Genomic DNA, 93244 nt, shown 5'->3' with positions numbered 1-93244 from the left:
CTGCGCCAACACACCCGTCGACGACCACCGGTACGACGACGGCAGACTGCACGTCCCACCCGGCGGCGGCGTCGTCGGCGCCGGGGTCGTCGGGCTGGGTGAGTTCGTCGGGCTGGGCGAGTTGGTCGGGCCGCTGGTCGGCGTGCTGGTGCCGCCGGTGCAGGTCACACCGTTGAGGGCGAAGCTGGTCGGCGGCGGGTTGCTTGTCGTCCAGGCGCCGTTGAAGCCGAACTGCACGGTCCCGTTGGTCGGGACCGCTGCGTTGTAGCCGACGTTGCGCGCGGTCACCGCCGCGCCGCTCTGGGTCAGGTCGGTGTTCCACGACTGCGTCACGGTCTGCCCGGCCCCGAAGGACCAGGCGAGCGTCCAACTGGTCAGCGGGTCGCCGAGGTTGGTGACGTTGACGTTGGCGCCGAAGCCGCCCTGCCACTGTGACGACACCGAGTAGGTCACCGCGCAGCCGGCGGCCGCGGCGCCGGCCGGCAGCGCCGCGGCCACCGATGCCGACGCCAGCAGGGCGACACCGGCCGATGCCAGCACGGCATTGGCTGATCTGGATCTGGGCATGATGCAACCTCCTGCGGGTGGGCGGCCGGGCATTGGTGGTGGTGATTTGTTTTGTGAGCGTTAACAGCCGCTTCAGGGATGTTACGGGAGCGCTCCCACAGAACTCAATGGTCACCAAACCGTGATGACATCGATCTATCTCCGCTATGCGGCCCGGCCGTGCGGTTCGATCAGGAGGTGGTGCAGGGGACGCTGTTCACCGCGCACGCCTGCGGGGCGTCGTGCCGGGGATCCCGCACGTCGAAGCGGATGGTGGCGGCGCCGCCGGGTGGCAGCGCGGTGCCGGTGAACGTCACCACCATCCCGACCTGAGTCGCCTCGGCGCCCTCGACCGAGCCGACGGTGGCGCCTTGGGCCAGCGTCACGACCACCGCCCAGCCCGGACGGGGGGTCGGGTTCGGGTTGCGCAGCACGACCTCCCCCCGGTAGCCGAAGAGCCGGTCGGTGACGGTGGCGTACGTCGCGCTCAGCGGCACGGCGGCCGCCGGCGCCGAGGGCGTCGCGCTCGGTGTCCGGCGCAGGGAGCGGGACGGCGACGGCGAGGCGCTGCGGCTGGTGGCACCTGCTGTGGGCCGCGCGGTCGTCGGTCGGGCGGCGGGGGTGCCGGGGGAGGGCAGGACCAACGACGACGACGGCACCGGCGCGCCCGGGGTGTCCCGGGGGCCGCCACCTGTCGCCCACGCCGCCGCCCCGGTGGCCGCGGCGAGCAGCGTCACCGCGCCCGCCAGCACCGCCCGGCGCCGGCCGGGTCGGGCGGGCCGGGCGTCGAGCAGCCGGACCACGGGCAGCTCGGCGGTCAGCCCACCCTCGGCCCGACGCAGGTCCACGTGCTGGAAGGCCAACCAGTCCAGGATCGCCGGCAGCCGGCCGGTGACCGCCTGCTCGTGCTGCGCGGCGCGGGCTTCGGCGTCCCAGTCGCCCTCTTCGAGCACCTCCCGTACGGAGAGCCGCGTGCCGTGCCCGGTGGGGGTCAGGTCGCAGGCCAGCCGGGTGGCCCGGCCGGTCTCGCGACAACGTACGACCAGGCGGTGCGGCGCGCGCAGCTCGACGGTCTCCACCTCGGTGTCGGAGCCGTAGCCGGGCAGCTCCGCGGTGGACAGCACCCACCGGTCGGCGTGCCGCGTGCGATCGACGAACCACTTGACCAGCAGCGCCCGTTCGGTCAGTGCCCGCCACGTCCGGGCGGGCGGGTGGAACAGGTCGACCTCGGTGACGATCTCGATCACGCGGAGACTCTAGGGCCTGTGTCAAGGTCGATGCCGGTCACCGCGGGTCCTCGCGCCAACGGGCCCGCCAGGCGGCATCGCTCTCCTCCGCGCTGACCTTCTCCTGATGGATCAGCCTCCGCAACGCGACCCGGGAGTCGGCGAACACCACCAGCTCGACGCAGACCAGTGCCACGCAGATTGCGGTTAGCAGGGCCAGCGCGCCGAGCGCGGGCAGGCGCTCGGCGACCGGCAGCACCACGGCCAGCAGGACGAGCGTGCCGACCCTGGTCCACGACAGGGTGCGCAGCGCGCGCCACTGGAACGCCATGTTGGCGGCGAAGTAGAGCATCACCCCGCCGAAGAGCATCGGCACCGCCGGGCCGTGCCCCCGCTCCACCGCCCCACCGGCCGGGTCGGTGACGGTCCGCACCAACTCCTCGGCGCCTATCGCGAACAGGATCACCCCGGCGATCAGGGGCAGGTAGAGGTAGGCGTACGCGTCGCGGGCCAGCGCCACCCGGGCTCGCCCCTGCGCGGCGTGCAGCGTGATCCGCGCGGCCGGGCCGATCATGTCGAAGTGCGCCCACCACAGCGCCGCGGTGAACACGATGCCGAGGATCGCCGCCGGGATCGCCGGCCAGGTCACCGCCTGGCCGAGCAGGTTGCCGCCGACGCCCACCGAGATGACGGACTCGCCGAGCGCGATGATGAGGATCAGGTCGTACCGTTCGGTCCAGTGCTCGGCGGAGGTGATCTTCCAGCCGTCGGCGCCGGCCAGCAGGCCGCTGCTGTACTGGGTGACCACCACGGCGATCCACAGGCCGTCGCGCAGCCAGGGGCCGACCTCCGGCGGCACCCGCGTCGGCAGCAGCGCCGCCATCAGCAGCAGGCCGGAGGAGATCACCGCCTCCGGCAGGAACAGCCACAGCTTGCGCCGGGCCGGCCGGTCGTCGGCGGTGGCGTACCAGTAGAGCCCGGTGTGCACCAGCCGGATCACCACGTAGCTGACCGTGACCAGGATCGGCCCGGCGCTGCCCTGGCCAAGGTCACCGAAGGTCTGCGGCAGGGCGAGCGCGAAGGTGAACAGCGCGGCCATGCCGAGCACCATGAGAATCGGCACGAAACCCTCGCCCAGCCGCAGCCGGGCGGCCACCGCGCTGTGCACCACCCAGCACCACCAGAGCACGGCCAGCACCAGCAGCGCGTGCAGCAGCTCGCGCGGGGTCACGTCGGCGGCGGTGGCGCGCGTGATGACGAAGAACGACACCACGAAGACCAGGTCGAAGAAGATCTCGAACTTGTCGACCCGGGTGGCCGGGGCGACGCCGGCCGCCGCCCCGAGCCCTTTGCGCCATCTGTCACCACCCACCGGGCGAGTGTGTCAGCCCAGGTCAGAGCGTGTGTCCGGTTCGACCGCCGGGTGACCTGCCGACCGGTGAGGCGGCGATCAGCCGGCTGTCGGGGCGGCGTGGGCGAGCACGTCGCGCAGCACCTCGCGCAGCGGCCGGTCCGGGTGGCCGAGCCATTCCTGCGCGGCGACGCGCAGCGAGGCCAGGAATGTCGCGGCGACGATCCGCGACCGCAGCGGCGCGTCCGGCCCGCTGAGCCGGCCGGCCAGCTCGGTGGCCAGCTCCCGCTCGATCGCCGCGTACGCGGCGACCTGGTGGGCGACCAGGGTGGGATGCCCGTGCAGCCGCCGGCGTCGACTCAGCCAGGGTTCGGCCGGGTCGTCGTAGCCCTCCTCGGCCTGGGCCAGCACGGCCCGGGTCAGCGCGGCCCAGGGCGGCAGCTCCGCCGGTTCGTCGGCGACCTGGGCGAGGAGCTGGCGCAGCCGCAGCGTGTCGCCGTGGAAGAGCGCCTCCTCCTTGCCGCAGAAGTAGTTGGAGAACGTCCGTCGGGACACGTTCGCCGCGTCGGCGATGGCCTCGACGGTGACCCGGTCGGGGCCGTGCTCGACGGCCAGGCGCAGCGCCGCCTCGTGCAACGCCTGGCGGGTGGCCGCCTTCTTCCGTTCCCGTAGCCCGACGCACTCCTCCATGCGGCCCAGGTTACGTGACTGATTTCTCACTGGGCAAACTTGCCCAACGGGAAGGGTTTAGTGTTGATTGCTTGAGGCAACCAAGCGAGTGACTCCCCATCGAAGCACACTGGAGGACGCGCGTATGAGCGCACCCACCGCGACGGCCGAGGCCGCGCCCATGAGCCGCCGGCAGACGCTGGAGGCACTCAGCGGCCTGCTGCTGGTGCTCTTCGTGGCCATGCTGAGCGGCACCGTCGTCTCGACGGCCCTGCCGAAGATCATCGGATCGCTCAACGGCTCGCAGACCCAGTACACCTGGGTGGTCACCGCCACCCTGCTCACCGCCACGGCGACCACCCCGATCTGGGGCAAGCTCGCCGACCTGTTCAGCAAGAAGCTGCTGATCCAGGTCGCCATCGTGGTGTTCCTCGTCGGCTCGATGGCGGCCGGCTTCGCGCAGAGCGCCGGTCAGCTCATCGGCGCCCGAGCCTTCCAGGGCATCGGTGTCGGCGGTCTGCAGGCGTTGGTCCAGGTCGCCATCGCCGCCATGATCCCGCCGCGCGAGCGGGGCCGCTACAACGGCTACCTCGGCGGCGTCATGGCGGTGGCCACCGTCGGCGGCCCGCTGCTGGGCGGCCTCATCGTCGACACCTCCTGGCTCGGCTGGCGCTGGTGCTTCTTCGTCGGCGTACCGGTCGCCGCCGTCGCGCTGTTCCTGCTCCAGGTCACCCTGAACCTGCCCACCGCGCGCCGGGAGAACGTCAAGATCGACTACCTGGGCGCCGGCCTGATCGCCGCCGGGGTCAGCGTGCTGCTGATCTGGATCTCCTTCGTCGACGACTCGTTCGCCTGGATCTCCTGGCCCAGCGCCGCCATGCTCGGCGCATCGGTGCTGCTGCTCGCGCTCGCCGTCTGGGTGGAGTCGCGCGCCGCCGAGCCGGTGGTGCCGCTGCACATCGTCCGTGAGCGCACCACCGCCCTGGCCATCCTGGGCAGCCTCGCGGTCGGCATGGCGATGTTCGGCGGCGCGGTCTTCCTCGGCCAGTACTTCCAGATCGGCCGTGGCTACAGCCCGACCGAGGCCGGCCTGCTCACCATCCCGATGATGGCCGGCGTGCTGGTCTCCTCGATCGTCGCCGGTCGCATGATCACCGCCAGCGGGAAGGTCAAGCCGTACATCGTGTTCGGGGCGGTCGTGCTGGTCGCCGGGTTCGCCCTGCTCGGCACCATCGACCACGAGACCTCGCTCGTCATCGTCGGTATCGCCATGTTCCTCGTCGGCATCGGCGTCGGCATGACCATGCAGAACCTGGTGCTCGCGGTGCAGAACACCGTCGCGCTCAAGGACATCGGCGCGGCGAGCGCCACCGTGGCGTTCTTCCGCTCACTCGGCGGCACCATCGGCGTGTCCGTGCTCGGCGCGGTGCTGGCCCGGCGGGTCAGCGACCGGATCACCCAGGACCTGGCCGCGGCCGGCATCCCCACCTCCGGCGCCGGCGGCAGCAGCACGCTCAACCTGGACGCACTGCCCGACCCGGTCAAGCAGATCGTGCGGGCCGCGTACGGGGACGCGACCGGGCACATCTTCCTCATCTCGGCCGCCATTGCGGTGGTGGGTATCGTGGCAGCACTGCTGCTGCGTCCGGTCACCCTGCGGTCCAGCCTCGACCTGCCGGACCCCGGCCGGTCGGTGGCGGTGGGTGCCGACGCCGTCGACGGGGCGCCCGCCTTCGACGATGTGGACGCCGACCCGGCCCACCGGGAGGAACGCGCCCGCCGCTGAGATCGAACCACCAGGGCCGTCGCCGATCGGCGACGGCCCTGGTCCGTGCCGGGAGGCACCGAAGGAGGAGCCGTGGAGATCACGCAGCCCGCATCCGCGCGGGCCGGCGCGTGGCGACGGGCCGGCCGCGAGCTGACCCTGGTCGCCGTGCTCTTCCTCGCCTACAAGGGCGCCCGGCAGCTGGTGGCCGGGCACGCCGCCGCCGCGCTGGCCAACGGCGAGCGGACCTGGCAGCTGGAACGGATGCTGCGGCTGCCCGACGAGGCGCTCGTGCAGGCACCGCTGCTGTCCGAGCTGCCCGCCCAACTGGCCAACAGCTACTACGCATACGTGCACTTCCCGGCCACCGTGCTCTGCCTGGTCTGGCTCTACCTGCGCCGACCCGCCCACTACCTGCGTCTGCGGCGGGCGCTCGCAGCGCTCACCGCCGCCGCGCTGGTGCTGCACGTGTGGATCCCGCTGGCGCCGCCGCGGCTGACCGCGCTCACCGGCCTGGTCGACACCGGCCGCGTGTACGGGCCGAGCGTCTACGGCCCACCCGAGTCCGACCAACTCAGCAACCAGTACGCGGCCATGCCGTCGCTGCACGTGGGCTGGGCGTTCGCGGTCGCGCTGGCGCTGGCGGCGGTCACCGCCGGCCGGTGGCGCTGGTTGTGGCTGGCCCATCCGCTGGTCACCATGCTGGTGGTGGTGGGCACCGGCAATCACTACTGGGTCGACGGGGCGGTCGCGGTGGCGCTGCTCGGGCTGATCCTGGCGGTGCTGCCCAAGCCCGCAGCGCTGCCGCCGGTCGCACCGGCCACGCCACCGCGCCCGCACGTGGTGCCGTCCCCGCGCCGCGCCGGCCACCGCCGGACAGCGAAGGTCCAGGCGGCGGCCGACGTCCGGCTCCGGCCACCCGGGCGGGGTTGACCGCACGGGGTCGACCGGGCGCTCAGCGGACGGTGCAGACCGTCCCGTTGAGGCGGAACACGCCCGGCGGTACGTTCGGCCCGCCGTACGCGCCGACGAAACCGACGCTCGTGCTGCCGCCGTCGGGGGCGAGCCGGCGGTTGTCCGCGGTCGGGGTGACCCGGACGGTGCGGCCCTCCTGGGTGAAGGTGCCGTTCCAGCCGCTGTCCACCCGCTGCCAGGTCGTGGGCCAGGCCCAGGTGAGCGTCCAGCCGTCCACCGTCTCCGGGCCGGTGTTGATGACGTCGACACCGCCCACGTACCCGTTGCCCCAGTCGTTGTCGTTGTGGAACCGGACCGCGCAGGTGCTCTCGGCCGGGCTGCCGGTGACGAAGGTGAGCGGCGGGGAGGACCAGGACACCCGGCCGGCGGTGTCCCGGGCCAGCACGTTCACCGTGTAGCGGGTGCCCGGCTCCAGGTTGCGCACGGTCAGCGAGGTGCCGGCGGTCTCGCCGAGCTGCTCGCTGACCGCCCCGTACTGCCGGTGCACCTCGTACTTGGCGATCGGCGCGGCGCCCGGCGTGGCCGCCGGCCAGGAGATGGTCGCGGACCTGTCGGTCACCGCGCCGACGGTCGGCACCCCCGGTGCGCCGGGCCGCCCGGCCGAGCTGCCGGCCGGTCGCAGCACAAGCGTGGTCAGGGAGTACGGCGGCAGCGTGCGGGTGTCCGCGCTGCCGGTGCGGCCGGTGCTGATGCCGGTGGCGCCGTTGGTCAGCGTGTGCACGGTGGGGGCCTCGTCGGCCGGGGTGAAACCGGCGTAGTCCACGGTCACCGGGTGGGCGGTGTCCGGGTCCTTGTTGAGCAGCAGCACCGCCAGGCTGCCGTCCGGCCGGCGGACCGCGTGCGCGGCGACCGTCGCCGCGTCGGTGCCGGCGCGCACGAACTGGTCGCCCGGCCGGGCGAAGAGGTTCATCATGGACAGCGCGTGGTACGGCGCGAACGGCGTGTTGAACGGCGGCTGGCACACCTCGCCGTCGCTGGCGCAGTTGCCGCTGGACAGCATCCCGAAGTCGCCGTAGTCGGTCTGCCCGGCCACCTCGGAGACCGTGCCGATGCCGTTGTGCACGTTCCACCACTGCACGGTGAACACGCCCTGCTCCAGCAGGCCGCTGTAGGCGTCGGCCAGGAACAGCGCGCCGGGTGCGGTGGTGCGGCCGGCGTCCACGTTCAGTTCGGTGAGGCTGATCCCGATCCGGTCGGCGTTCGGGCCCGCGTACCGGGCGATCTGCTGGCGCAGCAGCCAGGCGGCGTCGGGCAGGTGCGCGGTGCGGGCCAGCGACTCGGCGGGGGTGCCGCCGGGATACCAGTGCACGTCCACGAAGTCGATCTTCGGGCCGGCGAGGGAGAGCACCGTCTGGTTCCACGGCCCCGGGTCCGCGCCGGCGGTGAGGCCGTCGGGCCAGTTGCCGGGCATGGTGAGCACCGCGCCCACCTTGATGCTCGGGTCGACCGCCTTCATGGCGTCGGCGTACTCGACGACCAGGCGGGCGTACTGGGTGGCGCTCTTGTCCGGGTGGTCGTCGGCCTCCCAGGCCGAGCCGTAGTGGCCGTTGCCGTAGTTCTCGTTGCCGACCGTCCACCACTTCGCGCCGTAGCCCTTGGTGACGTTGGCGTACCGGACCCAGGCGGCCGCCTCGGCGGGCGTGCCGGTGCCGTAGTTCGCGATGATCATCGGTTGGGCGCCGACCCGGCGGGCCCCGGCCATGAACGTGTCGAAGTCGGTGTTCGGCGCGACGTAGCCGCCGGGGGCGGTGTGCGTCTGCCAGTGGTAGATGTCGGCGTACGACCCGCCGGGATAGCGCAGCATCTTCACGCCGGCCGCCTTGAGCAGGTCGGACGTCTCGGGGCTGCCCAGTTGCGCGTCCCAGATGGCGTGGTTGACCCCGAGCGCGGTGTCCGGCACGGTGGCCAGCCCGGCGCGGGCGTTCACGGTCACCGCGACCGGGTCGGCGGCGGCTCCGGCCCGGGGCGGGTCGGCGACGGTGAGGGCGGTGGTGAGCAGCAGCAGGCTCGCCGCGTACGCGATGGTGCGGCGTACGCGTGGCAGGGATCTCCTCATGCGGGGTGTCCTTCGACAGGGTGGGGCGACGACGGGCGGAGGCCCGGACCTGCGGCGTCGTCCTCCCGGGTGCCGTCGCCGGCGCCGGGATGCCCAGTGGAACGACGGTCGGCTCTCCCGCGGTGAGCCATCGACGTCTCAGGATCACACGCGGCGGGCCGACCGCTCAAGGCTCAGTCTATAGACAACAACCTTTACTGTTAACAATGTTTAATTTATTGTCATGGCACCCGTTCCCCTCACTCGACGGAGGTGCCACATGCGACGACGGGTCATCCTCTCCCTGCTCACCACCGGTGCGGTCACCGCGACCCTGGCGCTCGCCGCCCCCGCCCAGGCCCACGGATACGTCTCCACACCACCCAGCCGGCAGGCGCTCTGCGCGCAGAACCGGGTGCCCGACTGCGGACAGATCAGGTACGAGCCGCAGAGCGTCGAGGGCCCCCGGGGCCTGCGGACCTGCCACGCCGGCATCGCGCAGTTCGCCGTGCTCAACGACGACAGCCGCGCCTGGCCGGCCACCACCGTGGGCAGCACGGCCACCGTCACCTGGACCAACACCGCCCGGCACGCCACCGCAAACTGGGAGTACTGGATCGGCGGCACCCGGGTCGCGGTGGTCGACGGCGGCGGCCGCCAACCCGACGCCACCGTGTCGCACACGGTGAACCTCGGCGGCTTCTCCGGCCGGCAGAAACTGCTCGCCGTGTGGAACATCGCGGACACCGCCAACGCGTTCTACTCCTGCGTCGACCTGCAGATCGGCGGCGGCACCCCGACCCCGTCGCCCACCCCGACCCCGTCGCCTACCCCGACGCCGTCACCCACCCCGACCGCCGGGCCCACGCCGACGCCCACCCGGACCAGCACGCCGCCGCCCGCCGGCGCCTGGAGCGCCGGGCGGACGTACCAGGTCGGCGACACGGTCACCTACGGCGGTCGCAGCTACCGCTGCCGCCAGGCGCACACCGCGCTCACCGGATGGGAACCGCCGAACGTGCCGGCGCTGTGGCAGCAGCTCTGACCGGGCGGGAGTTGCCCACGGCGGCGCAGCCGCTCAGTTGCACCGCGGCGCAGCCCGGCAGTTGCACCGCGGCGCAGCCCGGCGGTTGCACCGCGGCGCAGCCCGGCGGTTGCACCGCGGCGCAGCCGGGCGGTCCCAGCCGGCTACGCCGCACCGCGCCGCGTCCCGCCGGCCGAAAATCCCCGCGCCACGTCGGCGGTGATCGTTAGACTCTCGCCGGACGTCGCCCCGCCACGTTCCGCCCGCGTCCCGACGACGCGCGGCACCGCCACCGCCTGCTCGTACCCGGACCAGGAGATTGTCTGTGACCCAGCAACCCGTCGCGACGTCGACGAAACTCGACGCCGCGGTGCTCAAGGTGGCGGGCGTGGTCGTGCTCGGCGCGATCATGTCGATCCTCGACGTGACCGTGGTCAGCGTGGCGCTGCCGACATTCCAGAGCGAGTTCGACGCCACGTACGCCAGGGTGGCCTGGACCATGACCGGCTACACCCTGGCGCTGGCCACGGTGATCCCGCTCAGCGGCTGGGCTGCGGACCGGTTCGGCACGAAACGCCTCTACATGGTGGCGCTGGCGCTGTTCACCATCGGCTCCGGCCTCTGCGCCACCGCGGACTCGATCGGTGAGCTGATCGCCTGGCGCGTGGTCCAGGGCCTCGGCGGCGGCATGCTGATGCCGCTCGGCATGACGATCATGACCCGGGCCGCCGGTCCGCACCGGATCGGCCGGCTGATGGCCGTGCTCGGCATCCCGATGCTGCTCGGCCCGATCACCGGTCCGATCCTCGGTGGCTGGCTGATCGACGTGGCGAGCTGGCACTGGATCTTCCTGATCAACCTGCCGATCGGCGTGGTCGCGCTGATCTACGCCCAGGTGGCGCTGCCCGCGGACAGCCCCGAACCGTCCGAGTCGTTCGACTTCCTCGGCATGCTGATGCTCTCCCCGGGTCTGGCCCTGTTCCTCTACGGCATCTCCACGCTGCCCGAGGCCGGCACGGTCACCGACACCGAGGTCTGGTTGCCGATGCTGGCCGGCGCAGTGCTCGTGGTCGCCTTCGTGCTCTACTCGTTCCGCCCCCGGCACCCGCTGCTCGACCTGCGGCTGTTCCGCAACCGCAACCTGACCGTCGCCGCGGTGACCATGTTCGTCTTCATCGTCGCGTTCATGGGCGCCGGCCTGCTGTTCCCCAGCTACTTCCTGCAGGTGCGCGGCGAGACGACGCTGACCGCCGGTCTGCTCATCGCACCGCAGGGCATCGGCGCGATGCTGACCATGCCGATCGCCGGGATGCTGGCCGACCGGGTGCCGGTCGGCCGGACCGTGCCGTTCGCGCTGGTGCTCATCGGGGCCGGGTTCTTCACCTTCACCCAGGTCGACACCGACACGTCCTACTGGCTGCTCTGCGGCTCGCTGTTCGTGATGGGTCTCGGCATGGGCGGCACGATGATGCCGATCATGACCTCGGCGCTGAAGACGCTGAGCGCCGCCGAGGTGGCCCGCGGCTCCACGCTGGTCAACATCCTCCAGCAAATCGGCGGATCGGTCGGCGCCGCGATCATGTCGGTCATCCTCACCAACGAGCTGAACGGCTCCCGGGTGATCCCCGGCGCGACCGACCCGGGCACCGGCGCGCCGCTGACCGAGGCGCAGCTCGCCATCGCCGCGCAGCAGCGACCCGAGCTGACCGAGCAGTTCCCGGTGCCACCGACGCTCATCGAGCGCGGCCTCGACTTCGCCGCCAACTCCTTCGCGACCACCTTCTGGGTGGCCTTCGCGCTGGTGCTGCTCACCTTCGTCCCGGCCGCTCTGCTGCCCCGTCGACGGGAACCGTCGCACCTGCTCGACGGCGCGCAGGGGACGAACCAGCGTCCGACGGTGCCGATCCACTGACCACCCCCGCCGGTCACCCGGTGCCCGGGGGCCGCACGGCGATCCGTGCGGCCCCCGGGACGTGGCGCAATCGGCCCCCGCCGGGGCGCTCCCCGCCTACGATCGAGCCGGGGAGCCGGTGAGAGGCGGACGCGGGTGGACGCAGAGGGCGCCGACCGGTCGGCGCGACGACGCAACCGCCTGCTGCTGGCCGGCCTGCTGGCCGTGGCCGGGCTGATCCTGCTGCTGCTCGGCCTCACCGTCGCCAGCGGCACCGTCGCCGGTGTCGAGGTGGTGCTGGCGCTGCTGCTGCTGGTGGCCAGCTACGCGATCCAACGGGTGGCCCGCCGGGAGACCGTCTACCGCAACGAGCGGCGGTGACCGGCCCGACGGTCCGGCACGGCTAGGCTGGCAGCGTGGATCAAGAAGACCGGATTGCGCTGTTCCTCGACTACGAGAACCTGGCGCTGGGTGTACGGGACCATCACGGCGGACGGCCGTTCGACTTCCGGCCGATCGCCGACGCGCTCGCCGAACGCGGCCGGGTGGTGGTGCGCCGGGCGTACGCGGACTGGTCGTACTTCGACGAGGACCGGCGGATGCTCACCCGCTCGCACGTCGAGCTGATCGAGATCCCCCAGCGGATGGGCGCCTCGCGCAAGAACGCGGCCGACATCAAGATGGCCGTGGACGCGGTCGAGCTGGCCTTCGAGCGGGGCTACATCTCCACGTTCGTGATCTGCACCGGCGACAGCGACTTCACCCCGCTCGTGCACAAGCTGCGCGAACTCAACAAGCGGGTGATCGGCGTCGGGGTGGAGAAGTCCACGTCGGCGCTGCTGCCGCCGGCCTGCGACGAGTTCCTCTACTATGACCGCCTGGAAGGCGTCGACGTGTCGCCGCCCCCCGCCCGCCGGACCCGCCCGGCCCGGTCGACCGGACCGGCGGCACCCGAGCCGGCACCCGAGCCGCCGGTGGAGACCGCGCCGACCGCCGAGGAGTCACCGCGCGACGTCGACACGCTCGCCGTGCAGCTCGTGCAGACCGTCGCGGGCATGCAGGGCAGCTCCAGCGGCGAGGTCACCGCCTCCGGCCTGAAGCGGGCACTGCTGCGCAAGGACCCCACGTTCAGCGAGTCCGACTACGGCTTCCGCACCTTCGGGGAACTGCTGCGCCACCTGGCCCAGCACAACGTGGTGGAACTGGCCGCCGGGCCGGCCAAGGGCGACCCGGAGGTCTCCCTGCCCGAGCGCGGTGGCCGCGAGGTCGCGTTCGACCTGCTCCGCTCGGTCGTGGCGGACCTCACCGCCGAGGGCGGCACGGTGGCGCTGTCCGGGCTCAAGGACCAGCTCCGGCGGGCCCGCCCCGACTTCAGCGAGAAGAAGCTCGGCTACCGCAGCTTCCTGCAGTTCTGCAAGGACGCCGCGACGGGCGGGGTGGTGGAGTTGCGGTGGAGCCCGGACGACGGGGACTACCTGCTCACCCCCCAACCCGCCTGACCCGGCCCGCCCGGCCCGCGCCGTGGGCCGCCCGGGGGGAGCCTCAGGCGGCGCGGCGGTCGCGGGCCTGCGCCGGGTACGGGCCGGGCGGCACCAGCCGCAGCGGCGGCGGCGTCGGTTCCTCGGCACGCAACGCCCAGCGCGAGCCGCCCGACCGGCCCCGCCCGGGTGGGGTGTCGCCGGGGCGCCAACCGGGCCGGGACAGCACCAGCATCACCGCCCAGCCGGCCAGCAGGAACCCGTGGCTGACCAGCCGGGTCACCGCCACCTGCCCGGTGATCAGGTCGTTGACCGACAGCAGGACCAGCGTGGCCACGAACGCGCTGAGCATCGGCAGCAGGCCGGACGGGGTGGAGCGGCGCGCCGCGACGTAGAGGAACCCGGCGCCGACGGCCACGTTCCACGCCGCCGACTCGTGCCACAGGTGCTGGCCGGAGGCGTGCGCGTGCGCCACCACGGCCTCCCGGCCGATCTGCGCCAGCCCGAGGACGAGCTGCACCGCGCCGAGCAGGCCGAGCACGCCACGCAGCCCGAGCGCGACCCGCCGCCGGGTCGGCCGGGGCGCCGGCGCGGCGGCCAGCACCGCGTCGACCAGGTCGGGCACTGGCGGGGCGAGGCGGGTGCGGGCCCGCCGGGTGACCGCCGTCGCCGCGTCGAACCAGGCCCGGCAGCCGGCGCAACCGCTCAGGTGCTCCTCGGCCGGCTCGGTCTCGGACCGGGACGCCTCACCGTCCAGCCCGGCCGACAGGATCTCCCGCCACTGCTCACACGCCATGCAGGGATAGTCGTCCGGGCGGTGGGGCTGGTTCCCGGCGGGGTGTCGGTCACACCTCGGTCAACCGGTTCTTCTGCACCTTGCCCATGGCATTGCGGGGCAGCGCGTCGACCAGCCGCACCTGCCGGGGCCGTTTGTGCGCCGACAGGTGCCGGGCCACGAAATCGATCAGCTCGGCCTCGGCCACCCCGTCGCCGACCACGTACGCGGTGACCTGCTGCCCCAGATCGGGGTGCGGCGTGCCGACCACGGCCGCCTCCCGCACGCCCGGATGGGCCAGCAGCGTGTCCTCCACCTCGCCCGCGCCGATCCGGTACCCGCCGCTCTTGATCAGGTCGGTGGCCGCCCGGCCGACGATGCGGTGCGCGCCGTCCGGGTCGACCGTGGCGATGTCGCCGGTGCGGAACCAGCCGTCGTCCGTCCGGGCCGCCGTGTCGGCGTCCGGGCGGTTGAGGTAGCCGTCGAAGAGCGTGTCGCCGCGCACGTGCAGCTCGCCCATGGCCGTGCCGTCGGCCGGCAGCGGCGTACCCCGCTCGTCCACCACCCGGGTGGACACGCCCGGCAACGGCACGCCCACCGTGCCCCGCCGCCGGGGGCCGTCCGCCCGTGCGCTGACCGTGATCAGCGTCTCGGTCATCCCGTACCGCTCCACCGGCCGGTGACCGGTCAGCCCGGTGAGCGCGGTGAACACCGGCTCGGGCAGCGCGGCGCTGCCGGACACCAGCAGCCGGGCGCCGCGCAGCGCCCGCGCCGCCGCCGGTTGCGCCGCGACCCGCGACCAGACCGTGGGTACGCCGAAGTAGAGGGAGCCGCCCGCCGCCGCGTACCGCTCGGGGTGGGGGCGCCCGACGTGCCGCAACCGGCTGCCGACGCGCAGCGGGCCGAGCACACCGAGCACGAGGCCGTGCACGTGGAACAGCGGCAGGCCGTGCGCCAGCAGGTCGTCAGGTGTCCACGCCCACGCGTCGGCGAGCCCGTCCAGGCAGGCGGCGACCGCGCGGCGGGACAGCACCGCGCCCTTGGGCGCGCCGGTCGTGCCGCTGGTGTAGAGGATCAGCGCGGTGCCCGCCGGGTCCGGCTCGGGGTGGCGCCGGTCCGAGCGTCGGACCAGGTCCACCGGCACCACCGGCGGTGACGGGCCCTCGACGGCCGGCGCGTCCGGCGGCGCCAGCAGCACGTCGGCGTCGCAGTCGCGCAGGATGTGGTCGCGTTCCCGGGGCCCGGCGTCCGGCGGCACCGGCACCACGGCCGCGCCGGCGAGCAGCCCGCCGACCACACCGACCACGGTCTGCAGGCTCGCCGTGGCCGGCACCGCCACCCGGGACGCCCCGCGCACGTCGTCGGCCACGGCGGCGGCCGCCCGGCGCAACTCCACCCAGGACAGGCCGTGCTCGCCCACCCGGACCGCGTCCGGACGCTCGTCGGTGCACTTGGCAAGCCAGTTCAGCAGCGGCACGGGCCGTCCCCCTCGCGGTCGCCGACGGTCCGGCGCCGGCGTCCTTCGTGACCGTAGCCGGGTCGCACCGGGCCGGCCACCCCTCGGGGCGTGCGGTCGACTGTTGTGTCATCGTGGTGGCCGGTGGCGGAGGGGGCGGCATGGCGGGACCGTTGCAGGGGATACTCGTCGCCGACTTCTCCCGGGTCCTCGCCGGGCCGTACGCGACGATGCTCCTGGCCGACCTCGGCGCGGACGTGGTGAAGGTGGAGTCGCCAGGCGGCGACGACACCCGGGGGTGGCGCCCGCCGGTGCGCGACGACGTCTCCACCTACTACCTGTCGGTCAACCGCAACAAGCGGTCCCTGGTCCTCGACCTGGCCGACGCCGACGACCTGCGGCTCGCCCACCGGCTGGCCGACCGCGCCGACGTGCTGATCCAGAACTTCCGGCCGGGCGCGCTGCGCCGCTTCGGCCTCGACCACGACACGGCCACCGCCCGCAACGCCCGCCTGGTCTACGCCTCGATCAGCGGCTTCGGCGCCGCCGGGGGCGCCGACCTGCCCGGGTACGACCTGATGGTGCAGGCCGCCGCCGGGCTGATGAGTCTCACCGGGGACGCCGACGGGCAGCCCTTCAAGGCGGGTGTCGCCGTGTTCGACGTGATCGCCGGGCTGCACGCCACGGTCGGGATCCTCGCCGCGCTGCGCCACCGCGAGTCGACCGGGCGTGGCCAGCACGTCACCGTGGACCTGCTCTCCTCCGCCCTGTCCGGGCTGGTCAACCACGCGAGCGCGCACGTCGCCGGGGACGTCGTGCCGCACCGGATGGGCAACGCCCACCCGAGCATCATGCCGTACGAGCCGCTGCCCACCGCCGACGGCGAACTGGTGGTGATCGCCGGCAACGATCGCCAGTTCCGTACCCTCTGCCGGGTGCTCGGGGTGCCGGGGCTGGCCGACGACGAGCGGTTCGGCCGCAACGCCGACCGGGTCGCGCACCGCGACGAGCTACGCCCGCTGCTGGTGGCGGCGCTGGCCCGGCGCGGCAGCGCGCAGTGGTTCGCCGAGCTGCGCGCGGCGGGCGTGCCGTGCAGCCCGATCAACTCGGTCGCGGACGGGGTCGCCCTGGCCGACCGGCTCGGGCTGGAGCCGGTGGTGACCGTCGACGGGGTGCCGGGGATCCGGCATCCGATCGGGCTGTCGGCCCGCCCGCCCCGCTACGAGCTGCCACCGCCGGGCCTGGACGAGCACGGCGCGCGCCTGCGTGCCTGGCTCGCCGCGGGTTGACCCCGGCCCGGCCGAGGCCCGCTCACGCCGGTCGACGTCTCTCGACGAGGCGGAAGCGTTGCAGCACGACCAGGGTGTCGTCGTCCACGGTGAACCCGGGATCGCCGAGCCAGCCGCGGTAGTCCGCGCCGTGCCAGAACTCCTCGTGGCCGGCGCGCCACGCGGCGACCGACCGGTGGCCCTCGCCCTCGGCCCGCGCGTGGTCGAGGTCCACCTCGCCGAGGCGGGCGACGCGGACCTCGACCAGCTCGATCACCGCCACCGGCCGCTCGGCGGAGTCGATCACGACCGAGCGGGTGCCCACGGCCGGCAGCGGCTCACCGTCGATCTCGTAGTCCTTGCGCAGCGCGGTGGTGGTGGTCTTGCTGCCGTCGAGCACCGCGGCGACCAGCTGGTCGCGCAGCGGACCGGGGAAGGCGAACTCGAAGACGGGCAGCGGGCTGTCCACACCGGGCCGGTGGGTCGGCTCGGCCGGCCGGCGGAACAGCCGGTCCAGCCAGCCGAGCAGGGCCTGCTCGTACTGCGGGCTGACGCTGTCCGGGTCTTCGGTCTGCCCGAGCGTGGGGGCGTGGTCGCAACCGGTCAGCCGGGCCACCGTCAGGTCGGCGTCCCGGGCCACCCGGCGCCACACCGCCAGGCTGTCCTCGATCGGGATCCAGGCGTCCGTCTCGCCGTAGCAGAGCAGCACCGGGCAGTTCAGCCGCGCCAGCACCGGCGCCGGGTCGTAGTCCATGTCGGCCCAGGTGCCAGGTGTCTCCGGCAGTTCCTCGGGCAGGAACGCCAGCGGGAACCAGGGTCGCTGTGCGGCCGCGTCCACGGCCGCCTGTGCCGTCGGCCGGGACACCTCGCCGCGCTGGAAACCCTCGGCCATCCGGCGCAACCGGGCCAGCTCCGCCAGGTCGGCTGCCCCGTAACCGTGCCGGCGCAGTTGCTCGGCGGTGCCGTAGCGCATCTGCGCGGCCGGGCTCACCCCGCTGCACCCGACGAGGATCAGGAACTCGACCGGGCACCGGGTGGCGGTGAGCGTCGCCGCCCACGCCCCCTGGCTGAAAGCCCAGAGCCCGACGGGGGCCGCCCCGACATGCCGGCGCAGCTCGGTGAGCGCGGCGCAGGCGTCCTCGGCCTGCTCGGCCAGCGGCACGTCGTGCCCGTCGACCCGGGGGCGGCGGCGGTCGTAGCGCAGCACCGCGACCCCGGCCGGGGGCAACAGCCGGGCCAGGTGCGCGTAGAGGAAGTGGGAGCGCCCGCCCGCGTGCGAGCCGTGCAGCACCACCAGGCCGCCGCGTACCGGCCCGGCCGGCAGGTCCAGCACCGCGGGCAGGCGCGCGGCGCCGATGGTCGTCTCCATGCCGGGCAGTGAAGCACGCATCGCCGGCACCGGTTGTCCCGGCCGCCGGCCGGAACGCCTGCCTGCGTACGCTGAGGCGGTACGCCGCCGCGACCGTGGAGAAACGCCATGACCAGCCCCGCCTCCCGTACCGTCCGGGTCGCCCGGCCCGGCGACGTGGCCGTCCTCGTCGACCTGATCGAGTCGGCGTACCGGGGCGACCGCAGCCGGCAGGGGTGGACCCACGAGGCGGACCTGCTGGCCGGGCAGCGCACCGACGCGGAGATGGTGACCGCGGCGGTCACCGGTGCGGACGGCGTGGTGCTGGTCGCCGAGCAGGGCGGTGAGCCGGTGGCCTGCTGCCAGCTCAAGCGCCGCGACGACCACGTCTACTTCGGCATGTTCGCGGTCGCCCCCGGCCGGCAGGGCGGCGGCCTGGGCCGGGACCTGCTGGCCGAGGCCGAGCGGTACGCGGCCGAGCGGTGGCACGCCGGTGAGATGCGGATGACCGTGATCGTCCAGCGCGACGACCTGATCGCCTGGTACGAGCGGCGCGGCTACGTGCGCACCGGCGAGCTGATCCCGTTCCCGTACGGCGACGAGCGCTTCGGGGTGCCGCTGCGGTCCGATCTGGCGTTCGAGACGCTGCGCAAGAAGCTCGGCTGACCGGCGAGGGCTCACCCGGGCCGGTCGACCCGCGCGACCAGCTTCTTCGGGGCCAGCATGCAGTAGCTCTCGGTGAGCAGTTCGGCGACCTCGGTCCAGTCCGTCGTCGCGTCCAGGGCCAGGCCGACCACGTCGGTGCCCCACCCCGGCGGGAAGAACGGCGGGCCGGCGGCGAGCAGCCCGGCGATCTCGTCACCGGGGGAGCGGAACGTCAGCACGCAGACCGGTTCGCCGGTCGCCGTGGCCCGCGCGCCCGCGGCCGGGTGCCCGGGGCCGACGGTGTAGACGTGGGCGAACGTGCGCCCGCGGACCCGCCAGCGGATGCCCACCCAGGCCGGCTCCTCGTGGGTCTCCGGCAGGGCGCGGCAGAGCGGGCGCAGGCGGTCGAGGTAGGCGGGTGGAACGTCCGCGGGGCCGGTCATGGGCGGAGGCTAACCGTGACCTCCGACACTCCGGCCGCGCCGGCGGTGCCGCCGGATGTCGTACCTGTGGAGTAGACAGCGATGAGTTTCGCCGCGACGCACGGTCAGACCCGGGGAGAAGACTCGCAACGGAGGATCACATGAGCGGTGTACGGGTACTTGTCGGCACACGTAAGGGCGCGTTCATCCTGACGTCGGACGGCCGGCGCGACGACTGGACGGTCGACGGCCCCCACTTCGGTGGCTGGGAGATCTACCACCTGACCGGTTCCCCCGTGGACACGGACCGGCTGTACGCCTCCCAGTCCGGCGGCTGGTTCGGGCAGTTGATCCAGCGCTCCGACGACGGCGGCCGCACCTGGGCGACGGTGGGCAACGACTTCGCCTACACCGGCGAGGTGGGGCAGCACCTCTGGTACGACGGCACGCCCCGGCCGTGGGAGTTCAAGCGGATCTGGCACCTGGAGCCGTCCCGCCACGACCCGGACACCGTGTACGCGGGCGGTGAGGACGCGGCGCTCTACGTCACCACCGACGGCGGCGGGAAGTGGTCGGAGCTGACCGCGCTGCGCCAGCACCCCACCGGTCCGGAATGGCAGCCCGGCGCGGGCGGCATGTGCCTGCACACGATCCTGCTCGACCCGGCCGACCGCAACCGCATCTACGTGGCCATCTCGGCGGCCGGTGCGTTCCGCAGCGACGACGGCGGCACGAGTTGGCTGCCGATCAACAAGGGGCTGCGTTCGGGGGAGATCCCCGACGAGGACTCGGAGGTCGGGCACTGCGTGCACCGCCTCGCCCAGCACCCGTCCGCGCCGGACACGCTGTTCATGCAGAAGCACTGGGACGTCATGCGTACCGACGACGCCGGCGGGAACTGGCGGGAGGTCAGCGGCGACCTGCCGTCGGACTTCGGCTTCCCGATCGCGGTGCACGCGCACGAGCCGGAGACGGTCTACGTGGTGCCGATCACCAGCGACTCGCTGCACTACCCGCCGGAGGGCAAGCTGCGTGTCTACCGCAGCCGCACCGGCGGTGAGCACTGGGAGCCGTTGACCGAAGGGCTGCCGCAGTCGCACTGCTACGTCAACGTGCTGCGCGACGCGATGGCCGTCGACACGCTCGACCCGTGCGGCATCTACTTCGGCACCACGGGCGGCCAGGTCTACCACTCGGCCGACGGCGGTGACACCTGGGCGTCGATCGTGCGGGACCTGCCGGCGGTGCTCTCCGTCGAGGTCCAGGTGCTGCCGTGATCCGGGTGGTGCTGCCGGCACACCTGAAGAATCTGGCGCACGTCACCGGCGAGGTACGCGTCGAGGTGGCCGGCCCGCCGACCCAGCGGGAGGTGCTCGACGCGCTGGAGGCCGCGTACCCGATGCTGCTCGGCACGATCCGTGACCGGCACAGCGGCAAGCGCCGGCCGTTCGTCCGCTTCTACGCCTGCGAGAGCGACCTGTCGAACGAGTCGCCGGACGACCCGTTGCCGGAGGAGGTGGTCGCCGGCAAGGAGCCGTTCATCGTGCTCGGCGCGATGGCCGGCGGTTGAACTCACACGGCCTGGGAACCGCGCGCGCCACCGCCACGTCTGACGGTTCATGACCTGTCGCAGATCCCGGACGATCGGATGGACGTTGGCCGCCGCGCTGGCCCTCACCGGCTGCACCGCGTCACCGCCGGCCGGCCGGAGCGTACCGGCCGGTGGGCTGCGGCTGGTCGCGTTCGACTCCTGCGATGAGGCGCTGACGCAGCTCCGCGCGGCCGCCAGGGCGGCGGTGGGCCCGTGGGGCTTCGGCCCGGGCGGCGGCGAGATGCGGCAGTTCGTCGAGGAACGGTCGGCGGTGGGCGGCGCGCCGAAGGCCGCCGGGTCGGCGCCCTCGGCGAGCTTCTCCGGCACCAATGTGCACGAGGCGGGCGTGGACGAACCAGACCTGGTCAAGACCGACGGCCGGCGGATCGTCACGGTCAGCCGTGGCGTGCTGTCCGTGGTCGACCCGGTGACCCGCCGGGTGACCGGCCGGGTGGCGGTCGACCCCACCACCGAGCGGTACTCCCGCGGCGAGGCCGACCTGCTGCTGCACGGCGACCGGGCGCTCGTGCTGCTGCGCGACGGATGGGTCACCAAGGGCACCGTGCCGGGCGGGCGTGACGCCCCGGGCGCGCTCGCGCAGGCCCGGCTGGTCCTGGTCGACCTCGCGGGAGCGCCGCGGATCGCCGGCGAGTACCGGATGGACGGCCGGCTGGTCGACGCCCGGCTGGTCGGCGCCACCGCCCGGGTCGTGATCAGTTCCGGACCCCGGCTCGCCTTCCGGAAAAGTGTGCGGAAGGGCTCCGACGCGAACCGGATCGCCGCGAACCGCGCCGTGATCGACAAGGCCACGCTCGACGACTGGCTGCCCCGGTACGAGATCCGCGACGGGGTCCGGACGGTCGGCGCCGGGCGGGTCGGCTGTGACCGGGTCACCCGGCCGGCCAGCTTCTCCGGCGCCGCCATGGTCACCGTGCTCACCTTCGACCTGGGCGCGCAGGCGCTCGGCGCCGGTGACCCGGTCACCGTGCTCGCCGACGGCGACACCGTGTACGGCACCGGCCCACGCCTCTACGTCGCCAACGACCAGCGCTGGCGGACGTGGCGTGGTGGGCCGTCCGGGGCGCGCGACATCAGCACCGAGATCTACCAGTTCGACACGTCGGCGGGCACGCCGCGCTACGTCGCCGCCGGGTCCGTGCCGGGCTGGCTGATCAACCAGTACGCGCTGTCCGAGTGGGACGGCCACCTGCGGGCTGCCACCACGACCGGCGAGCCGCGGGGCGGGGGGACCCGCACGCAGTCCGGCGTCCACGTGCTGCGCGCCGAGGGCGCTGCGCTGAAACGGGTGGGCGCGCTCACCGGGCTGGGCAAGGGCGAGCAGATCTACGCGGTGCGGTTCCTCGGCGGCACCGGCTACGTGGTGACGTTCCGTCAGACGGATCCGCTGTACAGCGTGGACCTGCGTGACCCGGCCGCGCCGCGGGTCACCGGCGAGTTGAAGATCAACGGCTATTCGGCGTACCTGCATCCGGCCGGCGACGGCCGCCTGATCGGGGTCGGACAGGACGCGACCGACAGGGGACGGGTGACCGGCACCCAGGTGTCCCTGTTCGACGTGGCCGACCCGGCCCGGCCGGCCCGGCTCGCCCAACACCACGTCACGGGCGGCTGGTCCGAGGCGGAACACGACCCGCACGCGTTCCTGTACTGGGCGCCGGAGCACCTGGTGGTGCTCCCGGTGCAGCAGCAGGGCGTGGTCACCGACCGGGCCGACGGCACGAGGCGCCCGCCGACCGGCGGTGTGCTGGCGCTGCGGGTCGGCGACAAGGGCTTCACCGTGGCCGGCGCGGTCGACCACCCGGGCGTCCCAGCCGACGGCGGCGAGTGGGCGCCGATCCGCCGTTCGCTGATGGTCGACGGTGTGCTCTGGACGGTCTCCGACGCCGGTCTCAAGGCGACCGCCGTGTCCGGCATGACCACCCTCGCGTGGGTGCCGCTGACCTGACGACGACGGAAACCCGTTGCGGCGACGGGCGCCGTTGCGGACGATCGGGCCGTGCGTATCCGACTGCGGCGACTGTGGATCGACGGGCGCGCCTTCACCTGGCGGGCGGAGATCCGTGAGGTGCGTGGCGACGCGGACTGCCACCGCTGCGTCCGGCTGCGGGTCTGGGGCGGCGGGAAGACGGGCCAGGCGCTGCAGGCGGATCTGCTGTCGGCGACCTGGGGGACGGGATGGTCGCCCTGCGCCGTCGACGACGCCTACCCGACCTCGGCCGACGTACGCGCCGTCATCGAGTACGCCCTGCGGCACGGATGGCGGCCTGAGCGGCGCGGCGGCGCGTACCCGCTCGCCGAACGGGAGCACGGGGCCCGGTTCCGGTTGCCCGGATTCCTGCTCACCGACCGGCTGCGCGGACCGGAGGGCGGCGACCCGACCCGGCGCGTCGCGGCGGCGTGGTCGGCCGCGAACAACGGCTGACCGGGCCCCGCCGCCCGCGACGAGGTCCGGTCCCCTCACTGTTCCAGCGCCGCCTCGGCCGCCGCGACCTGCGGCCCCACCCGCAGCGCGTATGCGACGACGCCGCCGAGGAGGAACGTCGTGGCGGTGACGGCGGCGATCCGGTTACCCGGTTCCTGCGCCATCCACAGCGCCACCTGCCGCCATGCCGGTCCGCCCGGCGCGGCCAGGAAAGCACCCAGCGCGGCCCAGGCGGTCGGCACCTGCCAGGCGGCGCGGGCGCCGGCGAGCGCGGCCCCGAGCCCGACCAGCCCGACCAGCCCGGCCGTGTTGTGGGCCAGCACCGGCAGCGGCCCGAAGTCGGCGCCGAGCACGCCGGCGGCGGCCAGCAGCCCCACCACCACCGCGCCGTACCCGAGCAGGTGCCCGGCCCGGCGCGGCGGCCACTGCCACGCGGCGGTCTTCTCCAGCGCCGGGTCGGTGCCGGCGAGCGTCGGCCCGAGCGGCGCCACCGCCATGGCGATGGTGAGCACGGCGAGGCCGGTGGGCACCTCGGGGCGGTCGGTGAAGGCGGACCAGGCGAGAGTCATCACGGCGATGCAGCCGACCGACCCGGCCAGAGCGGCGGGGATCCGGCGGGACCGCACGTAGAGCGGCAGCCAGCGGGTCACGGTGCGGCCCGGCCGGTGAGCGCCGGCATCAGGTCCGGCTCGCACCGCGCGGCCGCGTCCCGCAGCGCGGTCACCCGGCGCACCTGCTCCGGTTCGGGCAGCGCGCGCAGGTGCCGCACCCCGGCCCGGATCTGCGGCTGCTGTTCGTCGGCGTACCGGTATCCGGTCCACGAGTCCCACAGCCGCACCGTGTCGGTGTCCAGCAGCCAGGCCGCGACGATCGCCGGGGCGGCGTCGTCGCCGCTGCGCCCGCAGCCGGACCACCTGGTGCCGCCGCCCATGGCGATGCGTTCGGCCACGTCCGCGGCCCGGCCGGTGTCCGGGTCGACCTCGAGGTGGAACTGGACCGTGCCCGGTGCGGGTCGGGGCCGGTGCCACTGTTCGCTGTCGTTGCTGCCGATGGTGTCCAGCCGCAGCTCCACCGCGCGGGTCGGCGCGCCGGGCAGCTTCGCCAGCGCTCGCAGCCCTCGGCGGGCCTCGGGGGTGATCTCGGGCAGCAGGTGCGCGTGGACGGCGGTGACGCAGACCTGCGGCGTGCCGTCGGCGCAGACGTAGCGGCGCGCTCCCGCGTCGAGTTGCCAGATCCCGGCGGGGCCTGGGACGCCGATCAGCACGAGGCCCGCCACGCCACCGGCGAGGCCCGCCAGCGCGCCCGCCCGGGTCAGCCACGACCCGCCGGCCGCCAGCAGCAGGCCGGCGAGCACCAGCCCGGCTCCCAGCGCCAGGCGGCTGAGCAGCAGCCGGTCGGACAGCGTCTCCCACGGCGTGTCCGGCGGCCAGCTGATCATGAGGGACGCGTTGGTCAGCCGGCTGCCCGAACCGCCGAGCAGGGCGATGCCCTCCTGCGCCACCAGGCCGGCGGCGGCCAGCAGCGGCGGCAGAAGCGGTGAGGACCACAGCCGGCCGACGGCAACGCCCACCCAGGCCGCGCCCACGAGTACCAGCACGTCGACCAGGGGACCGGCGAGTCCGCGTACGCCGAGGTGGGCCCCACCGGTGGCGACGACCGCCGCGCCGGCGGCGAGCACGAGCAGGTGCGCGGCCGCGACCGCGACGCCGAGCGCGGTCATCGGGGGCAGTACACGCTGCCAGCGGGGCCGGCCGGTGCTGTTCGTCAGCTCGTCGGCGCGGGTACGCCGGTCCCGGCGGCCGAGCACCGTGCCGCCGGCGAGCGCGAGCGGCACCAGGAAGAACATGTCGGAGGCGTGCACGTAGCCCAGCCGCAGCCACTGCCCCTGCCCCTGCCCCTGCCAGAAGCTGTACATGCTCGCCGTGCCGAGCGCGCCGACGGCCAGCAGCAGCACCGCCACGGCCGGCGCGTTGGAGCGGCGCAGTTCGACGCGTACCTGTCGCATCATCACGCGCCCCGGTGCTGCTTGAGCAGGTGCGAGTAGCCGCGCTCGGCGGCGCTGTCGCCGACGCCGCCGTTCTCGCCGTGGCGAACCAGGTCGGCGGGCAGACCCTGGAACACGCGTGCGCCGTGGTCCATCAGGATGACGTCGGAGCAGGCCGCCACCACGTCCTCCACCAGGTGGGTGGAGACCAGCACACAGGCGTCCGCGCCGAGTTCGCGGATCAGCTCGCGGAACTCGACCCGCTGCTCCGGGTCCAGGCCCACGGTCGGCTCGTCGAGCAGCAGCAGCTCCGGTTCGTTCACGATCGCCTGGGCGATGCCGGCCCGGCGCAGCATGCCGCCGGACAGCGTCTTGAGCTTCGCGTCGGCCCGGTCGGTGAGGCGTACCCGGTCGATGGCCCGCTGGGTCGCGCCCGGCACCGCCGACGGGGGCATCTCCCGCAGCCAGGCCACGTACTCGACGTACTCCCGGACGGTGAACCGGGGGTAGTAGCCGAACTGCTGCGGCAGGTAGCCGAGGCGACGGCGCACCGGCCGCAGTTCACGCGTCGTGGTGGCGTCCGCGCCGAGCAGCCGCAGCACACCGGCGTGCGGTTTGACCACCGTGGCGAGCGCGCGCATCAGGGTGCTCTTGCCGGCGCCGTTGGGGCCGAGCAGCCCGTGCACGCCGGTGCCGAGCGTCAGGCCGAGGTCGTCGACGGCCAGGTGCCGCCCGGCCTTCACCGACAGTCCCACCGCCTCGATCCGCCAGGCGTGCCGGGTCGGCGCCACCTCCTCGGCGCTCACTGCGCGTACCAATGTCATCTCCTTCTCGGGCAGGGTCGGTCCCGGCACCGGCGGGCGCCGTGTGGTCGTTCGCGGGTTTCGGGGTCAGCGCCAGCCGGCGGGCCGCCGCAGGTGTTCGGCACGCAGCGCGGTCAGCAGGGTGAGCACGGCCGCCGCCGCCGCCCAGACGGGCATGGTCGCGGGCCGGATCAGGGCCTCGGTCGCGGCGGCGACGCGGGCCGCGTCGGCGCCACCGGTGAACGACAGCGCGGTGACCGCCGTCAACCAGCCGCCGCCCAGGACGGCGGCCGCCGGCGGCACGCCGACGCGGCTGCCGAGAAGCAGCGTGGCCGCGGTGAACGTCAGGCAGGGCAGCAGCCACAGCGCCGGGTTGCGGCCGACCGCCAGCCCGGCCACCGCGAGCACGGGCGCGACCAGGAGCAGAACCGCGAGGGTGCGGCGAAGCAGCAGTTCCGGCCCGGCGCGGGCGGTGCCGGCGACCACCTCCCAGTTCGGGTTGGCGCGGCGGGACCAGGCGACCGCGAGCCCGGCCAGCGGCGCCACCGGCGCCAGCAGCAGCACCACCGAGGGCCGGTCCGGGTAGTTGCGGTCCAGCAGCACCGCGGCCAGGATCGCCGTGCATGTCATCGCCGCCCAGGCCAGCAGCGACCAGTCGGTCCAGCGCAGCCACCACCGCCGCAGCGGGCGCCGGGGCACCGGTCGCGGCCCGGTGCGGGCCTGTTCGAGGATGACCTCCCGGGCGTCGCCGAGCAGGGCCCGCAGTGGCGGGGCGGCCAGCTCACCGAGCCGGTGGCGGCACTGCGCACAGCCCTCCAGGTGCACCTCGACGGTCCAGGTGGCGGCGTCGTCGGGGCTGCCCGCGGCGTACGCGGCCAGGGCCGGGAGGGGAACGTGAGCGGTCATGCCAGCGCCTCCCGTAGCGCGTTGCGGGCACGCCGGGCCCGGCTCTTCACGGTGCCCTCCGGCACCCCCAGCAGGACCGAGGTCTCCCGGACGGTCAGCCCGTCCAGGACCATGGCGGCCAGCACCGCCCGCAGCTCCGGTGCCAGCGAGTCGAGCGCGGCGCCCACCTCCAGGCCGAGCGACCCGGCGAGCGCCTCGTCCTCGGCGGCCGGCGCGCTGCGCACCGGCAGCGCGTCGGTCGGCACCTCCGGCACCCGGGCGCGCCGGCGCAGCGCGTCGACCAGGCGTCGGGCGGCGATGGTCCAGATCCAGCCGGCGGCCGAGCCGCCCGGCGCGTCCGCCCCACCGGAGGGCCGGAGCCCGCTGAACGAGCCGGCGGCCCGCCACACCGTCAGGTACGTGTCCTGGAGGACCTCGGCGACGATGCCGTCGTCGGCGCACCGCCGCCGCAGCCGGATCGCGAGCCACGGCGACGTCCGCCGGTACAGCTCGTCGAACGCGTCCAGGTCGGCGCGCGCGATCCGCCGCAGCAGTCGCTCCTCGTCCGGTTGGCTTCCTCCCACGCCTTGTCTGTCGTTCACGGCGTCTCCGACGGATCACGGCACGACGTGACCTGGGTCACACCGTGCCGTGAGGAGGTGCCGGTCACGCCCGCGCGGCGAACGGTCCCTCCGGCCCGAACGCCAGCGCCGCGAACCGCTCGCCGATGCGCCGGTCGGTGGCCGGGTCGGGGTGCAGCTCGTCGGGCAGCGGCAGTTCGGCGTAGTCGTGCTCGCCGTACAACTCCAGCCCGTCGAGGTAGTGCAGGTTCGGGTCCGCGGCGGCCCGGGACGCCACGATCCGGGCCAGCTCAGCCCGGATGACGCGCAGCGTGAGCCGGCCGGTGGCCCGCTCGGCCGGGTCGCCGGTGGCCCGGAACCGCATCCTCCCGTCGACGAACTCGACCGCGCCCGGGCCGGGCGTGTCCTCCTGGATCGGGCACAGGATCGACGACACGACAAGCAGCGGGGTCTGCGGATGGCCGTCCCGGATGGTGTCCAGGAAGCCGTGCACGGCCGGGCCGAACGCCCGCAGCCGCATCAGGTCGCTGTTCACCAGGTTGATGCCGATCTTGACGCTGATCAGGTCGGCCGGGGTGTCGCGCATCGCCCGGGCGGTGAACGGGTCGAGCAGCGCGCTGCCGCTGAACCCCAGGTTGACCAGCTCCACGCCGGCGAGCGTGGCGGCCACCGCCGGCCAGGTGCCGGTGGGGCTCTCCGCGTCCGAGCCGTGGCTGATCGAGCTGCCGTGGTGCAGCCACACCCGGCGGCCCCCGTCACCGGCCGGCTCGACCGGCGCGTCGGTGCGCAGCGCCACCAGCTCGGTGATCTCCCGGTGCGGCAGCCAGATCACCACCTCCTTGTCGGTGGCGGGCAGGTCCGTGAAGCGCACCGTGCCGACCGGACCCGGCTCGACGCCTGACGTGCCGGTGGCCAGGTCGATGGTGAGGACCTTGCCGCCACCGGCGGTGGCCTGACCGGCGAGCCGCCCGTCGACGACCAGGTCGTAGCGCCCGTCGGGGCGCGGCCCGGTGCCCCGGTAGACCATCTTCGTGGGCAGCACGTCCAGCTCGATCGTGGTGGCGCGGGTGCGGAGCGCCAGCCGTACGCCCGACGGCATCGCCTCCGCCGTCGCCAGCTGGGGGTCGGTGTTCTGTGCCCGGGCCCACGCGGGCAGCCGGTGCGGCAGCACCCCGTCCGCGGTCCGTTCCAGGTCGAGCGCGCCGCGCAGCAGGTCGTTGGTGATGCCTGTGGTGATGTGCGGAGAAGCCATGGTCCCGATCCTGCCGGCGGCCACCCGGTCCGCGTCGATCGGGGCCCTCAGCCGGGCAGCACGAGGTCGACGTAGCGCGCCGTCATGGTGGCCAGGACCCGGTCCGGGTCGGTGGCCCACACCTCGGCGTTGAAGATCTCCACCTCGACGTCGCCGGTGTACCCGGCGGCCTCCACCGCGCGGCGCAGCGGCGGGAAGTCGATGTGCCCGTCGCCCATCATGCCCCGGCCGAGCAGCACGTCGGCCGGCAGCGGGGTGAGGAAGTCGCACACCTGGAAGCTCGCGATGCGCGCCCCGGCGCGGGCGATCTGCCGCCGCACGTCCGGATCCCACCAGACGTGGAACGTGTCCACCACGACACCCACCTGCTCGACCGGGAACGCCTCGGCCACGTCGAGTGCCTGCCCGAGTGTGGACAGCACCGCCCGGTCGGCGCAGTACATCGGGTGCAGCGGCTCCAGCGCGAGGCGTACCCCGCGTTCACCGGCGTACGGCGCCAGCTCGGCCAGCCGGTCGGCCACCCGCTGGCGGGCGCCGGGCAGGTCGCGGGAGCCGGGCGGCAGGCCGCCGACGACAAGCACCAGGCAGGCGGCGCCCAGGGCGGCGGCCTCATCGATCGCGCGCCGGTTGTCCGCGAGCGCCGCGATCCGTCCGGTGTGGTCGTCGGCGGTGAGGAAACCGCCCCGGCACAGCGACGACACCCGCAGCCCGGCGTCGGTGACGAGCCGCGCCGCGGCCGGTACGCCGATCTCGGCGACCGGCTCGCGCCACAGCCCGATCGCCGGAATGCCGGCGCGCACACAGCCGTCGACCGCCTCGGCCACCGACCAGCGTCGCGTGGTGCGCTGGTTGAGCGACAGCCGTGCCAGCCGGGCGTCGGCGGTCATCCGGCGACGCCCGCGACGTCCAGGTAGGCGCGCATCCGCCGCGCCGCCAGGTCCGGGTCGCGCAGCAGCCCGGCGGCGTCGGCCAGCCGGAACGCCTCGACCAGGTGTCCGACGCCGCGCCCGCCGTGCAGGCCGCCGACCATGGTGAAGCCGGGCTGCCCCCCGTTGAGCCAGCACAGGAACGCGATGCCGGTCTTGTAGTACGGCGTGGGCGGGGCGAACAGGTGCCGGGACAGCGGCACGGTCGCGTCGAGGATCGTCCGGAACCCGGCCGGATCGTTGGCGTCGAGCCGCAGCAGCGCGGCCGACGCGGCGGGGGCGATCGCCGCGAACGCGCCGAGCAGCGCGTGGCTGTGCCGCTTCCCGTCGCCCTCGATCAACTCGGGGTAGTGGTAGTCGTCGCCGGTGTAGACCTTCACGGTGGGCGGCAGCAGTTCCCGCAGCCGCACCTCCCGGGCGGCGTCCAGCAGCGACACCTTCACCCCGTCGACCGCGTCGGCGTGCGCGTGCGTCAGCGCGACGAACGTGTCGGTGGCCGCGTCCAGGTCGGTCGAGCCCCAGTAGCCGGCCAACGCCGGGTCGAACATGTCGCCGAGCCAGTGCAGCACCACAGGCGCGCCGGCCTCCCGCAGCACCCGTTCGTAGACGCGCAGGTAGTCCTCGGCGCCGGTGGCCAGCGCGGCGAGGTGCCGGCTGGCCATCACCACCGCCGTCGCGCCGCACCGCTGCACGAACGCCACCTGCTCGGCGTACGCGGCGACGACCTCGTCGAGCGTGTCGGGCACGCGGGTGAGCTGGTCGGTGGCCGCCCCGGCGACGATGCGCCCACCGCACGCGGCGGCCTCGGCGGCGCTGCGCCGGACCAGCTCCCGGGTGGCCGCCCAGTCCAGCCCCATCCCACGCTGCGCGGTGTCCATCGCCTCGGCCACGCCCAGGCCCCAGGACCAGAGGTCGTGTCGCACCGCGAGCGTCGCGTCCCAGTCCAGCCGGGCCGGGGCGCCGGGGGAGTTGTCGGCGTACGGGTCGGCGACCACGTGCGCGGCGGCGTACGTGATCCGGCTGGCCGGCGGCCCGGACGGGCGGTGCCAGGCGGTCGGTTCCCGCAGGGTCAGCGGCGCGACGCCGCCGCCCGGGGTGGGCAGGGTGATCCGCGCGGTCACCGGGGGAGCTCCTCGATCTCGACCCGCCGGCCCTCCCGGGCCGACCGCAGGGCGGCCTCGGCGAGTTGGACGCCCCGGACGCCGGCGAAGAAGTCCCAGGGGAACGGCTCGTCGTCGACGACGTGCCGCAGGAACGCCTCCCACTGTGTCTTGAAGCCGTTGTCGTACTCGGTGTTGTCCGGCACGGTCTGCCACTGCGCGCGGAACGGCTCGGTGACCGGCAGGTCGGGGTTCCACACCGGCATCGGAGTGGCGCCGCGGTGCTGGATGCGGCAGTCGCGCAGCCCGGCGACAGCGCTGCCGTGCGTGCCGTCGACCTGGAACTCGACCAGCTCGTCGCGGTGCACACGGACCGCCCAGGAGGAGTTGATCTGCGCGATGATGCCGCCGGCCAGTTCGAGGATGCCGTACGCGGCGTCGTCGGCGGTGGCGCGGTAGGTGACGCCGTTCTCGTCGACCCGCTCGGGGATGTGCGTGGCGGTGACCGCGGTGACGGCGGTGACCGGGGCGATGATCTGCTCCAGCACGTAGTGCCAGTGCGGGAACATGTCCAGCGTGATGCCGCCGCCGTCCTCGGCGCGGTAGTTCCAGCTCGGCCGTTGCGCTGCCTGCCAGTCGCCCTCGAACACCCAGTAGCCGAACTCGCCGCGCACGGACAGGATCCGCCCGAAGAAGCCGCCGTCGACGAGCCGCTTGAGCTTGCGCAGGCCGGGCAGGAACAGTTTGTCCTGCACCACGCCGTGGCGGATGCCCCGGGCGGCGGCCAGGCGGGCCAGTTCCCACGAACCGGCCAGCCCTTCGGCGAGCGGCTTCTCGGTGTAGACGTGCTTCCCGGCCTCGATGGCCGCGCGGATCGCCTTCTCCCGCTGCGCGGTCACCTGCGCGTCGAAGTAGACGTGGTGCCGGTCGTCGGCGAGCGCCGCGGCCAGGTCGGTGGTGTGGGAGGTCAGCCCGTGCCGGGCGGCGATCTCGGCGAGCCGGCCCTCGTCGCGGCCCACCAGGGTCAGCTCCGGCCAGATCCGCCGGCCGTCCCGGCCGGGCACGCCGCCCTGTTCGCGGATGGCCAGCAGGGACCGGACGAGGTGCTGTCGGTAGCCCATCCGCCCGGTCACGCCGTTGAGGATGATCCCGATGGACGTGCGTTCCACGTGTGCCTCCCGGGCGTTCTGAATGCGCTTTCAGTAAGCGCTTTCAGAATGGTACGGTAACCACGCCGGAACACCGGGTCAAGACGTTCCGCAGGGAGACGCATCGATGCCACGCACACACGTGACGCTTGCGGACGTGGCCCGCGCCGCCGACGTCTCCCTGGCCACCGCGTCCCGTGCCCTCAACGGCATGCGGGTCACCCCGCTCCTGCGCGACCGGGTCCTCGCCGCCGCCGCCCGGCTCGCGTACACCCCGAACGCCCACGCCCGCGCGTTGGCCGGCGCGTCCCACCGCGGCGTCGGAGTCATCTGCCACGACCTCACCGACCCCTACTTCGCCGCCGTCGCCGACGGCGTCATGCGCGTCGCCGCCGCCAACGGCCTGCTCGTCCTGCTGGCCAGCACGTTCCGCGACCCGGAACGGGAGATCGCGTACGTGTCGATGCTGCGCGCCGAACGCGCCCCGGCGATCCTGCTCATCGGCTCCGGTTTCGCCGACGCCCGCTGGGACCGGGCCCTGGCCGCCGAGCTGACCCCCTACCTCGACGGCGGCGGGCGGGTCGCCGTGGTCAGCCGGCACCGCCACCTCAAGGTCGACAGTGTCCTGCCGGAGAACCGGGCCGGCGCCGCCGCCCTGGCCCGCGCCCTGCTCGACCTCGGCCACCGCCGCTTCGCGGTGCTCTCCGGCCCACCGGAACTGACCACCGTGGCCGACCGGCTCGGCGGGTTCCGCGACGAGCTGACCGCCGCCGGGGTGCCGCTGGACGCGGCCCACGTCGTCGAGGCGCCGTTCACCCGCGACGGCGGCTACCAGGCGATGACCACACTGCTCGCCCGCGGCCTCGACGCCACCTGCGTCTTCGCGCTGACCGACGTGATGGCGATCGGCGCGTACGCGGCGCTGCGCGACCACGGGCTCTCCGTGCCCGGCGACGTCTCCGTGGCCGGCTTCGACGACATCCCGATCGTGCGCGACCTCACCCCGCCGCTGACCACCGTGGCGCTGCCCTTGCAGCAGCTCGGCGAGAAGGCGATGGAGTTGGCGCTGACCGAGAACGCCGGCCGTCGCCGGCGGGTCGTACGCCTCGCCGGTGAGGTCGTGGTGCGGGCCAGCACCGCCAAGGTCGGTGCCTGAACCCGCCTCCGTGTGCCATGCTCGCCCGATGGCCAGCTACGACGTCGCCCTCGTCCTGCTCGTCGACCCGACCGGCGCGGTCCTCATGCAACACCGCGACGGCAACACGTCCGTCTCGCCCTACCAGTGGAGCCTGCCCGGCGGCAGCATCGAGCCCGGCGAGACACCGGAGCAAGCCGCCCGCCGTGAGCTGCGGGAGGAGACCGGCCTGACCGCCGGCGAGCTGCACCTGCTGTGGAGCGGCCCGCGCCCGCACGAGGAGGGTTTCCCGCACACGGTCACCGTGTACGTCTTCCGGGGCGCCACCGACGCCCGGCAGGAGGACGTGGTGCTCGGCGAGGGACAGGCCATGGTGTTCGTGCCCCGCGACGAGGTACTCGACCGCGAACTGGCGGTCAGCGCCGCCCTGGTGCTGCCCCTGCACCTCGCGGACGCCTAACGTCCGGGCCGGCGTGTCGACGAACTGCGGGCCCGCCACCGGCTCGACCGGCGTCGTGGCCGCCTCGGCGACGCCGAGCCCGAACGGCGGCACGGTCGTACCATGCCCCGATGGTCGAAGTCCGGTTCGCGCGCGGCCCGCACGGGCGGCCCACCATGACCGGCGGCCACCCCCGGTTCCGTGCGCTGGCCGCCCAGCTGAGCAGCGACATCCAGGCGTACGCGCCGGACTGCCTGGAGCTGCTCCAGTGCATCGACGACGTGAGGTCCGGACCGTCGCAGTGTGCGGAGTACGAGGGCAACTCGGCGATCCTGCGCTGCACCCCCGACACGGTCACCGTGCACAGCCGAGGACCGGTGCCGTCGTCCACGGCGTACACGGTCGAGGAGGCCGAGGCGGTGATCGTCGCCTACTTCACCTGCCTCGCGCCGACCGCCGAGGAGCGTCGGCGGCACCTGCGCACGTGGGAGCGGGAACACGGCCGGCCCGGTCCGGACCGGCACCGGCCCGGCCTGGTCGACTGAACCGCCGGTCAGCGCAACACCAGCAGGTCCAGCGTGTCGACCACCGGCCAGGTGCCGACCCGCGCGGCGGCGCGCAGCCGCGCCAGCCCGGCGGCGTACTCCGCATCGGTGATCAACTGAAGCGGGGTGTGCGCCTCCCGCCGCAGCGTGTCGGCCGCCTCCCGCAGCGTCCGCGCGGTGACCTGCGGGACCTGCTCGACCGCCGCGGTGGCGAAGCCGGCGACCGCGAACGCGGACTCCACCTCGGCGATGCCCGGATACGTGTCCAGCACGCGCACGGCCGCCGGGAAGAAGCGGAACAGCGTGATCGCCTCGTGCCGACCGGCGAACGCGGACCGGATGAGCACCGCACCGCCCGGCCGCACGACCCGGCGCAACTCCCGCGCCGCGGCGACCAGGTCGGGCACGTGGTGCACGACAGTGGACAGCCATGCCCCGTCGACGCTGCCGTCGGCCAACGGGATGTGCGCCGCGTCCCCGCCGACGAGCGGCGCGAACGGGCACCGGGCGCGCATCGCCGCCGACGGCTCGACGGCGACGACCCCGACGCCGGGAAACCAGGTGGTGAAGGCGCGTGCCCAGCTGCCCGTGCCGGCGCCCAGGTCCAGCAGCCGCATACCCGCACGCGGGGTCAGGTGCCGGGCGACGGCCGCCCGGCCCTCCTCGGTGAGGTGCCGAGTCGACGCGAACGCCTCGGCGTCCCGTCGTGGTAGGCGATACGAGCCACCCGTCGAGCCAACTATGTGCCACCCTGGCCACACAAGAACTGTGACGGACCCGACTGGCTACCGAGCTTCGGGAGGTGGCGGATGCGCTACCAGATCCGCTTCGAGCGTGAGCTGCCGGCCGACGCCCTCCGCCGGTTCTTCCAGCGCGAATACTCCATCGCGCCGGACACCGTGCACGTCGGACGCGCCGCGGACCGGACCGTGGACGATGCCCGACCGGTGGCGATGCTCACCCCACCCGACACCGACGAGGGATTCGGCTGGATTCTGACCGGCGACACCGACCTGGCCGACGCCACCGGGCAGGCCGAGCGGGACCTCGCCGTCGCCATCGCTCGCGCCTTCGGCGTGCGGGCACTCGTCGACGACGGCGGCATCCACCCCGACCGGTGGCTGCTGGTCAGCGCCGACGGCAGCAGCGGCCGGGTGCTCACCGACGCGGATGCCGCCGCCGACGGGGACCTGCGGATCGTGCACGCCCTCGAACCGATCGACGGGGAACCACAGCTCGCCGTCGTACCGCCGCCGGAGTGGGCCCGAGACTGGTGACCTGGCCGGCCGCCGCGCCCGCGAGCAGGGGATGGGGCGGGTGCGGGAGATCGTCCTGCAGAAGGACCGGGAGAGCTGGCTCAGGATCCACGCGCCCGTCATGGACACCTACTTTTGGATGTTCATCGGGCGTCCGTTGACCCCGGGCGTTCGCGAGGTGCGGGTCCGATGGCAGTTCGGGGCGGGGCACCGGTTCGAGGAATTCGACCTGACGATCGTCAGCGTACGCGACCCTGCGTACCTGGCCGAGAAGCTGACTCTGGCGGTTCACCAGGCCGGGTTGAAGGGCTGGCGGGACGAGGACGCGCAGCCGGTCTACCAGTGGCTGGTCGAGGGCGTCGGCATGACCCCCCTCGACAACGCCGTACGGGGCACCAAGCGGTCGGGGTTCGTCCTGATGACGTTCAGCCGTTTCCCTGACACCGGCGGCAACGTGATCGTGCGACTGACCGCGGTCGAGACCGATCGCGCGCAGGACGGCTCACCGCTGGACGCCGACGGGGTGTCCATGCCCGAACGGTAGGCGATCGATCGCGAACGGGTGGCGTCCCCGCAGAGGTGAGCCCAGACCCTCGGGTCCTCAGGAGCGGCACGGTCACGACGCGCTCCCGGTGGGGATGCGCGCCCGGACGACGAAGCCGTCGCGTGCCCGGAGCCGCCTGCCGGGCCTGCTCCACCAGGCGTGGAACGCTGTGGATTCGCCGGCCGCGAATCGTCACCGTGCGGTGGGCAGTTACGGGTAGCTCGCACGGGGACAAGCGCGGCAGTCGGGGTCGTGCCCTGAGCAGAATGGCTGGCCTCGGGACGCCTGCGGCGGGCAGGCTTCCGGCATGGCGACGGGATTCGGCGGCGAGGTGGCCACCTACTACGCACGGCATCGGCGCGGCTATCCGCCCGAGGTGCTCGACGCGCTGACAGCAGCCTTCCAGCTTGACGCCGACGACACGGTGATCGACCTCGGCTGCGGCACCGGTCAGTTGAGCCTCCCGCTCGCAGACCGGGTGGGCGCGGTCGTCGGCATGGATCCGGAGCCGGACATGCTGGCGATCGCCCGGCGTAGCGCCCTGGACGAGGGAACGACCAACGCCACGTGGGTGCTCGGCGGGGACAGTGATGTGCCCGCGTTGTCCCGGCTGCTCGGCCGGGGGACGGTCGGTGCGCTGACCGTCGCCGTCGCCATTCACTTCGTGGACCGCGACGCCCTGTTCGAGGCGGCCCGGCCGTTGTTGCGCCCCGGGGGTGGCATCGCCGTCATCACGAACGGCGAACCCCTGTGGATGCAGGACACCGAATGGTCGGCCGCACTGCGCGGATGCCTGGAGCGGATGCTCGGCCACCCCGTCACGGCGAGATGCCAGACCGACGAGGACGGGCGTCGGCGCAACCGGGAGGCGCTCGTCCGCGCCGGCTATCGGTACGAGGAGACGTCGGTGCGGTACGACGCCCCGCTCACCGTCGACGACATGGTGGGCGGTGTCTTCTCCGCCATGTCAGCCGAACAGTTGCCGTCCGAGCAGCAGCGCGCGGCGTTCGCCGCCGACGTGCGTGACGCCCTCGGCGGTTTGGATGTGGTGACCGAGCGGGTCGCCGTCCGGCTGCAGTACGGGATCGCTGGCGCATAGCCGACTGCCGGGACGGGATTCAGCTATGTCACCAGGCGGTAGTTGGGGATGCCGCTGGTGCGTTCCTCGACCGGCGCGGCGGTGGACAGGGCCCTCACCCCGGCGGGAACCGGAGCGCGGGAGACGTGAATGCCTTCCAGGCAGGTGTCACACCAGAATGAGACGTAGCCGTACCCGGCTCCGGGCGGCCCGGTGAACACCATGCGCAGGGTCCGGTGCCCGCAGTTCGGGCACTGGTGGTCGGACTCGGTCGGCAGGGCGCGGTAGACGACTTCGTACGCGTCCAGCCAGTCGTCGAATGAAGCCACCAGCTACTCCTCCGGTCTGACGGGGTGGTTTCCCCACCACCGGTCCTCGTGAGCATAGGCACGGTCCTCGAACGCGATCGCCTCGTCGCGGTCTCGGGGATACGGGCGCCCTGCGCGGAGTTCCTCTACGTGGAAACGTTCATGTGCGAGCGTACGGGCGAGGTCCTCCTCGCTGTGGAACGCGTTCCGGCAGAGCATGACCGATTGGTCAGCCCTGGTCACCCCGTGGATTCCCGATCTGCCTTTGTTGATCACGAGCCGGACGTCGGCGATGTCGATGCCGTACTTCGCGGCGATCTGCTGCACCGACTCCGTTGTCATCGGCATGCGAGGTCCCCGCCCTCTGCCACGTACCCTGTTCAGGTTTCCCGGCTCAGGCCCAACCTCTCGCAAGCGGCTCAGCGCCTCCCTGAGCTTGCCGATCAGCTCACCGAGCCGCCGAACCTCCGGCATCAGCCGCCGCAGGCTCGCCAGCAACCCCCGCAGCAGCCGCCCGATCCGCGCCGCCCACGACGCCACAGTCGTGGTCACCTGCTCCACCACCAGCGGCGTCGCCAGCCCGGCGCTGGCGACCAGTTCGGCCGCGTACACGATCAGGCGGGACACGCAGGCGGCGATGGCGTCGCGGACCAGCAGCCGCACGGCCGCGACCAGGCCGGCGGCGCCCTCGGTGATCGCGGCCATCGCGTCGGCGCCCCGAGCCAGTCCGGTGATGGCCTGCTGCTGCTCGTCGGCCCAGTGCCGGTAGCCGGTGGCGGCGGCGCCGGTCCAGCCGGTGACCTCGGTGCGGACGGCGCGGGCCAGCTCGGCGGCGTCGTCGCGCAGCGAGGCGGCGACGTTGCGCCAGGTCTGCGCGTGCGCGGTGATCTCGGCGGGGTCGCCGGCCAGCCAGTCCAGCGCCTCGCTGAGCGGCTTGACGTGTTCGATGAGCCAGGCGATGCCGTACTGGAGGAGGACCCCGGCCGGGTCGGACACCAGGGCGAGCGCGTCCAGGCCGGCACTGACCACGCCGAGGCTGCCGTCGATCCAGCTGCCGGTGCGCACGCCGTGGGCGATGAGTTCGATGTCCTCGCAGATCCACACCCCGGCCCACGGGCTGGGCCCCGCCTCGGAGGCGGCGGCGACCAGCGGGTTGGCGGTCACCTCCGGTTTCCCGCCTGGTCGAGCAGGTGGGCGGCGCGGGCGTCGGCGGCGCGGTAGCGCTCGGCGCTGAGGCGTACCGTGCCGGCGGTGTCCCGGACGGCGGTGGCGGCGGCGCCGACGCCGTCGACCAGGATCTGTTGCAGGCCGTCGAGCAGGACCGGCATGACCGCGCAGAGTTGCCCGTACGCGTCGGCGCTCAACCGGACGTGCTGGCCGGCCTGCCGGGCGGTGTCGATGCTGTCGGCGCAGCGGTCGAGGTGCGCGGCGTGCGCGGTCAGGTCGTCCGGGTCGACCCGAAGGCCGTCACCGGGCGGCATCCGGCCGGTCCTGGTCGGGGGCGAGCCGGCGCCGGTGGCTCTCCAGGATCGCCTGTCCGGCCGGGTCGTCGGCGCCGAGGGTTTCGGTGGTCACCGCGGTGAGCTGCCGCAGCAGGTCGGCGTGCGCGGCCCGGGTGGTCGCCAGGACCTGCCGGGCGGTGTGCGTGGCGGAGTGCTGCCGGGTGCGGTCGTCCAGCCGCAGGTCGACAAGCAGGCCGGACCCGTCGACGGTGACCGTCACCAGCCCGTCGTCGCTGCGGGCGACACCGGTGAGCGCCTGGCTGCGGGCGGACAGGTCCCGGGCGCGCGTCGCCCGGTCGGCCAGCGACGACTCCCACTCGTCGAGCCGGCGTGCCGCCGCGTCCAGCGCGGCCTCGTCCGCCCACATGGCCACCCTCCCCAAGGGACCCTGATGGCCGGCACGTTACCAACCCGTCGCGCTGCGTACTGTCCCGTGCGTCGGCGGTGTGCGGTTCGGCGTCAGAGCGCGGTCGACAGCGCGAGCAGGCCCCGGGGGAGGCAGGTCGAACGAGAAGGGAAGCACCGCGGGGAGCCGCCCACCGCGTACCGGATCATACGGACCGGCGGCGACCGTCTCAGCCCTCTTTTCCGTCGGCCGCGCCCCTCAGCCGGCGAGCCGGCGGATCACCGCCACCGACCGGTCCACATCGGCTTCCGTGGTGGTCGCGTTCGACACCGAGATCCGCATCAGCCGCCGTCCCCGCCACGTCGTCCCGCCTACCCAGCACGTGCCGTCGGCCTGCGCCGCGCCCACCACCCGGTCGGTGCGCGCGTCGTCGCCGAAGCCGACAAGCACCTGGTTGAGCACCACGTCGTTGACCACCTCGAACCCGGCGGCGGCCAGGCCGTCGGCGAACCGGCGGGCCAGCGCGCAACACCGCTCGACGAGCGCGGCGACGCCGTCGCGGCCCAGCTCCCGCAGGCCGGCCCAGGCCGCGAAGCCACGGGCCCGGCGGGAGGACTCCGCGGTCAGGTCCGCCGCCGCCGGCACACCGCCGGACCCCACCAGGTACGCGGCCGTGTACGACATGGCCGCCGCGTGCGCGTCGGGCCGGGCGCAGAACGCGAACGCGGTGTCGTACGGCAGGTTGAGCCACTTGTGTCCGTCGCAGGCCCACGAGTCGGCCAGTTCCAGCCCGTCCACCAGGTGCCGGGTGCCCGGGGCAGCAGCGGCCCACAGCCCGAACGCGCCGTCCACGTGCGCCCAGCCGCCGTGCCGGTGGACCAGCTCGCACGCCCGGCGCAGATCGTCGACCGCGCCGGTGTTCACGTTCCCCGCCTGCAGGCAGACGACGGTCGGGCCGGGGCCGACGTCGCGCAGCGCCACGGCCAACGCGTCCGGGGCGATGGCGCCCTGCCCGTCGGTGGGCACCGCGTGTAGCGCGTCGGTGCCGAGGCCGAGCAGGCGCAGTGACCTGTCGACGGTGGCGTGCCGTTCGGCGCCGGCGAGCACCCGGACCGGGGGCGCGCCGTGCAGGCCGTACCGTTCCACGTCCCAGCCGGCGTCGGCGAGCACCTGGTGGCGGGCGGCGGCGAGCCCGGCGGTGTTGGCCGCCTGCCCGCCGGTGACGAAGCCGACCGACGTCGACGCGGGCAGGCCCAGCAGGTCCTTGAGCCAGGTGCCGGCGGCCGCCTCGGCGGCCACCGCGGCGGGGGAGGTGACCGCGTTGAACGCGTTCTGGTCCCATCCGGCGGCGAGCATGTCCGCGGCGGTGGCGGCAGGTGACGCGCCACCGATCACGAAGCCGAAGTAGCGTGGCCCGGCGGTGGCGACCAGTCCCGGCCCGGCGGCGGCCACCAGTTCGGCGAGGACCTGTTCGGGCGGGGTGGGTGCGTCCGCCAGCGGGACGGCGAACGCCCGGGTCAGCGCGGCCTGGTCGACCGGCACGCCGACCGGCCGGTCCGGCAGCGACCGCCGGTAGTCGGCCGCGTGGCCGGCGGCGCGCCGGAACAGGTCGGTGATCTCGTCCATGCCGCACCCTAGCTCCGCCTGGGCTGTGAGGAGAGGTCGGCGGGGGGTCGGCCGTCGGCTCGGAGTGAACGCTGAGTGACGGCGGTGATCCCTGGCTCATCGATCCTCTTTTGGTGGATCGTGTGGGCTGCGATATCGATGGCTTTCCCACCAGTGCTCGGTAGTGCCGGGAGGATTGATGCGTCTGTGGAGATTGCTGGAGACGAGACCCGCCCGCCTCGCCGGCCAGGGGTCCGACCTGCTACAGCTCGCCGTCCTGCTCGGCACGGCACTGGGGGCGCTGTACGGTCTCGGGATCGCCTGGGCGACTGCCCTGCACATCCCGCCGATGCTCCTCTGCGTCCTGACGGTGGGGCTGCTGGTGGGATCGGCGACCGCCTACTACGTCCGATGCGCCTACCGGCCGCCCGACTTCTCCATCGAGGAATTGGACGGCTCACTCGTCGTCACCCGCGTCGTCGGTGAGGACGGCGACGGTCACCACCGCTACGCGTACATCCGCCAGCAGCGCATCCGGGCGAATCGACAGTTGCGGCTGGTGGGCATACGTTCGCACTGGAGCGGACAGAATCGGGTACTCGAGGAGGCCACGTCGCTCTTCCCCGAGCACCGGTTGCTGGACGGCGCGCTGCCCGAGGAGGACGGCCGGGTCTACCGGTGGCTGTACCTCCTCGGTCCCCTTGCCCGTGGCCGGCGGGTGAACGTCGGGATCAGACAGGTCTTCGAGGACGTGTACGCGCCGATGAAGCCCTACTACCGGGAGAGCTGCGAGGAACGACAGGTCGGAAGGCTGTCGGTGCGGGTGCAGTTCGAGGATGTGGATGCGCCGGCCGAGGCGTGGCAGGTCGTGTGGCGCAGGACGCGCTCAGGCTCCAGCCGCCAGGAGGTCGCTCGTACCCGTTGCCGACCGAGCCACCAGCCGCCCAACGGCACGGTCGTCTACGAGTGGCGACTGCGCCGGCCGCATCCCGATTGCGCCTACGGCATCTGCTGGCGTTGGCCCGCTGACCCGCCGCACGGGCCTGCGGCACCGGGGTCCGCCGCGAGCACCACGCAGGTGGACGGGAAGGACGACGTCATCCTGACCGTTCAACCAGGGCAGCCGTAAGCCGGTCCAGGTGCGCCGAGACCGGCCCGACGGTGAGCAGGCCGCTGCCCGCCCCGGCCACCTCGTGCGCCGCCGGGGCCAGCGCGGCCCGGGCCCGGCGCATCACGTCCCGGTCGTCGAGCGCCACCGCGGCCCGACCGGTGAGGCACCACAACGCCTCCAGCAGCAGGTCGTGCGGCGGTGCCGGGGTGCGGCGCAGCGCCGCGCCGGCCTCCCGCCGCCGGTCGGCGGCGAGCAGCACAAGCGGGCGGGCCCACGGCGCGTACGGGCCCCAGTCGGTGTCGTCGGGGAAGGCGGCCGGCCGGTCGTGCCACACCCGCAGGCACAGCAGCGCCAGCGGCAGCAGGCCACGTTCCACGCCGGGCATCCCGCAGCCGGCCAGGCGGACCGCCCAGGACCGGTACGCGGCTTCCGCGTCCGGGTACGCCGCGCCGGTCGCGGCGACCCGCATGGCCCGGTAGCCGCCGGTGAACAGGGCGACCAGCGGGCTCTCGTGCCGGGCGGCGAGCCGGTCCGCCGCCTCGGCGTGCGCGTCGGCGGCGGCGAGGTCGGCCAGCGCGCCGCGCGCCTGCACCCGGATCAGGTGCCCGAGGATCTCCACCGTGGCCAGGCCGTGCCGGGCGGCGAGCGCGACCAGTTCCGCGCCGACCGCGTCCCGCTGCGCGGCCAGTCCGGCCCGCCCGAACGTCTGCATGAACACGCCGTTGAGCGCCTGCGCCAGCAGCGCCGGGTCGGCGAGCCGACGGGCGATGGCTGCCGCCTCCCGGGCCGCCGCACCGGCGCGCGCCGAGCCGGTGCCGCGGGACTCGATCGCGACGGTGGCCAGCAGCCGGGCCCGGGTCACCTCCGGCGCCTGCGGGCCCAACCCGGCCAGCGCCCGCTCCGCCGCCGCCACCACCCGCGCCGCCTGCGCCGGGTCGTCCGAGCGGGTCCAGATCGCCGGTACGTCGTAACCGCCGATCACCCGCGCGGTGAGGTCCGGGTCGCCCAGTTGCTCGGCCGCGGCGATGGCCGCCTCGCGTTGGTCCCGGGCCGCCTCCAGCCCGCCCGGCCCGGTCACCGCGAGGCTGCGCAGCATCCCGACGGTGGATTCCAGTCGGGCCCGGGCGCCGGGCACCACCGACCGCGCGTACGCGGCCGCGGTGTCCGCCCACACCCGCGCCGGGCCGGTGGGTTCCGGTCCGGCCTGTCGCAGCAGGTCGGTCTCCAGCCGCCGCAGCCGAGCGCCCGGGTCCAGGCCGAGCCGGTCGCGCAGCAGTTCGCGGGCCCGGCGCAGCACCGCCAGGGCGTCGGCCTGCCGCCCGGCCCGGTGCAGCGCCTGCGCCAGCAACGCCCAGCCGTCCTCCCGCCACGGGTGCGCGGCGACGTGGGCGTCGAGGTCCGGTACGGCGTCGGCGGCCCGGTCCAGCGCGAGCAGCGCCTCGGCCCGCCGCTCCACCGCGGTCAGCCGCACCTGGTCCAGCCGGGTCCGTTCCGCGTGGGCCCAGGGCTGGTCGAAGTCGGCGTACGCGGGGCCCCGCCACCAGCCCAGCGCCTCGTCGAGCCCGTCAAGCGTGGGTCGGGGGAGCGTCTCGGCGGTGGCGGTCACGGTGTCCTCGAACCGCCAGGCGTCGACGGTGCGCGGGTCGGCGCGCAACGCGTACCCGGGTCCCTCGGTGACCAGCAGCCGGGCCGGCTCGCGCGGCGGGCGATCCGGTTCCAGGCGGCGGCGCAGCGCCGCCACGAACGTGCGGACCGCGCTGAGTGCCCCGGCGGGCGGGTCGTCCGCCCAGAGGTCGTCGACGAGTTGCCCGACCGGCACCACCCGGCCGCGGGCGGCGATCAGCCGGGCCAGCACGGCGCGGTGCCGGGGACCTTTCAGGTCGACCGGTTCACCGGCGTCGTCCCAGGCCGTGACCGGTCCGAGCACACCGAAACTGACAGGCACCGACCCCTCCTCGACAGGGGTCACCGTATCGCGCTCATCGGTTGCTCATCGGGCGTCGCCACGCTGGACCGGTACGACGAGACGAGAGAGGTACCGAGATGACCCCCGCTATCGCAGGCTTCGACTACCAGCGCGTTCCCGTCGCCGACCAGCTGGCGCTGAACGTGGCGGTGGGCGGCTCCGGCAGCCCGGTCGTGCTGCTGCACGGCTTCCCGCAGACCCACCTGATGTGGCGGCACGTCGCCGCCGACCTGGCCGCCGACCACACGGTGATCTGCCCGGACCTGCGCGGCTACGGCGCCAGCGACAAGCCGGCCGCGCGCACCGAGGACACGTACGCCAAGCGGACCATGGCCGCCGACGTGGTGGCGCTGGCCCGCGCGCTCGGACACGACCGGTTCGCGCTGGCCGGGCACGACCGGGGTGCCCTGGTCGCGGTCCGTGCCGGCCTGGACCACCCGGACACGGTCACCCACCTGGCGTCGCTGGACGTGCTGCCCACCCTCGACATGTGGGACGTGCTGCACGGCGCGTCCGCGTCGGTGGCGTTCCACCTCTACCTGATGGCCCAGCCGCCCGGCCTGCCCGAGCGGATGATCACCGCGAGCGCCGACGCGTTCTTCGGGCACTTCCTCGACGCCTGGGCCGGCGACCCTGCGGCCATGCCGGCGGAGGTTCGCGCCGAGTACCTGCGGGCCTCCCGCGAGGCGGTCGACTCGATCGTCGCCGACTACCGGGCGTCGGCCGGGATCGACGTGGCGCACGACCGGGCCGACCGGGACGCCGGACGGCGGCTGGCCATGCCTGTGACCGTCATCCAGCAGGACTGGGGCGCGGCGCTCGGCTACGACGCGGCGGCGGTGTGGCGGGCTTGGGCCCCGGACCTCGAGCACCGCACCACGACGGCCGGGCACTTCATGGCCGAGGAGGCTCCCGGCGAGATCGCCGAGGCGCTGCGTGCGCTGCTGAAGCGCTAGGTCCGGCGGTCCGGGCGCGGCTCGCGCCCGGGCCGTCCGCCCCCACCCGCTACCGTACGTTGTACGTTAGTAGCCGTCGTCAACGGAGGGGGCACAGACGTGGAACACGCGATCCTCGCGGAGGGCCTGCGCAAGCGGTACGGGGACACGGCCGCGCTCGACGGATTCGACCTGCGGGTGCCGGCGGGCACCGTCTGCGGGCTGCTCGGCCCGAACGGCGCCGGCAAGACCACAGCCGTACGCATCCTGGCCACCCTGCTGCGCTTCGACGCCGGGCGGGCCGAGGTCGCCGGCTTCGACGTGGCAGGGCAACCCGACCAGGTGCGCTACCGCATCGGCCTGGTCGGGCAGCACCCGGCCGTGGACGAGGCACTGAGCGGACGGGAGAACCTGGTCATCTTCGGCCGCCTGTTCCACCTGGGCCGGACCGAGGCGAAGCGGCGCGCTGACGAACTGCTCGGCCGGTTCGGGCTCGCCGACGCCGGCGGACGGCCGGTGCGTACGTACTCCGGTGGCATGCGCCGCCGCCTCGATCTGGCCGCCGGCATGATCCTCGCGCCGTCCGTGCTGTTCCTGGACGAGCCGACCACGGCGCTCGACCCGCGCGGGCGCAACGAGGTGTGGGAGGCGGTACGTGACCTGGTCCGCGCCGGCACCACAGTGCTGCTGACCACGCAGTACCTCGACGAGGCCGACCGGCTCGCCAACCGCATCTGCGTGCTCGACGCCGGGCGGGTGATCGCCGAGGGCACCCCCGACGCGCTCAAGTCCCGCCTCGGCAGCGACCGGATCGAGCTGGTCGTCCGCGATGTCGCGGACCTGCCCACGGCCGCGGGCCGACTGCGCCGGGTCGCCGTCGCCGAACCGGAGGTCGACGAGGACCGCCGGTCGGTGGGCGCCCAGGTCGGCGACCGGGCCGGCGCCCTGCTCGAGGTGCTGCGGGCGCTCGACGCCGATGGCGTGACGGTGGCCGACGTGGCGCTGCGACGGCCCACTTTGGACGAGGTGTTCCTCCAGCTCACCGGCCGGGCGGCGGCGCCGGCCGCCCGTTACGGCGACACCGTGGAGGTGACCGCGTGACCGTGACCCTGACCCGGCGCCCGTCCCTGGCCGGTGACGGCCTGACGCTTACCGGCCGTGCGCTGGCGCACTGGCGGCGCGAGCCCGGTCCGCTGGTCGGCTCGCTCGGCTTCGACATCCTGATGGTGCTGATGTTCGCGTACCTGTTCGGCGGCGCTCTCCAGGTGCCCGGCGGCGGCAGCTACCGAGAGTTCCTGATGCCGGGCATGTTCGCCATGACCATGGTCTTCGGCATCAGCATGACCACCATGGCGGTGTCGGCGGACCTGGAGCGCGGTGTCACCGACCGGCTGCGGTCCATGCCGGTGTCCCGGCTTGCCCCGCTGCTCGGCCGCGCGGTCGCCGACCTGATGTTCGCGGTGGTGACGCTCGCCGTCATGCTGCTGGTCGGCCTCGCCGTCGGGTGGCGGGCGCACGGCGGGTTGGGTGACACGCTCGCCGCGCTCGGGCTGATCCTGCTGCTGCGTCTCGCGCTGGTCTGGGTGGGCATCTTCCTCGGCCTGACGGTGAAGGGGCAGAGCGCGGTGACCGCCGTGCAGACACTGGAGTTCCCGCTCGGTTTCCTGTCCAGCGCGTTCGTTGCGCCGTCCACCATGCCCGCCTGGCTGGGCGTGATCGCCGGGTGGAACCCGCTGTCGGCGACCGTCGGGGCCACCCGCGAGCTGTTCGGCAACCCCGGCTGGGGCGGTGACACGTGGGTGGCCGCGCACCATCCGCTGCTGGCGGTGCTCTGGCCGCTGGCGCTGCTCGCCGTGTTCCTGCCGCTGTCGCTGCGCCGCTACCGGGCACTGGGCGGCTGAGAGCCGGACCCGGGGGCGGCGGCGTGCCGCCCCCGAGGGCGCTCACGTCCCGGCGAGCACCACCAGTTCGCCTGTCGCCCGGGTCATCGCGACGTACCGGTCCACCGCGCCGGACACCCCGTCGCCGAACGACTCCGGGCCGACAAGCACCACCAGGTCGAACTCCAGCCCCTTGGCCAGTTCCGGGGTCAGCGACCGGACGCGCTCCGTCGCCGGGAACGTGGGCTCGCCGATCACGCACGCGACGCCCTCGGGGTGGGCGGCGAGCCAGCCGTCCACCACCGCCGGCAGGGCCGCGCGGACGTCGTACCGCACCGGCGCGCCGGCACGGATCGAGGTGGGCACGTTGGCGTCCGGGAGCACCGCCCGGATCACCGGCTCGGCCGCGGCCATCACCTGCGCCGGGGTGCGGTAGTTGACGGTCAGCGACGCCACCTCCACCCGGTCGAACCCGACCCGCGCCAACCGCTGCGGCCACGACTCGGTGAACCCGTGCCGGGCCTGCGCCCGGTCGCCGACCACGGTGAAGCTGCGCGACGGGCAGCGCGCCAGCAGCATCTGCCACTGCGCGTCGGTCAGCTCCTGCGCCTCGTCCACCACGACGTGCGCGAACGGCCCGGCCAGCAGATCCGGGTCGGCGACGGCCAGCCCACTGACGTCGACGAGGCTGGCCCGCATGTCCGCCACCCGCAGCATGGTCATCAGACCCTCGCCGTCGTCGTAGGCGTGCGAGGCGATCAGCGCGTCGACGACGGTGTCCATCTCGGCCCGCTGAGCGGCCAGGGCGGCCTCGTTGCGTCGGCGTCGGCGGGACGCCTCCGGGTCGCCGACCCGCCGCCGGGCCGCGTCCAGCAGCGGCAGGTCGGCCACGGTCCAGGCCCGGGCGTCGGCCCGCCGCAGCGTACGGATCTCCTCGACGTCCAGCCACGGTGCGCACCGGCGCAGGTAGGCCGGCACCGACCAGAGGTCCGCCACGACGTCGGTCGGGTCGAGCAGCGGCCACGCCCGGGCGAACGTGGTGACCAGGTCCCGGTTGCCCGCCAGCGACCGCCGCAGGACCGCCTCCGGGGCGTCGCCGTGGTATTTCTCCACCAGGATGGTGAGCAGTTCCTCCCACACGTCGTCGCCGGCCTCGTTGTGCGGGGCACCCGGTCCGGCCGCCGCGAACGCGTCGGCCCAGTCGTCGGCGCTCAGTCGCAGGTCGGCGTCCTCGATGCCGACCCGGGTCGCGGTGGTGGGCGGCTCCTCGTAGAACCGCACCGCCGCGTCGACCGCACGCACCAGCCCCGCGGACGCCTTGAGCCGGGCCACCCGCGGGTCGCTCTCGGGCGTCGCCGTCGCGCCTTCGGGCACCAGGTCGGCGAGCGTGCAGATCTGCACGTCCTCCTCACCAAGGCTGGGCAGCACGTCGGCGACGTAACTCAGGTACGGCTGGTGCGGGCCGACGACAAGCACCCCGCCCCGGCGCTCACCCAGGCGGGGGTCGGCGTGCAGGAGGTACGCGGTGCGGTGCAGCGCCACCACCGTCTTGCCTGTGCCCGGTCCACCGTCGACCACGAGCGCGCCCCCCGAGCCGGCCCGGATGATCGCGTCCTGGTCGGCCTGGATGGTGCCGAGCACGTCCCGCATCCGGGCCGACCGGGTCGCGCCCAGGCTGGCGACGAACGCCGACTGGTCGTCAAGCGCGGCGTGCCCGGCCAGCCCGTCGGCGGTGAACACCTCGTCCCAGTAGTCGGTGATCCGGCCGTCGGTCCACCGGTAGCGGCGCCGGCTGGTCAGGCCCATCGGGTTGGCGTGGGTGGCGCCGAAGAACGGCTCGGCGGCGGGCGAGCGCCAGTCCAGCAGTAGCCGGCCGCCGGCGCCGTCGGTCAGACCGAGCCGTCCCACGTACACCGGTGCGGCGCCGTTGCCGCCGACCATCCGGCCCAGGCACAGGTCCACCCCGTAGCGGCGCAGGGTACGCAGGCGCCCACTCAACCGGCGGATCTCCTGGTCCCGGTCGACGGCCTGCCGGCCCTTGCCGGCCGGGGCGCGGCGCGTCTCGTCGAGCCGGTCGGTCAGTTCGGCGATCGATCGGCGCAGGCTCTCCGCGAGGGCGGCGAAGTGGCGCTCGTCGTCGGCTGTCAGTTTCGGGTCGGCCTTCGCCGACAGCCGCTCGGGAAGATCGAAAACGCTGGTGCTGGGCGGGTTCAACTCGTCTCCGATCGTGGGCACGGCAGAGCCTCCGCTCTTCGCGGCTTTTCGAATACGGTGGCAACGGGTTACGGCCGGCAATTCTGCGCCATTGCCCGGGTCTTGCGGCAAGACCGGGGCTGCGCTATATGTTTGTAATAGCGGGAGAACCCGCCCTTCTTTTGCGCGAGCAATTCTCGTACCCATTCGCACGTCCCGCCGGCCGCCGGTGACCGGCACGCGGCCGGTAGGATGGCGTCACCATGTCGAAGGAGCGCCGGCGCAAGGCCGATCCCGCCCGCAGCCTGGCCCTTCTCTGGCGTACCCGGGAGCCGGCCAGCCGGGGCGCCGGTCCCGGCCTCAGCGTCGAACGGATCGTGCGCACGGCCGTCGAGATCGCCGACGCCGAGGGCATCGACGCGCTCACCATGCGCCGGGTCAGCGAGGCGCTCGGCGTCGGCACGATGTCCGTCTACACGTACGTGCCGGGCAAGGCGGAACTGCTCGACGTCATGGTGGACGCCGTCCTCGGTGACCTTCCGCGGCCGGCCGACGTGCCGGGGGGATGGCGCGGCCGGCTGGACCGCATCGCCCGGGACAACCTGGCGCTCTACCGGGCCCACCCGTGGCTGCTGCGCGCCGAGACCACCCGGCCGGTGCTCGGCCCCAACGTGCTCGCCAAATACGACTACGAGCTGCACGCCGTCGCGGACATCGGGCTCGACGACGTGGAGATGGACGCGGTGCTCACCCTCGTGCTGGGGCACGCCAAGAGCGCGGCCCGGGCCGCGCTGGACGTGGCCGAGCTGGAACGTGAGACCGGGATGACCGACGACCAGTGGTGGCAGACGCACGGCCCCTGGCTGGAGAAGTTCATGACCGCCGGCAGCTTCCCGCTCGCCGCGCGGGTCGGCACGGCCGCCGGCATGGCGCACGGTGGTGCGTACGGGCCGGACCACGCCTTCGAGTTCGGTCTCCAGCGGGTGCTCGACGGCATCTCGATGGTGGTCGCCGAACGCGCCGCGGTCGGTACGGAGCACCCGTGATCACCTGCGTCGTGCATTACACGATCGACCCGGCACAGCTGGAGGCGTTCGAGCGTTTCGCCCGGACCTGGATGCGGCTGGTGGCACGGCGCGGTGGCGTGCACCACGGCTACTTCCTGCCCGCCGAGGGCGCCAGCGACCGGGCCGAGGCGTTGTTCAGCTTCGAGCGCCGGGAGGCCGGCGGTCAACGTCAACCGCCGCCCGGCGCGTGCGGGCCGTCGGCGGCGGCGGCGTAGCGGCGGGCCAGGTGTGCGAACGCCGCTCGCAGCTCGGGCGGCCCGATCACCTCGATGTCGGCGTCGTAGCGGCCGAGCACGGCGGCCAGCCCGGCCCACGACCAGCCGCCCTGGATCAGGCGGCAGCGGTCCGGCCCCAGCTCCTCCACGACGCCGTCGCGGGTCCACGCGGACACCGTCCGGGCGGGCAGGTCGAGGATCACCTCACCCTGGCAGGGCCAGCCGCCGGGCCCGGTGACGCCCTTGAACCGTCCGGCGACGTACGCGGCCACGTCCCCTCCGGGCAGCTCGCGCGGCGTGAACCGCGGACCAGTGGGGGTACGCGGGCTGATCCGGTCGACCCGGAACGTGCGCCAGTCCACGCGGTCGAGATCCCAGGCGACGAGGTACCAGCGTCCGCCCCAGGTGGCCAGGTGGTGCGGCTGCACCCGGCGCGGCGGCGCGTCCGGCGCGCCGGCGGCCGGCGTCGACACCGACTCGTAGTCGAAGCGCAGCTCCTCGCGGGCGTGCACGGCGGCGCTCAACGTCATCAGCAGGCTCGCGTCCACCCGGGACGCGGCAGGTGTGGCGGAGCGTTCCACGGCGACCACCCGCAGCGCGTCCACCCGGTGGCGCAGCCGCGCGGGCATCACCTGCCGAACGGTGGCCAGCGCCCGCGCGGCGGCTTCCTCGATGCCCGTCACGCCGGTAGCGGCGGTCTGCAACGCCACCGTGAGCGCGACAGCCTGCTCGTCGTCGAAGAGCAGCGGCGGCAGCGCGGAGCCCGCGCCGAGGCGGTAGCCGCCGTCCGGGCCCTTGGCGCTCTCGATCGGATAGCCCAGCTCGCGCAGGCGGTCGACGTCGCGGCGCACGGTACGCGGGCTGACCCGCAGCCGTTCGGCGAGCAGCGCGCCCGGCCAGTCCCGGCGGGCCTGGAGCAGGGACAGCAGGGCGAGCAGGCGGGCGGAAGTCGTCGGCACGACACGCATTCTGCCGCGAGAAGAGGACACAACCTGACCGCTACGGCTGCGAGTGTGGTCTGCGTACCGATCAGGACCGGAAGGAACCGATGACGATGGCCGACACGACCACCACCTCCCTCGACGCCGAGCGGGCCGACCTGCTGGCCGAGCTCGCCGACGCCCGGAACATGATGACCAACACGGTGCGTGGCCTCACCGACGAGCAGGCGGGGCTGCGACCGACCGTCAGCGCGCTCTGCCTGGGCGGTCTGATCAAACACGTGGCGTCCACCGAGGAGACCTGGCTTCGGTTCGTGGTCGAGGGTCCCGCGGCGATGTCCTTCGCCATGCCGGACGGCGTGACCTGGGAGGACTTCATGTCCGGCAACGCCCGCGAACTGCCGCAGTGGGCGATCGACCGGGAGCGGGACTTCCAGATGCTGCCCGAGGACACGCTGCCGGCGATCCTCGACCGGTACGCCCGGGTCGCCGCGCGCACCGAGGAGATCATCGCCGCCGTCGAGGACCTGTCGGCGACCTGGCCGGTGCCGGACGCGCCGTGGAACGAGCCCGGTTCGGTGCGCAGCGTCCGGCGCGCGCTGATCCACGTCATCGCCGAGACGACGCAGCACGCCGGGCACGCGGACATCCTGCGCGAGAGCATCGACAGGCAGGCCACCACCTGAGCCGGCCGCGCCGGCGCCGCTCAGCCGGCGTCGGCGCGCGTCGCCCGGCCCATCCGGGTCACCGCCTCGGTGAGCACGGCCGGGGAGGTGGCGAAGTTCAGCCGCACGAAGCCGGCGCCGCCGGCACCGAAGACGTGCCCGGAACTGAGCGCCACCCGGGCGTCGTCGAGGAACATCCGGGCCGGCCCGGCCAGGTCGCTGGCCACCCCCGGCCCGTCGCCGACCTCGGTGGGCACGCCGAGCCGCCGGCAGTCCAGCCAGGCCAGGTACGTCCCCTCGGGCGGTCGCCAGGACACGGCGGGCAGGTGCTCGGCCAGCAGCGACCCCAGCAGCGTCCGGTTGGCGTCGAGGCCGGCGAGCAACCGGTCCAGCCACGGCTCCCCGGCGCCGAACGCGGCGGTGTGCGCGAGCACCCCGAGGTGACTGGGGCCGTGGCTGACCTCCTCCGGCATCCGGGCCAGGTCGGCCGCCCCGTCCGGCCCGGCCACCGCCAGCGCCGCCTTGAGCCCGGCGAGGTTCCACGCCTTGGACGCCGACACCAACGCGAACGCGTTCTCCGCGCCGGGCACCGTCAGGTACGGCGTGAGCCGCGCGCCGGGCAGCGCCAGCGGGGAGTGGATCTCGTCGGAGACCACCCGTACGCCGTGCCGCGCGGCCAGCTCGGCGACGGTGGCCAACTCGTCGGGCCGGTGCACCACACCGGTCGGGTTGTGCGGGTTGCACAGCAGGAACGCCGGGCGGTTCCCGACCGACCTCGCGATGCGGAAGGCCTCCTCCAGGGCGGCCGGGTCGAGCCGCGAATCCGCACCGAGTGGCGCCTCGACCACCCGCCGGTCGGCGTGCGTGACGAACGCGTAGAACGGCGGGTAGACCGGGGGAGTGACCACCACCGCGTCGCCCGGGCCGGTGACCAGGCGCAGCACCTCGACCGCGCCCATCATCACGTCCGGCACCAGGGTGGCCCGTCCGACCGGGAAGTCCGGCCAGCCCCACCGGCGCGCGGCGAACGCGCCGACCGCCTCCGCGTACGCGGTGCCGTGGGAGTAGCCGGTGTCGCCCAGGTCGACCGCCCGGCGCAGCGCCTCGGCCACCGGCGGGGCCAGCGGCACGTCCTGCTCGGCGACCCACAGCGGCAGCACGTCCGGTGGGTACAGCCGCCACTTGACGCTTGTGCGCTGCCGGAGCTGGTCGAGGCTGAGCTGGGTGAGCGGGTTGCCCTCATCGGCGGAAACAGCCATGCCGTCCACCCTAGGGGCCTCCTATGCTCGCCCGATGGCCCACCCTACGTACCCGCTGCGCACGTCACGGCTGCTGCTGCGCCCCATCTCCCTCGACGATCTCGACGACGTGCACGCCTGGCAGCGCCGGTCGGACGTGGTCCGCTGGATGCTCGGGGCCGAGCCGCGCACCCGGGAGCAGTCCCGGGCGTCGGTGGCCGCGATGGCCGGCGAGGACGCGCTGCGCGCGGAGGGCGACTGCCTGACGCTGGCCGCGGTCGCCGACGCCGGGGTGATCGGCATCGTGGAGCTGGTCTGGCGCAGCGCGGAGAACCGCACCGCCGAACTCGGGTACGTGTTCCACCCCGACCACGGCGGTCGGGGGCTGGCCACCGAGGCGGCCGGGACGGCGCTGGACTGGGGTTTCGGGGAGTTCGGGCTGCACCGGGTGATGGCCAGGTGCCACGCCGGCAACGCGGCGTCGGCGCGCCTGATGGCCCGCCTCGGGATGCGGCGGGAGGCCCGACACGTGCGCAGCTACCTGTTTCGGGGCGAGTGGGCCGACCAGCTCGTCTTCGCCGTGCTGGCCGACGAGTGGCGCTCCCGGCCTCACCCGGGTGGCGGCACGGTCACGGTGGGCTGACCGCGCGCAGCCCACCCGCTCCGGCGAGCAGCACGGTGTCCGGGGTGAGGGCGTGCAGTGCGTCGACGCGACGCACCGCCGTGGCTCCTTCCCGGATCGTCCCGTCGTGGTCCACCCGCAGGAGGACACCCGACCGTCGGGCCACCACCGGACCGTGGACCGTGGACACCACGTCGGCGACCGGCCGCTCACCCGGGTCGAGTCGTCGGTTGACCTCAGCGGTGGTGGCGTCGACGGCGGTCAGGCCGCCCCGGCCGTCACGTACCCACACCAGAGCGCCCGCCGCGACCACCGCGCGCGGCCAGGTGCCCAGTGGCACGTCCCAGCGCACCGCGCCGGTCACGGCGTCCAGTCCCACCAGGCGGCTGCCGCGCTCGTGCGCCGCCACGTGCCCGGACGCCACCGCCACGACCTGGGGGCCACGCATGTGCGCCGGTCTGCTCCACCACGCCCGCACCGGCCGCCGGGCGGTCACGTCGCGTGGCACTCGTCGCCGACCCGGATCTCGCCCGTGGTGAGTGGGACCAGCCGGACCCCGAACCAGGTTTTGCCGTCGTGGCGCCGGTGCCGGGCCAGCGTGCGGATCGGCTCTTTCCCGCCGGCCAGGGTCACCGGGTCGACGAGGGTGACCGAGCATCGGTCGCAGCGTTCGGACACCCGGAAGTCCACCGCGCCGATGCGCACCCGGCTCCAGCCGTCCTCGGCGAACGCCTCGAACGGACCGTCAAGCACCACGGTCGGCCGGAACCGGGCCATCGCCAGCGGCTGCGGGGTCGGTTCGCCGCGTTCCGCCGCGCCCTGCGCGATCCAGTCGCGCAGCCGCCGCAGCGACGGCATGGTGGTGACCAGCAGCGGGCCCGCGTCGGACAGGTTCAGCGGTTCGCCGGGGAGGCCACCATGGGCGGCGGACATCGGCCGGCGGCGCGGATCGTCCAGCCAGGCCAGCCGCACCGGCTGGCCCAGCCGCGCGGAGAGCCAGTCGTGGGCCTCGGCGGCGGCGAGCCGCACGCTGTCCAGGCGGGACACGGCGGTGGGCGCCGACGGCCCGTCCACCGGCTCGGCGACGGTCAGCGACGCGCCGTCGCGGTCGGTCAACGTGACCGCCCCGGTGCCGGGCGCGGCGGTCAGGCCGAGCAGCGCCGGTCGGGCGCTCCCGGTCACCTTGCCGCCGTCGGGCCGCAGCACCAGCCAGCGCCTGTCGTGGCGCAACCCCCACGGCTCGACCACCGCCCGGGACGGGGCGACGCCGCCGAGGGACTTGACCGGGTGAAGGTGCACCGAGACCAGCCGCATGGCGCGACCCTAACCGACGGCTCCGACGCGCGACCTCAGCCGATCTTGGGCGCGGCCCGGTCGATGATCGTGGCCAGGTCCAGGCCGCCGGGCAACGTCCCGTACGCCTGGCCGTGGTCACCCGCGAGCCGGGACGCGCAGAACGCGTCGGCGACCGCCGGGTGGCCGTGGCGCACCAGCAGCGTGCCCTGCAGCACCAGCGCCAGCCGCTCGACCACCCGGCGGGCCCGCAGCTCCAGGTCGGTGTGGTCGGCCAGTTCCTCGCGCACCCGGCGCGCCGCGGTGTCGAGGCGGGCGTCCGCGCCGGCCGCGGCGGCCACCTCCGCCTCGTACCCGGCCAGCACCTGCGGCTCCCGGGTGAGCGCGCGCAGCACGTCCAGCGCGGCCACGTTGCCGGAACCCTCCCAGATCGAGTTCAGCGGTGACTCGCGGAACAACCGCGGCATGCCGGACTCTTCGACGTAGCCGTTGCCGCCCAGGCACTCCAGCGCCTCGGCGGCGTGCCCCGGCCAGCGCTTGCACACCCAGTACTTGCCGACGGCAAGCGCGAGGCGTTTGAACGCGGTCTCGCCGTCGTCGCCGCGCGCCGAGCGGTCGGTCGCCCCGGCCAGCCGCACCATCAGCACGGTGGCGGCCTCGGACTCCACCGCCAGGTCGGCCAGGACGTTGCGCATCAGGGGCTGGTCGACCAGGTGCCGGCTGAACGCCCGCCGGTGGGTGGCGTGGTGCACGGCGGTGGTGACGCCGTGGCGCATACCGGCGGCCGCGCCGATCACGCAGTCCAGCCGGGTCAGGTTGACCATGTCGATGATGGTGCGTACGCCCCGACCCTCGTCGCCGACGCGCCACGCCACGGCGTGCTCGTACTCGATCTCGGCGGAGGCGTTGGAACGGTTGCCGAGCTTGTCCTTCAGGCGCATGAGGCGCATCGCGTTGCGCGTGCCGTCGGGCAGCACGCGGGGGACCAGGAAGCAGGTGAGGCCGTCGGGGGCCTGGGCGAGGGTGAGGAACAGGTCACACATCGGCGCGGAGGTGAACCACTTGTGACCGACGAGCCGGTAGCTGCCGTCCGGCTCGGGCCGGGCCGTGGTGGTGTTCGCGCGAACGTCCGAGCCGCCCTGCTTCTCGGTCATCGACATGCCGGCGAGCAGGCCCCGCTTGGTCTGCGGCGGGCGTAGCCCGACGTCGTACTCGGTGGCGGTGAGCAGCGGCTCGTAACGCGCGGCCAGGTCCGGGTTGTGCCGCAGCGCCGGCACCGCCGCGTAGGTCATCGAGATCGGGCAGCCGTGCCCGGCGTCGGGCCGCCAGAGGTAGAAGCGCGCGGCCCGGGCCACGTGCGCTCCGGGCCGGTCGTCGGCCCACGGCGCGGCGTGCAGCCCCTGGCCGACGGCGGTCCGCATCAGCTCGTGCCAGGACGGGTGGAACTCCACCTCGTCGATCCGGTGGCCGTACCGGTCGTGGGTGCGCAGCACCGGCGGGTGCTCGTTGGCCAGCCGGCCGTGCTCGGCGGCCGCCTCCCCGCCGGCGAGCCGACCCAGGTCGTGCAGCCGCGCCACCGCCCAACCGGCGCCCTCCCGGGTCACGCCGTCCAGCAGCGCCGGGTCGTCGGCGGTGTCGTGACCGAGCATCGGCGGAACCTGGTTGACGACCTCGTGTGTGGTCACGGCACACTCCCCACGCGGTGGCTGGTCGGGCCCGGATTGAAACACCGTCCACCGTGCCCCGGCAAGCCGTCCCGACCAGCCGATTCGACTCGATTCGTTTGACATCGTCCAGCTCGGAGATAAGACTCGCCGGAACTTTCTTTGTCCGGAAAGTGGCTAGGGGGGCCCGTGTCCAGGAAAAAGCTCGGCGTGTTCGGCGCCGCACTGACGCTCACGGTCGGCGTCCTGTCCGGATGCACCGGCGGTGAGGCCGTCGACGTCGGCGGGGGAAGCGGTGGCGGCGCCGCCGGCGGTGTGCTCAACGCGGCGATCGGCGGCGAACCCGACCAGCTCGACCCGCACAAGACCTCGGCCTACTACAGCTTCCAGGTGCTGGAGAACGTCTACGACACCCTGGTCGAGCCGGACGCGGACCTGAAGATGGTGCCGTCGCTGGCGACGAAGTGGACCACAAGCGCCGACCAGCTCACCTGGACGTTCACCCTGCGCGAGGGGGTGAAGTTCTCCGACGGGTCGCCGCTGACCTCCGAGGACGTCGTCTACTCCTTCGAACGGATCATCAAGGAGAAGCTGAACAACGCCTACAAGTTCGCCACCGTCAAGTCGGTCACCGGGCCCGACCCGACCACCGTGGTGGTGACGCTGAGCGCGCCCACCCCCAACCTGCTGGCCAACCTCGGCGGGTTCAAGGGCGTGGCCATCGTGGAGAAGTCGAACGTGGAGTCCGGCGCGGCGAAGACCGCCCCGGTCGGCAGCGGCCCGTTCAAGGTGGCCGGCTACACCTCCGGCGACAGCGTCAAGCTGGTCCGCAACGACGCCTACTGGGGGGAGAAGCCGAAGCTGGACGGCGTCACGTTCACCTTCGTCAAGGACCCGACCGTGGCGCTGCAGAACCTGCGCAGCGGCCAGGTCCAGTGGACCGACAACCTGCCCCCGCAGCAGGTCAAGTCGCTGCAGGACGGCGACGACCCGGTGGTCAAGTCGGCGCCCTCCACCGACTACTGGTACGTGGCGCTCAACGAGGCGCGCAAGCCGTTCGACAACCCCGAGGTGCGCCGCGCCATCGGCTACGCCCTGGACCGGGAGGCGATCACCAAGGCGGCCAAGTTCGGCCTCGCCACGGTCAACCAGACCGCCATCCCGAAGGCCAGCGCCTACTTCTACGACTACGCGCCCTACACCCACGACCCGGCCAAGGCGCGGCAGATGCTCGGCCAGGCCGGCGTGGCGAACCTGAGCCTGGACCTCATGGTCACCAGCGAGTACCCGGAGACGGTCACCGCCGCGCAGGTCATCGCCGCGCAGCTCAAGGACGTCGGCGTCACCGTGAAGATCCGTACGCTGGACTTCGCGCAGTGGCTCGACGAGCAGGCCAAGGGGAACTTCGACGGCTTCATGCTCGGCTGGCTGGGCAACATCGACCCGGACGAGTTCTACTACGCGCAGCACCACAGCAGCGGCACGTTCAACTTCCACAAGTACCGCAACCCGGCGACGGACAAGCTGCTCGACGCCGCCCGCACCCAGACCGACCAGAACGCCCGCAAGCAGGCGTACGAGCAGGCGGCGAAGCAGATCGTCGACGACGCCAGCTACCTCTACCTCTACAACCCGGACGTGGTGCAGGGCTGGTCGACGAAGGTCTCCGGCTACGACGTGCGCACCGACCGGGCGATCCGGTTCCGGTCGGTCACCCTGGCCAAGTGATGGCCCGCTTCGTCCTGCGGCGGACACTCCAGTCGGCGGTGGTGCTGGTCGGGGTGACCCTGGTGGTCTTCCTGCTGCTGCAACTGGTGCCCGGCGACCCGGTCCGGGTGGCGCTGGGCACCCGGTTCGACCCGCAGACGTACGAGGCGTTGCGGGCCCGCGCCGGTCTCGACCAGCCGTTGCCCGTGCAGTACGCCAGCTACCTCGGCCACGCGGTCACCGGTGACCTGGGGGTCAGTTTCCGCACCGGCCAGCCGGTCACCCAGATCGTCCTGGAACGGCTGCCCGCGACGCTGTCGCTGGCGATCACCGCGGTGGTGTTCGCGCTGCTCGTCGCGTTCCCGCTGGGCATCCTCGCGGCGGTGCGCAGCGGCTCCGCGGTCGACCACGCCGCCCGCGTGTTCAGCCAGTTCGGCGTCTCCGTGCCGGACTTCTGGATGGGCATCATGGGCATCCTGCTGTTCGCCGGCGTGCTCGGCTGGCTGCCGCCCTCGGGTTACGTGGCGCTCACCGAGGATCCGGGGCGCTGGGCCACGCACGTGGCGCTGCCGGCGGTCACCGTCGGTCTGGTCACCGCGTCGATCCTCACCCGGTTCATCCGCTCCTCGGTGCTGGAGGTGCTCTCCGCCGACTACGTGCGCACCGCCGAGGCGAAGGGCCTGCGCAACCGGGTGGTGATCCTGCGGCACGTGCTGCGCAACGCGCTGATCCCGGTGGTCACCGTGGTCGCGGTGCAGCTGGCCAGCCTGCTCGGCGGCGTCATCGTCATCGAGGTGCTGTTCGCCTGGCCCGGCATCGGCCGGCTCACCTTCGACGCCGTGCAGGCCCGCGACTACCCGGTCCTGCAGGGCGCGGTGCTGCTCGTCGCCGCGTTGTTCCTGTTGGTCAACCTGCTGGTGGACATCCTCTACGCCCGCCTCGACCCGAGGATCACGGTCAAGTGAGCGCCGCATCGGAGAGCACCGGCCGCCGGGTCCTGACAGCGCTGCGCCGCGACCCGCTCGCGGTCGGCGGCACCATCGTGCTGGCGCTGCTGATCGTGGTCGGCGTCGCCGGCCCGTGGCTGGCCCCGGCCGGCGTCAACGACGTCGACGTGGACCAGATGCTGCGTCCGCCCAGCGGGGCGCACCCGTTCGGCACCGACGAGTTGGGCCGCGACGTGCTCAGCCGGGTGCTCGTCGCCGCCCGGGTGTCGTTGCAGGTCGGCGCGGTGAGCGTCGGCATCGCGCTGGTCGCCGGCGTGACGCTCGGGCTGTTCGCCGGCTACTACGGTGGCTGGCTGGACAGCGTGCTCATGCGTGGCATGGACGTGCTGTTCGCGTTCCCGGTGCTGCTGCTGGCGGTGGCCATCGTGGCCGTGCTCGGCCCGGGCCTGCTCACCGCCATGGTCGCCATCGGCGTGGTCTACACGCCCATCTTCGCCCGGATCACCCGCGCCGGGGTGCTGTCGGTACGCGAGCAGGTCTTCGTCCGGGCCGCCGTCTCCATCGGCGCCTCCGACCTGCGCATCATGCGCCGGCACGTGCTGCCGAACATCGCCGCGCCGCTGATCGTGCAGACGTCGCTGTCGTTGGCGTTCGCGATCCTGTCCGAGGCGGCGCTGTCCTTTCTCGGCCTGGGCATCCAGCCACCCGCGCCGGCGTGGGGGCGGATGCTGTTCGACGGGCGCGGGTTCGTCACCGACGCCTGGTGGCTGGGCGTGTTCCCGGGCGCGGCGATCTTCCTCACCGTGCTCGCGTTCAACCTGGTCGGCGACGCGCTGCGGGACGTGCTCGACCCGCGCCAGCTCACCCTCAGCGAGGCCCGCAGGAGCACCGCATGACCGAGCGAACCAGCGTGCCCGGCCCGACCGACCGGACCGGCGCCACCGACCCGACCAGCCCGACCGGCACGAGCGACCCGACCGGCACGAGCGACCGGCCGGTGCTGTCCGTGTCGGACCTCACCGTCACCGTCGGCACCCGCCGCGGCCCCGCCCACGCCGTCGCCGGGGTGTCCTGGCAGGTGCGGCCGGGGGAGACGTTCGCGCTGGTGGGGGAGTCGGGCAGCGGCAAGAGCATGACGCTGCTGGCCGCCACCGGCCTGGCGCCGCGCGCGGCCACGGTCACCGGCCGGGTGCGGCTGCTGGACACCGAGCTGACCGAGCTGCCCGACCGCCGCCTCCGCAAGCTGCGTGGCCGGCACGTCGGGTTCGTCTTCCAGGACCCGATGACCTCGCTGAACCCGGTCCTGCCGGTGGGCCGGCAGGTCACCGAGGCGGCCGAGGAACACCTCGGACTGACCCGGCGGGCCGCCCGCGACCGGGCGGTGGAGCTGCTCGACCTGGTCGGCATCCCGTCGGCGGCGCGGCGCGTCGGCGCGTACCCGCACCAGTTCTCCGGCGGCATGCGCCAACGCGTCGCCATCGCGATGGCGCTGGCCTGCGAGCCGGACCTGCTGATCGCCGACGAGCCGACCACCGCGCTCGACGTCACCACCCAGGCGCAGATCATCGAACTGGTCGCCGACCTGCAGGCGCGGCTGGGCACCGCCGTCGTCTGGGTCACCCACGACCTGGGCGTGGTCGCCGGCATCGCGGACACGGTCGCGGTCATGTACGGGGGGCGCATCGTCGAGCAGGGCCCGGTCGACGCGGTGTTCGACACGCCGACCCACCCGTACACCCGGGCGCTGCTGGCGGCGCGGCCGGACCCGGCCCGGCGCGGGGAGGACCTGGTGGCCATCCCCGGCGCCCCGCCGAGCCCGCTGGACCTGCCGCCGGGCTGCGCGTTCTGGCCGCGCTGCCCGGTGCGCGCCGACCCCCGCTGCGAGCACGAACTGCCCCCGCTGACCCCGGTCGGCGTCGGGCACACGGTCCGCACCTTCTATCGTGGAGAGGCCGAATGAGCGTCGACACCCCGGCCGCGGACGTGGTCGCCGAGCTGGACGACCTGGCGGTGCACTTCCCGACCCCGGCCGGTGTGGTCCGTGCCGTGGACGGGGTCACCCTGGCGGTCCGCCGGGGTGAGACGCTCGGGCTGGTCGGCGAGTCGGGCAGCGGCAAGTCCACCGCCGGCCTGGCGCTGCTGCGCCTGGTCGACCCGACCTCGGGTCGGGTCCGGGTCGCCGGGACGGACGTGACCCGCCTGTCGCGCCGTCGCCTGCGTGGCATGCGCCGCCGCGTCGCGATGGTCTTCCAGGACCCGCAGGCGTCACTGGACCCGCGCCGCACGGTCGGCGACAGCATCGCCGAGCCGTTGGCCGTGCACCGGCTCGTCACCTCCGCCGCCGCCCGGCGGACCCGGGTGGCCGAACTGCTGGACCTGGTCGGGCTGCGCGCCGACACCGCCGACCGGCATCCGCACGAGTTGTCCGGCGGCCAGCGCCAGCGGGTCGGGGTGGCCCGCGCGCTGGCCGGCGAGCCGGACCTGATCGTCCTGGACGAGCCGATCGCCTCGCTGGACCTCAGCGTCCAGGCGCAGATCATGAACCTGCTGCGCCACCTGCAACGGGACCTCGGCCTGACCTACCTGTTCATCGCGCACGACCTGGCCGCCGTGGAGCACATGAGCGACCGGATCGCGGTGATGTACCTGGGCCGCATCGTCGAGACCGGCCCACCGGAGCGGATCTACCACCGGCCGGCCCACCCCTACACGGCCGCGCTGCTGTCCGCGGTGCCGGTGGCCGATCCGCGGGTCGAGCGGCAGCGCCGCCGCATCGTGCTCACCGGTGACATCCCCAGCCCGGTGGACCCGCCCAGCGGGTGCCGGTTCCGTACCCGCTGCCCGCAGGCCCGCCCGGCGTGCGCCGAGACGGACCCGGCGCTTGCCGAGGTCGGTCCCGACCACCACGCGGCCTGCCTGTTCCCGCTCGACGGCGAGCGCGCCGACGCCGTGCCGGCGCCGCGCGCCGAGACCGGGCAGGCACAGCGCACCGAGACCGGGCAGACGCCCCGCGAAGGTGCCGTCCCGACGCAGGGCGACGGTGCCGCAGATCCCGCGTAGGCTCGCCGGGCCGAGGGCGAGGAGCCGCCGATGACGTTCACCACCCGGCCGACGCTGCGCGGCACGTTCGGCATGGTCTCCTCCACGCACTGGCTGGCCAGCCAGTCGGCGATGGGCGTGCTGGAACGCGGCGGCAACGCGTTCGACGCCGCGGTCGCCGCCGGTTTCGTGCTGCACGTGGTGGAACCACACCTCAACGGCCCGGCCGGCGAGGTGCCCGCGGTGCTCGCGACCGCCGCCGACCCCACCCCGCGGGTGCTCTGCGGTCAGGGGCCGGCCCCGGCAGGCGCCACCGTGGCGCACTTCCGCTCGCTGGGCCTCGACCTGGTTCCCGGTGCCGGCCCGCTCGCCGCGGTGGTGCCCGGCGCGGTGGACGCGTGGCTGTTGCTGCTGCGCGACCACGGCACCCGCACCCTGGCCGAGGTGCTGGAACCGGCGATCGGCTACGCCACCGCCGGTCACCCGCTTGTCGGCGCGGCCGGGCAGACCGTCGCCCGGGTCCGGTCGCTGTTCACCGAGCACTGGCCGACCTCCGCGCGGGCCTGGCTGCGCCACGGCCGCCCACCGGCGCCGGGGGAGATGGTCACCAACCCGGAGTACGCGGACACGCTGCGCCGCCTCGTCGACGCCGGGCGGGCCGCCGGGCCGGACCGGGAGACGCAGATCGAGGCGGCCCGGCGCGCCTGGCGGGAGGGGTTCGTCGCCGAGGCGATCGACGCGTTCAGCCGGCTGCCGTTCCGGGACTCCAGCGGCCGGGCGCACGCCGGCCTGGTCACCGGCGACGACCTGGCCGGCTGGTCGGCCACCTGGGAGGAGCCGGTCACCCTGAACTGGCGCGGGCACACGGTGGCGAAGACCGGCTTCTGGGGCCAGGGCCCGGTGCTGTTGCAGACGCTGGCGGTGCTCGACGCGCTCGACGACCCCCGTGCTCTCGACCCGTCCACGGTGGACGGCGTCCACGCCCAGGCCGAGGCGCTCAAGCTCGCCTTCGCCGACCGGGAGGCGTGGTACGGCGACACCGACGTGCCGGGCGACGTGCTGCTGTCCGCGGCGTACGCCGGCGAGCGGGCCGCGCTGGTCGGTGACCGGGCCTGCGCCGAGCTGCGTCCGGGCAGCCCGCAGGGCGCGTCGCCCCGACTGCCCGGGCACCTTCGCGCCGGGCGGTCCGTCCCGCAGGATCCGAGCACCGGCGAGCCGACGGTACGGGCCGACGGGGTGACCCGCGGCGACACCTGCCACGTCGACGTGGTCGACAGGTGGGGCAACATCATCTCGGCCACGCCGAGCGGCGGTTGGTTGCAGAGTTCGCCCACCATCCCGGAGCTGGGGTTCCCGCTGGGCAGCCGCTTGCAGATGTGCTGGCTGGAGGAAGGGCTCGCCTCGACGCTGCGGCCGGGCCGGCGTCCGCGTACCACGTTGTCCCCGACGCTCGTGCTGCGCGACGGCGAGCCGATGCTGGCCTGCGGCACCCCCGGCGGCGACCAGCAGGACCAGTGGCAGCTGCTGTTCCTGCTGCGGCACCTGGCCGGCGGGCAGGAGTTGCAGCAGGCGATCGACGCCCCTGCGTGGCACACCACCAGCCTGCCGGCGTCGTTCTACCCGCGGGAGATCGAGCCGGGGGTGCTGGTGGTGGAGGACCGGCTCGACCCGGACGTGCTGGCGGGGCTGGACGCCCGGGGGCACACGGTGCGCCTGGCCGAGCCGTGGAGTCTGGGTCGTCTCTGCGCGGTCGCCCGGGATCCCCGCACCGGTGTGCTGTCGGCCGCCGCCAATCCCCGGGGCGCGCAGGGCTACGCCTGCGGCCGTTGACCCGCCGCGGCGGGTGTGTCGACCGGGCTCCGACGGCGCCCCCACGGAAATCGATCATTACCGTATGGTGCGCTGATGCGTCACCGCGTACCTCTGATCATGCTTCTCGGACCATTGCTCGTCGCCGGGTGCACCACCGACCCCACCGACCCGGAAGCCACCCCGTCCGCCCCCACGGCCACGCCGAGCCCGACCGCCCCCGCGGTCGACTACACCGTCTGGCAGGCGGGCCGTTCCACCCCGGTGGCCGACAAGGTCTATCCGGCTCGGGGCACCGACGCGCTTGACGTCCTGCACTACGACCTGGAGTTGGACTGGGCCCCGTCGACCAAGACCCTCACCGGCACCGCCACGCTGCGGATCCGGCCGGTCGAGAACGCGCCGAGCCTGGTGCTCGACTTCATGCCATACCAGGTCGACGGGGTGACTGTGGACGGCTCCCCGGCCCCCGGCGCGGTGGCCCGGGAGAAGCTCACCGTGACCGCGCCGGTCGTCGCCGACCAGCCGGTCACGCTTGTGGTCAAATACCACGGCAGCCCGAAGACGACGCCGATGCCGTCGCAGCGCAAGGACGTGGAGGCCCTGGGCCTGACCGTCACCAAGGAGGGCGGGCTCTGGACCATGCAGGAGCCGTTCGGCGCCCTGACCTGGTATCCGGCGAACGACCAGCCGTCCGACGAGGCCCTCTACGACATCCGGGTGACGGTTCCGGCGGGTTGGTCGGCGATCGCCAGCGGCACGCCCGCCGGGCAGTCCGGCACCACGTTCACCTACCGCAGCACCGATCCGGTGGCGACGTACCTGACCACCCTGGCGGTGGGGAAGTACCAGAAGCTGACCGCCACGGGGCCGCGCGGCATTCCGCTTACCTACTGGTACCGCAAGGGTGTCGACGACAAGCTGGTGCCCTACCTGAAGAAGTCCCCGCAGTACCTGACCTGGCTGGAGAAGAAGTTCGGCCCGTACCCGTTCCCCTCCGGCGGCGTCGTGGTGGTGGACTCGGCGTCGGGTATGGAGACCCAGCAGATGATCACGATGGGCGGGAAGATCGAGAACACCCGGGCCCGGCGCGACCGGTGGGGCAGCGACGTGGTGCACGAGTACGCCCACCAGTGGTTCGGTAACTCCGTCACCCCCACCACGTGGACCGATCTGTGGTTGAACGAGGGGTGGGCCAGCTACGCGCAGGACCTGTACACCCAGGAGACCCTCAAGCTGAGTGACGCCAGCCTGGACCGCTATCTGAGCGCCGCCGACGCGGCCCTGCGCAAGAAGCTGGGTCCGCCCGGCAAGCCCGACCCGAAGAGATTCGCTGAGGGTAACGTCTACCTCTGCTCGGAGGCCATGCTCCACGAGATCCACAAGCAGTTGGGGGACAAGGCGTTCTTCGCGCTGGCCCGTGCCTGGGTGCAGGAGCAGCGGAACACCCAGCAGGACCGGGCGTCGTTCATCGCCTTCGTCAACAAGCAGACCGGCCGCGACTTCACCAAGCTCATCGACACCTGGCTCGACTCGAAGACCACGCCGAAGAAGATCACCGTGGCGTGACGCCGTACCGGAGGGCCCGAAGGCGTCGGGCCCTCCGGACGAGCCCGCCGGGCCGCAGCGTCAGGGGCGGGCGTAGACGTCGCCGGAGTTCGCCTCGTCCGGCAGTGCCCGCAGGTACGCGGCCACCTCACCGGCCGGTCGCCATCCCGGCAGGGCGAACGTCGTCTCGTCGCCGAGCGCCACCGTGAACCCGGTGAAGCCGAGCGCGGTCAGCCGCGCCAGGCAGCGGGTCGCCAGGTCGCGGGCGATGGTGGTGAACTCGAAGGACAGCGCCGGCACCGGCCGGCTCAGCCCGGCCAGCACGGCGTCCTCGAAACCCTCCACGTCGATCTTCACGAACGCCGGGACGCCGTACGCGTCGACGAGCGTGTCGAGGGTGGTGCCGGGCACCTCGATCTGCGCGTCCCACGTCTCGTCGGCCCAGCCGGGGGCGCCGTGGGCGGCCCGGACGAACCCGGGTGAGGCGGTGGAGACGGTGGGGTTGGCGGAGTTGACGTGCAGTTGTACCGGCCCGGAGGTGCGGCCGCAGGCCGCTGCCACGATCGTCACCGCGTCGTCGTCGGCGTGCAGGGCGCGCAGCACCCGGACGCACGACGGTTGCGGCTCCACCGCCACCACCCGTGCGCCGAGGCGCCGGAAGCTGTCGAGCCGGTCACCCACGTGGGCGCCGATGTCGAAGACGAGGTCCCCGGGGCGCACCAGCGGCGCGTAGATCGCGTCCAGGCCGGCGTCGCGTTCCGGGTCGCCGTGGTAGAAGTCCAACGACCGGCGCAGCCCGGCCAGCGTCGGGTCCGCCTTGAGCGCTTCGATCACCGCGTCTCGACCTTGCACGTTCTCGACGGTAGCCCACTCGGCGGGCACCCGCGCAGCGCCGACACCCCAGCCTCCTAGGACGCTCTACGGGTAGTGCGGCCGGTCACCACGACAGGGCGAGCACAAAAGCGGCACGCCGTGGGCCCGGCAGCTCGACGCCACCGGGCCCACGGCGTGCTGTCCCCAGGTCAGGGGGCTTCGACGACCTCCTGGCCGAGCGGCCACAACGCCGCCGGCACCAGCTTGAAGTTGGCCACCCCGAACGGGATGCCGATGATCGTCACGCAGAGCGCGATGCCGGCGAGGATGTGCGACAGCGCCAGCCACCAGCCGGCCAGCACGAGCCAGAGCACGTTCGCCAGGCCGGAGGGGATGCCGGCGCCCGGCTTGGAGACCAGGGTGCGGCCGAACGGCCACAGCGAGTACGAGGCGAGGCGCAGCGAGGCGACGCCGAACGGGATGGTGACGACAAGCAGGAAGCAGATCAGGGCGGCCACGCCGTAGCCCAGGGCCAGGACGAAACCGCCGCCGAAGACGAGCCAGAGCAGGTTCAGCAGGAAGCGGATCACCTCTTCATGATGGCCGGGGTGCGCAAGTCCGCGCGGTTCAGGCGGGGGCGGTGCTGCGGCGTCGGGCCGCCGGCACCACCAGCGGGACGCCGTCCTCCGGGTCGTCGATGATCCGGCAGGGCAGCCCGAAGACCTCCTCAACCAGGTCGGCGGTGACGATCCGGCGGGGCTCGCCGGCGGCCACCACCCGGCCGTCGCGCATGGCGATCAGGTGGGTGGCGTACCGGGCGGCCTGGTGCAGGTCGTGCAGCACCGCGACCAGGGTGCGGCCCTGTTCCTCGTGCAGCCGGGCGCACAGGTCCAGCACCTCGACCTGGTGGGCGATGTCCAGATAGGTGGTCGGTTCGTCGAGCAGCAGCAGCGGCGTCTGCTGGGCCAGCGCCATGGCGATCCACACCCGTTGCCGCTGCCCGCCGGACAGTTCGTCGACGGGCCGGTCGGCCAGCTCGGTGACGCCGGTGTCGGCCATCGCCCGGTCGACCACCCGCTCGTCCTCCCGGGACCACTGCCGTAGCAGCCCCTGGTGCGGGTAGCGGCCCCGGGACACCAGCTCGGCGACGGTCAGCCCGTCCGGGGCGGTGGCCGCCTGGGGCAGCAGCCCGAGGGTGCGGGCGACCTGCCGGGCCGGCCGGCGGTGGATGTCGGCGCCGTCGAGCAGCACGGTGCCCCGGGTCGGGCGCAGCAGCCGCGCCAGCGCACGCAGCAGCGTGGACTTCCCGCACGCGTTCGGCCCGATGATCACCGTGAATGAGCCGTCCGGGACGGCCACCGTGAGGTCCTCGGCCACCGTCCGCCGGTCGTAGCCGAGCGTCAGTTCCTGGGCGACCAGCCGGGGGGTCTCGGGTGGCATGGTGGTTCCCTTCTCGTCCGGTCCGGTCATCGTCGGCTCCCGCGTTCCCCGGCCAGCAGCCAGGCCAGGTAGGCGCCGCCGAGCACGCCGGTGACCACGCCGACGGGCAACTGCCGGTCGGTGATCGCGTGCATGGCCACCTGGTCGGCGGCGAGCAGCAACGCGGCGCCGACGATCGCCGACGGCAGCAGGTTCGGTCCGGGGGCGCGGGTGAGCCGGCGGGCCAGGTGTGGCGCGGTGAGCGCCAGGAAGGAGACCGGGCCGGCGGCGGCCGCGGCGACGGAGACCAGCAGCACCGCCGCGCCGAGGGCGGCCGCGCGGACCGCCCGTACCGGTACGCCGAGGCCGGCGGCGGAGTCGTCACCCATTTCCAGCAGCCGCAGTGCCGGCGCCCGGGTGAGCAGGACGGCGGGCAGCAGGACGACGAGCGCGGCGAGTACCGGCACGGCGTTGGCCCAGCCCCGGCCGTCGAGGCTGCCGGTGAGCCAGAGCGCGGCGCGGGCGGCGTCCATGAGGGGGGCGCGGGTGAGCAGCCAGCCGTTGACGCCGGTGAGGATCGCGGTCACCCCGATGCCGATGAGTACGAGGCGGTGCCCGCCCATGCCGTGCCGGCCGGCGAGGGCGTACAGCAGCAGTCCGGTGGCGAGCCCGCCGACGGCGGCCGATCCGGCGAGCGCGGCGCTGCTGCCGCCGGCGACCACCACGACGAGCGCGCCGGTGGCCGCGCCGGAGGTGACGCCGAGCACGTCGGGGCTGCCCAGCGGGTTGCGGGTCAGTGACTGGAAGACCGCGCCGGCCAGGCCGAGGGCGGTGCCGACGGCCAGCGCGGTGACCATCCGGGGCAGGCGCAGTTCGGTGACGATGAACCGGTCGGCGGGGTGGCCGCCGCCGCCGAGGACGCGCAGCACCTCGGCCGGGGGGATGGGCTGGTCGCCGGCGCCGACGGCGAGCACGGCGAGGCCGCAGACGAGCAGCGCGCCGGTCAGGCCGACGGCGAGGGCCCGGATCCGCAGGCGCAGGGACAGCCCGGCCAGTCGCAGGACGATCACGGTCGGGCCACCCGTCCGCGCCGGACCAGATGCAGGAACAGCGGTCCGCCGATCACGGCGGTGACCAGGCCGACCTGGAGTTCACCGGGGCGGCCGAGGACCCGGCCGACGACGTCGGCGGTGAGCAGCAGCACCGGGCCGAACACCAGGCACCAGGGCAGCAGCCGGCGCGGGTCGGGGCCGGTGAACGCGCGTACCAGGTGGGGGGCGAGCAGCCCGACGAAGACGATGGGGCCGCAGGCGGCGGTGGCCGCGCCGCAGAGCAGCGTGACGGCCACGATCACCACCCCCCGGACCAGGTTGGGGTTGGCGCCCAGCGCGCGGGCCGAGTCGTCGCCGAGGGACAGCGCGGCGAGCGGGCGGGTGACGAGCAGCGCGAGGACCAGGCCGAGGAGGATGAACGGCAGCAGTCGTGGCACGGTGTCGGTGCGGGCGCCGGCCAGGGAGCCGACGGTCCAGAAGCGCAGCCGTTCCAGCGAGGCGCTGTCGATGAGCATGACCGCGTTGACGTAGGAGTACAGGGCGGCGTTGAGCGCGGCCCCGGCGAGGGCGAGCCGGGCCGGGGTGGCCTGCGGGCCGCCGGCGATGGTGTGCACGGCGACGGTGACGGCGGCGGCGCCGAGCAGCGCGTACCAGATCTGGTGGTCCAGGCCGGAGACGCCGAGCAGCAGGGTGGCGGTGGCGACCGCGGCGGACGCGCCGGCGTTGATGCCGAGCAGGCCCGGGTCGGCCAGCGGGTTGCGGGTCAGCGTCTGCATGGCCGCGCCGGCGACGCCGAGGGCCGCGCCGGCGGTGAGGCCGAGCAGGGTGCGCGGCAGGCGTCCCTGGTGGACCACCGCGTACGCGGGGTGGTCGGGGTCGGTGAGGCCGTGCCAGACCTCTGTGGGGGACAGCGGGTTGGCGCCGAAGGCGAGGCTGAGCCCGGCGACGGTGGCCAGAAGCAGCAGGCCGAGCGCGGGCGCGGCGACCCGGAGTCCGCGCCGTCGGGTGGACGGCCGGGCGGCGGGGGCGTCGCTGCGGGGCGGCGTGACGACGGACAGGGTGGGCTCCGGGGGCGGCGACTTGACAGCGGGTTAGGTTAGGTTAGCCTAACGGCGCTGTCCGTGGTCGTCCGCGTCCCCGCCTGGAAAGACATCGCCATGCCCGATATCCTCTCCGGTCCCCGGCTCTCCCGCCGTGGCCTGCTCGCCGCCGGCGCCGCCGGCCTGACCGCCATGCTCGCCGGATGCGGCGGGGACGGCGACGACACCGGCGCCGGCGCGAAGTCGACAGGCGGGCCCTGGACGTTCACCGACGATCGGCCGCACAAGGTGGACGCCGACGCCCGACCGGGCCGGATCGTCGCGTTCACAGGTGTCGCGGCGGCGCTTGTCGACTTCGGACTCGACGCGCAGATCGCGGGCGTGTTCGGGGAGACGAAGAAGAGCGACGGCAGCAAGGAGGCGCAGGCCGGCGACATCGACGTGGACCGCGTCGAGATCCTCGGCAACGCGTGGGGCGAGTTCAGCCTGGAGAAGTACGCCGCGCTGCGCCCCGACCTGCTGGTCACGCACATGTACGACCCGGGCGCGCTGTGGTACGTGCCGGACGAGAGCAAGGACAAGATCCTTCCGCTCGCCCCCGTCGTGGCGGTCACCACCGCGCGGGTGCCGATGATCCGCCCGATCGAGCGGTACGCCGAGCTGGCCGCGTCGCTGGGCGCGGACCTGGGCGCCAAGAAGGTCACCGACGCCAAGGCGCGGTTCGAGGCGGCTGCCGAGTCGGTGCGTCAGGCGGTGAAGGCGAACCCGGGCATCAAGGTGATGGCGGCCTCGGGCAGCCCGGACCTGTTCTACGTCTCCAACCCCAAGATCAGCACGGACCTGATGTACTTCGCCGAGTTGGGCGTGGACATCGTGGTGCCCACGAAGCTGGAGCAGGGTGACTACTTCGAGGCGTTGAGCTGGGAGAACACCGGCAAGTTCCCGGCCGACCTGATCCTGCTGGACAACCGGGCGACCGCGCTGCAGCCCAAGGACCTGGCGGCCAAGCCCACCTGGATGCAGCTGCCCGCGGTCAAGGCCGGGCAGGTCGTGCCGTGGGACGCGGTGCCGCGCTTCTCCTACGCCGGGGCCGCGCCGCTGCTGGAGAACCTGGCCACCGCCATCCGGGGCGCCAAGAAGATCGTCAGCTGACCCCGGGCCGGTCTGGCCCGGGGCACGGGCGCGCTCGCGCCCGTGCCCCGGTGCCGTGGTCGCCGCCTCCCGCCCGCACCCAAACGACCGTTAAGCTACCGGGGTGGGAATCGATGACCTTTACCCCGCCGGGCGGCTGGCCGAGGCCCGACGCGCCACCGCCGCGGCCGGCCTGGACGCGCTGCTGCTCACCCCCGGGTCCGACCTGCGCTACCTGACCGGCTACGACGCCCGGGCGGGGGAACGACTCACCTGCCTGGTGCTGCCCGTCGAGGGCGACCCCACCCTGATCGTGCCGGTGCTGGAGCGCCCGGACGCCGAGGCGGCGCCCGGGCGTGGATACCGGATCGTCGACCACGCCGACGGCGTCGACCCGTGGCCGTTGGTGCGGGCCGCGCTGCCCGGCCCGGTGCGGGCCGTCGGGCTGGCCGACCGGATGTGGGCGCAGCAGGTCCTCGCCCTGCGCGCCGTGCTGCCCGACGCGGCCCAGCGGCTCGCCTCCGACGTGCTGCGCGAGATGCGCATCCGCAAGTCGCCGGCCGAGGTGGCGGCGCTGGCCGAGGCGGGCGCCGCGATCGACGCCGTGCACCGGCGGATGGGACAGTGGCTGCGCCCCGGCCGCACCGAACGGGACGTCGCCGCTGACCTCGCCGCCGCGATCCGGGCCGCCGGGCACGCCGAGGTCGACTTCGTCATCGTGGCCGCCGGCCCGCACGCGGCCAGCCCGCACCACGGCACCTCGGACCGGCCGATCGGCGCCGGCGAGCCGGTGGTGGTCGACATCGGCGGCACCATGCCGTCGGGCTACCGTTCCGACTGCACCCGCACCTACGTCGCCGGTGACATGCCGCCGGCCGAATTCGTCGACTACTACGAGGTGCTGCGGGAGGCGCAGCGCGCCGCGGTGGCCGCCGTCCGCCCCGGGATCACCGCCGAGGCGCTCGACGCGGTAGCCCGCGACCGCATCGCCGCCGCCGGGCACGGCGACGCGTTCCTGCACCGAACCGGCCACGGCATCGGCCTCGACGGCCACGAGGAGCCGTACGTGGTCACCGGCAACTCCCGGCCGATCGAGGCCGGCATGGCTTTCTCGGTCGAACCGGGGATCTACCTCGCCGGGCGGCACGGCGCCCGGATCGAGGACATCGTCGTCTGCACCGCGGACGGCGGACAGCGGCTCAACACCACCCCCACGGAGCTCATCGCGCTATGAACGTCGACCGGATCCTGCCCACCGACGAGGCCCGCGACCTGCTGGACCTCACCACCGAGATCGCCGACCGGGAGCTGGCCCCGAAGGCGGCCGGGTTCGAACAGCGCGCCGAGTTCCCCCGGGAGGTGCTGCGCACGCTTGGCCGCGCCGGGCTGCTCGGCCTGCCGTACCCGCAGGAGCACGGCGGCGCGGCCCAGCCGTACGAGGTCTACCTGCAGGTGTTGGAGATCCTCGCCGGCCGGTGGTTGGCGGTGGCCGAGGCGGTGAGCGTGCACACGCTGTCCTGCTACCCGCTGGCCCAGTTCGGCACCGACGAGCAGCGCGGCGCCCTCCTGCCGGACATGATCGGCGGGGAGCTGCTCGGCGCGTACTGCCTTTCCGAGCCGCAGGGTGGTTCGGACGCGGCGGCGATGACCACGCGGGCGGTCCGCGACGGCGACGGGTACGTGGTCAGCGGCACCAAGGCGTGGATCACCCATGCCCAGGTCGCCGACTTCTACAACATCTTCTGCCGCACCGGCGGGCCCGGGCCCAAGGGCATCTCCTGCCTGTTGGCCGACCGGGCCACGCCCGGCATCCACCCGCAGGCCGCCGAGCGGACCATGGGCCTGCACGCGTCCCCGGTCGCGCAGGTCGCCTTCGACGACGCCCGGGTGCCGGCCGAGCGGCTGATCGGCGGCGAGGGCGTCGGGTTCACCATCGCCATGTCGGCGCTGGACTCCGGTCGCCTGGGCATCGCCGCCTGCGCGGTGGGCCTGGCCCAGGCCGCCCTGGACTACGCAATCGGCTATGCGCGCGAGCGTCACCAGTTCGGCCGGGCGATCATCGAGTTCCAGGGGCTCGGGTTCAACCTGGCCGACCACGCCACGCAGATCTCCGCCGCCCGGGCGCTCATGCTGGCCGCGGCCCGGCTGCGCGACGCCGGCCGCCCGTACTCGATCGAGGCGGCGAAGGCGAAGCTGTTCGCCACCGACGTGGCGATGCGGGTGACCACCGACGCGGTGCAGGTGCTCGGCGGTGCCGGCTACGTCGCCGACCACCCGGTGGAGCGGTACATGCGGGAGGCCAAGGTGCTGCAGATCGTCGAGGGCACCAACCAGATCCAGCGGCTGGTGATCTCCCGCGCGCTCGCCCGGGGTTGACCCGTCCACGACCGTCCCGGCCCGCCGTGCGTCCCACCCCGGCGGGCCGGGTAGGGCGTGGGAGCGCTTTTCCGGCTAGTGTGCACCGGGTGGAGGAGACCGACCGTGCCATCGTCGCCGCGTTGAGCGGCGACGGGCGGCTGTCGTACACGGACCTCGCCGAGCGGGTGGGTCTGTCCGTGTCGGCCGTGCACCAGCGGGTTCGCCGGCTGGAGCAGCGTGGTGTGATCAAGGGTTATGCCGCGCGGGTGTCCTTCGAGGCGCTTGACCTGCCGCTCACCGCGTTCGTGGCGATCCGGCCGTTCGACCCGTCCCAGCCCGACGACGCGCCCGAGCGGTTGGCCAGCCTGCCCGAGATCGACTCCTGCTATTCGGTGGCCGGGGAGGACTTCTACATGCTGCTGGTGCGGGTGGCCGGTCCGGCCGACCTGGAGCGGCTGTTGCAGGAGATCCGCACCGCGGCGAACGTCACGACCCGCACCACGGTGGTGCTCTCCACGCCGTACGAGAACCGGCCGCCGAAGATCAGTGCCGAGCTGCCCGGTCGGGGGCGGGTCCGGTCGGCGACGGAGCCGGCAGGTTCCACCGCCGGATGACCCGCCGCTCGTGTTCGTGACCGAGCACGCTGAGCGTGGCGGTGTCCAGGCGCAGCAGCCCGCCGGCCGAGGGCGGCAGCCCGATCCAGCGTGCCCCGAGCACCCGCAGGCTGTGCCCGTGTCCGACCAGCGCGACGTCGCCGTGGTCGAGCAGCGGGGTGACCCGGGCCAGGACCCGGTCCAGTCGGGCGCCTACCTCGGCCGGTGACTCCCCGCCGGGGCCGCCGTCGGCCCAGATGGCCCAGCCGGGCCGCTCCTGCTGGATGTCCGCGGTGGTGCGCCCCTCGTAGTCGCCGTAGTGCCACTCGGCCAGGTCCGGGTCGGTGGCGTCGACGGTGAGCCCGGCCAGGTCGGCGGTGCGGGTGGCGCGTTGCCGTGGGCTGGACAGCACCCGGACGACGTGCCGGCCGGCGAGCAGGGGAGCGAGGGCGCGGGCCTGCCGCTCGCCGTCGGGGGTCAACGGCAGATCGGTGTACGAGGTGTGCCGGTGGCTCGCGCTCCACGTGGTCTCGCCGTGCCGGATCAGCAGGATCTCGCTCACCCGCCCAGTCAACCACGCTCCGGCGAGATCGCACGCCGATGCACCTTCAACCTATTATCCTAGGACGCTTTACGGGATGTGCACCGCAACGCTCACACAAAAAGCTCCCGTCGCCGACAAGCGGCGACGGGAGCTCAGTACCAGGAACCTCAGTCGTCGCGGTGCGCCAACCACCAGGCCTGACCGGCCTCGGGCAGGGCGTCGATCGGGTCGTAGTAGGCGTAGCGCTTGTTCAGCGCCTCCAGGTCGGCCGACTCGATGGACGTGCGGTAGTTCTTGGTCCAGTAGGAGATGCCGCGCTCACGGTCGTAGTCGGTGAGCATGTGCACCCAGCGCTTGCCGACGAACGGCACGTCACAGACGATCCGCGGGGTGGCGTAGCCGGGCAGGTAACCCATGATGTCGTGCTGGAGCTGCTGGGCGTGCCACACCGGGACCCGCCAGTGCTCGGCGTTGGGGATCATGTCGCACATGTAGAAGTAGTAGGGCAGGATGCCCGCCTCGCCCTGCAGCGCGAAGCACAGGTCCAGCAGGTCGGCGCTCGTGGCGTTGACGCCGCGCATGAGCACGCCCTGGTTGCGCACGTCGCGTACGCCGACGTCGAGTGCGGTCTGCGCGGCCCTGGCGACCAGCGGGGTCAGCGACTGGGCGTGGTTGACGTGGGTGTGGATGGCCAGGTTGACGCCGCGCCGGGAGGCGGTGCGGGCGACCCGTTCGAGGCCCTCGACCACATCGGGCTGCAACCAGTGTTGGGGCAGGCCCATGAGGGCCTTGGTGGCGAGCCGGACGTCGCGGATCGTCTCGATCTCCAGCAGGCGCATGAGGTAGGACTCGAGATTGCGCCACGGCACGTTGGCGACGTCGCCGCCGGAGACGACCACGTCACGCACGCCCGGGTGGGCCTTGAGGTAGGCGATGTGGGCGTCGTAGCGGTCGACCGGCTTGAGGGTGAGCTTGAGCTTGTCGACGGCGGGGGTGGAGTTGCCGACGAGGTCCATCCGGGTGCAGTGCCCGCAGTACTGCGGGCAGGTGGAGAGCAGCTCGGCGAGCACCTTGGTGGGGTAGCGGTGGGTGAGCCCTTCGGCGACCCACATGTCGTGCTCGTGCAGGCTGTCGCGGCTGGCGTACGGGTGGGAGGGCCAGTCGGTGCGCCGGTCCGAGGCGACCGGGATCATGTAGCGGCGTACCGGATCGGCGAGCAGCGCCTCGGTGGTCATCGGGGCGAACGGCACCATCGTGTTGAGCATCTGCGGCGGCACCAGCATGGACATGGTGGCCAGGGCCTTCTGGTCGGCCTCGACGTCGGCGTAGAAGGTCTCGTCGACGGTGTCGCCGAGGACGGCGCGGAGCTGCTTGATGTTCTTGACGCAGTTGACCCGCTGCCACTGGGCGCTCTCCCACTGCTCGCGGGTGACGTGGCGCCAGCCGGGGAAGCGGGTCCAGTCGGGTTCGACCAGGGGCGCGCGCCGGTATTCGTAGGGCTGGCCGGCGGCGGGGGCGTGGCGGGGCGTCGGGATGGTCTCCACCGGTTGGGTCTGGGTCACGGCCCCTCCTCGTCAGCGGTTCGGTTGATCAATGACTTGCGAAGGCTACTGGAAAATCTGCGGTGAAGAAATTATTCTGCCGTAAGTTTTCCCGCGACGCGAGTTCTGGTCGGGGGTTCGAGCGGCTGGATGGAGGAGGTCGGCGTGACGTCACCTGTGGGTCTGCACCGAGTCGTGGAACCGGTGGGGGTGCTTCCGCAGGCCGCCTGGCGGTTGGACCCCGATCCGCGGATCGCCGCGAACGAGGTGCGGATCCGGGTCGAGCGGCTCAACCTGGACGCGGCGAGCTTCCGGCAGTTGGCGCAGAAGCACGGCGGGGACGGGGAGAAGATCCGTGCTGAGGTGCTGGACATCGTGTCGACCCGGGGGAAGATGCAGAACCCGGTGACCGGGTCCGGCGGCATGCTGATCGGCACGGTGGAGGAGGCGGGACGCCGCTCGCCGCTGGGGCTGAAGGCCGGCGACCGGGTGGCGACGTTGGTGTCGTTGACGCTGACGCCGTTGACGATCCTGGACGGGTTGGCGCGGTGGGACGGGCGCAGCGAGCAGGTGCCGTGTGACGGGCAGGCGATCCTGTTCGCCAGGTCGATCGCCGCGGTGCTGCCGCCGGACCTGCACCCGGAGTTGTCCCTCGCCGTGCTTGACGTGTGCGGTGCGCCGGCGTTGACGGCGCGGGTGGTGGCCGAGCAGGTGGCGCGGCGGTCGCGGGAGGGTGATCCGCGTCCGGTGGCGGTGGCGGTGATCGGGGGCGCGGGTAAGAGCGGGTCGTTGTCGTTGGCGGCGGCGCGGCGGGCGGGCGCGGGTCGTACGGTCGGGGTGGTGCCGGTGGCGGCGGAGCGCGACGCGCTGGCGGCGGCCGGGCTGGCCGGCGCGGTGGCGTTGGCCGACGCGCGGGATCCGGTGGGGTTGTCCACGGCGGTGACCACGGCGCTGGGGATGCCGGCGGACGTGACCGTGGTGTGCGTGGACGTGCCGGGGTGTGAGCACGGTGCGGTGCTGGCCACGGCGGACGGCGGTACGGTGATCTTCTTCTCGATGGCGACGAGTTTCGCGGCGGCGGCGTTGGGTGCGGAGGGCCTGGCGGCGGACGTGACGATGCTGGTGGGCAACGGGTACGTCCCGGGGCACGCGTCGCTGGCGTTGGAGTTGTTGCGGACCGAGCCGGGGGTCCGCGGCCTGTTCGAGGCGCGGTTGGCGGCAGACTGAGGTCATGACGAACCCCTCGACGCTGTATCGCGGCGCAGTGCTGCACTGTCCGGCCGAGCCGAGCGCGACGGCGCTGCTGGTGCGGGACGGGCGGATCGCCTGGTTGGGTGCGGACGCGGACGCGCCGGCCGCGGACCGGGTGGTGGAGCTGGGCGGTGCGCTTGTGACGCCGGCGTTCGTGGACGCGCACGTGCACGCGACGGACACCGGGTTGGTGTTGTCGGGGCTGGATCTGTCGGCGGTGCGGTCGGCCGGTGAGCTGTTGGACGCGGTGTCGGCGTTCGCGGCGGGGCTGCCGTCGGACGCGGTGGTGCTGGGGCACGGCTGGGACGAGTCGTTCTGGTCGGATGCGGCGTTGCCGGACGCGGCGGCGCTGGATCGGGCGGCGGGCGGCCGGCGGGTGTACCTGTCGCAGGCGTCGATCCATTCGGCGTTGGTGTCGGCGGCGATGGTGGCGGCGTGTCCGCAGGTGGTGGCGGCGGTCGGGTACGACGCGTCGGGGTGGGTGCGGCGCGACGCGCACCACGTGGTGCGGGCGGCGGCGTTCGGGTCGGTGACGCGGCCGCAGCGGGTGGCGGCGCAGCGGCGGGCGTTGGCGCATGCGGCGTCGTTGGGGATCGCGGCGGTGCACGAGTGTGGTGGGCCGGACATCTCCGACGAGGAGGACTTCACCGGGTTGTTGGCGATGTCCGGGGACGGGGTGCCGGAGGTGTACGGGTACTGGGGTGAGTTGCTGGGTGCGGCGCGGGCCCGGGACCTGGGTGCGGTGGGTGCGGGTGGTGACCTTTTCGCCGACGGGGCGTTGGGGTCGCGGACGGCGCACGTGTCGGGGGCGTACCTGGATGGGGAGCCCGGGGCGTGCGGGCACGGGTACGTGACGGCGGAGCAGGTGCGTGATCATCTGCTTGACTGCGCAGCGCACGGGATGCAGGGCGGGTTCCACGCGATCGGGGATGTGGCGATCGGGACGGTGCTGGCGGGGTTCGCGGCGGCGGCGGAGAAGATGGGTACGGAGCGGTTGCGGGCGGCGCGGCATCGGGTGGAGCACGCGGAGATCATGGACAAGGCGTTGATCGCCGGGTTCGTGGAGTTCGGGGTGGTGGCGTCGATGCAGCCGGCGTTCGACCGGTTGTGGGGTGGCGCGGGCGGGATGTACGAGTCGCGGTTGGGGTTGGCGCGGGCGTGGGAGTCCAATCCGATGGGTGCGATGCACGGGGTCGGGGTGGCGTTGGCGTTCGGGTCGGATTCGCCTGTGACGCCGCTGGATCCGTGGGGGTCGGTGCGGGCGGCGGCGTCGCATCACAATGCGGCGCAGCGGATGAGTGTGCGGGCGGCGTTCGCGGCGCACACGCGGGGCGGGTGGCGGGCGGTGCATCTGGACAGCGAGGGGGTGTTGGCGTTGGGCGCGCCGGCGACGTTCGCGGTGTGGGATGCCCCGGCGGGGGTGGAGCGGGGTTTGCCGGTGTTGTTGGCGGAGGATCCGGAGTTGCGGGGGGCGCAGGATCCGACGCCGCTGCCGGTGTGCCGGGCCACGGTGTTGCGCGGTGACGTGATCTATCAGGAAGGCGTTTCGTGACAGGGAAGCTTGGGCTTGATCCGGTGTTGGTGGCGCGGGCGCGGGAGTTGGCGCGTCGGGCGGGGCAGCCGGTGGTGGATCTGGCGCGTAGCCACACGACGGTGTCGGTGGAGCGTGCGGTGCTGCGGTTGGCCGGGGTGACGGGGGCGGACCCGGACGGTATTCCGTGGGTGAACCGGCTGGTGGACGCGGTGGTCGCGGATGTCGGGTTGGGCCATGGTGTGGCGGTGCCGGTGTTCGACGCGTTGGCGCGGGAGGGCATCGCTGATGTGACGTTGCTGGCGCAGAAGGCGGCGGCCGGGTCGGTGCGGTTCGACCTGCCGTCGGGGAAGGCGGCGACGGCGGCGCGGCGGGCGTCGCGCAGGGCGGTGGCGGCGGGGGTGCGGCGCATCGACCGGCGGCGGGCGGAGCGGGATCGGTTGGTGAAGCGGTTCGGGGATCCGCAGCAGCGACCGTGGATCTATCTGATCGTGGCGACGGGGGACATCTACGAGGACATTCCGCAGGCGCAGGCGGCGGCGCGGGCGGGCGCGGATGTGATCGCGGTGATCCGGTCGACGGGGCAGTCGTTGTTGGACTACGTGCCGGAGGGGGCGACCCGGGAGGGTTTCGCGGGCACGTACGCGACGCAGGAGAACTTCCGGTTGATGCGGGCGGCGTTGGACGAGACGTCGCGGGAGTTGGGCCGGTATGTGCGGTTGACGAACTACGCGTCGGGTCTGTGTATGCCGGAGATGGCGACGCTTGCCGGCCTGGAGCGGCTGGACATGATGCTCAACGACTCGATGTACGGGATCTTGTTCCGGGACATCAACCCGATCCGTACGTTCGTGGACCAGCGGTTCTCCCGGCAGGTGCACGCGCGGGCGGGGATCATCATCAACACCGGTGAGGACAACTACCTGACCACCGCGGACGCGGTGGACGAGGCGCACACGGTGACGGTGTCGCAGTTGCTCAACGAGTTCTTCGCGCACGAGGCGGGGTTGGCGGACTGGCAGTTGGGGTTGGGGCACGCGTTCGAGATCAACCCGGATCTGCCGGAGTCGTTCCGGTTGGAGTTGGCGCACGCGTTGCTGGCGCGGGAGTTGTTCCCGGACGCGCCGTTGAAGTGGATGCCGCCGACGAAGCACATGACCGGGGACGTGTTCCGGGGCAATCTGCTCGACGGGTTCTTCAACCTGGTGGGCGCCATGACGGGGCAGGGGATTCTGCTGGTCGGGATGATGACCGAGGCGGTCGTGACGCCGTGGTTGTCGGATCGGGACATCGCGGTGCAGAACGTGCGGTACGTGTTGGGCGCGGCGGGCGGGTTGCGGGAGGATTTCGTGCCGGCGCCGGGCGGGTTCATCCAGCAGCGGGCGCACCGGGTGCTGGGTGAGGCGGTGCAGTTGTTGGAGCGGATCGGGGATCAGTCGTTGTTGACGGCGATCGCGGAGGGCACGTTCGGGATCATGAAGCGGCCGGCGGACCGGGGGAAGGGCCGGGACGGGGTGGCCCGGCACGAGGGGGACTACTACAACCCGGCGACGGAGATCCTGGAGTTGCCGGCATGAGCGAGCGCACCGAGCGAAGCGAGGGCCGTGAGGGCATGCCCGGCCAAAACAGCATGAGCGAGCGCACCGAGCGAAGCGAGGGCCGTGAGGGCATGCCCGGCCAGCACAGCATGAGCGAGAAGACGGTCGTGCGGCCGTACGGGGACACCACGGGTGACGGCATGGTGCAGGTGTCGTTCACGTTGCCGGTGCCGCACGACAAGCGGGCCGAGGGTGCGGCGGTGCAGTTGGCGAACAAGATGGGCATGGACCCGGCGATGCTGGTGCACGCCAAGCCGATCAGCGACGGGTTCACGTTCTTCGTGGTGTACGGGCGGGTGAACCACCTGGTGGACCTGGCGAAGGTGCAGGTGGTAGAGCGTGACTACCCCTTGTTGTCCGCCAAGGAGGTCAACTCGGTGGTGAAGCGGCGGCTGCGCCGCAAGCTGTCGGTGGTGGGTGCGTGCATCGGCACGGACGCGCACACCGTCGGCATCGACGCGATTCTCAACGTCAAGGGCATCGCGGGGGAGAAGGGCCTGGAGTACTACCGGGAGTTGGCGGTGACGAACCTGGGTGCGCAGGTGAGTGTGCCGGAGTTGGTGGAGGCGGCCCGCCGGGAGCGCGCCGACGCGGTGCTCGTGTCGCAGGTGGTGACGCAGCGCGACGCGCATCTGCACAACACGCGGGAGATGTCGGCGGCGTTCCGGGAGGCGATGCCGGCCGGGAAGCGGCCGCTGCTGATCGTCGGTGGGCCGCGGTTCGACGAGACGATGACCGCCGAGTTGGGCGTGGACCGGATCTTCGGTCGCGGCACCACCCCGGGCGAGGTGGCCAGTTACCTCGTCCACGCGTTGATCACGTCGAGGAAGGCGAGCGTCGCATGAGTGATCCCCGGGTCGGTCTGACCGTCACCCACCGCCGGTACGTGCCGTACTCCCACGCCCACTACGCGGGGAACCTGGTGGACGGGGCGTACGCGTTGGGGTTGTTCGGTGACGTGGCGACCGAGGTGTGCATCCGCACCGACGGCGACGAGGGGTTGTTCGCCTCGTACGCCGATGTGCAGTTCCGGGCGCCGATGAAGGCCGGTGACGTGTTGGAGGTGACGGGGACGGTGACCCGGGTGGGCACCCGCAGCCGCACCGTCGACTTCGCGGCGACGGTGGTGTGCCGAGGTCGCCCGGACCGGGGTGAGTCGGCCGCGGAGGTGCTCGACGAGCCGATCGTGGCGGTAACCGCGACCGGCACGGTGGTCGTGCCGTCGACGTGAGCGCGAGGAGTGAGCCGGTTGCGAGCCCCGCAGCCGCGAACAAGGGACAGCCCGGCGTGAGCGCGAGGAGTGAGCCGGTGTTGCGAGCCCCGCAGCCGCGAACAAGGGACAGCCCGGCGTGAGCGTGGTCGTCTGCGCCGACGTCGGGTCGACGTACACGAAGGCGGCGGTGGTCGACCTCGACGCGGGTCGGCTGGTCGCGGCGGCGTCGGCGCCGACGACGGTGGGCACGGACGTGCTGCACGGCCTGGACGGCGCGGTCGGCGCGGCCTGCGCGTCGGCGGGCGTCGGTGAGGTGCCCTGGTACGTGTGTTCGTCGGCTGGGGGTGGGTTGCGCCTGGCGGTGGTGGGTTACGAGCCGCTGGTGACGGCTCAGGCGGGCCGGCGGGTGGGTCTGTCGGCGGGCGCGAACGTGGTGCACGTGGCGGCGGGTCGGCTCGGTGGGGCGGACGTGGCCGCGTTGCGGGCGGCCCGTCCGGACGTGGTGCTGCTGGTGGGTGGCACCGACGGTGGGGACGCCGACACGGTGACGCACAACGCGACCCGGCTGGCGCGGGCCCGGTGGCGGGTGCCGGTGGTGCTGGCGGGCAACGCCGACGTGCGCGAGGACCTGCACGCGCTGCTGGCGGCGGCGGGGGTGCCGGTGACGGTGGCCGGCAACGTGCTGCCGCGCATCGGGGTCCTGGAGCCGGGGTCGGCGCGGGCGGCGATCCGGGAGGTGTTCCTGCGGCACGTCATCGGTGGCAAGAGGTTGTCCCGGGGTGGCCGGTTCGCGAGGCTGGTCCGCGCGGCGACCCCGGACGCGGTGCTCACCGGTGTGGAGGTGCTCGCCGACACCCTCGGCGGTGACCTGGCCGTGGTGGATGTGGGTGGGGCGACCACGGACGTGTACTCGGTGCTCACCCCCGACGAGCGCGACGGCGGCCCGAGCCAGGAGGTCGCGGGGACGCTGTGGCGGGCGCGCACCGTCGAGGGGGACCTGGGCGTGCGGTGGAGCGCGCCGGGCGTGGTGCGGGCGGCCGTCGAGGAACGGCTGCTCGACGGCGGGGAGGAGCCGGTGCTGGCGGCCGCGGCGGCGGTCCGGGCCGCCGAGCCGGGGTTCCTGCCCGCCACGGACGGGGACCGGGCGGCGGACCGACGCATCGCGGCGTTGGCGGCGACCGTGGCGTTGCGGCGGCACGCCCGGGGCGCGGCCACCGGCGAGCGGGCCGGGCGTGACCTGCGGGCGGTGAAGCTGCTCGTCGGCTCCGGTGGGGTGTTGCGGCACGCCGACGCGCGGGACGCGGCGGTGGTGCTCGACGCGGTGCTCACCGACCACGCGGGTGGGTGGGCGTTGCCGCGTGCGGCCCGCCCGGTCGTGGACGTGGACTACGTGCTGGCCGCCGGTGGGCTGCTCGCCGGGGAGCATCCGGGTGCGGCGGCGGCGTTGCTGCGGCGGCACCTCGGTGGCTGACCGGCGTGCACCTATCGAGACGCGCCGACGCGACACGCCGTGTCGCAGCACACGACAGGCCCGGGTGGGTTGACAGCGGCGGGGGTGTACGCCGTACCGTCTTTGAGTCCTACCATGGGAAGCGGCTGTTGTTCGCTTCGTCCCTTCGTCCGCTGGCCGAGCGACCTCAGGTTGCGGCGGCCAGGTCCAGCGGGCGGGGGTCGGCGGGGCGGCGCGAACCGGTCGCGGTTACCGGTGTACGGGCAGGGTGAAAGGCACGGCCAGTAGACAACGGCCAGGCGGGGGCAGCCAGTCCACGTCGGGTCGGTCCGAAGGTCGGCGCCGATCGTCTTCGCCCCACCGGCCGGGGAGGGCCTGGGAGCATCGGGGCGCGGCTTCGGCCGCGCCCCGATTTCATCCCCCCTGACTCACCGGGCCGGTGTCAGCGGCCCAGCCGTCGGTAGCGGCGCACGGCCGCCGGGGCGGCCACCGCGATCACCGCCAGCGGCCAGGCGACCGCCAGTTCCAGGGCGTGCCGGGCCGGCCACGAGTCCCCGCCGAGGCCGGGGTTGCCGAACAGGTCCCGGGCCGCCGCCACGGTCGCCGACAGCGGGTTCCACGCGGCGATCGCGCCCAGCCAGTCCGGCATCAGCTCCGGCGCCACGAACACGTTGGACAGGGCGGTCAGCGGGAACGCCAGCGGGAACACCACCACCGCGACCGTGTCCGGGTTGGGCACGAGCAGCCCGAACAGGATGCCCATCCAGGTCAACGCGACGCGCAGCAGCAGGATCAGCGCCACCGCCGCCAGCGCCCGGCCGGTGCCCTCGTGCCACTGCCAGCCCACCAGCAGGCCGCACACCACGAGCGTGGTCATCTCCAAGCACGCCCGGATGAGGTCCGCGATGGCCCGTCCGGACAGCAGCGCCGAACGGGCCATCGGCAGGGACCGGAACCGGTCCATCACGCCCCGGCCGGCGTCCACCGCGATCCCCGACGCGGTCGCGCCGAGACCGTAGAGCATCGTCATCACGAACACCCCGGGCAGGAGGAACTCCCGGTAGTTGCCGTTGCCCGGCACGGCCATGCCGCTGCCGAACACGTAGCCGAACACCAGCACGAACATGATCGGCAGGGTGAAGTAGAGGATGATCTCCTCCGGGGCTCGGATGACGTGCCGCATGTTGCGCCCGGTCATCAGCAGGCCGTCGCCCAGTGCCCTCACGACGCCACCGCCGCCCGCTCGGCGTCGGCGTGGGCGCCGGTGAGGGCCAGGAACGCCTCGTCCAGCGTCGGACGGCGCACCAGCACGTCCTCCACGGCGACCCCGGCGTCGTCGAGGGCGCGCAGCACGGCGGTCAGCGCGGTGATCCGGTCGACCACCGGGGCGTCGACGCGGCGCAGCTCGGCGTCCACGGTCACCGCCGCCCCGGTGGCGCGTTGCACGACTGCCGACGCCGCCGGCAGGTCCGCCGCGTCGCGCACCACAAGCTGCAACCGGTCGGCGCCGATGCGCGCCTTCAACGCGGCCGGGGTGCCCTCGGCGACCACCCGGCCGGCGTCGATGACGCAGACCCGGTCGGCGAGGTGGTCGGCCTCCTGCAGGTACTGGGTGGTCAGCAGCACGGTGGTGCCGTCGGCGACCAGTTCCCGCACCGCCGCCCACAGGCCGTTGCGGCTGCGCGGGTCCAGTCCGGTGGTCGGCTCGTCGAGGAACAGCACCCGCGGCGGCACCACCAGGCTGGCCGCCAGGTCCAGGCGGCGGCGCATCCCGCCGGAGTAGCCGCCGGCCGACCGGTCGGCGGCCCCGGTCAGGCCGAACCGGTCGAGCAGTTCCTCGGCGCGGCACCGGGCCTGCCGGGCGGGCAGCCGGCGCAGCCGGCCGAACAGCACCAGGTTCTGCCGTCCGCTGAGCACCTCGTCGACCGCCGCGTCCTGCCCGGTGAGGCTGATCGCGGCACGGACCCGCTCCGGGGCGGTCGCCACGTCGTGCCCGGCCACCCGGGCCCGTCCGGCGTCGAAACGCAGCAGCGTGGTGAGGGCCCGCACCGCGGTGGTCTTGCCGGACCCGTTGGGGCCGAGCACCCCGTACACGGTGCCGGCCGGCACCGCCAGGTCGAAGCCGTCCAGGGCCGTCGTGCGGCCGTACCTTTTTCGTATCCCGTCGGCCAGCACGGCCGTTTCGTCGTCGGTCATGGCGGTAGCGTCACCGGCGTCGCTGACCGGCCGCGCACCGCGCCCGCACCGGAGGCCACCGCGCCGGTCAGCCTCCGTCGAGCAGCGCCAGCGCCCGTGGCCGGGGCAGTCCGGAGCCCCCGGCGTACGCGGTGGTGAACGCCGCATCCCCCAGGTGTTCCCGCAGCGTGCCGGCGGTCGGTGTGCCCGCCGGGGCGTCGGCGGCGGCGGTGCCTGCCAGCAGCGCCGCCGCCGCGCCCAACAGTCGCGCGGCCCGCTCGTGCTCGCCGGCGCGCAGCAGCGGCCCGGCCAGCCCGTCGGCCGCCGCGGCCACCACCGGCACGTCCCACACACCGTCGCCCGCGGTGAGGACCTGCCGGTAGTGGGCGCGGGCCCGCACCGGGTCGCCGGCGGCGTCGGCGAGCTGCCCGAGGGTCACCAGCGCCGCCAGCCGCACCACCTCGGCGCCGAACCAGCCCGACGGGCACTGCGCCACGGCCCGCTCGCACAGCGCCCGGGCCCGCTGCGGGTCACCGTCGCGGCGGGCGACCTCCCCGAGTCCCAGGTACGCGGCGGCGACCAGCTCCGGCGCCCCGGCCGGGCCGGCGATGCGGCGCACCCGCCGGTAGTCCTCGGCCGCGCCGGCCAGGTCACCGGCGAGCAGCCGCCCGTCGGCGCGGGTACGCAGCAGCTCCGCCAGGTCGATGGTGGAGCCGAGCTGCTCGGCCAGGCGCAGCGCCTGCGCCATCGGTTCGGCCGCCGAGGCGACGTCACCGGCGCGGTAGGCCGCCTCGGCGCGGGTGCTCAGCACGACGATCATTCCCCAGCGGTCGTTCAGGGCCCGGTAGCCGGCCAGCGCGGCGTCCAGGTCGGCGCGGGCCTGTTCGTGGCGGCCGTGCAGCAGGCTGACCATCGCCGTGCCCAGCAGACCCAACGCACGGCTCCACGGGTCGGCGCCGAGCAGCCGGTCCCGCAGGGCCCGCTCGTGCAGCGCCGCCGCGTGCTGCGGTGGCGGGGGGCCGCTGGCCATGCCGGACAGGTAGAGCAGGAACGGATGCCGGGGCGGGCGGTCCAGGCTCCACAAAATCCGGGACGCGGTGTCCACCGCACCACGGTCGCCGCCGCCGGCCAGCGTGGCGATCAGCAGGCCCAGCGCGTACTCCTCGGCCAGGCCGTCGGGTGGGCCGTCGAGCTCGTCGACGAGCCGCCGCGCCAGCGCCGCGCCCTCCCCGCGCAGGCCGCGCAGCCACCAGTAGAACGCCAGCGCCGCGACCAACCGCAACCCGGTGGCGGTGTCCGCGTGGCGCAGCGCCGCGTGCAGGTCGTCGCGGGCGGCGTCCAGGCGGCGCAGCCACCGGTCCTGGTCGCGGCCGCGCAGGCCCACGTCGCCGGCCAGCGCCAGATCCAGGAAGTACGCGGCGTGCGCGGCCCGCGCCCGTGCGGTGTCGCCGCGCTCGGCGAGCCGGGCGGCCGCGAACTCCCGGATCGTCTCCAGCATCCGGTAGCGCCCGCCGGCCGCCTCCACAAGCGACTTGTCCACCAGGTCGGCGAGCACGTCCACGACGTCACCGGTCCCGGGCGCGCACACCGCCTGCACGGCGGGCAGGTCGGCCGGGCCGGCGAACACGCTCATCCTCGCGGCCAGCAGCCGTTCCGGCTCGTCGAGAAGGTCCCAGCTCCACCCGACGACCGCCTCCAGGGTGCGGTGGCGGGGCGCGGCGGTGCGGTCGCCGCGGCGCAGCAGCCGGAACCTGTCGTCCAGGCGCGCCGCCACCTGCGTCACCGGCAGGGCCCGCAGCCGCGCCGCCGCCAGTTCCAGGGCCAGCGGCAGCCCGTCGAGGGTGCGGCAGATCCGCAGCACCGCCGGGGTGGTGGCGGCATCCAGGGTGAACCCGGGTGCCACGTCGGCGGCCCGGTCGGCGAACAGCCGCACCGCCGGGTACGCGGCCGCGGTCTCCGGTGGGCTCGGCGCGTCCGGGGTGGCCAGGCCGCCCACCGGGCACAACGCCTCCCCGGTGAGGCCCAGCGGCTCCCGGCTGGTGGCCAGCACCCGCAGTCCGGGCGCGGCGGCGAGGAGCCGGGCGGTCAGCCGGGCCGCGTCGTCCACCACGTGCTCGCAGTTGTCCAGCACCAGCAGCAGCCGCCGGTCGGCCAGCGCCGCCACCAGCCGGTCGGTGAGGTCGGCCGGTCCGCCCGGCGTGCGCAGGCCGGCGTCGCGCAGGTCCAGCGCGGCCAGCACCGCCGGCGCGACAGGCGCGCCGGGCGCCACCGAGGCCAGCTCCACCAGGCACACCGGCCCGTCGTGGCCGGAGGCGACGGTGGTGGCCAGCCGGGTCTTGCCGACGCCGCCCGGACCGTGCAGGGTGAGCAGCCGCGCCGTACCGAGCAGTTCGTGGACCCGCCGCAGCTCGTGTTCCCGGCCGACGAAGCTGGTCAGCGGGCTGGGCAGCCGGGCGGGCGGTGCGGCGTCGTCGCGCAGCAGCGCGGTGTGCAGGGCGGCCAGTTCCGTCGACGGGTCGGTGCCCAGTTCCTCGGCCAGCACCCGGCGCGCGTCGGCGTACACGGCGAGGGCCTCGGCGCGTCGGCCGGCGCCGTGCAGGGCACGCATCAGCAGCCCGTGCAGCCGTTCCCGCAGCGGCTGCGCCGCCACCAGGTCCCGCAGTTCGGCGATCAGCGGCGCGCCAGCCGGCGCCAGCGCCAGCTCCGCCTCGACGCGGTCCTCGACTGCGGCCAGGCGCGCCTGCCGCAGCCGGGCCGCCTCGGCATCGGCGAACGGCGCGTCGCGCACGTCCGCCAGGGGTTCGCCGCGCCACAGGGCGAGCGCGTCGCGCAGCAGCGCCGCCGCGCCGGCCGGATCACCGGCGGCCAGCGCGGCCCGCCCGGCCGCGGCCAGGCCGGTGAACCGGTGCACGTCCACCCGCTGCGGGTCCACGGCCAGCCGGTAGCCGGCCGGACCGAACTCGATGTGCGCGCCCGGCAGCAGCCGGCGCAGCCGCGACATCTGCGACTGCAGGGCGTTGGTGGCCTGCTCGGGCGGCCGGTCGCCGTAGACGCCGTCGATCAGCCGGCCGGGGGACACCGTGCGGTCGGCGTCGAGCAGCAGCAGCACCAGCAGCGCGCGCAGCCGCCCGCCGGTGACCGGCAGTACGCCGCCGTCGGCGGCGTACGCCTGCGTCGCGCCGAGCACACCGAACCGCATACGCCCGATTGTCGCCTGTCCGCGCCGCGCCCGTACAACGCCCCACACCGGTTCTCCCCCCGCGACGGCCCGGGCGGCCACCGCGATCAGCGCGACCTCCGAGCACAGACGCACCACGCCGGCTCAGGCGCTCTCCATGTCTGGGGGGCGGTCTAGTCTCACCGCCATGAGTTTTGGTCTCGTTCTGCTGCCCGAGCCCATCGGACCGTCCTCACTGGAGGGATCGGGCGGCGAGCGGAAGAACGCGGGTGAGCCGCCGGACCCGCAGGCGTGGGACGCCATAGTCGCCGGCGTACGGGACATTCTCGGTGAGGTGGTCGTGGGCCAGGACGGTCCGACCCGCTCGCTGGTCCACGAGCGCAGCGGCATCATCGTGCGCCACCGCTCCGGCGAGGCGACAGTCGACCTGCCGCGCTGGCCGGACCACGAGGAGGATGGCAGGCGGCTCGTCCAGGACGTGTACCGGATCGGACACGTGGTGGCGGATGCGACGGGCCTCGTCGGCTACGCCCCGCAACTGGGCGTGCCGCTGACCGAAGCCGAGTCCAGAGTCGATGACACCCTCGACGCGCTCGTCGAGAACGACCTGACATGCGTATGGCCACGCGAAGGTTGCGTGGTCTACTTCACCGGGCCCGCCACCCTCGCCGACGCCGCGCAGTGCCTGAAGCACATGGAGGTGGCCGAGGAGGGCGACCGGTTGACCGTGCAGTGGCACGGGGGTCCACGGATGGAGATGACCTTCGACGCGGGGCCGGGGATCGCCGCCGAGGCCGCCTACTTCGCCGAGGAGCGCGGAGTCCCCGAGCTGGCCGCCTGCGATCGCCGGTTCCTGGTCACCTTCGACGATCTCGACGAGGTGCTCGATGAGATCAACACCCTGATCGACGTGCAGCTGTGGCTCCAGTCCCTCACGAAGGGTCACGTGCTCTACTCCTGGAACGACGAGGTGTCGCCGCCGTTCGACGACGACCCGATCGGCGGCAGCTGACGGCGCGGCATCCACGCGCGGGTGGTGGCACGCCCCACACCGGTTCGGCCGCACGGCGGTCCGGGCGGGTAGCCTTCGGCCCGTGATCGTGGGGAGATGCCGGTGACGACGCTGGACCGGGAACAGCCGAGTGCCACCGACGGGGCACCCGGCGCCGGCGGCACTCGTCCCCTGCCGCTGACGCTGGCGGTGCCCGCCGCCGTGCTGGCCGGGGTGGCGCTGCTGCTGGCGTTCCCGCCGTACGGGGTGTGGCCGTTGGCGCCGGTGGGGGTGGCGCTGCTGGCCGCCGCCGCGCACCGGCGGCGGCTGCGCGCCGGCGCCGGGCTGGGTTTCCTCACCGGGGTGGCGTTGTTCGCGCCGCTGCTGGAGTGGACCAACCTGCACACCGGCTACCTGCCGTGGGCGTTGCTGTCGCTGTTGCAGGCCGGCTACCTGGCGCTGCTCGGCGCCGCCACCGCCTGGGTGTCCCCGTTGGCCGCCCGGCGCCGGTCGGCGTGGCCGCTGCTGACCGGTGTGCTCTGGGTCGGGCAGGAGGCGCTGCGGGACCGCACCCCGTTCGGCGGGTTCCCGTGGGGGCGGCTGGCGTTCAGCCAGGACACCTCCCCGTTGCTCAAGCTGGCGGCCCTGGGCGGTGCCCCGCTCGTCACCTTCGCCGTCGCCGTCGCCGGTGGGCTCCTGCTCGCCGTGGCATGGCGGGACTGGCGGCATGCACCCGGGCAGTGGCGGCCGGTGGCCGGGCTGACCGCCGCGCTGGTGGCGTTGCTCGCCGCCGGCGCGGCCGTGCCCACCGGGGTGCGCGGCGGCGGGGACACCGTCACCGTGGCGATCGTGCAGGGCAACGTGCCGCGCCTCGGGTTGGACTTCAACGCGCAGCGGCAGGCCGTGCTGAACAACCACGTGGACGCGACCCTGGAGCTGGCGCGTCGGGTTGCCGAGGGCGGCCAGGATCGCCCCGACGTGGTGGTGTGGCCGGAGAACTCCAGCGACATCGACCCGCTGCGCAACCCGGCCGCCGGTTACCGCATCTCCCAGGCCGCGGACGCGATCGGCGCGCCGATCCTGGTCGGAACGGTGCTGGTCGGGCCCGGTCAGGGTGAGGTGCGCAACGCGGGGCTGCTGTGGCGGCCGGGGACCGGCCCGGATCTGGACCAGGTGTACACGAAACGCCATCCGGTGCCGTTCGCCGAGTACGTGCCGTTGCGCTCCATCGCCCGCAAGGTCAGCTCCCAGGTCGACCGGGTCCGGTCCGATTTCGTCGCCGGTGACCGTCCCGGCGTGCTGAACGCCGGCCCGGCGGTCCTCGGTGACGTCATCTGCTTCGAGGTTGCCTACGACGGCCTGGTCCGCGACACCGTCACCGGCGGGGCGCAGCTGCTGGTGGTGCAGACCAACAACGCCACCTTCGACGTGGCGGAGGCACGCCAGCAGCTGGCGATGGTGCGGTTGCGGGCGGTCGAGCACGGCCGGGCGGCGTTGATGGCCTCCACGGTCGGGGTGTCCGGGTTCGTTACCCCCGAGGGGCGGGTAGACGGCGCGACCGGGTTCAACACCGCCGCGGTGGTGGTGCGGCAGATGCAGCTCGGGGACGGGCGTACCCCGGCCACCACGGCCGGGGTGTGGCCGGAGGTGGCGCTCACGGCGCTCGCGGTCGCCGTCCTGCTCGGGGCGGCCGTGTGGCGCCGACGCCGGGAGGTCGTTCCCGGCTGAGCGCAGGAGCGGGAGGCGGTGCGACGGTGGATGTGGCAGCCGGCAGGCCGACGGTCGACCAACCCGGGGTGGGGCGGGTCCTGGTGGTCATCCCCACCTACAACGAAGCCGACAACGTCGAACGGATCGTGACCCGGGTACGCGCGGCGGCCCCGGCGGTGGACGTGCTCGTCGCCGACGACAACAGCCCCGACGGCACCGGTGGGCTCGCCGACGCGCTGGCCGGCGGGGACCCGCGGGTGAACGTGCTGCACCGGGCCGGCAAGGAGGGTCTGGGCGCGGCGTACCTGGCCGGGTTCGCGTGGGCGCGGGAGCGCGGCTACGACGCGGTGGTGGAGATGGACGCCGACGGCTCGCACGCCCCCGAGGACCTGCCGGCGCTGCTGGACGCCGCCCGCGACGCCGACGTGGTGATCGGGTCGCGGTGGACGCGCGGCGCGCGGGTGCTGAACTGGCCGTGGCGTCGGCTGCTGCTGTCGCGGGTGGGCAACCTGTACGCGCGGGTGGCGTTGGGGATGCCGGTCAGCGACGCCACCGGCGGCTTCCGGGTGTACCGGGCCAGCGCGCTGGACGCCATCGACCTGGGCTCGGTGCGGTCCCAGGGGTATGCGTTCCAGGTGGAGTTGTCCCGCCTGGCGCACCGGGCGGGGGTGCGCATCGTGGAGGTGCCGATCACGTTCGCCGAGCGGGAGCACGGGGACAGCAAGATGAGCCCGCTGATCGTGGCGGAGGCGTTGTGGCGGGTCACCCGCTGGGGCGTGGGGGACCGTCGGGCGGCGCTGCGGGGCCGCCCGCGAGCGTTGGCCCGCTGGCCGTGAGCGGGGGCGTGTCATGCTGGAGGAGCGTGATGACAGTCGGGCCGATGAGGTGAGATGCGCCGAGGATTGAAGTTCGTGCCGGTGGCCCTGCTGCTGCTCGCGGTGCTGGAGTTGACCGTTTTCGTCCTTGTCGGGCGGGCCGTCGGGTTCGGTGTGGCGGTGCTGCTGGTGTTCGCGGCCTCGCTGCTGGGCCTGGTGCTGCTGCGCCGGGAGGGCATGCGGGCGTGGCGGGGGTTCCGGGCCGCCGCGCAGGCCGGCCGGCCGCCGGGGCCGGAGGTCACCGACGGGCTGGTGGGTCTGCTGGGTGCGCTGCTGCTGGCGTTGCCGGGCATGTTCAGCGGCGTGGTGGGGTTGCTGCTGCTGGTGCCGCCGCTGCGTCGGGTGGCCGGTGGCGGGGTGCGCCGGGCCACCGAGCGGCGGGTGTCGTCGATGGTCGCCGGTGACCTGTTCGGGCCGCGCCGGGTGCGGGTGTACCGGGGCGCGTCGCAGCCGACGCACACCCCCACGTCGCCGCCCCCGTCCGCGCCGGCCGCGCCGCCGACCGCGGTCGAGCCGGGGCCGGCCATCGAGGGTGAGATCGTGGACCGCTGAGCCGACGGACGGTCGACCCGCGAGGTCGGGGAGACCGCGATCGCCCCGGGCGGCCGACTTCGGAGCCAGGCCCACGCAGGTCCGGGCGTCCGAAACCCGTTGTTCCGGCGGCCAGGGTTGCACCATGATCGTTGAATGAGCGTCAGAACAGTTCTCGTGACCGGGGGCGGCTCGGGCATCGGCGCGGGCATCGTGTCGGAGCTTGCCGCTGCCGGCTACCAGGTGGCCGTCGTCGATCGCCACGAGGAGGGCGCCAGCCGGGTCGCCGAGCAGGTGAGAGCCGCCGGCGGCAGCGCCGTGCCCGTCACCGCCGACGTCGGTGACGCGGACGCCGTGGCCAGCGCCGTGGCCCAGGTGTGCGGGCACTTCGGGACGGTCGACGTTCTGGTGAACAACGCCGGCTTCGCGCGCGACAACCATATTCTGGACATGCCGATCGAGGACTGGGACTCGGTGCAGTCCACGCACCTGCGCGGCAGCTTCCTGATGCTCCGGGCCGTGGCTCCGCTGATGAGCGCCCGACGGTGGGGTCGCGTCGTCAACATCTCCAGCATCTCCGCGCTGGGGGACGACGAACGGGTGAACTACGTCGCGGCCAAGGCCGGCCTGGAGGGATTCACCCGGGCGGCTGCCCTGGACCTCGCCTCCCACGGCATCACCGTCAACGCCGTGGGACCGGGTGTCATCCCCACCGCGATGACCGATGTCAGCGCGGCGCGTGCCGGCCGCAGCCGGGACGAGCATCTCGCCGCCCTGGCCGCACAGATCCCCCGCGGGCGCGTGGGAACGCCGCACGATGTGGCCCGAGCGGTTCAGTTCTTCGTCGCCGAGGACGCGGACTTCGTCACCGGCCAGGTCATCTACGTCAGCGGGGGCCCGCACGGCTGAGACGGATCCGCTGACCGGGTGATCCGCTCCGCGAGCGGTTCCTCGTCAAGCGTGGGCGGGTCGGTGGTGGGCGCGAACGAGGCGGGGGGGGCCGCCGGGGGGGTGGGGGCGCGCGGGCCCCCCGGCCGGGCGGGGGGGGGGGGGGCGCCGCGCGCA

Annotated in this window: 88 protein-coding genes and 1 pseudogene; 48 read left to right on the top strand and 41 right to left on the bottom strand. The window is 73.9% G+C overall.

Translation table 11 applies throughout. From position 1 onward, the window contains the following. The 4 genes from ACLQ2X_RS03900 to ACLQ2X_RS03885 all read right to left on the bottom strand — a co-directional run. The coding region (locus ACLQ2X_RS03900) for a cellulose binding domain-containing protein (protein WP_425679513.1) at positions 1-567 on the bottom strand (567 nt) is incomplete at its 3' end. Between the two features lie 170 nt (positions 568-737). Beyond that, positions 738-1793 (bottom strand): SRPBCC domain-containing protein, encoded by a 1056-nt coding sequence (locus ACLQ2X_RS03895; protein ID WP_425679512.1) that lies wholly within the window; start codon positions 1791-1793, stop codon positions 738-740. Positions 1794-1830: 37 nt separating this feature from the next. Next, complete coding sequence (locus ACLQ2X_RS03890) at positions 1831-3144, bottom strand: low temperature requirement protein A (protein ID WP_425679511.1); 1314 nt, start codon at positions 3142-3144, stop codon at positions 1831-1833. A gap of 78 nt (positions 3145-3222) precedes the next feature. Continuing rightward, positions 3223-3813: a TetR/AcrR family transcriptional regulator gene (locus ACLQ2X_RS03885; RefSeq protein WP_425679510.1), complete on the bottom strand. Its 591-nt coding sequence runs from the start codon at positions 3811-3813 to the stop codon at positions 3223-3225. 124 nt (positions 3814-3937) lie between these two features. On the opposite strand from ACLQ2X_RS03885, the gene ACLQ2X_RS03880 reads away from it, so the two are divergent. Both ACLQ2X_RS03880 and ACLQ2X_RS03875 read left to right on the top strand, forming a co-directional pair. Then, positions 3938-5578: an MDR family MFS transporter gene (locus ACLQ2X_RS03880; protein ID WP_425679509.1), complete on the top strand. Its 1641-nt coding sequence runs from the start codon at positions 3938-3940 to the stop codon at positions 5576-5578. 72 nt (positions 5579-5650) lie between these two features. Next, complete coding sequence (locus ACLQ2X_RS03875; RefSeq protein ID WP_425679508.1) at positions 5651-6490, top strand: phosphatase PAP2 family protein; 840 nt, start codon at positions 5651-5653, stop codon at positions 6488-6490. A gap of 22 nt (positions 6491-6512) precedes the next feature. Here the strand turns inward: ACLQ2X_RS03875 and ACLQ2X_RS03870 are convergent, their stop codons facing one another. Next, positions 6513-8588, bottom strand: a complete 2076-nt coding sequence (locus ACLQ2X_RS03870; RefSeq protein WP_425679507.1) for a cellulose binding domain-containing protein — start codon at positions 8586-8588, stop codon at positions 6513-6515. Positions 8589-8847: 259 nt separating this feature from the next. Here ACLQ2X_RS03870 and ACLQ2X_RS03865 point away from each other — a divergent pair, with 259 nt between their 5' ends. From ACLQ2X_RS03865 to ACLQ2X_RS03850, 4 genes are all read left to right on the top strand, one after another. Then, entirely contained in the window at positions 8848-9612 is a 765-nt protein-coding gene (locus ACLQ2X_RS03865; RefSeq protein ID WP_425679506.1) for a lytic polysaccharide monooxygenase, read from the top strand. Positions 9613-9916: 304 nt separating this feature from the next. After that, positions 9917-11503 carry a DHA2 family efflux MFS transporter permease subunit gene (locus ACLQ2X_RS03860; RefSeq protein ID WP_425679505.1) on the top strand — a complete coding sequence of 529 codons (1587 nt, stop codon included), beginning with the start codon at positions 9917-9919 and terminating at the stop codon, positions 11501-11503. Between the two features lie 135 nt (positions 11504-11638). Beyond that, positions 11639-11863 (top strand): hypothetical protein, encoded by a 225-nt coding sequence (locus ACLQ2X_RS03855; RefSeq protein WP_425679504.1) that lies wholly within the window; start codon positions 11639-11641, stop codon positions 11861-11863. A 35-nt stretch (positions 11864-11898) separates the two neighbouring features. Further along, the gene (locus ACLQ2X_RS03850; protein ID WP_425679503.1) at positions 11899-12981 is read left to right on the top strand and encodes an NYN domain-containing protein; all 1083 of its coding nucleotides are present in this window, start codon (positions 11899-11901) and stop codon (positions 12979-12981) included. A 43-nt stretch (positions 12982-13024) separates the two neighbouring features. On the opposite strand, the gene ACLQ2X_RS03845 is transcribed toward ACLQ2X_RS03850, so the two are convergent. Then, on the bottom strand, positions 13025-13756 hold the full coding sequence (locus ACLQ2X_RS03845) for a zf-HC2 domain-containing protein (protein WP_425679502.1): 732 nt from the start codon (positions 13754-13756) through the stop codon (positions 13025-13027). A gap of 49 nt (positions 13757-13805) precedes the next feature. After that, positions 13806-15212, bottom strand: coding sequence for an acyl-CoA synthetase (locus tag ACLQ2X_RS03840; protein WP_425679501.1), 1407 nt, complete (start codon positions 15210-15212; stop codon positions 13806-13808). Positions 15213-15352: 140 nt separating this feature from the next. On the opposite strand from ACLQ2X_RS03840, the gene ACLQ2X_RS03835 reads away from it, so the two are divergent. After that, positions 15353-16480 (top strand): CaiB/BaiF CoA transferase family protein, encoded by a 1128-nt coding sequence (locus ACLQ2X_RS03835; RefSeq protein ID WP_425679500.1) that lies wholly within the window; start codon positions 15353-15355, stop codon positions 16478-16480. Between the two features lie 22 nt (positions 16481-16502). Here ACLQ2X_RS03835 and ACLQ2X_RS03830 read toward each other — a convergent pair whose 3' ends face one another. Continuing rightward, a complete protein-coding gene (locus ACLQ2X_RS03830) occupies positions 16503-16928 on the bottom strand; it encodes an ASCH domain-containing protein (protein ID WP_425679547.1) in 426 nt (141 codons plus the stop codon). 1008 nt (positions 16929-17936) lie between these two features. Here ACLQ2X_RS03830 and ACLQ2X_RS03825 point away from each other — a divergent pair. Continuing rightward, positions 17937-18473, top strand: coding sequence for a GNAT family N-acetyltransferase (locus tag ACLQ2X_RS03825; RefSeq protein ID WP_425679499.1), 537 nt, complete (start codon positions 17937-17939; stop codon positions 18471-18473). An 11-nt stretch (positions 18474-18484) separates the two neighbouring features. Here ACLQ2X_RS03825 and ACLQ2X_RS03820 read toward each other — a convergent pair whose 3' ends face one another. After that, entirely contained in the window at positions 18485-18895 is a 411-nt protein-coding gene (locus tag ACLQ2X_RS03820) for an MmcQ/YjbR family DNA-binding protein (protein WP_425679498.1), read from the bottom strand. Positions 18896-19035: 140 nt separating this feature from the next. Between ACLQ2X_RS03820 and ACLQ2X_RS03815 the strand changes: the two genes are divergently transcribed. The 4 genes from ACLQ2X_RS03815 to ACLQ2X_RS03800 are packed head-to-tail and all read left to right on the top strand — an operon-like array spanning position 19036 to position 22908. Next, entirely contained in the window at positions 19036-20151 is a 1116-nt protein-coding gene (locus tag ACLQ2X_RS03815; RefSeq protein WP_425679497.1) for a WD40/YVTN/BNR-like repeat-containing protein, read from the top strand. Further along, the gene (locus tag ACLQ2X_RS03810) at positions 20148-20444 is read left to right on the top strand and encodes a MoaD/ThiS family protein (protein WP_425679496.1); all 297 of its coding nucleotides are present in this window, start codon (positions 20148-20150) and stop codon (positions 20442-20444) included. The genes ACLQ2X_RS03815 and ACLQ2X_RS03810 overlap by 4 nt, the downstream gene beginning before the upstream one ends. A 49-nt stretch (positions 20445-20493) precedes the next feature. Further along, complete coding sequence (locus ACLQ2X_RS03805) at positions 20494-22431, top strand: beta-propeller domain-containing protein (protein ID WP_425679495.1); 1938 nt, start codon at positions 20494-20496, stop codon at positions 22429-22431. Between the two features lie 51 nt (positions 22432-22482). Continuing rightward, a complete protein-coding gene (locus ACLQ2X_RS03800; RefSeq protein ID WP_425679494.1) occupies positions 22483-22908 on the top strand; it encodes an integrase in 426 nt (141 codons plus the stop codon). 35 nt (positions 22909-22943) lie between these two features. Here ACLQ2X_RS03800 and ACLQ2X_RS03795 read toward each other — a convergent pair whose 3' ends face one another. The 9 genes from ACLQ2X_RS03795 to ACLQ2X_RS03755 all read right to left on the bottom strand — a co-directional run bounded on the left by ACLQ2X_RS03795 (position 22944) and on the right by ACLQ2X_RS03755 (position 31608). Beyond that, positions 22944-23558: a hypothetical protein gene (locus tag ACLQ2X_RS03795; protein WP_425679493.1), complete on the bottom strand. Its 615-nt coding sequence runs from the start codon at positions 23556-23558 to the stop codon at positions 22944-22946. Continuing rightward, positions 23555-24916, bottom strand: coding sequence for a hypothetical protein (locus ACLQ2X_RS03790; RefSeq protein WP_425679546.1), 1362 nt, complete (start codon positions 24914-24916; stop codon positions 23555-23557). The genes ACLQ2X_RS03795 and ACLQ2X_RS03790 overlap by 4 nt, the downstream gene beginning before the upstream one ends. Further along, entirely contained in the window at positions 24916-25716 is an 801-nt protein-coding gene (locus tag ACLQ2X_RS03785) for an ATP-binding cassette domain-containing protein (RefSeq protein ID WP_425679492.1), read from the bottom strand. The genes ACLQ2X_RS03790 and ACLQ2X_RS03785 overlap by 1 nt, the downstream gene beginning before the upstream one ends. Before the next feature lie 66 nt (positions 25717-25782). Further along, positions 25783-26601 (bottom strand): zf-HC2 domain-containing protein, encoded by an 819-nt coding sequence (locus ACLQ2X_RS03780; RefSeq protein ID WP_425679491.1) that lies wholly within the window; start codon positions 26599-26601, stop codon positions 25783-25785. Further along, positions 26598-27182: an RNA polymerase sigma factor gene (locus ACLQ2X_RS03775; RefSeq protein WP_425679490.1), complete on the bottom strand. Its 585-nt coding sequence runs from the start codon at positions 27180-27182 to the stop codon at positions 26598-26600. Before ACLQ2X_RS03775 ends, ACLQ2X_RS03780 begins: the two co-directional genes overlap by 4 nt. A 64-nt stretch (positions 27183-27246) precedes the next feature. Further along, positions 27247-28413: an SGNH/GDSL hydrolase family protein gene (locus ACLQ2X_RS03770; protein ID WP_425679489.1), complete on the bottom strand. Its 1167-nt coding sequence runs from the start codon at positions 28411-28413 to the stop codon at positions 27247-27249. Positions 28414-28460: 47 nt separating this feature from the next. Further along, positions 28461-29300, bottom strand: coding sequence for a sugar phosphate isomerase/epimerase family protein (locus tag ACLQ2X_RS03765; RefSeq protein WP_425679488.1), 840 nt, complete (start codon positions 29298-29300; stop codon positions 28461-28463). Beyond that, positions 29297-30460, bottom strand: a complete 1164-nt coding sequence (locus ACLQ2X_RS03760) for a dihydrodipicolinate synthase family protein (RefSeq protein WP_425679487.1) — start codon at positions 30458-30460, stop codon at positions 29297-29299. Before ACLQ2X_RS03760 ends, ACLQ2X_RS03765 begins: the two co-directional genes overlap by 4 nt. Further along, positions 30457-31608, bottom strand: coding sequence for a Gfo/Idh/MocA family protein (locus ACLQ2X_RS03755; RefSeq protein WP_425679486.1), 1152 nt, complete (start codon positions 31606-31608; stop codon positions 30457-30459). Before ACLQ2X_RS03755 ends, ACLQ2X_RS03760 begins: the two co-directional genes overlap by 4 nt. A gap of 106 nt (positions 31609-31714) precedes the next feature. Between ACLQ2X_RS03755 and ACLQ2X_RS03750 the strand changes: the two genes are divergently transcribed. From ACLQ2X_RS03750 to ACLQ2X_RS03740, 3 genes are all read left to right on the top strand, one after another. After that, positions 31715-32743 carry a LacI family DNA-binding transcriptional regulator gene (locus ACLQ2X_RS03750; RefSeq protein WP_425679485.1) on the top strand — a complete coding sequence of 343 codons (1029 nt, stop codon included), beginning with the start codon at positions 31715-31717 and terminating at the stop codon, positions 32741-32743. Positions 32744-32771: 28 nt separating this feature from the next. Further along, positions 32772-33182: an NUDIX hydrolase gene (locus tag ACLQ2X_RS03745; RefSeq protein WP_425679484.1), complete on the top strand. Its 411-nt coding sequence runs from the start codon at positions 32772-32774 to the stop codon at positions 33180-33182. Positions 33183-33292: 110 nt separating this feature from the next. Next, positions 33293-33706, top strand: coding sequence for a hypothetical protein (locus ACLQ2X_RS03740; protein ID WP_425679483.1), 414 nt, complete (start codon positions 33293-33295; stop codon positions 33704-33706). Positions 33707-33714: 8 nt separating this feature from the next. Here ACLQ2X_RS03740 and ACLQ2X_RS03735 read toward each other — a convergent pair. Continuing rightward, positions 33715-34433: pseudogene (locus ACLQ2X_RS03735) on the bottom strand (class I SAM-dependent methyltransferase). An 82-nt stretch (positions 34434-34515) separates the two neighbouring features. Here ACLQ2X_RS03735 and ACLQ2X_RS03730 point away from each other — a divergent pair. From ACLQ2X_RS03730 to ACLQ2X_RS03720, 3 genes are all read left to right on the top strand, one after another. Further along, on the top strand, positions 34516-34983 hold the full coding sequence (locus tag ACLQ2X_RS03730) for a hypothetical protein (protein WP_425679482.1): 468 nt from the start codon (positions 34516-34518) through the stop codon (positions 34981-34983). A gap of 40 nt (positions 34984-35023) precedes the next feature. Then, the gene (locus ACLQ2X_RS03725; RefSeq protein WP_425679481.1) at positions 35024-35506 is read left to right on the top strand and encodes a hypothetical protein; all 483 of its coding nucleotides are present in this window, start codon (positions 35024-35026) and stop codon (positions 35504-35506) included. A gap of 307 nt (positions 35507-35813) precedes the next feature. Further along, a complete protein-coding gene (locus tag ACLQ2X_RS03720; protein WP_425679480.1) occupies positions 35814-36605 on the top strand; it encodes a class I SAM-dependent methyltransferase in 792 nt (263 codons plus the stop codon). 23 nt (positions 36606-36628) lie between these two features. Here the strand turns inward: ACLQ2X_RS03720 and ACLQ2X_RS03715 are convergent, their stop codons facing one another. The 5 genes from ACLQ2X_RS03715 to ACLQ2X_RS03695 form a co-directional block, all read right to left on the bottom strand. After that, a complete protein-coding gene (locus ACLQ2X_RS03715; protein ID WP_425679479.1) occupies positions 36629-36913 on the bottom strand; it encodes a hypothetical protein in 285 nt (94 codons plus the stop codon). Between the two features lie 3 nt (positions 36914-36916). Beyond that, positions 36917-38056 (bottom strand): WXG100 family type VII secretion target, encoded by a 1140-nt coding sequence (locus ACLQ2X_RS03710; protein WP_425679478.1) that lies wholly within the window; start codon positions 38054-38056, stop codon positions 36917-36919. Continuing rightward, positions 38053-38373, bottom strand: a complete 321-nt coding sequence (locus ACLQ2X_RS03705) for a type VII secretion target (RefSeq protein ID WP_425679477.1) — start codon at positions 38371-38373, stop codon at positions 38053-38055. The genes ACLQ2X_RS03710 and ACLQ2X_RS03705 overlap by 4 nt, the downstream gene beginning before the upstream one ends. Next, positions 38360-38761: a YbaB/EbfC family nucleoid-associated protein gene (locus ACLQ2X_RS03700; RefSeq protein ID WP_425679476.1), complete on the bottom strand. Its 402-nt coding sequence runs from the start codon at positions 38759-38761 to the stop codon at positions 38360-38362. Before ACLQ2X_RS03700 ends, ACLQ2X_RS03705 begins: the two co-directional genes overlap by 14 nt. A 237-nt stretch (positions 38762-38998) precedes the next feature. Next, positions 38999-40366: a pyridoxal phosphate-dependent decarboxylase family protein gene (locus tag ACLQ2X_RS03695; protein ID WP_425679475.1), complete on the bottom strand. Its 1368-nt coding sequence runs from the start codon at positions 40364-40366 to the stop codon at positions 38999-39001. 178 nt (positions 40367-40544) lie between these two features. On the opposite strand from ACLQ2X_RS03695, the gene ACLQ2X_RS03690 reads away from it, so the two are divergent. Then, positions 40545-41474, top strand: coding sequence for a hypothetical protein (locus tag ACLQ2X_RS03690; RefSeq protein ID WP_425679474.1), 930 nt, complete (start codon positions 40545-40547; stop codon positions 41472-41474). Here ACLQ2X_RS03690 and ACLQ2X_RS03685 read toward each other — a convergent pair. Further along, on the bottom strand, positions 41443-43401 hold the full coding sequence (locus ACLQ2X_RS03685) for a BTAD domain-containing putative transcriptional regulator (RefSeq protein WP_425679473.1): 1959 nt from the start codon (positions 43399-43401) through the stop codon (positions 41443-41445). The genes ACLQ2X_RS03690 and ACLQ2X_RS03685 overlap by 32 nt on opposite strands. Positions 43402-43499: 98 nt before the next feature. On the opposite strand from ACLQ2X_RS03685, the gene ACLQ2X_RS03680 reads away from it, so the two are divergent. From ACLQ2X_RS03680 to ACLQ2X_RS03670, 3 genes are all read left to right on the top strand, one after another. Beyond that, positions 43500-44378, top strand: coding sequence for an alpha/beta fold hydrolase (locus ACLQ2X_RS03680; RefSeq protein WP_425679472.1), 879 nt, complete (start codon positions 43500-43502; stop codon positions 44376-44378). Between the two features lie 99 nt (positions 44379-44477). After that, positions 44478-45458 carry an ATP-binding cassette domain-containing protein gene (locus tag ACLQ2X_RS03675; protein ID WP_425679471.1) on the top strand — a complete coding sequence of 327 codons (981 nt, stop codon included), beginning with the start codon at positions 44478-44480 and terminating at the stop codon, positions 45456-45458. Beyond that, the gene (locus ACLQ2X_RS03670; RefSeq protein ID WP_425679470.1) at positions 45455-46258 is read left to right on the top strand and encodes an ABC transporter permease; all 804 of its coding nucleotides are present in this window, start codon (positions 45455-45457) and stop codon (positions 46256-46258) included. The genes ACLQ2X_RS03675 and ACLQ2X_RS03670 overlap by 4 nt, the downstream gene beginning before the upstream one ends. 42 nt (positions 46259-46300) lie before the next feature. Here ACLQ2X_RS03670 and helR read toward each other — a convergent pair whose 3' ends face one another. Next, positions 46301-48472 carry an RNA polymerase recycling motor ATPase HelR gene (gene helR / locus ACLQ2X_RS03665; protein WP_425679469.1) on the bottom strand — a complete coding sequence of 724 codons (2172 nt, stop codon included), beginning with the start codon at positions 48470-48472 and terminating at the stop codon, positions 46301-46303. Positions 48473-48693: 221 nt separating this feature from the next. On the opposite strand from helR, the gene ACLQ2X_RS03660 reads away from it, so the two are divergent. After that, positions 48694-49476 (top strand): TetR/AcrR family transcriptional regulator, encoded by a 783-nt coding sequence (locus ACLQ2X_RS03660; protein ID WP_425679468.1) that lies wholly within the window; start codon positions 48694-48696, stop codon positions 49474-49476. Further along, entirely contained in the window at positions 49473-49712 is a 240-nt protein-coding gene (locus ACLQ2X_RS03655) for an NIPSNAP family protein (RefSeq protein WP_425679467.1), read from the top strand. The genes ACLQ2X_RS03660 and ACLQ2X_RS03655 overlap by 4 nt, the downstream gene beginning before the upstream one ends. On the opposite strand, the gene ACLQ2X_RS03650 is transcribed toward ACLQ2X_RS03655, so the two are convergent. Beyond that, the gene (locus ACLQ2X_RS03650) at positions 49667-50680 is read right to left on the bottom strand and encodes a helix-turn-helix transcriptional regulator (protein WP_425679466.1); all 1014 of its coding nucleotides are present in this window, start codon (positions 50678-50680) and stop codon (positions 49667-49669) included. The genes ACLQ2X_RS03655 and ACLQ2X_RS03650 overlap by 46 nt on opposite strands. A gap of 86 nt (positions 50681-50766) precedes the next feature. On the opposite strand from ACLQ2X_RS03650, the gene ACLQ2X_RS03645 reads away from it, so the two are divergent. Then, entirely contained in the window at positions 50767-51339 is a 573-nt protein-coding gene (locus tag ACLQ2X_RS03645) for a DinB family protein (protein WP_425679465.1), read from the top strand. 20 nt (positions 51340-51359) lie between these two features. Here the strand turns inward: ACLQ2X_RS03645 and ACLQ2X_RS03640 are convergent, their stop codons facing one another. Beyond that, positions 51360-52577 (bottom strand): MalY/PatB family protein, encoded by a 1218-nt coding sequence (locus ACLQ2X_RS03640; protein ID WP_425679464.1) that lies wholly within the window; start codon positions 52575-52577, stop codon positions 51360-51362. Positions 52578-52611: 34 nt separating this feature from the next. On the opposite strand from ACLQ2X_RS03640, the gene ACLQ2X_RS03635 reads away from it, so the two are divergent. Beyond that, the gene (locus tag ACLQ2X_RS03635) at positions 52612-53199 is read left to right on the top strand and encodes a GNAT family N-acetyltransferase (protein WP_425679463.1); all 588 of its coding nucleotides are present in this window, start codon (positions 52612-52614) and stop codon (positions 53197-53199) included. On the opposite strand, the gene ACLQ2X_RS03630 is transcribed toward ACLQ2X_RS03635, so the two are convergent. Genes ACLQ2X_RS03630 through ACLQ2X_RS03620 form a run of 3 tightly spaced genes read right to left on the bottom strand, consistent with a single transcriptional unit; the run spans position 53186 to position 56156 of the window. Beyond that, a complete protein-coding gene (locus ACLQ2X_RS03630) occupies positions 53186-53626 on the bottom strand; it encodes a hypothetical protein (protein ID WP_425679462.1) in 441 nt (146 codons plus the stop codon). The two genes, ACLQ2X_RS03635 and ACLQ2X_RS03630, sit on opposite strands and share 14 nt — an antisense overlap. A 44-nt stretch (positions 53627-53670) precedes the next feature. Then, entirely contained in the window at positions 53671-54492 is an 822-nt protein-coding gene (locus ACLQ2X_RS03625; protein ID WP_425679461.1) for an MOSC domain-containing protein, read from the bottom strand. Positions 54493-54527: 35 nt separating this feature from the next. Then, positions 54528-56156, bottom strand: coding sequence for an acyl-CoA dehydrogenase family protein (locus tag ACLQ2X_RS03620; RefSeq protein ID WP_425679460.1), 1629 nt, complete (start codon positions 56154-56156; stop codon positions 54528-54530). Positions 56157-56324: 168 nt separating this feature from the next. Between ACLQ2X_RS03620 and ACLQ2X_RS03615 the strand changes: the two genes are divergently transcribed. From ACLQ2X_RS03615 to ACLQ2X_RS03585, 7 genes are all read left to right on the top strand, one after another. Continuing rightward, the gene (locus ACLQ2X_RS03615) at positions 56325-57863 is read left to right on the top strand and encodes an ABC transporter substrate-binding protein (protein WP_425679459.1); all 1539 of its coding nucleotides are present in this window, start codon (positions 56325-56327) and stop codon (positions 57861-57863) included. Further along, positions 57863-58807, top strand: coding sequence for an ABC transporter permease (locus tag ACLQ2X_RS03610; protein ID WP_425679458.1), 945 nt, complete (start codon positions 57863-57865; stop codon positions 58805-58807). The genes ACLQ2X_RS03615 and ACLQ2X_RS03610 overlap by 1 nt, the downstream gene beginning before the upstream one ends. After that, positions 58804-59685 carry an ABC transporter permease gene (locus tag ACLQ2X_RS03605; protein WP_425679457.1) on the top strand — a complete coding sequence of 294 codons (882 nt, stop codon included), beginning with the start codon at positions 58804-58806 and terminating at the stop codon, positions 59683-59685. The genes ACLQ2X_RS03610 and ACLQ2X_RS03605 overlap by 4 nt, the downstream gene beginning before the upstream one ends. Continuing rightward, positions 59682-60749, top strand: coding sequence for an ABC transporter ATP-binding protein (locus tag ACLQ2X_RS03600; protein ID WP_425679456.1), 1068 nt, complete (start codon positions 59682-59684; stop codon positions 60747-60749). Before ACLQ2X_RS03605 ends, ACLQ2X_RS03600 begins: the two co-directional genes overlap by 4 nt. Beyond that, on the top strand, positions 60746-61849 hold the full coding sequence (locus ACLQ2X_RS03595) for an ABC transporter ATP-binding protein (protein WP_425679455.1): 1104 nt from the start codon (positions 60746-60748) through the stop codon (positions 61847-61849). The genes ACLQ2X_RS03600 and ACLQ2X_RS03595 overlap by 4 nt, the downstream gene beginning before the upstream one ends. Before the next feature lie 30 nt (positions 61850-61879). Further along, positions 61880-63658 (top strand): gamma-glutamyltransferase family protein, encoded by a 1779-nt coding sequence (locus ACLQ2X_RS03590; protein WP_425679454.1) that lies wholly within the window; start codon positions 61880-61882, stop codon positions 63656-63658. Positions 63659-63733: 75 nt separating this feature from the next. Beyond that, positions 63734-65206, top strand: coding sequence for a M1 family metallopeptidase (locus tag ACLQ2X_RS03585; protein WP_425679453.1), 1473 nt, complete (start codon positions 63734-63736; stop codon positions 65204-65206). Positions 65207-65266: 60 nt separating this feature from the next. Here ACLQ2X_RS03585 and ACLQ2X_RS03580 read toward each other — a convergent pair whose 3' ends face one another. The 5 genes from ACLQ2X_RS03580 to ACLQ2X_RS03560 form a co-directional block, all read right to left on the bottom strand. After that, the gene (locus ACLQ2X_RS03580) at positions 65267-66037 is read right to left on the bottom strand and encodes an FkbM family methyltransferase (RefSeq protein ID WP_425679452.1); all 771 of its coding nucleotides are present in this window, start codon (positions 66035-66037) and stop codon (positions 65267-65269) included. 170 nt (positions 66038-66207) lie between these two features. After that, positions 66208-66588, bottom strand: coding sequence for a YccF domain-containing protein (locus tag ACLQ2X_RS03575; RefSeq protein ID WP_425679451.1), 381 nt, complete (start codon positions 66586-66588; stop codon positions 66208-66210). A gap of 37 nt (positions 66589-66625) precedes the next feature. Next, positions 66626-67438: an ABC transporter ATP-binding protein gene (locus ACLQ2X_RS03570; protein WP_425679545.1), complete on the bottom strand. Its 813-nt coding sequence runs from the start codon at positions 67436-67438 to the stop codon at positions 66626-66628. A 26-nt stretch (positions 67439-67464) separates the two neighbouring features. Further along, entirely contained in the window at positions 67465-68487 is a 1023-nt protein-coding gene (locus tag ACLQ2X_RS03565; RefSeq protein ID WP_425679450.1) for a FecCD family ABC transporter permease, read from the bottom strand. After that, the gene (locus tag ACLQ2X_RS03560) at positions 68484-69434 is read right to left on the bottom strand and encodes a FecCD family ABC transporter permease (RefSeq protein WP_425679544.1); all 951 of its coding nucleotides are present in this window, start codon (positions 69432-69434) and stop codon (positions 68484-68486) included. Before ACLQ2X_RS03560 ends, ACLQ2X_RS03565 begins: the two co-directional genes overlap by 4 nt. Positions 69435-69626: 192 nt before the next feature. On the opposite strand from ACLQ2X_RS03560, the gene ACLQ2X_RS03555 reads away from it, so the two are divergent. From ACLQ2X_RS03555 to ACLQ2X_RS03540, 4 genes are all read left to right on the top strand, one after another. After that, entirely contained in the window at positions 69627-70661 is a 1035-nt protein-coding gene (locus ACLQ2X_RS03555; protein WP_425679449.1) for an ABC transporter substrate-binding protein, read from the top strand. 103 nt (positions 70662-70764) lie between these two features. Next, a complete protein-coding gene (locus ACLQ2X_RS03550; protein ID WP_425679448.1) occupies positions 70765-71874 on the top strand; it encodes a M24 family metallopeptidase in 1110 nt (369 codons plus the stop codon). Then, positions 71871-73016: an acyl-CoA dehydrogenase family protein gene (locus tag ACLQ2X_RS03545; RefSeq protein WP_425679447.1), complete on the top strand. Its 1146-nt coding sequence runs from the start codon at positions 71871-71873 to the stop codon at positions 73014-73016. The genes ACLQ2X_RS03550 and ACLQ2X_RS03545 overlap by 4 nt, the downstream gene beginning before the upstream one ends. An 89-nt stretch (positions 73017-73105) precedes the next feature. Beyond that, positions 73106-73612, top strand: coding sequence for an Lrp/AsnC family transcriptional regulator (locus ACLQ2X_RS03540; protein WP_425679446.1), 507 nt, complete (start codon positions 73106-73108; stop codon positions 73610-73612). On the opposite strand, the gene ACLQ2X_RS03535 is transcribed toward ACLQ2X_RS03540, so the two are convergent. Together ACLQ2X_RS03535 and ACLQ2X_RS03530 are read right to left on the bottom strand one after the other, a co-directional pair. Next, on the bottom strand, positions 73542-74153 hold the full coding sequence (locus tag ACLQ2X_RS03535) for a histidine phosphatase family protein (protein WP_425679445.1): 612 nt from the start codon (positions 74151-74153) through the stop codon (positions 73542-73544). The two genes, ACLQ2X_RS03540 and ACLQ2X_RS03535, sit on opposite strands and share 71 nt — an antisense overlap. Positions 74154-74302: 149 nt before the next feature. Further along, complete coding sequence (locus ACLQ2X_RS03530) at positions 74303-75697, bottom strand: KamA family radical SAM protein (RefSeq protein ID WP_425679444.1); 1395 nt, start codon at positions 75695-75697, stop codon at positions 74303-74305. 144 nt (positions 75698-75841) lie between these two features. Here ACLQ2X_RS03530 and ACLQ2X_RS03525 point away from each other — a divergent pair, with 144 nt between their 5' ends. The 6 genes from ACLQ2X_RS03525 to ACLQ2X_RS03500 all read left to right on the top strand — a co-directional run bounded on the left by ACLQ2X_RS03525 (position 75842) and on the right by ACLQ2X_RS03500 (position 82740). Further along, positions 75842-76903: a zinc-binding alcohol dehydrogenase gene (locus ACLQ2X_RS03525; RefSeq protein ID WP_425679443.1), complete on the top strand. Its 1062-nt coding sequence runs from the start codon at positions 75842-75844 to the stop codon at positions 76901-76903. 4 nt (positions 76904-76907) lie between these two features. Next, positions 76908-78479, top strand: coding sequence for an amidohydrolase (locus ACLQ2X_RS03520; protein ID WP_425679442.1), 1572 nt, complete (start codon positions 76908-76910; stop codon positions 78477-78479). After that, entirely contained in the window at positions 78476-80035 is a 1560-nt protein-coding gene (locus ACLQ2X_RS03515) for a lysine 5,6-aminomutase subunit alpha (protein WP_425679441.1), read from the top strand. The genes ACLQ2X_RS03520 and ACLQ2X_RS03515 overlap by 4 nt, the downstream gene beginning before the upstream one ends. A gap of 110 nt (positions 80036-80145) precedes the next feature. Beyond that, positions 80146-80901 (top strand): OAM dimerization domain-containing protein, encoded by a 756-nt coding sequence (locus tag ACLQ2X_RS03510; protein WP_425679543.1) that lies wholly within the window; start codon positions 80146-80148, stop codon positions 80899-80901. Next, positions 80898-81287: a hotdog domain-containing protein gene (locus ACLQ2X_RS03505; protein WP_425679440.1), complete on the top strand. Its 390-nt coding sequence runs from the start codon at positions 80898-80900 to the stop codon at positions 81285-81287. Before ACLQ2X_RS03510 ends, ACLQ2X_RS03505 begins: the two co-directional genes overlap by 4 nt. Positions 81288-81405: 118 nt before the next feature. After that, entirely contained in the window at positions 81406-82740 is a 1335-nt protein-coding gene (locus ACLQ2X_RS03500; protein WP_425679439.1) for a glutamate mutase L, read from the top strand. Positions 82741-83161: 421 nt separating this feature from the next. Here ACLQ2X_RS03500 and ACLQ2X_RS03495 read toward each other — a convergent pair whose 3' ends face one another. The 3 genes from ACLQ2X_RS03495 to ACLQ2X_RS03485 all read right to left on the bottom strand — a co-directional run bounded on the left by ACLQ2X_RS03495 (position 83162) and on the right by ACLQ2X_RS03485 (position 88093). Further along, positions 83162-83944 carry an ABC transporter permease gene (locus ACLQ2X_RS03495; protein WP_425679438.1) on the bottom strand — a complete coding sequence of 261 codons (783 nt, stop codon included), beginning with the start codon at positions 83942-83944 and terminating at the stop codon, positions 83162-83164. Beyond that, positions 83941-84915 (bottom strand): ATP-binding cassette domain-containing protein, encoded by a 975-nt coding sequence (locus ACLQ2X_RS03490; RefSeq protein WP_425679437.1) that lies wholly within the window; start codon positions 84913-84915, stop codon positions 83941-83943. Before ACLQ2X_RS03490 ends, ACLQ2X_RS03495 begins: the two co-directional genes overlap by 4 nt. A 67-nt stretch (positions 84916-84982) precedes the next feature. Beyond that, positions 84983-88093 (bottom strand): AfsR/SARP family transcriptional regulator, encoded by a 3111-nt coding sequence (locus tag ACLQ2X_RS03485; RefSeq protein ID WP_425679436.1) that lies wholly within the window; start codon positions 88091-88093, stop codon positions 84983-84985. Positions 88094-88259: 166 nt separating this feature from the next. Between ACLQ2X_RS03485 and ACLQ2X_RS03480 the strand changes: the two genes are divergently transcribed. The 5 genes from ACLQ2X_RS03480 to ACLQ2X_RS03460 all read left to right on the top strand — a co-directional run bounded on the left by ACLQ2X_RS03480 (position 88260) and on the right by ACLQ2X_RS03460 (position 93088). After that, positions 88260-89084 carry a hypothetical protein gene (locus ACLQ2X_RS03480; RefSeq protein ID WP_425679435.1) on the top strand — a complete coding sequence of 275 codons (825 nt, stop codon included), beginning with the start codon at positions 88260-88262 and terminating at the stop codon, positions 89082-89084. Positions 89085-89186: 102 nt separating this feature from the next. Continuing rightward, positions 89187-90791 carry an apolipoprotein N-acyltransferase gene (gene lnt, locus ACLQ2X_RS03475; RefSeq protein WP_425679434.1) on the top strand — a complete coding sequence of 535 codons (1605 nt, stop codon included), beginning with the start codon at positions 89187-89189 and terminating at the stop codon, positions 90789-90791. A gap of 26 nt (positions 90792-90817) precedes the next feature. Then, on the top strand, positions 90818-91609 hold the full coding sequence (locus ACLQ2X_RS03470; RefSeq protein WP_425679433.1) for a polyprenol monophosphomannose synthase: 792 nt from the start codon (positions 90818-90820) through the stop codon (positions 91607-91609). 54 nt (positions 91610-91663) lie between these two features. After that, positions 91664-92200, top strand: coding sequence for an FxsA family protein (locus ACLQ2X_RS03465; RefSeq protein ID WP_425679432.1), 537 nt, complete (start codon positions 91664-91666; stop codon positions 92198-92200). Positions 92201-92335: 135 nt separating this feature from the next. Further along, entirely contained in the window at positions 92336-93088 is a 753-nt protein-coding gene (locus ACLQ2X_RS03460) for an SDR family NAD(P)-dependent oxidoreductase (protein WP_425679431.1), read from the top strand. Positions 93089-93244 lie beyond the last annotated feature (156 nt).

This window comes from Micromonospora sp. DT31, from assembly GCF_049841795.1.
Classification (GTDB): Bacteria; Actinomycetota; Actinomycetes; order Mycobacteriales; family Micromonosporaceae; genus Micromonospora.
This window is presented reverse-complemented; position numbering and strand designations above follow the sequence as displayed.

What these genes read in the sequence shown, in the direction of transcription:
- ACLQ2X_RS03720 (WP_425679480.1), top strand. Translation starts at nt 35,814, where the DNA reads ATGGCGACGGGATTCGGCGGCGAGGTGGCCACCTACTACGCACGGCAT.
- ACLQ2X_RS03750 (WP_425679485.1), top strand. Translation starts at nt 31,715, where the DNA reads ATGCCACGCACACACGTGACGCTTGCGGACGTGGCCCGCGCCGCCGAC.
- ACLQ2X_RS03460 (WP_425679431.1), top strand. Translation starts at nt 92,336, where the DNA reads ATGAGCGTCAGAACAGTTCTCGTGACCGGGGGCGGCTCGGGCATCGGC.
- ACLQ2X_RS03635 (WP_425679463.1), top strand. Translation starts at nt 52,612, where the DNA reads ATGGCCCACCCTACGTACCCGCTGCGCACGTCACGGCTGCTGCTGCGC.
- ACLQ2X_RS03865 (WP_425679506.1), top strand. Translation starts at nt 8,848, where the DNA reads ATGCGACGACGGGTCATCCTCTCCCTGCTCACCACCGGTGCGGTCACC.
- ACLQ2X_RS03880 (WP_425679509.1), top strand. Translation starts at nt 3,938, where the DNA reads ATGAGCGCACCCACCGCGACGGCCGAGGCCGCGCCCATGAGCCGCCGG.
- ACLQ2X_RS03610 (WP_425679458.1), top strand. Translation starts at nt 57,863, where the DNA reads ATGGCCCGCTTCGTCCTGCGGCGGACACTCCAGTCGGCGGTGGTGCTG.
- ACLQ2X_RS03545 (WP_425679447.1), top strand. Translation starts at nt 71,871, where the DNA reads ATGAACGTCGACCGGATCCTGCCCACCGACGAGGCCCGCGACCTGCTG.
- ACLQ2X_RS03805 (WP_425679495.1), top strand. Translation starts at nt 20,494, where the DNA reads ATGACCTGTCGCAGATCCCGGACGATCGGATGGACGTTGGCCGCCGCG.
- ACLQ2X_RS03465 (WP_425679432.1), top strand. Translation starts at nt 91,664, where the DNA reads ATGCGCCGAGGATTGAAGTTCGTGCCGGTGGCCCTGCTGCTGCTCGCG.
- ACLQ2X_RS03645 (WP_425679465.1), top strand. Translation starts at nt 50,767, where the DNA reads ATGGCCGACACGACCACCACCTCCCTCGACGCCGAGCGGGCCGACCTG.
- ACLQ2X_RS03885 (WP_425679510.1), bottom strand. Translation starts at nt 3,813, where the DNA reads ATGGAGGAGTGCGTCGGGCTACGGGAACGGAAGAAGGCGGCCACCCGC.
- ACLQ2X_RS03480 (WP_425679435.1), top strand. Translation starts at nt 88,260, where the DNA reads ATGAGTTTTGGTCTCGTTCTGCTGCCCGAGCCCATCGGACCGTCCTCA.
- ACLQ2X_RS03825 (WP_425679499.1), top strand. Translation starts at nt 17,937, where the DNA reads ATGACCAGCCCCGCCTCCCGTACCGTCCGGGTCGCCCGGCCCGGCGAC.
- ACLQ2X_RS03510 (WP_425679543.1), top strand. Translation starts at nt 80,146, where the DNA reads ATGAGCGAGAAGACGGTCGTGCGGCCGTACGGGGACACCACGGGTGAC.
- ACLQ2X_RS03790 (WP_425679546.1), bottom strand. Translation starts at nt 24,916, where the DNA reads ATGATGCGACAGGTACGCGTCGAACTGCGCCGCTCCAACGCGCCGGCC.
- ACLQ2X_RS03745 (WP_425679484.1), top strand. Translation starts at nt 32,772, where the DNA reads ATGGCCAGCTACGACGTCGCCCTCGTCCTGCTCGTCGACCCGACCGGC.
- ACLQ2X_RS03870 (WP_425679507.1), bottom strand. Translation starts at nt 8,588, where the DNA reads ATGAGGAGATCCCTGCCACGCGTACGCCGCACCATCGCGTACGCGGCG.
- ACLQ2X_RS03695 (WP_425679475.1), bottom strand. Translation starts at nt 40,366, where the DNA reads ATGGACGAGATCACCGACCTGTTCCGGCGCGCCGCCGGCCACGCGGCC.
- ACLQ2X_RS03835 (WP_425679500.1), top strand. Translation starts at nt 15,353, where the DNA reads ATGGCGGGACCGTTGCAGGGGATACTCGTCGCCGACTTCTCCCGGGTC.
- ACLQ2X_RS03505 (WP_425679440.1), top strand. Translation starts at nt 80,898, where the DNA reads ATGAGTGATCCCCGGGTCGGTCTGACCGTCACCCACCGCCGGTACGTG.
- ACLQ2X_RS03740 (WP_425679483.1), top strand. Translation starts at nt 33,293, where the DNA reads ATGGTCGAAGTCCGGTTCGCGCGCGGCCCGCACGGGCGGCCCACCATG.
- ACLQ2X_RS03700 (WP_425679476.1), bottom strand. Translation starts at nt 38,761, where the DNA reads ATGTGGGCGGACGAGGCCGCGCTGGACGCGGCGGCACGCCGGCTCGAC.
- ACLQ2X_RS03485 (WP_425679436.1), bottom strand. Translation starts at nt 88,093, where the DNA reads ATGCGGTTCGGTGTGCTCGGCGCGACGCAGGCGTACGCCGCCGACGGC.
- ACLQ2X_RS03845 (WP_425679502.1), bottom strand. Translation starts at nt 13,756, where the DNA reads ATGGCGTGTGAGCAGTGGCGGGAGATCCTGTCGGCCGGGCTGGACGGT.
- ACLQ2X_RS03730 (WP_425679482.1), top strand. Translation starts at nt 34,516, where the DNA reads ATGCGCTACCAGATCCGCTTCGAGCGTGAGCTGCCGGCCGACGCCCTC.
- ACLQ2X_RS03705 (WP_425679477.1), bottom strand. Translation starts at nt 38,373, where the DNA reads ATGCCGCCCGGTGACGGCCTTCGGGTCGACCCGGACGACCTGACCGCG.
- ACLQ2X_RS03555 (WP_425679449.1), top strand. Translation starts at nt 69,627, where the DNA reads ATGCCCGATATCCTCTCCGGTCCCCGGCTCTCCCGCCGTGGCCTGCTC.
- ACLQ2X_RS03660 (WP_425679468.1), top strand. Translation starts at nt 48,694, where the DNA reads ATGTCGAAGGAGCGCCGGCGCAAGGCCGATCCCGCCCGCAGCCTGGCC.
- ACLQ2X_RS03820 (WP_425679498.1), bottom strand. Translation starts at nt 18,895, where the DNA reads ATGACCGGCCCCGCGGACGTTCCACCCGCCTACCTCGACCGCCTGCGC.
- ACLQ2X_RS03570 (WP_425679545.1), bottom strand. Translation starts at nt 67,438, where the DNA reads ATGCCACCCGAGACCCCCCGGCTGGTCGCCCAGGAACTGACGCTCGGC.
- ACLQ2X_RS03780 (WP_425679491.1), bottom strand. Translation starts at nt 26,601, where the DNA reads ATGACCGCTCACGTTCCCCTCCCGGCCCTGGCCGCGTACGCCGCGGGC.
- ACLQ2X_RS03600 (WP_425679456.1), top strand. Translation starts at nt 59,682, where the DNA reads ATGACCGAGCGAACCAGCGTGCCCGGCCCGACCGACCGGACCGGCGCC.
- ACLQ2X_RS03765 (WP_425679488.1), bottom strand. Translation starts at nt 29,300, where the DNA reads ATGACCGCCGACGCCCGGCTGGCACGGCTGTCGCTCAACCAGCGCACC.
- ACLQ2X_RS03590 (WP_425679454.1), top strand. Translation starts at nt 61,880, where the DNA reads ATGACGTTCACCACCCGGCCGACGCTGCGCGGCACGTTCGGCATGGTC.
- ACLQ2X_RS03690 (WP_425679474.1), top strand. Translation starts at nt 40,545, where the DNA reads ATGCGTCTGTGGAGATTGCTGGAGACGAGACCCGCCCGCCTCGCCGGC.
- ACLQ2X_RS03815 (WP_425679497.1), top strand. Translation starts at nt 19,036, where the DNA reads ATGAGCGGTGTACGGGTACTTGTCGGCACACGTAAGGGCGCGTTCATC.
- ACLQ2X_RS03650 (WP_425679466.1), bottom strand. Translation starts at nt 50,680, where the DNA reads ATGCGTGTCGTGCCGACGACTTCCGCCCGCCTGCTCGCCCTGCTGTCC.
- ACLQ2X_RS03640 (WP_425679464.1), bottom strand. Translation starts at nt 52,577, where the DNA reads ATGGCTGTTTCCGCCGATGAGGGCAACCCGCTCACCCAGCTCAGCCTC.
- ACLQ2X_RS03770 (WP_425679489.1), bottom strand. Translation starts at nt 28,413, where the DNA reads ATGGCTTCTCCGCACATCACCACAGGCATCACCAACGACCTGCTGCGC.
- ACLQ2X_RS03630 (WP_425679462.1), bottom strand. Translation starts at nt 53,626, where the DNA reads ATGCGTGGCCCCCAGGTCGTGGCGGTGGCGTCCGGGCACGTGGCGGCG.
- ACLQ2X_RS03680 (WP_425679472.1), top strand. Translation starts at nt 43,500, where the DNA reads ATGACCCCCGCTATCGCAGGCTTCGACTACCAGCGCGTTCCCGTCGCC.
- ACLQ2X_RS03595 (WP_425679455.1), top strand. Translation starts at nt 60,746, where the DNA reads ATGAGCGTCGACACCCCGGCCGCGGACGTGGTCGCCGAGCTGGACGAC.
- ACLQ2X_RS03585 (WP_425679453.1), top strand. Translation starts at nt 63,734, where the DNA reads ATGCGTCACCGCGTACCTCTGATCATGCTTCTCGGACCATTGCTCGTC.
- ACLQ2X_RS03785 (WP_425679492.1), bottom strand. Translation starts at nt 25,716, where the DNA reads ATGACATTGGTACGCGCAGTGAGCGCCGAGGAGGTGGCGCCGACCCGG.
- ACLQ2X_RS03520 (WP_425679442.1), top strand. Translation starts at nt 76,908, where the DNA reads ATGACGAACCCCTCGACGCTGTATCGCGGCGCAGTGCTGCACTGTCCG.
- ACLQ2X_RS03625 (WP_425679461.1), bottom strand. Translation starts at nt 54,492, where the DNA reads ATGCGGCTGGTCTCGGTGCACCTTCACCCGGTCAAGTCCCTCGGCGGC.
- ACLQ2X_RS03490 (WP_425679437.1), bottom strand. Translation starts at nt 84,915, where the DNA reads ATGACCGACGACGAAACGGCCGTGCTGGCCGACGGGATACGAAAAAGG.